This is a genomic window from Shimazuella sp. NTD247 (genome assembly GCF_059510415.1).
Genome location: NZ_JCAJZU010000006.1, coordinates 115,344 through 230,686 on the forward strand (window position 1 = coordinate 115,344; position 115,343 = coordinate 230,686).

The 115,343-nt window shown below is 38.7% G+C and carries 106 protein-coding genes and 3 tRNA genes; 40 read left to right on the plus strand and 69 right to left on the minus strand.

The window, feature by feature from the left end; genetic code table 11:
* Nucleotides 1-72 precede the first annotated feature (72 nt).
* Complete coding sequence (locus AC5WOC_RS15645) at nucleotides 73-954, plus strand: LysR family transcriptional regulator (RefSeq protein ID WP_496056350.1); 882 nt, start codon at nucleotides 73-75, stop codon at nucleotides 952-954.
* Between the two features lie 240 nt (nucleotides 955-1,194).
* Nucleotides 1,195-1,998: an HAD family hydrolase gene (locus AC5WOC_RS15650; protein WP_496056351.1), complete on the plus strand. Its 804-nt coding sequence runs from the start codon at nucleotides 1,195-1,197 to the stop codon at nucleotides 1,996-1,998.
* A gap of 93 nt (nucleotides 1,999-2,091) precedes the next feature.
* On the opposite strand, the gene AC5WOC_RS15655 is transcribed toward AC5WOC_RS15650, so the two are convergent.
* The 6 genes from AC5WOC_RS15655 to nrdR form a co-directional block, all read right to left on the minus strand.
* Entirely contained in the window at nucleotides 2,092-2,280 is a 189-nt protein-coding gene (locus AC5WOC_RS15655) for a hypothetical protein (protein WP_496056352.1), read from the minus strand.
* Between the two features lie 718 nt (nucleotides 2,281-2,998).
* Nucleotides 2,999-3,086 (minus strand) — tRNA-Leu (locus AC5WOC_RS15660).
* A gap of 14 nt (nucleotides 3,087-3,100) precedes the next feature.
* Nucleotides 3,101-3,175, minus strand: a tRNA-Gly gene (locus AC5WOC_RS15665).
* A 3-nt stretch (nucleotides 3,176-3,178) separates the two neighbouring features.
* Nucleotides 3,179-3,254: transfer RNA gene (locus tag AC5WOC_RS15670), tRNA-Phe, on the minus strand.
* Nucleotides 3,255-3,318: 64 nt separating this feature from the next.
* Nucleotides 3,319-4,632 (minus strand): DnaD domain protein, encoded by a 1,314-nt coding sequence (locus AC5WOC_RS15675; protein ID WP_496056353.1) that lies wholly within the window; start codon nucleotides 4,630-4,632, stop codon nucleotides 3,319-3,321.
* An 86-nt stretch (nucleotides 4,633-4,718) separates the two neighbouring features.
* On the minus strand, nucleotides 4,719-5,225 hold the full coding sequence (gene nrdR, locus AC5WOC_RS15680; RefSeq protein ID WP_496056354.1) for a transcriptional regulator NrdR: 507 nt from the start codon (nucleotides 5,223-5,225) through the stop codon (nucleotides 4,719-4,721).
* A gap of 207 nt (nucleotides 5,226-5,432) precedes the next feature.
* On the opposite strand from nrdR, the gene AC5WOC_RS15685 reads away from it, so the two are divergent.
* Nucleotides 5,433-6,209 carry an SDR family NAD(P)-dependent oxidoreductase gene (locus AC5WOC_RS15685; protein WP_496056355.1) on the plus strand — a complete coding sequence of 259 codons (777 nt, stop codon included), beginning with the start codon at nucleotides 5,433-5,435 and terminating at the stop codon, nucleotides 6,207-6,209.
* A gap of 29 nt (nucleotides 6,210-6,238) precedes the next feature.
* Here the strand turns inward: AC5WOC_RS15685 and AC5WOC_RS15690 are convergent, their stop codons facing one another.
* The 5 genes from AC5WOC_RS15690 to polA form a co-directional block, all read right to left on the minus strand.
* Nucleotides 6,239-7,273, minus strand: a complete 1,035-nt coding sequence (locus tag AC5WOC_RS15690; RefSeq protein ID WP_496056356.1) for a glyceraldehyde-3-phosphate dehydrogenase — start codon at nucleotides 7,271-7,273, stop codon at nucleotides 6,239-6,241.
* 169 nt (nucleotides 7,274-7,442) lie between these two features.
* Nucleotides 7,443-8,054, minus strand: a complete 612-nt coding sequence (locus tag AC5WOC_RS15695; RefSeq protein ID WP_496056357.1) for a lytic transglycosylase domain-containing protein — start codon at nucleotides 8,052-8,054, stop codon at nucleotides 7,443-7,445.
* Nucleotides 8,036-8,674, minus strand: coding sequence for a dephospho-CoA kinase (coaE, locus tag AC5WOC_RS15700; RefSeq protein WP_496056358.1), 639 nt, complete (start codon nucleotides 8,672-8,674; stop codon nucleotides 8,036-8,038). The genes AC5WOC_RS15695 and coaE overlap by 19 nt, the downstream gene beginning before the upstream one ends.
* Nucleotides 8,659-9,486, minus strand: coding sequence for a DNA-formamidopyrimidine glycosylase (gene mutM, locus AC5WOC_RS15705; protein WP_496056359.1), 828 nt, complete (start codon nucleotides 9,484-9,486; stop codon nucleotides 8,659-8,661). Before mutM ends, coaE begins: the two co-directional genes overlap by 16 nt.
* A 31-nt stretch (nucleotides 9,487-9,517) precedes the next feature.
* The gene (gene polA, locus AC5WOC_RS15710; protein ID WP_496056360.1) at nucleotides 9,518-12,184 is read right to left on the minus strand and encodes a DNA polymerase I; all 2,667 of its coding nucleotides are present in this window, start codon (nucleotides 12,182-12,184) and stop codon (nucleotides 9,518-9,520) included.
* Nucleotides 12,185-12,399: 215 nt separating this feature from the next.
* Here polA and AC5WOC_RS15715 point away from each other — a divergent pair, with 215 nt between their 5' ends.
* The 9 genes from AC5WOC_RS15715 to pstB (AC5WOC_RS15755) all read left to right on the plus strand — a co-directional run bounded on the left by AC5WOC_RS15715 (nucleotide 12,400) and on the right by pstB (AC5WOC_RS15755) (nucleotide 20,409).
* On the plus strand, nucleotides 12,400-14,085 hold the full coding sequence (locus AC5WOC_RS15715; protein ID WP_496056361.1) for a YndJ family protein: 1,686 nt from the start codon (nucleotides 12,400-12,402) through the stop codon (nucleotides 14,083-14,085).
* 35 nt (nucleotides 14,086-14,120) lie between these two features.
* The gene (locus AC5WOC_RS15720) at nucleotides 14,121-14,606 is read left to right on the plus strand and encodes a hypothetical protein (protein WP_496056362.1); all 486 of its coding nucleotides are present in this window, start codon (nucleotides 14,121-14,123) and stop codon (nucleotides 14,604-14,606) included.
* 154 nt (nucleotides 14,607-14,760) lie between these two features.
* Nucleotides 14,761-14,937 (plus strand): hypothetical protein, encoded by a 177-nt coding sequence (locus AC5WOC_RS15725; RefSeq protein ID WP_496056363.1) that lies wholly within the window; start codon nucleotides 14,761-14,763, stop codon nucleotides 14,935-14,937.
* Nucleotides 14,938-15,080: 143 nt separating this feature from the next.
* Nucleotides 15,081-15,500 (plus strand): hypothetical protein, encoded by a 420-nt coding sequence (locus AC5WOC_RS15730; protein ID WP_496056364.1) that lies wholly within the window; start codon nucleotides 15,081-15,083, stop codon nucleotides 15,498-15,500.
* A 500-nt stretch (nucleotides 15,501-16,000) separates the two neighbouring features.
* On the plus strand, nucleotides 16,001-16,936 hold the full coding sequence (locus AC5WOC_RS15735) for a PstS family phosphate ABC transporter substrate-binding protein (protein WP_496056365.1): 936 nt from the start codon (nucleotides 16,001-16,003) through the stop codon (nucleotides 16,934-16,936).
* A 79-nt stretch (nucleotides 16,937-17,015) separates the two neighbouring features.
* Nucleotides 17,016-17,939, plus strand: a complete 924-nt coding sequence (gene pstC / locus AC5WOC_RS15740; protein ID WP_496056366.1) for a phosphate ABC transporter permease subunit PstC — start codon at nucleotides 17,016-17,018, stop codon at nucleotides 17,937-17,939.
* 1 nt (nucleotide 17,940) lies between these two features.
* The gene (pstA, locus tag AC5WOC_RS15745) at nucleotides 17,941-18,837 is read left to right on the plus strand and encodes a phosphate ABC transporter permease PstA (protein WP_496056367.1); all 897 of its coding nucleotides are present in this window, start codon (nucleotides 17,941-17,943) and stop codon (nucleotides 18,835-18,837) included.
* A 13-nt stretch (nucleotides 18,838-18,850) separates the two neighbouring features.
* Complete coding sequence (pstB, locus tag AC5WOC_RS15750) at nucleotides 18,851-19,648, plus strand: phosphate ABC transporter ATP-binding protein PstB (RefSeq protein WP_496056368.1); 798 nt, start codon at nucleotides 18,851-18,853, stop codon at nucleotides 19,646-19,648.
* A gap of 14 nt (nucleotides 19,649-19,662) precedes the next feature.
* Entirely contained in the window at nucleotides 19,663-20,409 is a 747-nt protein-coding gene (pstB, locus tag AC5WOC_RS15755; protein WP_496056369.1) for a phosphate ABC transporter ATP-binding protein PstB, read from the plus strand.
* A 74-nt stretch (nucleotides 20,410-20,483) separates the two neighbouring features.
* Here pstB (AC5WOC_RS15755) and AC5WOC_RS15760 read toward each other — a convergent pair whose 3' ends face one another.
* From AC5WOC_RS15760 to AC5WOC_RS15815, 12 genes are all read right to left on the minus strand, one after another.
* Nucleotides 20,484-20,843: a hypothetical protein gene (locus AC5WOC_RS15760; RefSeq protein ID WP_496056370.1), complete on the minus strand. Its 360-nt coding sequence runs from the start codon at nucleotides 20,841-20,843 to the stop codon at nucleotides 20,484-20,486.
* Nucleotides 20,844-21,264: 421 nt separating this feature from the next.
* A complete protein-coding gene (locus AC5WOC_RS15765) occupies nucleotides 21,265-21,846 on the minus strand; it encodes a TetR/AcrR family transcriptional regulator (RefSeq protein ID WP_496056371.1) in 582 nt (193 codons plus the stop codon).
* An 18-nt stretch (nucleotides 21,847-21,864) separates the two neighbouring features.
* Nucleotides 21,865-22,458 (minus strand): VC0807 family protein, encoded by a 594-nt coding sequence (locus AC5WOC_RS15770; RefSeq protein ID WP_496056372.1) that lies wholly within the window; start codon nucleotides 22,456-22,458, stop codon nucleotides 21,865-21,867.
* A 273-nt stretch (nucleotides 22,459-22,731) separates the two neighbouring features.
* Nucleotides 22,732-23,010, minus strand: a complete 279-nt coding sequence (locus AC5WOC_RS15775; protein ID WP_496056373.1) for a hypothetical protein — start codon at nucleotides 23,008-23,010, stop codon at nucleotides 22,732-22,734.
* 121 nt (nucleotides 23,011-23,131) lie between these two features.
* Complete coding sequence (gene pnpS, locus AC5WOC_RS15780) at nucleotides 23,132-24,190, minus strand: two-component system histidine kinase PnpS (protein ID WP_496056509.1); 1,059 nt, start codon at nucleotides 24,188-24,190, stop codon at nucleotides 23,132-23,134.
* A gap of 28 nt (nucleotides 24,191-24,218) precedes the next feature.
* A complete protein-coding gene (locus AC5WOC_RS15785) occupies nucleotides 24,219-24,929 on the minus strand; it encodes a response regulator (protein WP_496056374.1) in 711 nt (236 codons plus the stop codon).
* 136 nt (nucleotides 24,930-25,065) lie between these two features.
* Complete coding sequence (gene typA / locus AC5WOC_RS15790) at nucleotides 25,066-26,883, minus strand: translational GTPase TypA (protein ID WP_496056375.1); 1,818 nt, start codon at nucleotides 26,881-26,883, stop codon at nucleotides 25,066-25,068.
* 90 nt (nucleotides 26,884-26,973) lie between these two features.
* Nucleotides 26,974-28,746 (minus strand): hypothetical protein, encoded by a 1,773-nt coding sequence (locus AC5WOC_RS15795; protein WP_496056376.1) that lies wholly within the window; start codon nucleotides 28,744-28,746, stop codon nucleotides 26,974-26,976.
* Between the two features lie 547 nt (nucleotides 28,747-29,293).
* Entirely contained in the window at nucleotides 29,294-29,425 is a 132-nt protein-coding gene (locus AC5WOC_RS15800; protein WP_496056377.1) for a WDGH domain-containing protein, read from the minus strand.
* Nucleotides 29,426-29,639: 214 nt separating this feature from the next.
* Nucleotides 29,640-30,476, minus strand: a complete 837-nt coding sequence (locus AC5WOC_RS15805) for an alpha/beta fold hydrolase (protein WP_496056378.1) — start codon at nucleotides 30,474-30,476, stop codon at nucleotides 29,640-29,642.
* 196 nt (nucleotides 30,477-30,672) lie between these two features.
* On the minus strand, nucleotides 30,673-31,728 hold the full coding sequence (locus tag AC5WOC_RS15810) for a basic secretory protein-like protein (protein WP_496056379.1): 1,056 nt from the start codon (nucleotides 31,726-31,728) through the stop codon (nucleotides 30,673-30,675).
* Between the two features lie 136 nt (nucleotides 31,729-31,864).
* A complete protein-coding gene (locus AC5WOC_RS15815; protein WP_496056380.1) occupies nucleotides 31,865-32,908 on the minus strand; it encodes a basic secretory protein-like protein in 1,044 nt (347 codons plus the stop codon).
* Nucleotides 32,909-33,068: 160 nt separating this feature from the next.
* Here AC5WOC_RS15815 and AC5WOC_RS15820 point away from each other — a divergent pair, with 160 nt between their 5' ends.
* Nucleotides 33,069-33,998 carry a S66 peptidase family protein gene (locus tag AC5WOC_RS15820; protein WP_496056381.1) on the plus strand — a complete coding sequence of 310 codons (930 nt, stop codon included), beginning with the start codon at nucleotides 33,069-33,071 and terminating at the stop codon, nucleotides 33,996-33,998.
* Nucleotides 33,999-34,073: 75 nt separating this feature from the next.
* Nucleotides 34,074-34,676: a DUF421 domain-containing protein gene (locus tag AC5WOC_RS15825; protein ID WP_496056382.1), complete on the plus strand. Its 603-nt coding sequence runs from the start codon at nucleotides 34,074-34,076 to the stop codon at nucleotides 34,674-34,676.
* Nucleotides 34,677-34,911: 235 nt separating this feature from the next.
* Here the strand turns inward: AC5WOC_RS15825 and AC5WOC_RS15830 are convergent, their stop codons facing one another.
* Nucleotides 34,912-36,873: an AMP-binding protein gene (locus AC5WOC_RS15830; protein ID WP_496056383.1), complete on the minus strand. Its 1,962-nt coding sequence runs from the start codon at nucleotides 36,871-36,873 to the stop codon at nucleotides 34,912-34,914.
* Nucleotides 36,874-37,047: 174 nt separating this feature from the next.
* Entirely contained in the window at nucleotides 37,048-37,797 is a 750-nt protein-coding gene (locus AC5WOC_RS15835; RefSeq protein WP_496056384.1) for an alpha/beta hydrolase, read from the minus strand.
* A gap of 187 nt (nucleotides 37,798-37,984) precedes the next feature.
* Here AC5WOC_RS15835 and AC5WOC_RS15840 point away from each other — a divergent pair, with 187 nt between their 5' ends.
* Nucleotides 37,985-39,289 (plus strand): D-alanyl-D-alanine carboxypeptidase family protein, encoded by a 1,305-nt coding sequence (locus tag AC5WOC_RS15840; protein ID WP_496056385.1) that lies wholly within the window; start codon nucleotides 37,985-37,987, stop codon nucleotides 39,287-39,289.
* A 151-nt stretch (nucleotides 39,290-39,440) separates the two neighbouring features.
* Entirely contained in the window at nucleotides 39,441-40,190 is a 750-nt protein-coding gene (locus AC5WOC_RS15845) for an SDR family NAD(P)-dependent oxidoreductase (RefSeq protein ID WP_496056386.1), read from the plus strand.
* A gap of 72 nt (nucleotides 40,191-40,262) precedes the next feature.
* Here AC5WOC_RS15845 and mdh read toward each other — a convergent pair whose 3' ends face one another.
* The 3 genes from mdh to AC5WOC_RS15860 all read right to left on the minus strand — a co-directional run bounded on the left by mdh (nucleotide 40,263) and on the right by AC5WOC_RS15860 (nucleotide 43,683).
* A complete protein-coding gene (gene mdh / locus AC5WOC_RS15850) occupies nucleotides 40,263-41,204 on the minus strand; it encodes a malate dehydrogenase (RefSeq protein WP_496056387.1) in 942 nt (313 codons plus the stop codon).
* A 22-nt stretch (nucleotides 41,205-41,226) separates the two neighbouring features.
* Complete coding sequence (gene icd, locus AC5WOC_RS15855; protein ID WP_496056388.1) at nucleotides 41,227-42,492, minus strand: NADP-dependent isocitrate dehydrogenase; 1,266 nt, start codon at nucleotides 42,490-42,492, stop codon at nucleotides 41,227-41,229.
* 81 nt (nucleotides 42,493-42,573) lie between these two features.
* A complete protein-coding gene (locus AC5WOC_RS15860; RefSeq protein WP_496056389.1) occupies nucleotides 42,574-43,683 on the minus strand; it encodes a citrate/2-methylcitrate synthase in 1,110 nt (369 codons plus the stop codon).
* Nucleotides 43,684-43,967: 284 nt separating this feature from the next.
* Here AC5WOC_RS15860 and ytvI point away from each other — a divergent pair, with 284 nt between their 5' ends.
* Nucleotides 43,968-45,095: a sporulation integral membrane protein YtvI gene (gene ytvI, locus AC5WOC_RS15865; protein WP_496056390.1), complete on the plus strand. Its 1,128-nt coding sequence runs from the start codon at nucleotides 43,968-43,970 to the stop codon at nucleotides 45,093-45,095.
* A gap of 4 nt (nucleotides 45,096-45,099) precedes the next feature.
* Here the strand turns inward: ytvI and AC5WOC_RS15870 are convergent, their stop codons facing one another.
* The 6 genes from AC5WOC_RS15870 to AC5WOC_RS15895 form a co-directional block, all read right to left on the minus strand.
* Nucleotides 45,100-45,480 (minus strand): FxsA family protein, encoded by a 381-nt coding sequence (locus AC5WOC_RS15870; protein ID WP_496056391.1) that lies wholly within the window; start codon nucleotides 45,478-45,480, stop codon nucleotides 45,100-45,102.
* Between the two features lie 32 nt (nucleotides 45,481-45,512).
* Nucleotides 45,513-45,929 (minus strand): acyl-CoA thioesterase, encoded by a 417-nt coding sequence (locus AC5WOC_RS15875; RefSeq protein ID WP_496056392.1) that lies wholly within the window; start codon nucleotides 45,927-45,929, stop codon nucleotides 45,513-45,515.
* A gap of 673 nt (nucleotides 45,930-46,602) precedes the next feature.
* The gene (locus AC5WOC_RS15880; RefSeq protein ID WP_496056393.1) at nucleotides 46,603-46,926 is read right to left on the minus strand and encodes a hypothetical protein; all 324 of its coding nucleotides are present in this window, start codon (nucleotides 46,924-46,926) and stop codon (nucleotides 46,603-46,605) included.
* A 60-nt stretch (nucleotides 46,927-46,986) separates the two neighbouring features.
* Nucleotides 46,987-48,738, minus strand: coding sequence for a pyruvate kinase (pyk, locus tag AC5WOC_RS15885; RefSeq protein ID WP_496056394.1), 1,752 nt, complete (start codon nucleotides 48,736-48,738; stop codon nucleotides 46,987-46,989).
* 33 nt (nucleotides 48,739-48,771) lie between these two features.
* The gene (pfkA, locus tag AC5WOC_RS15890) at nucleotides 48,772-49,731 is read right to left on the minus strand and encodes a 6-phosphofructokinase (protein ID WP_496056395.1); all 960 of its coding nucleotides are present in this window, start codon (nucleotides 49,729-49,731) and stop codon (nucleotides 48,772-48,774) included.
* A 230-nt stretch (nucleotides 49,732-49,961) separates the two neighbouring features.
* On the minus strand, nucleotides 49,962-50,738 hold the full coding sequence (locus AC5WOC_RS15895) for an alpha/beta fold hydrolase (protein ID WP_496056396.1): 777 nt from the start codon (nucleotides 50,736-50,738) through the stop codon (nucleotides 49,962-49,964).
* 253 nt (nucleotides 50,739-50,991) lie between these two features.
* On the opposite strand from AC5WOC_RS15895, the gene AC5WOC_RS15900 reads away from it, so the two are divergent.
* Nucleotides 50,992-51,357, plus strand: coding sequence for a hypothetical protein (locus AC5WOC_RS15900; protein WP_496056397.1), 366 nt, complete (start codon nucleotides 50,992-50,994; stop codon nucleotides 51,355-51,357).
* A gap of 269 nt (nucleotides 51,358-51,626) precedes the next feature.
* Here AC5WOC_RS15900 and AC5WOC_RS15905 read toward each other — a convergent pair whose 3' ends face one another.
* The 9 genes from AC5WOC_RS15905 to AC5WOC_RS15945 form a co-directional block, all read right to left on the minus strand.
* On the minus strand, nucleotides 51,627-52,361 hold the full coding sequence (locus tag AC5WOC_RS15905) for a hypothetical protein (protein ID WP_496056398.1): 735 nt from the start codon (nucleotides 52,359-52,361) through the stop codon (nucleotides 51,627-51,629).
* 210 nt (nucleotides 52,362-52,571) lie between these two features.
* Nucleotides 52,572-54,101 carry an ABC-F family ATP-binding cassette domain-containing protein gene (locus AC5WOC_RS15910; protein ID WP_496056399.1) on the minus strand — a complete coding sequence of 510 codons (1,530 nt, stop codon included), beginning with the start codon at nucleotides 54,099-54,101 and terminating at the stop codon, nucleotides 52,572-52,574.
* 323 nt (nucleotides 54,102-54,424) lie between these two features.
* A complete protein-coding gene (locus tag AC5WOC_RS15915) occupies nucleotides 54,425-55,009 on the minus strand; it encodes an isochorismatase family protein (protein WP_496056400.1) in 585 nt (194 codons plus the stop codon).
* A 14-nt stretch (nucleotides 55,010-55,023) separates the two neighbouring features.
* Complete coding sequence (locus AC5WOC_RS15920; RefSeq protein ID WP_496056401.1) at nucleotides 55,024-55,470, minus strand: MarR family winged helix-turn-helix transcriptional regulator; 447 nt, start codon at nucleotides 55,468-55,470, stop codon at nucleotides 55,024-55,026.
* A gap of 84 nt (nucleotides 55,471-55,554) precedes the next feature.
* Nucleotides 55,555-56,529 carry an acetyl-CoA carboxylase carboxyltransferase subunit alpha gene (locus AC5WOC_RS15925; protein WP_496056402.1) on the minus strand — a complete coding sequence of 325 codons (975 nt, stop codon included), beginning with the start codon at nucleotides 56,527-56,529 and terminating at the stop codon, nucleotides 55,555-55,557.
* A gap of 12 nt (nucleotides 56,530-56,541) precedes the next feature.
* Entirely contained in the window at nucleotides 56,542-57,384 is an 843-nt protein-coding gene (accD, locus tag AC5WOC_RS15930) for an acetyl-CoA carboxylase, carboxyltransferase subunit beta (RefSeq protein WP_496056403.1), read from the minus strand.
* Between the two features lie 46 nt (nucleotides 57,385-57,430).
* The gene (gene ystJ, locus AC5WOC_RS15935) at nucleotides 57,431-58,672 is read right to left on the minus strand and encodes an NADP-dependent malic enzyme (protein ID WP_496056404.1); all 1,242 of its coding nucleotides are present in this window, start codon (nucleotides 58,670-58,672) and stop codon (nucleotides 57,431-57,433) included.
* A gap of 200 nt (nucleotides 58,673-58,872) precedes the next feature.
* Nucleotides 58,873-59,163 carry a hypothetical protein gene (locus tag AC5WOC_RS15940; RefSeq protein ID WP_496056405.1) on the minus strand — a complete coding sequence of 97 codons (291 nt, stop codon included), beginning with the start codon at nucleotides 59,161-59,163 and terminating at the stop codon, nucleotides 58,873-58,875.
* Nucleotides 59,164-59,324: 161 nt separating this feature from the next.
* Nucleotides 59,325-62,681: a DNA polymerase III subunit alpha gene (locus AC5WOC_RS15945; RefSeq protein ID WP_496056406.1), complete on the minus strand. Its 3,357-nt coding sequence runs from the start codon at nucleotides 62,679-62,681 to the stop codon at nucleotides 59,325-59,327.
* 150 nt (nucleotides 62,682-62,831) lie between these two features.
* On the opposite strand from AC5WOC_RS15945, the gene AC5WOC_RS15950 reads away from it, so the two are divergent.
* Both AC5WOC_RS15950 and AC5WOC_RS15955 read left to right on the plus strand, forming a co-directional pair.
* Nucleotides 62,832-63,029, plus strand: a complete 198-nt coding sequence (locus tag AC5WOC_RS15950; RefSeq protein ID WP_496056407.1) for a YtzJ family protein — start codon at nucleotides 62,832-62,834, stop codon at nucleotides 63,027-63,029.
* A 75-nt stretch (nucleotides 63,030-63,104) separates the two neighbouring features.
* Nucleotides 63,105-63,404, plus strand: a complete 300-nt coding sequence (locus AC5WOC_RS15955) for a YtpI family protein (protein ID WP_496056408.1) — start codon at nucleotides 63,105-63,107, stop codon at nucleotides 63,402-63,404.
* Nucleotides 63,405-63,446: 42 nt separating this feature from the next.
* Here the strand turns inward: AC5WOC_RS15955 and AC5WOC_RS15960 are convergent, their stop codons facing one another.
* The 6 genes from AC5WOC_RS15960 to AC5WOC_RS15985 form a co-directional block, all read right to left on the minus strand.
* Nucleotides 63,447-63,704, minus strand: coding sequence for a hypothetical protein (locus AC5WOC_RS15960; RefSeq protein WP_496056409.1), 258 nt, complete (start codon nucleotides 63,702-63,704; stop codon nucleotides 63,447-63,449).
* Between the two features lie 50 nt (nucleotides 63,705-63,754).
* Complete coding sequence (locus tag AC5WOC_RS15965) at nucleotides 63,755-64,444, minus strand: metal-dependent hydrolase (RefSeq protein ID WP_496056410.1); 690 nt, start codon at nucleotides 64,442-64,444, stop codon at nucleotides 63,755-63,757.
* A 130-nt stretch (nucleotides 64,445-64,574) separates the two neighbouring features.
* Entirely contained in the window at nucleotides 64,575-65,039 is a 465-nt protein-coding gene (locus AC5WOC_RS15970; protein ID WP_496056411.1) for a hypothetical protein, read from the minus strand.
* 234 nt (nucleotides 65,040-65,273) lie between these two features.
* Nucleotides 65,274-65,426: a hypothetical protein gene (locus tag AC5WOC_RS15975; RefSeq protein WP_496056412.1), complete on the minus strand. Its 153-nt coding sequence runs from the start codon at nucleotides 65,424-65,426 to the stop codon at nucleotides 65,274-65,276.
* 132 nt (nucleotides 65,427-65,558) lie between these two features.
* A complete protein-coding gene (locus AC5WOC_RS15980; protein WP_496056413.1) occupies nucleotides 65,559-65,774 on the minus strand; it encodes a hypothetical protein in 216 nt (71 codons plus the stop codon).
* 155 nt (nucleotides 65,775-65,929) lie between these two features.
* Nucleotides 65,930-66,262: a hypothetical protein gene (locus AC5WOC_RS15985; protein WP_496056414.1), complete on the minus strand. Its 333-nt coding sequence runs from the start codon at nucleotides 66,260-66,262 to the stop codon at nucleotides 65,930-65,932.
* A 161-nt stretch (nucleotides 66,263-66,423) separates the two neighbouring features.
* On the opposite strand from AC5WOC_RS15985, the gene AC5WOC_RS15990 reads away from it, so the two are divergent.
* From AC5WOC_RS15990 to AC5WOC_RS16015, 6 genes are all read left to right on the plus strand, one after another.
* Entirely contained in the window at nucleotides 66,424-67,818 is a 1,395-nt protein-coding gene (locus AC5WOC_RS15990) for a YheC/YheD family endospore coat-associated protein (protein ID WP_496056415.1), read from the plus strand.
* Nucleotides 67,819-67,820: 2 nt separating this feature from the next.
* Nucleotides 67,821-68,942, plus strand: a complete 1,122-nt coding sequence (locus AC5WOC_RS15995; protein ID WP_496056416.1) for a YheC/YheD family endospore coat-associated protein — start codon at nucleotides 67,821-67,823, stop codon at nucleotides 68,940-68,942.
* Nucleotides 68,942-70,306: a YheC/YheD family endospore coat-associated protein gene (locus tag AC5WOC_RS16000; RefSeq protein ID WP_496056417.1), complete on the plus strand. Its 1,365-nt coding sequence runs from the start codon at nucleotides 68,942-68,944 to the stop codon at nucleotides 70,304-70,306. Before AC5WOC_RS15995 ends, AC5WOC_RS16000 begins: the two co-directional genes overlap by 1 nt.
* A 13-nt stretch (nucleotides 70,307-70,319) precedes the next feature.
* Nucleotides 70,320-71,612: a YheC/YheD family endospore coat-associated protein gene (locus tag AC5WOC_RS16005; protein WP_496056418.1), complete on the plus strand. Its 1,293-nt coding sequence runs from the start codon at nucleotides 70,320-70,322 to the stop codon at nucleotides 71,610-71,612.
* Nucleotides 71,609-72,064, plus strand: a complete 456-nt coding sequence (locus tag AC5WOC_RS16010; protein ID WP_496056419.1) for a GNAT family N-acetyltransferase — start codon at nucleotides 71,609-71,611, stop codon at nucleotides 72,062-72,064. Before AC5WOC_RS16005 ends, AC5WOC_RS16010 begins: the two co-directional genes overlap by 4 nt.
* 175 nt (nucleotides 72,065-72,239) lie before the next feature.
* Entirely contained in the window at nucleotides 72,240-72,710 is a 471-nt protein-coding gene (locus tag AC5WOC_RS16015) for a DUF2690 domain-containing protein (RefSeq protein WP_496056420.1), read from the plus strand.
* An 85-nt stretch (nucleotides 72,711-72,795) separates the two neighbouring features.
* Here AC5WOC_RS16015 and AC5WOC_RS16020 read toward each other — a convergent pair whose 3' ends face one another.
* From AC5WOC_RS16020 to AC5WOC_RS16030, 3 genes are all read right to left on the minus strand, one after another.
* A complete protein-coding gene (locus AC5WOC_RS16020) occupies nucleotides 72,796-73,092 on the minus strand; it encodes a hypothetical protein (RefSeq protein ID WP_496056421.1) in 297 nt (98 codons plus the stop codon).
* 91 nt (nucleotides 73,093-73,183) lie between these two features.
* Nucleotides 73,184-73,936 (minus strand): C40 family peptidase, encoded by a 753-nt coding sequence (locus AC5WOC_RS16025; RefSeq protein WP_496056422.1) that lies wholly within the window; start codon nucleotides 73,934-73,936, stop codon nucleotides 73,184-73,186.
* Between the two features lie 329 nt (nucleotides 73,937-74,265).
* Nucleotides 74,266-75,660 carry a SpoVR family protein gene (locus tag AC5WOC_RS16030; protein ID WP_496056423.1) on the minus strand — a complete coding sequence of 465 codons (1,395 nt, stop codon included), beginning with the start codon at nucleotides 75,658-75,660 and terminating at the stop codon, nucleotides 74,266-74,268.
* 144 nt (nucleotides 75,661-75,804) lie between these two features.
* On the opposite strand from AC5WOC_RS16030, the gene mgtE reads away from it, so the two are divergent.
* Nucleotides 75,805-77,151 (plus strand): magnesium transporter, encoded by a 1,347-nt coding sequence (gene mgtE, locus AC5WOC_RS16035; RefSeq protein WP_496056424.1) that lies wholly within the window; start codon nucleotides 75,805-75,807, stop codon nucleotides 77,149-77,151.
* Between the two features lie 373 nt (nucleotides 77,152-77,524).
* Nucleotides 77,525-78,187 (plus strand): phosphatase PAP2 family protein, encoded by a 663-nt coding sequence (locus tag AC5WOC_RS16040; protein WP_496056425.1) that lies wholly within the window; start codon nucleotides 77,525-77,527, stop codon nucleotides 78,185-78,187.
* A 58-nt stretch (nucleotides 78,188-78,245) separates the two neighbouring features.
* Here AC5WOC_RS16040 and AC5WOC_RS16045 read toward each other — a convergent pair whose 3' ends face one another.
* The 4 genes from AC5WOC_RS16045 to gltB all read right to left on the minus strand — a co-directional run bounded on the left by AC5WOC_RS16045 (nucleotide 78,246) and on the right by gltB (nucleotide 85,119).
* Nucleotides 78,246-78,476 carry a hypothetical protein gene (locus tag AC5WOC_RS16045; protein ID WP_496056426.1) on the minus strand — a complete coding sequence of 77 codons (231 nt, stop codon included), beginning with the start codon at nucleotides 78,474-78,476 and terminating at the stop codon, nucleotides 78,246-78,248.
* 186 nt (nucleotides 78,477-78,662) lie between these two features.
* Complete coding sequence (locus AC5WOC_RS16050; RefSeq protein ID WP_496056427.1) at nucleotides 78,663-79,070, minus strand: hypothetical protein; 408 nt, start codon at nucleotides 79,068-79,070, stop codon at nucleotides 78,663-78,665.
* A gap of 81 nt (nucleotides 79,071-79,151) precedes the next feature.
* Entirely contained in the window at nucleotides 79,152-80,606 is a 1,455-nt protein-coding gene (locus AC5WOC_RS16055) for a glutamate synthase subunit beta (RefSeq protein WP_496056428.1), read from the minus strand.
* Between the two features lie 13 nt (nucleotides 80,607-80,619).
* Nucleotides 80,620-85,119, minus strand: coding sequence for a glutamate synthase large subunit (gene gltB, locus AC5WOC_RS16060; protein WP_496056429.1), 4,500 nt, complete (start codon nucleotides 85,117-85,119; stop codon nucleotides 80,620-80,622).
* Between the two features lie 165 nt (nucleotides 85,120-85,284).
* On the opposite strand from gltB, the gene gltC reads away from it, so the two are divergent.
* The 6 genes from gltC to AC5WOC_RS16090 all read left to right on the plus strand — a co-directional run bounded on the left by gltC (nucleotide 85,285) and on the right by AC5WOC_RS16090 (nucleotide 93,347).
* Entirely contained in the window at nucleotides 85,285-86,190 is a 906-nt protein-coding gene (gene gltC, locus AC5WOC_RS16065; RefSeq protein WP_496056430.1) for a glutamate biosynthesis transcriptional regulator GltC, read from the plus strand.
* Between the two features lie 33 nt (nucleotides 86,191-86,223).
* Entirely contained in the window at nucleotides 86,224-88,977 is a 2,754-nt protein-coding gene (gene ppc / locus AC5WOC_RS16070) for a phosphoenolpyruvate carboxylase (RefSeq protein ID WP_496056431.1), read from the plus strand.
* A 68-nt stretch (nucleotides 88,978-89,045) separates the two neighbouring features.
* Nucleotides 89,046-89,483: an SRPBCC family protein gene (locus AC5WOC_RS16075; RefSeq protein WP_496056432.1), complete on the plus strand. Its 438-nt coding sequence runs from the start codon at nucleotides 89,046-89,048 to the stop codon at nucleotides 89,481-89,483.
* Between the two features lie 195 nt (nucleotides 89,484-89,678).
* The gene (locus AC5WOC_RS16080) at nucleotides 89,679-90,695 is read left to right on the plus strand and encodes an NADH:flavin oxidoreductase/NADH oxidase (RefSeq protein WP_496056433.1); all 1,017 of its coding nucleotides are present in this window, start codon (nucleotides 89,679-89,681) and stop codon (nucleotides 90,693-90,695) included.
* 204 nt (nucleotides 90,696-90,899) lie between these two features.
* Entirely contained in the window at nucleotides 90,900-92,729 is a 1,830-nt protein-coding gene (locus AC5WOC_RS16085; RefSeq protein WP_496056434.1) for an APC family permease, read from the plus strand.
* A gap of 153 nt (nucleotides 92,730-92,882) precedes the next feature.
* Nucleotides 92,883-93,347, plus strand: a complete 465-nt coding sequence (locus tag AC5WOC_RS16090) for a hypothetical protein (protein WP_496056435.1) — start codon at nucleotides 92,883-92,885, stop codon at nucleotides 93,345-93,347.
* 175 nt (nucleotides 93,348-93,522) lie between these two features.
* On the opposite strand, the gene AC5WOC_RS16095 is transcribed toward AC5WOC_RS16090, so the two are convergent.
* From AC5WOC_RS16095 to AC5WOC_RS16110, 4 genes are all read right to left on the minus strand, one after another.
* Nucleotides 93,523-93,948: a hypothetical protein gene (locus AC5WOC_RS16095; protein WP_496056436.1), complete on the minus strand. Its 426-nt coding sequence runs from the start codon at nucleotides 93,946-93,948 to the stop codon at nucleotides 93,523-93,525.
* 169 nt (nucleotides 93,949-94,117) lie between these two features.
* Nucleotides 94,118-95,176: an RNA-guided endonuclease TnpB family protein gene (locus tag AC5WOC_RS16100; protein WP_496056437.1), complete on the minus strand. Its 1,059-nt coding sequence runs from the start codon at nucleotides 95,174-95,176 to the stop codon at nucleotides 94,118-94,120.
* 350 nt (nucleotides 95,177-95,526) lie between these two features.
* Nucleotides 95,527-96,411: a formyltetrahydrofolate deformylase gene (purU, locus tag AC5WOC_RS16105; RefSeq protein ID WP_496056438.1), complete on the minus strand. Its 885-nt coding sequence runs from the start codon at nucleotides 96,409-96,411 to the stop codon at nucleotides 95,527-95,529.
* A gap of 353 nt (nucleotides 96,412-96,764) precedes the next feature.
* Nucleotides 96,765-97,625 carry a fructosamine kinase family protein gene (locus AC5WOC_RS16110; protein WP_496056439.1) on the minus strand — a complete coding sequence of 287 codons (861 nt, stop codon included), beginning with the start codon at nucleotides 97,623-97,625 and terminating at the stop codon, nucleotides 96,765-96,767.
* A gap of 81 nt (nucleotides 97,626-97,706) precedes the next feature.
* Between AC5WOC_RS16110 and AC5WOC_RS16115 the strand changes: the two genes are divergently transcribed.
* On the plus strand, nucleotides 97,707-98,735 hold the full coding sequence (locus AC5WOC_RS16115; RefSeq protein ID WP_496056440.1) for an SPFH domain-containing protein: 1,029 nt from the start codon (nucleotides 97,707-97,709) through the stop codon (nucleotides 98,733-98,735).
* Nucleotides 98,732-99,697 (plus strand): diacylglycerol kinase catalytic domain-containing protein, encoded by a 966-nt coding sequence (locus tag AC5WOC_RS16120; RefSeq protein WP_496056441.1) that lies wholly within the window; start codon nucleotides 98,732-98,734, stop codon nucleotides 99,695-99,697. The genes AC5WOC_RS16115 and AC5WOC_RS16120 overlap by 4 nt, the downstream gene beginning before the upstream one ends.
* Nucleotides 99,698-100,060: 363 nt before the next feature.
* On the opposite strand, the gene AC5WOC_RS16125 is transcribed toward AC5WOC_RS16120, so the two are convergent.
* The 3 genes from AC5WOC_RS16125 to AC5WOC_RS16135 form a co-directional block, all read right to left on the minus strand.
* Nucleotides 100,061-100,924, minus strand: a complete 864-nt coding sequence (locus tag AC5WOC_RS16125) for an SDR family oxidoreductase (RefSeq protein WP_496056442.1) — start codon at nucleotides 100,922-100,924, stop codon at nucleotides 100,061-100,063.
* Between the two features lie 95 nt (nucleotides 100,925-101,019).
* Nucleotides 101,020-101,748, minus strand: coding sequence for a DsbA family oxidoreductase (locus tag AC5WOC_RS16130; RefSeq protein ID WP_496056443.1), 729 nt, complete (start codon nucleotides 101,746-101,748; stop codon nucleotides 101,020-101,022).
* A gap of 76 nt (nucleotides 101,749-101,824) precedes the next feature.
* Nucleotides 101,825-102,262: an Rrf2 family transcriptional regulator gene (locus AC5WOC_RS16135; RefSeq protein ID WP_496056510.1), complete on the minus strand. Its 438-nt coding sequence runs from the start codon at nucleotides 102,260-102,262 to the stop codon at nucleotides 101,825-101,827.
* Nucleotides 102,263-102,541: 279 nt separating this feature from the next.
* Here AC5WOC_RS16135 and AC5WOC_RS16140 point away from each other — a divergent pair, with 279 nt between their 5' ends.
* The 3 genes from AC5WOC_RS16140 (at nucleotide 102,542) to AC5WOC_RS16150 (ending at nucleotide 105,464) form a co-directional block, all read left to right on the plus strand.
* Complete coding sequence (locus AC5WOC_RS16140) at nucleotides 102,542-103,366, plus strand: SDR family NAD(P)-dependent oxidoreductase (protein ID WP_496056444.1); 825 nt, start codon at nucleotides 102,542-102,544, stop codon at nucleotides 103,364-103,366.
* 138 nt (nucleotides 103,367-103,504) lie between these two features.
* Nucleotides 103,505-104,086, plus strand: coding sequence for a TetR/AcrR family transcriptional regulator (locus tag AC5WOC_RS16145; protein WP_496056445.1), 582 nt, complete (start codon nucleotides 103,505-103,507; stop codon nucleotides 104,084-104,086).
* 190 nt (nucleotides 104,087-104,276) lie between these two features.
* The gene (locus AC5WOC_RS16150) at nucleotides 104,277-105,464 is read left to right on the plus strand and encodes an MFS transporter (protein ID WP_496056446.1); all 1,188 of its coding nucleotides are present in this window, start codon (nucleotides 104,277-104,279) and stop codon (nucleotides 105,462-105,464) included.
* 776 nt (nucleotides 105,465-106,240) lie between these two features.
* Here the strand turns inward: AC5WOC_RS16150 and AC5WOC_RS16155 are convergent.
* Nucleotides 106,241-107,617 carry a tetratricopeptide repeat protein gene (locus tag AC5WOC_RS16155; RefSeq protein WP_496056447.1) on the minus strand — a complete coding sequence of 459 codons (1,377 nt, stop codon included), beginning with the start codon at nucleotides 107,615-107,617 and terminating at the stop codon, nucleotides 106,241-106,243.
* A gap of 179 nt (nucleotides 107,618-107,796) precedes the next feature.
* Between AC5WOC_RS16155 and AC5WOC_RS16160 the strand changes: the two genes are divergently transcribed.
* A complete protein-coding gene (locus AC5WOC_RS16160) occupies nucleotides 107,797-107,961 on the plus strand; it encodes a hypothetical protein (RefSeq protein ID WP_496056448.1) in 165 nt (54 codons plus the stop codon).
* 951 nt (nucleotides 107,962-108,912) lie between these two features.
* On the opposite strand, the gene AC5WOC_RS16165 is transcribed toward AC5WOC_RS16160, so the two are convergent.
* From AC5WOC_RS16165 to AC5WOC_RS16185, 5 genes are all read right to left on the minus strand, one after another.
* On the minus strand, nucleotides 108,913-109,242 hold the full coding sequence (locus tag AC5WOC_RS16165) for a hypothetical protein (RefSeq protein ID WP_496056449.1): 330 nt from the start codon (nucleotides 109,240-109,242) through the stop codon (nucleotides 108,913-108,915).
* 193 nt (nucleotides 109,243-109,435) lie between these two features.
* A complete protein-coding gene (locus AC5WOC_RS16170; protein WP_496056450.1) occupies nucleotides 109,436-109,765 on the minus strand; it encodes a hypothetical protein in 330 nt (109 codons plus the stop codon).
* Between the two features lie 164 nt (nucleotides 109,766-109,929).
* Complete coding sequence (locus tag AC5WOC_RS16175; protein WP_496056451.1) at nucleotides 109,930-110,319, minus strand: hypothetical protein; 390 nt, start codon at nucleotides 110,317-110,319, stop codon at nucleotides 109,930-109,932.
* Nucleotides 110,320-110,350: 31 nt separating this feature from the next.
* Nucleotides 110,351-110,791 (minus strand): hypothetical protein, encoded by a 441-nt coding sequence (locus AC5WOC_RS16180; RefSeq protein WP_496056452.1) that lies wholly within the window; start codon nucleotides 110,789-110,791, stop codon nucleotides 110,351-110,353.
* A 54-nt stretch (nucleotides 110,792-110,845) separates the two neighbouring features.
* Entirely contained in the window at nucleotides 110,846-115,165 is a 4,320-nt protein-coding gene (locus AC5WOC_RS16185) for a PolC-type DNA polymerase III (protein WP_496056453.1), read from the minus strand.
* Between the last annotated feature and the right edge of the window lie 178 nt (nucleotides 115,166-115,343).

The window sequence follows — 115,343 nt, forward strand, 5'->3', positions numbered from 1 at the left end:
ATGATAAACAATTAGTAAAATGAATCTTATTGATACGAAGTATGAGTTTTACTTCATGTATGGAGTGAGTCGATGACACTTTTGCAGTTAGAGATATTTTTAAAAGTCGTTGAATTGAAAAGCTTTACCCGTGCTGCCGAATCTCTTAACTTAACACAGTCTGGAATAAGCCATACCATTGCAGGTTTAGAGGCGGATTTGGGACTTTCTTTGCTGATAAGGAGCCGTAATGGAATCTCTTTGACCGATAATGGAAAACGATTGTTGCCTCATATACGAGAAATACTTAGCCAAATAGAACACATGGAACAGGAGGTAGCAGCACTTAACGGTTTGAAAACCGGCACTGTAAAAATCGGTTGTTTCCCTAGTGTTTCAGCAAATCTACTCCCTCAACTGATTAGCTCGTTCCGTTACGAGTATCCAAATATCAAAGTGGAAATACAGGAAGGAGGCTATGATACTATTCATTCATGGATAACCACAGGTATTGTTGATATTGGATTTGTTATTCTACCAAATAAAGATTTTGAAACCATTCCTCTTGTAACTGATCACTTGGTGGCTCTCTTGCCAGCAGACCACTCTCTGACGAAAGAAACAAAACTTCAGGCAGAAAAGCTGTGCAGCGACCCTTTCATTATGCCAAAAGCAGGATGTGATGCACAGGTAAAAGCCTTCTTTCACTCAAGTAAAATAACTCCAAATACACAATATGAAATATTGGATAACAATACTATTATTTCCATGGTTAAAGAAGGTTTAGGAATTACCATCTTACCAGAAATGACCTTATCAAACCCTTTAACAGAATTATGTGCAATCCCGCTAATACCATCCGTACAACGTCCAATCGGATTAGCTGTTCGATCCTTAAAAAACGCATCTCCCGCTGTAAAAGCTTTTATTCAAAATGCCAAAATGAAATCAAGAACCTTTAACGTTTCGAGTTAGTTTCATTGCAACGTTTTCATAAAAAATGCCATCACTAGTGATGGCATTTTTTATGAAAACGAAACCAGTAACCCCTAATAAATTATTTATAAAATCTTTATACAAACATCTTACTTTCATCATTATCCATTCATAAAAAGCAATTACAATGAATAAGAAACAAATGTGATATTCGTATCAGTACGAAATTCCCTTTATACAAATCTTAACTTAAAACATCAAAGATTGGAGGTTTATAATATGATAAACTATTCGCTTCTGGTTTCGGATCTTGATGGAACACTTCTTACAAGCGAGGGTCAAATTACCGGACGTACGAAACAAGCTATCAAGCTATACCAAAAAGAAGGAGGGATGTTTACAATTGCAACCGGTAGAAGCCTCATAGAAAGCTATGGTATTTTAAATGAGCTGCAAATCAGCTTGCCTGTTATTTTATGTAATGGTGCCATGCTTTACTTTCCATATGATAATGAAATACAAGTGCTTAAAACTTTGACGAATCATACAGTAGAAATGCTACTTGCTACTGTTCAAAACGTGAATCCCCCTATTGATTTATTGTTATTTAGTACTACACAAATCTATTCCTTTCGGCTAAGTCCGCAAAAAGCGATCGAGTTGTCACAATTAGGGATTACTCCTTTACCTATTCACTCTCTATCTCAAGTAAAAGAAGATATTATAAAAGTACAATTAATCGGATCTTCAAATAATATACAAATACTTCATGTGATATCAGAAAGCCACTCACTGAGAACAATGTGTGATTTTACACAATCACATGAATATCATTATGATGTTGTGCCAAAAGGTATCTCCAAAGGAAATGCTTTGCTTTCACTTAATCAAATCCTCAGAACTCCAATCTGGCAGACTGCTGCCATCGGGAATCATTGTAACGATATCTCGATGCTAAAAATCGCTGGATTATCTGCATCGGTAGCTAATGCTCATCCACTCGTAAAACGATTTGCAAATCTTAATGTCCCTGCCAATGATCAAGAAGGAGTATGTTATTTTATAGAAAAGCACTTACTATAGAGCAATGTAGGTTTTGTTATCCACCATTTTCACATTGCTAGAATATATTTTGACTTTAGACGCAAAAAAAGCCGCCTAAATGGACGACTTTTTTTAATATGCTGCTATGATCGGACTTAAATCAAAGTCGCGATCACTTACACATGTATCTACGTATCGCAAAATTTCCTCAGCATATTTCTCCAACTCATGATTATAGAAAACCCAACTGATGTCCCATTCACTTGATCCTTCTACACAACCATCTAGTGATGTATGCATATACAAAATTACTTTTCTCATTGATTTTCACTCCCAATCATTAAGTATAAATTCCTATCAATCACACATATCTTTTTATCCATGTGTTTCAATCTATAAATTCTATCCTCAAGTAGAACTTGCAGTATCGTTTTGATGTTTTTATTTTAACATCTATCTTTTGCTCAAATTTCTTATCAATTGCTGTAATGCTTTTTTAGAAAAATTCTAATAAAAGATGAGATATCTTTCAACGAACATACTACTCTTTTTTTAACACGAATGGTTCCACGCTGAATTTCACAGCATGTAGAGTAACTCTTTAAAAAGGAATAGAACCTAAACAGTCATAAATCGGATTTTATGAGTACCATATATAGACATCGTTATTTTTCCAATTTGACAACTCCATACGGCTAAAGCCGTTGGATTCTTGGGACGATAGCCTCATGACTATTTCATTACCAAGCTAACCCCATACGCCCCACGGTTTATGTTTGTTGATTTCTTCTTTACCGCGAGCAAACTTGGTTTTCGTCTGTCACGACTATGCATATATTACCATGGGAATGTTTGTTTGTAAATTTGCTTTTTTCCAAAGGGAAGGAAAATTCCTTACCCTCGTTCAACGCTCGCTTTTAACCCACGATTTAAACCGTGGGTTTTCTCGCCCGCAATGTTATAAGATTGCTCTACTATTCATGGAATCCAAATATACAAAAAGAAGCCTCCCAAAATGGGACGACTTCTTTTTTATGTATGGTGCCGAGGGCCGGACTTGAACCGGCACGGTGTAACCCACCGCAGGATTTTAAGTCCTGTGCGTCTGCCTATTCCGCCACCCCGGCAAGGCAGTAAAAGTTGGAGCGGAAGACGGGATTCGAACCCGCGACCCTCGCCTTGGCAAGGCGATGCTCTACCACTGAGCCACTTCCGCAACTGGTGGCTCGAGACGGAATCGAACCGCCGACACGAGGATTTTCAGTCCTCTGCTCTACCGACTGAGCTATCGAGCCATCAAGGAATCTGTAATCCTTATGTATTAAGGCATTTCGAGCTGACAAAAGTTATTATAACATGCTACTCTTTGTTGTGCAATACCTGATTTTCTGTTGATCGTAAAAATCTCATCGTAGCTTGTATATCCTCATATGTCCCTTGTAATTCCTCATCTGTAAAAGTCGGTTCCAACACTTCACGGGCTATTGTTTTCGGTAATTTTTTTATGCTCGGTTTTCTTCTTGCTTTTGTACTGTTTTCTTGTGGAGTAATTTGCTTCATATGTTCTTTCAACGCTTGATTTCTAGCCTGCTCTGACGTCTCAATATTCAAACGTTTCCAATGAGAGGCAATCTTCTCTACATATGCTTTTGGTAACTTTCGATCACACTTGATCATCACATAATCAAGCAATACATTCACTACTGGTGATGGTAATTGATAATGGGTGAGCAATGACTGGATAAGATTCATTTCACTTTTTGGAACTGCTGCTCCACCTTGATAATGAGCCAAAAGTTCAAACGGAGAAATACGTTCTAGTAATTGAAAGTGTTTCTCTTTTGCAGTCAGTTCTGACGGAGTAAGAGTCATCTCGTTTTCTGCTGGAACAATCGGTTGACTCACAGCTTTTATAGGATATAAGTTGCTATTCAAATGATGAAACAACTTTTCTAAATTTACATCTCCGCCAATGGAAACTTCTGGATTTTGAATCGATTTAATAAGTGCCGTTTCATCTAATTTAAACAAATAACAAGCTTGTTTTAATTCTGATTCCAATTGGGGAGTCCAGTTGGATGGTTTTATGGTAGTAGCCAAGCGGGAACGAACAAACCCAAAATCGATCACAGGGGGCCTTTTCTTTGAGGCAGTTTGCACTGGCTGAGTAACAGATATGGTAGCAGCTGTTTGACCATATACTTCTTGAAATGTCTTTGTCAAATCTACACTTGTTAACCCTTTTTCTTCTTGCCATACTTGATTTTTAATCAATTGGTATTCTTCTAATCCTAATTGTTGCTGCAATTGAACAGCCAAAGGCCTCGTCTGAAAAAAAGTCAAAGGGGCGAGAGGAGAGATTACTTGATACTCCAAATAATTTCCTTCTGTTTGACCATTTTTTTCGAATGTTCTTAAAAGTCCTGCGCCTTCTAATTGATACCTTGCCTCTAAAAGTTGATTGTGTGAGATCGATAATAATTTAAACAAATATGTATGAGTTAATAAGGAAGAAATTCCTTCTTTTTTTGAAGCTTGGGCATGAAGTGTCACATATAATCCAACACCAATAACGCCAACAATTGGTTGATATAGATGAGTTAAAGAAAAAAGGTCAATACCATCCAATGCTTTTTCCTGCCGACTCCGGAATTGGATTTCTTGCCAAAACATAAAAATGTGACCTCCTTTTCATAAATACATAATGGATAACAGGTTTGTTTATTTTATCGAAAACGAAAGACAAACACAATCAAAATTTATTCCGATTCTATGTCATTTTGCTGTCTATACGTTTTCATATCTCCCTCATGTGATCGTTTACGCAAATCTTCCAACTCTCTAACAAAAAGTTCTATATCTTGGAATTGACGATAAACAGAGGCAAATCGAACATATGCAACTTCATCGATTTTCACTAGCCGTTCTAATACTAGTTCTCCTATCTGCATGGTAGGAACCTCTAGAACCCCTATCTCGCGTAATTTTCGTTCCATATCTAAAACCAAACCTTCTAGACTGCTGGTAGGAACAGGTCTTTTTTCACAAGCCCGAATTAATCCTCGAAGCAATTTTTCCCTACTAAACTCTTCCATACTCCCGTCTTTTTTAATTACCATGATAGGCTTTTCTTCCATTACTTCAAAAGTAGTAAAACGCTCATTGCATTTTTCGCACTCTCTTCTTCTCCTGATCGCTCTTCCTTCATTAACTGGACGAGAATCGAGTACGCGACTTCCGTTATTATTACAAATTGGACATTTCATTTGGTAGTACCTCCGTATTGGCATCTCTTCCCTCTAAGATACCCTTTATTTTCAATATCCTCAATGATCATTTTTCGGTTAAGCATACAAAGCTTGTACGGAGGCGTTCAAACATTTAGAATATTGTTAGACCGATTTAAGCCATTATTCTTTTATTTTACATTTTAAAGTATAATAACAGATATCTAACTCAGGGAGCGTATAATATTGAAACGGTTTCAAGATAAAGTGATTCTGATAACAGGCGCTACAGATGGAGTAGGTTATCAAGCAGCAAAACAATTCGCATCAGAAGGTGCAAAACTGGCACTAGTTGATAATTACCAAAATATTAGTGAAATGAGTCTATCGTCAGATGACCAATTTATCTGCGACAGATCATTGCTAGTTTCTGTTGAAGGTGGCATCGATTCTGAAATATCTGTATGTATTGAAGATGTTGTTAAATTTTTCGGAAAAATCGATATCTTTGTCTATGCATCACCTTGTGACTGCTCTGTTGGTCCCATTCGAGAAGTGGAAGACAATGACCTAAGTAAACTCTTCCAACAAATGAACGATATTGTTTTTCACTTTAAGCATGTCATTCCGATCATGCAAAAAAATGGCGGAGGCTCCATTGTCACTTATGGAAATATTTCCGCATTAATGGGTTTACCAATGCTCTCTTCTCATGTGATGTTAAATCACTCCATCATTGGTTTGGTAAAAACAGCTGCTTTAGAAACTAGTCCAGCAAATATTCGTGTGAATGCAGTATGCTCTGCTCCAGTAGAATCAAATGCTATGGATCGTATCGAAAGCAGATTAAACCCAGGCATGGAGCAACAGGTAAGAGAGGATTTTTCCCGCTTCATTCCAATGAAGCGCTACGGAACCCCCGAAGAAATCGCAAATGTAATTTTATTTTTAGCATCTGATGAAGCCAAATACATAACTGGAAGCGTATACGCAGTAGATGGAGGATTGTCTGCTGCAAGATAATAACCGTTCCAAATAAGGAACGGTTTTTATTATGCGATGACACTAATTAATTTTTTTTGGTACAATGATGCTCCAACATACTTCACCAAATCTACTACTCGACAAGAATATCCCCACTCATTGTCATACCAAGCAAGAACCTTGACTTGTCGATTACCAATTACCATGGTTGATAACGCATCGACGATAGAAGAATGAGAATTACCAATAAAATCTGATGAAACCAAAGGAAGTTCACAGTACTGAATGATTCCATTCAAATTTTGACTTGCCGCTTCCTGAAATGCAGCATTTACCTCTTCCATCGTAACATTTTTCTTTAGATCCACGACTAAATCCACAACGGAAACATTTGGTGTTGGTACACGTAGAGAGAAACCATTCAATTTTCCTTTTAGTTCTGGTATAACTACTCCTAACGCTTTTGCTGCTCCTGTTTTGGTAGGTATAATGGATTGGGAACAAGCTCTCGCACGTCGCAAATCTTTATGCGGATTATCCAGATTTTTTTGGTCATTGGTGTATGAATGGACAGTGGTCATCAATCCATATTCAATTCCAAAGCGGTCATTTAATACTTTTGCTATAGGTGCTAAACCGTTTGTTGTACAAGAAGCATTAGAAATAATATGATGTTGTTCTGAATCATAGATACCATGGTTTACTCCCATAACGATTGTAGCATCTTCATCTTTACCTGGAGCAGTGATCACCACTTTTTTTGCTCCTGCTTGTAAATGAAGAGAAGCACCTTCTCGGTCGCAAAATTTTCCTGTAGCTTCCACTACCACATCAACATTCATTTGCTCCCATGGCAGCTCCAACGGATTCCGGTTAGATACAAGACGAACAAGCTGACCATTTACGCGTAAATTACCATCTTCGACTAATACCTCTTCATCGAAAAAACCATGTATTGTATCAAATTTTATAAGATGTGCTAAGGTTTCCGCTGGATAACTCGCATTAATCGCTACTACTTCACAAGTAGGATCTGTTATAGACTTACGAAATACCATTCTCCCAATTCGACCAAAACCATTTATAGCAATGCGTAGTTTCATTTAATTTAGTTTCCCCTTCCGGTACTATTTATAACATACTAATCCTCTATTTCATTATAATCAGTATGACACATTTTGCAATATAAAACATTTATATCTTCGTGCCTATTTTTACTTAACCGTATTCCAGAAAAAAACACACGAAAAAACGGACAATCCATCTGCCCGCTTATTGTTTCACTAAATCCGTATAGAGAGATTTATATTTCTCATAGAAAAAGGTTACCCGTTGCACATAGTGTCGTGTTTCACCATAAGGTATTTTTTGAACATTTTGTCTTGTTCCATCCCAAGTTCCATCTTTGAGCCATTTTTGTACTCTAGTAGGTCCAGCATTATAAGCTGCGATGACAGCAACTTTATTTCCTTTAAATTGTCTATTCAAATCACTCAAATACCAACTACCTACTTGAATGTTCACTGCTGGTACTTTGATATATTGTCTCATAGAAGGAGAGAAATTTCCTTTTCGTATCGCATAATCGACAGTAGGGAGCATTAATTGCATTAATCCTTGTGCTCCTACATGAGATTGTTTTTCTGGATCAAATTTTGTCTCAACACGAATAATTGCCATGATCAAAAAAGGATCCGTTCCTGTTTGTTCAGCACTCTTTACAATATTGTTTTCGTACTCTAAAGGATAGATCCACCGGTTAAATAATGGAAATGCAACAACAAGGGATAGAATAATGAGAATAATTCCTGCAAAAATAAACCTTTTTCTAGGTAGTGCCTGCAGAGCAGGCTCAATCCACTTCTTTAGGTTAGATGATTCCATAATGCCACTACCTGTCTCTTCGTTTGCTGAACTGACCCACTATTATCAATGATATAGTCAGCTAAACGTTTTTTCTCTTCTATTGATAGTTGTGATTGAATGCGTTTATCAGCTTCGGTTTGATTCAAATTATTTCGTAATTGTAAGCGAGTTTGTTGGATATCTTTTGGCACATATACCACAATAACCTTTTGGACAAAATTGGTCAAATTTTCTTCAAAAAGCAGTGGAATATCCCAGATGATAACGGTATTTTTCTGTTGTTCTTTTATTAGATCCGATTTCCTTTGCATCTCCATCATAATCAGAGGATGCAACAACTGGTTAAGCTTTACTCTCGCCTGTTCATCGGAAAATATGAGTTTCGCTAACAACTCTCGCTTTAAGTCACCATCGGATGTGAATAGGTGTCCTCCGAATATATCTTTAATCCGTTCTGCACCTAATGTATTTGGCTCAACAACCTGCCGTGAAATTACATCTGCATCGATAATGGCGGCACCAAGTTGACGAAACATATCAGAAACAGTACTTTTTCCGGTAGCAATACCACCAGTTAATCCATAAACCATATTATCACCGTTTACTTTCATCCAATCAATTATCAGATCGTTTGACATTTGTTACAAATATGTGTCCCGCGACCAGCAACTACAATACGAGATATGGGGGCCCCACATGTATTACATGGTTCATTTTTTCTGCCATACACTTGAATCTGTAATTGAAAATAACCCATGTCTCCTTGACCATTTACATAAGAACGGACAGATGACCCGCCTGCATTGATTGCTGTTTGCAATGTTTCCCGTATATCAGTATATAAGTCTTTTATCTCTTCCAAACTAAGAGTATTAGCCGGTCTCTCTGGGTGTATTTTTGCTTTATACAAAGATTCATCAACATATATATTACCTAAGCCTACTAAAAAATGTTGATTTAACAATAGGGCTTTTATTTTTGTCGTTTTTTTGTTTAAATTTGCAGCAAACCATTCTAATGTAAAATCTTCCCCTAGTGGCTCTGGTCCCAATTTTTTTAGTGGTTCCTCTTGCTCTTCTTCACCTATCAGAAACAAATCCATCGTTCCAAATTGGCGGACATCTTTATATCGAAGCTCTGTACCAGCTGTAAAATGAAAAATAACATGTACATGTTTTTCAACAGGTTCTGTCTGGTCAGCGACTCGATATTTCCCTTCCATACGAAGATGAGATACCAATACATAAGGGTCAGCAAACAATTTTAAAAATTTTCCTCTTCTTTCAACTTTGGTAATCGTAGTTCCAACTAATTTTTCAGCAAATATCTTTGCATCATCAGGTCTGCGAATAATACGAGGCAGGGAAACCGTCACCTGTTGAATGGTCTTCCCAGTCACAAGTGACGCTAGTGTACGCATTACAGTCTCGACCTCTGGTAATTCTGGCATAACTTTAATTCCTCATTTCACTTGGTGTTATCTATTTCGCTTCGTACCAACTTTGACCAACATTCACATCTACTTTTAGAGGAACAGACAACTCAGCTGCACTTTCCATTTGCTCACGTACGAGTACCTTCATATCTTCTAACTCTTCTGGAGGCACCTCAAAAATAAGCTCATCATGAACTTGTAACAACATTCTACTCTGACATTTTTTCTCTTTCATCACTCTAGCTAAATTCACCATTGCATTTTTAATAATATCCGCTGCACTGCCTTGAATAGGAGTATTCATAGCAGTTCGTTCTGCGAAACTTCGTGCATTAAACTGAGAAGCATTAATATCTGGTAGATATCTTCTGCGGTTCAGTAAAGTTGTTACATATCCATTTTTTCTTGCATCTGCCACTACATCATCCATAAATTGATGCACATTTGGGTAAGTTTCAAAGTAACGATTAATGAACTCCTTCGCTTCCTTTTGCGGTATATTAATATTTTGCGACAAACCAAAAGCACTAATCCCATAAACTATGCCAAAGTTGACGGCCTTTGCTTTACTTCTCATCATTGATGTTATTTCTTCCGTTCCAACTCCAAATACATCCATCGCAGTTTGTGTATGGATATCACGATCCTCTTGAAATGCTTTTTGTAAGATTGGATCCCCACATAGATGCGCAAGTATCCGCAGTTCTACTTGAGAGTAATCTGCAGCTAAAATACTCCATCCTTTATGAGAAGGAACGAAAACCTGCCTGATTTGCCGACCTTCTTCGAGCCGGATTGGGATGTTTTGCAAGTTTGGCTCTGTACTGCTCAATCTCCCTGTAGCTGCAATGGTTTGGTTAAAACGAGTGTGAATTTTACCATCCGATGATATCTCTTTTTTCAATCCTTCTATATATGTGGAGTATAACTTTCCAACTTGGCGATAGTGCAGTATCTTTTCGACAATCTCGTGTTGAGGAGCAAGTTTTTCTAGCACATCCGCACCTGTAGAGTAGCCTGTCTTTGTCTTTTTGATAACAGGCAGACCCAGTTTCTCAAACAAAATTTCCGATAACTGCTTGGGAGAATTGATATTAAATTTTGTTCCTGCTAATTCTGTGATTTCTCCCTCTAGACGGTCTATTCTTTCTTTAAATGTAACGCCAAGAGTTTCTAATTGTGTTTTGTCTACCAATACACCTGTCAATTCCATATCTGCTAAAACACTTGCTAAAGGCATTTCTAAACCGTATAACAGATCAGATAAGTCATTTTCCTCTAATTGCTGCTCAAATCGATGAAACAATGACAGCAGTTTTGCAGATTTCCTTGTCACATGATTTGCCAATGGCTCAGCTGATAGCGGTTTTCTCTTTGCACCTTTTCCATATGCTTCATCATCTGAGGGTAAGTAGCCTACGCTTTGCGCTAAAGCAAGATCGCTAAGATCTAATTTCGTTTCTGATGGATTTAGTACATACGCCGCCAACAATACATCAAATGAATATCCATCAGCGCATAGTCCTTCTTTTTGCAGCAGAATCCTGCTTCTTTTCAAGTCATATACTACTTTTTTCTGAGAATGACTGCTTAACCATTTTGTGAAAGCATCCCATTTTTTAGCTATTTCTAAAGGTACAAACAAATGATGAATGTCATCAGACAAAGCAATCCCTGTAATATTAGCATGGTGCGGATTATCGATATCCGTTTCGATATGTAATGCAAGCAGGGGCTGTTCCAGAAAATTATCCCAATCACTGTAATTATATGCGGTTACTTGTGTATAGATATGTTCTGAAAGCGATTGTTCTTCTTTTTGCACAGCATCTGCAAAAAGAGGAGATTTATCTAGTCGATCCATCAATGTTCGAAACTCTAGACGAGAGAACACATCAGATACCTTTCCACTTTGAAATTTTTGAAGTTCCAAATCTTCAAAAGAAAAATGGATAGGTACTTCCGTATAAATCGTAGCTAATTTTTTACTCAAAATCGCATCATCCGCATATTCTCGCAGCTTTTCTTGAAGTTTCTTGCCAGAAAAGCTTTCCGGATTTGCAATGACTTCTTCAACTGTGGGGTATTGGGCAAGCAATTTTAAAGCCGTTTTCTCTCCAACACCTGGTATTCCTGGAATATTATCAGAGGCATCCCCCATCAATCCTTTTAAATCGACGATCTGAGAAGGTTTTAAACCATATCTTTCGTGCAGGGCAGACTCATCGTAACGATCAATCTCCGTTACACCTTTACGTGTATGCAAAACGGTAACATGATCCCCAATCAATTGAAATAAGTCTTTATCTCCGCTTACAATTACTGTTTTCATTTGGTTTTTTTCTGCTTGAACGGCTAGTGTGCCAATAATATCATCTGCTTCAAACCCAGACAGTTCATATGTTTTGATACAAAAAGCATCTAAAATTTCTGCAACAAGCGGAATTTGTTCTGCTAACTCACCTGGACTTTTCTCACGGGTTCCTTTGTATGCTTCATAATCATTATGTCGAAAAGTAGTTTTCCCTGCATCAAATGCTACCAACACATGTGTAGGCTTCTCTTCTTCTAGCATTTTGACCAGCATCATAGAAAATCCATACGCAGCATTTGTATATACACCACTTGAATTAGACAACAAAGGCAATGCGAAAAATGCTCGATACAAAATACTATTTCCATCTATCAACATTAATTTCTTCAACCTACTCACAACCTTACCCGTTCAGAATAAACTCCAACTTATTGTAACATTATCCGCACAAACGTTTCCAGCAAAATCCCAGTAGAAGTCCCTTAAGCTCAATTGGGATAAAATAGCAATTATTTGATTATTATCCATTAATATAATATATTTTATTAAATCAAAAAACTACGTCCATCATTTTATGTTAGACTGAGAGAAAAAAGAAAAGGAATAACCATGATATGAATAATTCTTTCGCAAGGAATCTACTAATTTCTACTCTTTTATGGATTGTTTTCGTTATCCTTGCCGATGATAAAATAGAGAAGTTACTCCTCATTTCTATTTTTCTAGCAATACCCTTGCTTTTGTTTGTAGTTCCTACCATCAAACGAGATGGAAGTGATTCTCGATACCATAGCTTTTTGCTTGGGTACCATCCTTATGTCTCCTTTACAGTTGCTCTATCCTTTGTATTTCCTAAGGAAAGCCTTATTTCCGGTGTATTGTCGATTCCCTGGGCTATTTATATGATAGCTATCGCAGGATATGGGGTAAGACGATTATTGGAACGAGGATGGCATGTGTTGGAAGAAAATGCCATAGATATCGGCTTAATATACGCATCAATTGGTGGAATTACCCTCAGTTTTTACAGTTTTGGAGCTGGTCTGCTCGGGTTTCAAGGTCAATGGCTGCTTCTAACTGCATCTCATTTTCATTTTGCATCTATTTTTTCACCCGTATTTATCGGTTTGGTTGGAAGGCAATTAGATATCGATCAAAAATGCAGTCAACTCTACAAGTGGACATCGATTGGTCTGATGATTAGCCCACTATTTGTAGCTGTTGGAATATATACAAATCACTTCATTGAATTTATAACTGTTGTGATTTATGCAGTCTGCTTATTCATCTATAGTTATTTTGTACTCATTCATATCAGCAAAATGGTTCAACGCTTCTTTATAAGACTAGTACTTCAATTATCAGCTGTTATTGTTGGATTAACCATTATCCTATCTTTTCTCTACAGCTTATCCAATTTACTTGGGTCATCATGGCTGAGTATCGAACAGATGGTTTGGTACCATGGTGGAGTAAATGCAATCGGATTTGTAATGCTAGGTATTCTCGGATGGGTTTATCTAAAACCAATGGAAAATAATGTTTTATATGGACTTCCACAAACCAATATCAACGGTGATAGAGTAATTGGAAAAGATTTTTTAGATCGCAATCATTTAGCTGATCACCAAATGCAATATGCTGGATTAGTAGACAATTTAGGGAAATTCGCAAGAAATGACTTCTTCCCAACAGAATTACACCCTAAAATTAGATCATTTTATGAGAATACCGTTTTATATGAACTAGCAACTCAAGTAACATGGCACAGAGGATTCCGTTTGGTTGGAAAAGTGTTCAAATGGTGGTCTGTCAAAAAGCAACAAATTAATCTGCCAACAAATAGCGAAGAGGTACTACAAGTACAAAGTAAAATTGTTGGGATAAAGGAGGAGATCCAACATAATTATAAACATTTGCGCGCTTGGATCCGCACATACAAAGATACAGATCAAACCATGTTTGTAGCTGTCTACACTGACCATCTCCATAATCATGAACGTTATTTACATATCACTTTACCAATACCAAAAAGAAATCTTACAGGTATCTTGCGCATGGAACACGGAGCTGACTTATCACTTCAAATTACCAGTCTGCCAAGAAGAGGAAGAAAAGGGGACGAGGGAATTTATTTCATGTGGAAAAATTTCTCCTTTCGACTCCCTTTAAATGAGCATTTTTTGATTTGGGTTGATGAATACGGGAGACTGCAAGCAACTCATCGCATGTGGCTGTTTGGATTAAAATTGTTACATATTGAATATGAGATTTCGGGGAAAGTAAATGATATTGTATAATTTAAAAGTAATGTAACTTTTCGGATTGGAGTTCCATGCCTTCCACCTATTCCGTTAACATGTCCGACATCCCTAGGAACCAACTTCAAGAAAATAAAGCAGCGGCAATTACAGCAGCATTTTGGGTACAGCTGGTGAAAAAAGCAAATAAAAAAAAGCCTGATGCGATTTCACTTTCTCTTGAACCGGATAACCCAGCTCTAGAAACAGTAAGACAACAAGATCTCCTTCATAGCAGAGACGATTTTCCCTGTCCGACTCCTGAACAATTGAAAAAGTTCGGTGAAGAGCTGTTTCAATGGCTCTGCAAAGAACTCAAAAAAAAGAAAAAAGATCGTGATACTCGACTTTTGGCTGATAAGAGTCTGTACTTTCCAGACAAACACCTTACCAGAGCGGCGTGTAAAGCTGGTTTTTCGGAGCTGGTTATTCCAATGGGGACCTGTACGATGACAGATGACGATGTTGTATGGTTTGGCGATAATTACTCCTATTTCACTAACTGTATAAACGTTAAATAAGAAAAGTTACGATCAACCTTAGAGCATCATGCGCTTTAAGGTTGATTCATTTTTTTATGTATTTTTTGTCCAGCATTGTTTGTGTACTAAAAATGTATTATAATCCGATTGAATGTATAAATATACATTTCATTACTTTAGAGCTAGGATAAAAATGGGACGCTCGCTTGATGACATCGAAAAAGAAATCACACGAGTTCACCACACCCCATTGGCCCGCGAAACGATCGGCATTCAGCGTGTCTTGGGTTTGCTGCTGGATCTAACAAAGCACCTTATTTCCATTTCTCGTCGTCTTGACAAACTAGAAAAGGCTGAGTCACGAGACTAGACAAAGGCGGTATACAGTAGTATACCGCCCACAACACAAACCAAAAATTTATATAGATTTTTATAAAAGTTGCCATTTTCTTTACTTCCCTGTCCAACTGCGTTAGGATGAATGCATTAATTGGTCCTAGAGAAAGTGCTGGTATGACTCCGGAAATGCAGGAGATCGCGAACATTCTCAACCTGCTCAGGGAAGCAGAAACGTATTTCACGACTAACGAAAGGCTTGTTACCATCATTTTTGGGAGTACAAATGCTTCCTTCACGGAAGAATCCCTGAATCGCGTCCCTCGAAGGTACCAAGAAGCCGTCGAGGAGCTTCGCGAGAACAAAAGGCAGGCTCTGAGATTTCTCCAGCACAAGCTGGATCCGGCAATCTACGCTGCAAGCAACTCTCTGCGAACACTGGGAGATCCAGAACTCAAGGGTGCACTTCTCAAAGTCGAAGAAGGATTCGGCAGTGCCAGAGGCAAGTTTCTAACTGGAGACATCAACCACGGTTTTATCAAGTTTCAGACGGGTTTGCGTGCTCTGCGGGCTGCAAACGCTCGTGCGACTGACTGAACTTCTGTTGAGTCCCAGTGATCTCTAGGCCGTGTCCTGCACACAAGCAACGTGTGTGCAGGACGGTCAGCATATTATGTTTGAAATAATAAATCGTTTGAAATAAAATCCCCTCTGCATGACTTTAGAGGGGATTTTTCCGTTATGTTATACCTACCCATTAAAAAAAAGCTTCTCGATATACCTTCTATCATTTGAACACCTGTAGTTTATGACCTCAACTAATCTTCGATTTTACTTTTCACCTTACCAGTTCAGAAGTTCCTGCTATAACCTTATGAACAATTACCTTTCATTTTTTTACATGGTATTCAAAGATTTTTATTTATTATTTCCTTTTTTCACATTCACCTTTTATACTAAATCATTCATTTCATTTTTAAATTACATATATAATATAATATTTTTAAAACATAAAAAATTAATCAAATCGTAACACTTCTTTACAATCGGTTTACGATACCTTCATTTATCAATAAAACTTTAGACGTATAGTGAAGATGCAAGCAAATTGCAGTAAACCATTTCGGGAGGAATATTTAGTGAAGATAAAAAAATTTTTTCTTGCAAGTGGTATTATCAGTTTAGCTTTCAGCACATTGGTAGCGTGTAGCGGCAAAGCAGACAATACGGACACCAAGCAACTTAGCGGATCACTTACTGCTGTTGGTTCCACTGCAATGCAGCCATTTGTGGAAGAAGCGAGCAAATCATTTATGTCAAGCAATCCAAGTGTCCAGATCAATGTACAAGGCGGAGGCAGTGGTCAAGGTCTAACCGCTGCAACCAACGATACTGCTGATTTAGGGAACTCAGATATTTTCGCAGAAGAAAAAGAAAAAATAGATGCATCAAAATTAGTCGATCACAAAGCTTTTGTTGTCGGAATTGCTCCAGTAGCAAACCCAGAAATAGGAGTTACCAATCTTACACAACAACAACTAATCGACATCTTCACAGGCAAGATCAAAAACTGGAAAGAAGTCGGCGGAAAAGATCAAGCAATTGTATTGGTCAATCGTTCCGAAAGTTCTGGAACACGTGCAGCCTTTGCAAAATTCGCCTTGAAAGATAATAAGGAATTTCGCGGAAAAGGCGGCATAGTGGAAGATTCATCAGGTACAGTTCGTAAAATCATCGGGCAAACAAAAGGCGCTATCGGATATCTTGCATTTTCATATGTAGACAACACAGTAAAAGCACTTACATTGGATGGAATCCAACCTACTAACGAAAATGTAACCACAAACAAGTGGAAAGTATGGGCATACGAACATATTTACACGAATGCTAACGGCAAAAACAAAGCTTTGGAAGATGCTTTTATTCAATACATTTTATCGGATGAGATTCAAAAAGGACTTGTAACGAAACTTAACTATATTCCAATTACTGACATGAAAGTAGAAAGAGATCCATCTGGAACAGTGAAATAATAATCCATTTTTCGTACAAGGAGTCCTTTTATTACTTGCGACTCCTTTTTCTTTTATTTCTCCTGAAAGGGGATTACTTATGACGGAGAAAAGAACAGTTATTGATTCTTCATTAGCAGATCAAATACAATCCCCATCCAAACGAATCTTTTGGATGGAATGGAAAGGCAAATCGGTAACAACAATCAGTGTATGGATTGTAATTGTCATTTTGTTATCACTGCTTAGCTTTATTACTTCCAAAGGGTTGATGCCATTTTTTTACCATGAACTGACATGGAGTCAATTCTTTTCAACCAATTGGAGCCCAACCGATCATCAATTTGGTAGTTTAAACATTATTTTTGGTTCATTTATGGTTACATTAGGAGCTACTATCATCAGTGCTCCCATTGGTATTAGTGTGGCTGTCTTTATGACAGAAATCGCACCAAAATGGGGGAAAAAGGTTTTACAACCAACAACTGAAATACTAGTTGGTATCCCTTCTGTCGTTTATGGATTTATTGGTTTAACTGTATTGGTTCCTTTTCTTGGTAAATTAGTGGACGGTGTTGGTTTTGGTCTTCTAGCAGGCATTCTTGTTCTTTCTATCATGATCTTACCAACGATTATCAGTATATCTGTCGATGCCATTGAATCCGTACCGTTAAAATATCGGGAAGGTTCGTATGCATTAGGAGCAACTCGCTGGCAAACGATTTATCGCATTGTATTAAAAACGGCACTTCCTGGTTTGATGACAGCTGTCGTCCTAGGAATGGCACGCGCATTTGGGGAGGCGCTTGCCGTACAGATGGTGATTGGAAACGTTGCAAATCTGCCAATCCATCTGTTTACATCGATCCATACTCTAACGAGCATGATCACACAAAACATGGGTAATACCGTCCCTACGGAAACATTTAATCAAGTGTTATGGTCGATGGGATTGGTTCTGCTTGTAATCACATTATTATTTATTCTTTTGATTCGATTTATTACTCGCCGGAGGGATGCTTAAGATGAATGCAAAACATATCGACCGTCTGGCAACGATATTTTTCTATGCAGTAGCTGTTCTCATTATTGGAATACTAGCAGGCTTATTGGGGTACATCATCCTCCATGGATTCTCTTATGTGTCATGGGAATTTTTAACGACAGCACCGGGATCATATATATTGGGTCAAGTTGGCGGGATCGCTCCGCAGCTGTTCAATTCCTTTTACTTACTCATACTCACGATGATTATCACGCTTCCTATTGGTATTTGCGGTGGAATTTATATGGCGGAATATGCAAAACCAAGCCTGTTTAACCGTTTTTTACGGCTTTGTATGGAAGTGATGTCTTCATTGCCTTCTATTATTATTGGGTTGTTTGGACTGCTTCTATTTGTCCAGTATACTGGATGGGGGTATACATTGATCGGAGGAGCATTGGCTTTGACCATTTTTAATCTTCCACTGATGGTTCGAGTTGTAGAACAAGCGATATCGTCTGTCCCAAGAGATCAAAAGGAAGCATCTCTTGCTTTAGGAGTAACGCACTGGCAGACAATAACCAAAATTATTTTACCAGCTGCCCTTCCAGGTATTGTTACAGGAGCGATTTTAGCAGCAGGAAGAATTTTTGGAGAAGCAGCCGCCCTTTTATTCACAGCAGGGATGAGTTCCCCAAACTTGGATTTTACCAATTGGGATCCAACAGCAATCACTTCTCCACTCAATCCATTTCGCCCAGCGGCAACGCTCTCTGTTTATATTTGGAAAGTGAATTCAGACAGCCTTTCCACACAAACGGCTGCTGCCGTATCTGGAGGATCAGCATTTATTTTAATTTGTGTTGTCCTTCTCTTCACTATCGGCGCACGTCTTTTTGGTAAATATCTCTACCGTCGCTTAACAGCATCTTCCTGAGGGGGTGAACCAAATGCTTAACTTCCCTTTTGTAAAGAAACGAGATCACAATCTCTCAAACAAAATTGCGATTGAAACAAAACAGCTAAATGTTTTTTATAATCAATCCCAAGCACTCCATGATGTACAATTGAAAATTAATGAAAATACTATTAATGCTTTTATCGGTCCGTCTGGCTGCGGAAAGTCTACTCTTCTGCGTTGTCTCAATCGTATGAACGATACGATTGATGGGGCAACTATCACAGGTGAAATCGAAGTTGATGGACTCAATATCAATTCTCCCACCATAAACGCGACTGTGCTTCGAAAATACATTGGAATGGTGTTTCAAAAACCAAATCCATTCTTTAAATCCATTTATGAAAACATTGCATTTGCATTACGAATTCACCAAGTACAAAAAAATGAAATCGAAAATTTGGTAGAAGAGAGCTTAAAACGAGTTGGACTATGGGAAGAAGTTAAAGACCGCCTGCATGAATCAGCACTGCGGTTATCCGGTGGACAACAACAGCGGTTGTGTATTGCACGTACCATTGCACTGCATCCAAAAATCATTTTATTGGATGAGCCCACTTCTGCTCTAGATCCTATCTCTACAGAAAAAATAGAACTTTTACTCGAATCATTAAAAGAGGAATTTACCATTATTATGGTTACACACAACATGCACCAAGCTGCTCGAATATCCGATTATACTGCTTATTTTCATCTTGGAAAAATCATTGAATTTGGTCCAACGGAGATTATCTTCACTGAACCGCAAAATGAAATGACCTTGGATTATTTAAGTGGAAAATTCGGTTAAAAGGAGGAAAAAACATGCTTTCGGTTGAAAAATTTGATGTTTATTATGGAGAAAAACATGCTCTGAAAGATATTAACCTCACCTTTCCATCAAATACAGTTACCGCACTAATTGGACCATCTGGTTGCGGAAAATCAACACTTCTTCGCAGCCTAAATCGAATGAATGATTTTATTCCAACTTTTCGAGCAGAAGGTTCGATTCGACTTGGACAGAAAGAACTTTATGATGCACAAGCAGATGTAGTCGATTTACGAAAAAGAATGGGAATGGTCTTTCAACAGCCTGTACCGTTCCCATTGTCCATCTATGACAATATCGCCTACGGACCACGATTACACGGAATAAAACAAAAGAAGAAACTCGATGAAATAGTAGAAGAAACATTGCATCAAGCATCCCTTTGGAAAGAAGTCAAAGACCGTCTCCAGCATTCCGCGCTCGGTTTATCTGGCGGGCAGCAGCAACGCCTTGTCATCGCCCGGGCACTAGCAATGAAACCAGAAATTTTGCTATTGGACGAACCCGCATCTGCCCTTGATCCCATTTCGACTGAACACATTGAACAATTGATACTATCATTAAAAGAAAACTATACAATTATCATCGTTACTCATAATATGCAACAAGCAGAGCGAGTTTCCGATCAAACTGCATTCTTTTTGCACGGAGAAATAATCGAACAAAATGATACAACCGAACTATTTTCCAATGCATGTGATGAGCGGACAAAAAACTATTTATCCGGACAATTTGGGTAAACTAATTCTAGATAAAATACATGTGCCCGGTGGAGTATTCCACCGGGCGCACACGACACTCGTGACAGGCGAGGTCAGAGACGGGACACACCGTCTGCGTCCACTCCAACGAGCACCAACCTGCCGTCCTCGCCTAGGGAGAGATGGTTGATGTACTTCTCTGCATCCACGATCTCCCAATACTTCTGCTTACGGGTGATGACACATTCACCAATTCTCTGCTGGGTTCCGATCTCCATCTCCGAGAGGGAGAGGAATTCTTCCAAGATGGAGCTTGTCGTGATCGAACCGGCGTCAGCGGAGAAGATCACGGAACAAAGCTCGAACATCGGGTGAATGACCTTGCCGAGGTTGGTGTGCACCAGCACGATCATTTGCGCTTCAGAGCTGTCCACCACACCATTGTTACAGAAAATGTACTCTAGCCTCTTCATCTCGATGACCTTATCGTTCACCTAGCCACAGTGCCGTGTGACTAGAAACGGATAGTTTCTACTTACTCCATTATATAGAAAAAAAATAATCATAAAAACGAATATTTCCTTGCTCTTTGAAATTCTCAAATTAAATGTAAAGACAATTTCACTTCAAATCAAAAATATCAACTGCAATGTCTAAAATAAATGACAGACGACCATCTGATGTAGATGGTCTTCCTTTTTGTCAGTCGCTGAATGTCTTGAGTTGGATCAAACGAGTAAGACTGGATTTGTCGTAATTTACCGTTAGCAGTAGTCCTTCTGTTCTTCGTGTACTTGCCTTTCAATCACAAAACAAATCAGGATGTAAAAAACCATTTGCAACAATACTATGCAAATGTTGTTTTTTAGCAATTTTGAAGTGATCTTGTTTGTATTACTTTTTAAGATTTTGGATCAGCAATTCATAAATATCTTTCTCATTTATCTTCCCATTATCCGCAATTAAATTTTGGACGACCAACCCATACCGGAATACATTGAACATGGCACTAAGCTTTTCTTCTTCTACTTCCTCAGGAATCACACCATGTTCTTTTCCTATTTTTATCCAGCCTGCTCCCATCTGTACTGCACTTTCTTGCAAATCTTGCAAAGTTTTTCGAATAGATGGATTTTCCATTTTACTGAGCAGATAGATAAAGATCAAATTCGTTACCATACCTGCATTTGCCACTTTATTAAAACGCCCTGCTATTCCTCTAAAAGGCGCATTTTCATCGTTTGCACTAGAAACATCTGTATTAAATTGTTCATCTACGGTAACTAGTTTTCGTTTCAGAATCAAAGCAAACAACTCATCTTTGCTTTTTACATAGTGATAAATTGCACCTTTGGATACACCAGTTTTCTGCAAAATGTCTTGCAGTGTCGTACGTTGGCATCCTTGTTCTAAAATTAACTCCTCTGTAGTTTCTAATAACAAACGTAAAGTTGAATTCAACTCATTATGTTCCATTTTTTACATCCCTTTATCTTAAGCTTTCTGTTTGCTTTTCACATAGCGAATATTCCAGATAATCAAGGTAGCGATGATAGCATATTGTACAATCGGAGCAAGCCATAGAGCAGTAGGAATCGTTAAGTCATAGACAAGTACCACTTTGACCAACGCCTCAATTATTAATCCGATTCCCCAAACAAGAGACATCAGTCGCATCGAACGACGAAATTTTGGTTCTTCTTCCCAACGTTTTATAATCATACTTCTATTGGATGTAAATCTTTCTGCGAAGTGATAAATAAGCGGCTTGCTGAATAAAAGAGAGACAAGAAATAATAGTCCCATTACTCCTGTAACATAAGATTCGCGCAGCAAGATAAAACGTTCATCTCCCCCAATCAATGCGGCAATAACGCCAAAAATAATACCTAAAAAAATAAAGGAAGAGAAAGCGTCAAACTTCTTATCTTTTATCAGATGATAGAGAGAATCCAATAACGGCACACAAGCTGCAATAGATAATGCAGCTACACTTGATGTATGACCTTCTAATAGCACATAAATTAGATAGGGCAAAGCGAAATTGATAAGAATTGTGATAATAATTTCAAATCTACCTTTTTTCATGATAAATCCTCCGGATGGATGTTAAAAGCTTTATGATGTGTGAGTTTTCGTATTCATACCGTCGGTTGGTATGATTAAAATAGTAACACACCGACCAGCGGTATGTAAAGAGTTTTTTGAATTCGAAATGGCACAACTTCTACTTATTCTTCATATCAAAAAAAGCCGTCATCTGACGACTCTAAACTTATGCATTCTTTATATTATAGTGCCTGGACAACTGCTGCTGCCCAGGCTAGCTGTGGATTTATTTCAGAGCTTAAGTGATACCCATTAACCAGGAAGAAGAGTTACCTTACAAACTCCTGGAAGTTCCATCACTCGCTTACCATCACGAGGAACCCACAACTTTACTCGCCTCGGACCCCTACCTACCGTTACACTATGAACAGTAACCGTAATCATGTACTTTCGATTATCGAGAAAGAAAGTACCTTCTGGATTAGGCTTATCTGGCCTTTGCATTGAGAAACGTGGGTCGATAGACACTTCACATTCAATAGACCAAAGACTATTGAGCTTCTCATGCTGAAGATCAAGTTTTGTAGCCATGGCGGGCAATCCTTTCATGAAAACAACAGACTGTATTTCAGCCTAGGTTGATTATACAATAGAATACTTTTATTTATACAAACAAAAAACAAACCTAAGCAAAACATTCGCTTAGGTCTCATCATTCCCTATATTCCAATGGGAAACGGACTGTAAAAACACTGCCTGTTCCAACTGCACTTTCCACTTCAATTTCTCCTTGATGCAATTCCACCAAATGTTTAACAATCGCTAATCCAAGACCAGTTCCTCCAGAATTGCGGGAACGTGCTTTATCTACTCGGTAAAAACGTTCAAAAATACGAGGACGATCATTTTCCGGAATTCCAATCCCTGTATCCATTACTTGTAACAACCAGTGACTCTCATCTTGCTTCACTTTAACCGTGACTTTTCCGCCCACAGGGGTATAATTCATCGCATTTGCTAGTAAATTCAACAATATTTGCCGTACACAATCAGTATCCATTTTTACTCTGAGTGGTGCAACATCCGTTAAAAGACGTAAATTTTTTGCCTGCATTTGTTCAATTAATGTCTCGACAACATCATGGACTATCATTTGAACAGAAACCAATTCCATTTTCACCGAAACTTGTTTGGATTCAATTTTTGATAAATCGAGCAGATCTGCTACCAAACGCTGCAAGCGTAATCCTTCTTTAAAAATAATTTGTAAAAATTCTTTGCAAGTATCCGGATCTTTTCGTGCTCCGTCAAGCAACGTTTCCGTAAAACCAACAATGGATGTTAGAGGAGTTTTTAATTCATGAGAAACATTGGCCACAAAGTCTCTCCGCAACTCCTCTAAACGGCGAATTGCAGTTAAATCACGAAAAACAGCAACTAAACCGAGCTGCTGTGAGTGTTCCTCTATCGGAGTTATATTTGCTTCAATTATTCTTTCCTGAGGATAAAACAAAGTTATTTCAGAACGAATTGCTACACGGTTTTCCATGCATTCCAGCAGCAATGGATTCAAATTATATGCGGATAAATATGAATCATAGGATTGTCCCATCATTTCTTCAACCGGCAAATCAAACAAGAGGCCAAATGCCCGATTTGCTAGTTGTATTTGCCCATTGTTATCTACCATTAACAATCCCGTATCCAGTGCTTCAATTACACTACTCATTCGATGTGTACTTTCTTGTAAATCAAGTAATGCCTGCTCCACATGGGACAATCTTCATCTCCTCCTTCTTTTATTCTTTACTCTCCAACTTATATCCCACTCCACGAACTGTTTTTATATAAATAGGTTTTTTTGAATCTTTTTCGATCTTGTCGCGTAAATGACTGACATGTACATCTACAATACGTGAATCTCCAACAAAATCGTAGTTCCAAACTGCATTTAGAAGTTGATCACGCGAGAGTACTTTTCCACGATGATTAGCCAAATACATGAGCAATTCAAATTCTTTTGGGGTAAGTTCAATGAGTTGTCCATTTCGACTTACTTCGTAGCCTTCCGTATCTATTTGAATATCACCGATCTGAATACTCTTTTCTACTGGTTTGCTTTCATCTTCACTTCTGCGCATTGCTTCCATTCTGCGAAAAATAGCCTTCACTCTAGCTGTTAATTCTCGAATACTAAATGGTTTAGTCATATAATCATCTGCACCGAGTTCCAAACCGAGAACCTTATTAAATTCATCTGATTTTGCGGTAAGCATCAAAATAGGAATATGCTCTTTCTCCGTGCGGATTCGTCGGCAAACTTCTAGTCCATCGACGCGAGGCAGCATCAGATCCAAAATGATCAAATCAGGAAGCTGCACTTTTATTTTCTGTAATGCCATTTCTCCATCTAAGGCACTATCTACTATAAATCCTTCTTTTGTAAGATTAAATTCAATCAGTTTAACAATCGAAGGCTCATCCTCTACTACCAATATATTTTTTGACATTGTCTTTCCACTCCTAAATGGATGCTCTAACTCTAATCTTAAGAGAAAACAAATAAAAAAGAAAGGTTATCACTACTCCAATAAATAGCACTTTTTGGAGCTACTAATAACCTTCCCTGAATCAAAAACAAATATCTTATTTCTTTTGTCGATTATACTTTGCCCGCTCGTTTTTATTTAGTAACTTCTTGCGCAAACGAAACGTCTTTGGTGTTACTTCCAATAATTCATCTTCTTTTAGATATTCAATCGCATCATCAATGGTCATCAGACGAGGAGCATCAAGCTTGAGCGTTTCTTCTTTCGTTGCACTGCGAATACTCGTTAAATGTTTCTTTTTACAAACATTTACTTCCAAATCTGTATCACGAATATGCTGTCCTACAATCATACCTTCGTAAACTTCCGTACCAGGAACAATAAACATTTGACCACGCTCTTGCGTAGCATGCAGAGCATATGTTGTAGCTGTTCCAGTTTCCCAAGCAACAAGAGAACCAAATTCATTGGTTTGAATCTCGCCAGCATAGGCTTCATAGCCAGCTAGTATCGAATGCATTTGGGCTTCTCCTCTTGTCGCAGTCAATAGCTGCTGACGGAAACCGAGTAAGCCGCGGGAAGGTGCAAGGTATTTAAATTGGATATTTCCGCTGTCCATGACAACCATATCTTGCAGCTGACCTTTTCTTATCCCAAGCAGCTCGACAACTGCTCCTTGATAATCACTGCTTACCTCAATATCGACAACTTCCATCGGTTCCATTTTTCGGCCATCAATTTCTTTTAAAATTACCTCTGGCTTACTAACTTGAAACTCATAACCTTCTCGACGCATGTTTTCAATTAAGATACCCAAGTGTAATTCTCCACGGCCAGAAACAGTAAACTGATCAGAGGAATCAGCATCTTCTACACGAAGAGCTACATCTGCTTCTGCTTCCCGGTAAAGACGTTCTCGTAATTTCCGTGAAGTTACAAAAGTACCATCTTGCCCTGCAAAAGGACTAGTGTTAATACCTATCGTCATACGTAATGTAGGTTCTTCAACAGTAATGGGTGGCAGTGCTTCTGGATGTTCTGGGTCAGCAAATGTATCTCCGATACCTACTCCATCGACACCGGTGAGTGCAATAATATCACCTGCGGTCGCTTCTTCTACTTCTACACGCGCAAGTCCGCGATGGATATAAACTTGTCCTACTTTGACCGAACGAGAAGTACCATCAGCAGTTAATAGCGTCAAAGTTTGATTTTTACGAATGGTACCCCGTTCCAAACGACCAATGACAATTTGACCTTTATACTCATCAAATCCAAGCAGAGTAGCCTGCATTTGGGTAGGTCCATCTACATCTACTTTTGGCGAAGGCAGTTGATGAATAATTTCTTCAAAAAGTGGTTCCAATGTATCAGTTAAGTCTTCATAATCCAAACCAGATATTCCACTCAATGCACTTGCATAAACAACTGGGAAATCACATTGTTCATCTGTAGCGCCTAAATCCACGAAAAGATCAAATGTCTCATTGATTACTTCCTCTGGACGGCGGTTGTCCCGGTCGATTTTATTGACGACCACAATCGCTTTATGCCCGCGCTCAATTGCTTGGCGAAGTACAAACTTGGTTTGCGGCATTGGCCCTTCGACGGAATCGACCAAGAGTAATACTCCATCCACCATATTCATAACGCGTTCTACTTCTCCGCCAAAGTCTGCGTGTCCTGGTGTATCAACAATATTAATCTTTATTCCTTTATATTCAATCGCCGTATTTTTTGCGAGAATTGTTATTCCTCTTTCTCTTTCCAACTCGTTGGAATCCATTACACGGTCTTCAACTTGTTGGTTTTGGCGAAAAATATGGCTCTGCTTTAACATCGCATCTACTAACGTTGTTTTCCCATGGTCAACGTGAGCAATGATAGCGATATTTCTTATTTGCTCTACATTCATCTACGTTTATTCCTTCCTCTACATGTTCACAAAGGAGATCGTACCACAATTATGTTGGTATTGCTATGAAAACAGAAAAAGAAGCACGATTTACCGGTAAAAACTAAATTTTTTCTTTGCTTGGAGCAAGAAAAAGAGATGAAATACAATAATGTGCACCCCGATCGCCAAGCTTGTATAAGCGATTCGATCAACACTAAATACAAAACTTGCTAATATTGCCGCGCCATAAGGATAATAGAATGACAACATCCAACGTTTTTCTTCTGGTCGATAAAGAAATAATGCCAAAACCAGTCCAACAAGGCACTTTATCAAAGCGAGGAGCAAAAACCGGATATCATTTACTCCCATTCCATATGGAGAACGGACAGTCAGCTCATAATCAGCATTTTTTCCAATATATCCATTTAAAATATTATCTTGATTTGGAATAAATTTTGGAGAAACCTCGATTTGGTTAATTATTTTCGCACCGATTTGCAGCTCACTGGAATCATATTGCGGATCTTTTTTCATCCATGATGAAACTGTATATAAAACATACCGATCAGGTATGGTGTAGTTGATTTGCCCGTTTTCAATTTTAGAAAGTTCTTGGTATACATCATCCGCTAGTACAATCACATCATATCCAGGTATAAAACTGCCTGTTTGCGATTGCAAATAAAAAGCTGTGGGATATCCTTGAAAAGCAATTTCATTTTTATCAAAATCACTCTTCCGGTGATAATAAGCGTTAACAGTAGTAAAAAAGTAAATTGCTTCATTTTCTTTTAGCTTATGCGGTACAGAATTTCCCAGTTGTTTTGCTAATTTAGTATATGCAGTATAAGATATGGCAAGCGGAGAACGCGAGCCACTAGATTCTTGTAAAATAAGAAAATCTACTGCTTGTTTATGAAACGAAACTTTTTTCATACTTAGTTCGTTTTCCAATGCTTTTTCATACAATGGAAGTTTCGATTTATCTTGATATATTGCTTCTAAGTAGTAGGTAAATGCATTTTCTTTATAGTAATTTTTTTGGGTCATATAACTCGTAAGAAATATTTTCGTATCACTGATGGAGGATAAAAGAAATAAGACAGCAAAAAAACTAAACAATATCTTTCCAGTCAGTCCCTCTAAATATGTTTTTTTACTAAATATAGAGACAAACCCTATTTTTTTATCCAAATAAACGAGTAGAACTAAGCAGAGGATAAAATAAAGTCCTGTTAACAATGAAAAAACGAAACTAAAATGATCGACAAGAATCTCCCATAATACCAATCCTAACAAGAGCAGAATCGAAACAATAATCCAAGACTGTGGCTTTTCCGACATTCTCGCTTGTTTCCTTGAATATACAAAGATGGATAAACAGAAAGCACTGATAAACACAAGGGATAAAAATAACCCTGCCGTCTTACCAATCGCTAAAAGGGAGAAATCAAAAGGAAAAGCAGGAGTTTCCATAAACAATGAGAAAACAGTGAGAATACATGGAGAGATGAGCAAACCAAGTATCAATCCAACAATAACAGCAAAACAACCTAAAATTATATTTTCCCAAAGAATAACTTTTTTTATTTGTTTTAAAGAAGCATCATCAAATGTATCTGGTGTTACCGTCTCTCTTCTGCTGCTTATCTGATAAATGGTTGCTAAGAAGAAATATAAAATTACCAGAATAGATATCATCGGGATATCTAAAATACTTTTCTCTTCTACGTTAAGAAATTTATCAAATAAAGGATGATTTATAAGCATTTCACACCATAAATAAACCATCACAAAGAACATATGTATGATAAAAAATAAACGATAAGATTTCGCATTTTCTTTGATATTTCGCCAAATAAGAGAGCCGTTAGACAAAGGAATCAATCTCCTTTAAACATTTAATTTATTGAGCTTAATTTTAACAGAAAACATCATCTGAAATTTAAAAAACAGAAATGCAATTTTTTCTAAAATTGCATTTCTGTTTTTGTTGTTGTGTGCTAAAGTAAAAAAAACACTCAAGCATGAGTGATCCCTACACACATACGGAGAGATCATGCTTGACAACTCCATACGGCTAAAGCCGTTGGATTCTTGGGACGATAGACTCATGACTATTTCATTACCAAGCTAACCCCGTGCGCCCCACGGTTTATGTTTGTTGTTTTTTCTTTGCCTCGAGCAAACTTGGTTTTCGTCTGTCGCGACTATACATATATTACCATACGAACATTTGTTTGTAAATTTATTTTTTCCAAAGGTTGAACTGCTGAAGGGAAATTCCTTCCCCTCGTTTGACGCTCGCTTTCATCCCACGATTTAAATTGTGGGTTTTCTCGCCCGCAATGCTATAAGGTAGAGAAATTTGCTATAGATCGTGTTGGTGTGGAGGTGCTTTGTCTAACTCCTGTACATCGTTCCATCATGTGTAACCACCATCCATATCCTTCATTTGTTCCTGATTACAAATCACTGAAAACAATATCATTCGATGATAATAAAGCTCATTGAATGTGTGGTATCCATTGCTTGTATCTCCATCTACTTTCATCATCTCACCACCTCATGAGCATAAAAATACCACCTCATAAGAAGTGGTTTAACTTACTTTTTCGTTTATGGCAGGAACTCTGTCATAGGCAATCCGAGGTAACTCCGAAAACAGCATGATAGATACATATATTTTCCAGTGTGACCCTTCCATGTGCGCATCGTTCACAGGTCTTTGGGTTCTAATGTCTTTCGATCCATTACCTCTGCATCTGCCATCATCTTTCTAAAAAAGAAAGTAGTGCTTCATTAAATTCTTTTACATGTGTAGCATTTAATCCATGCGGGCCGCCTTTTATAAGAACCAACTCACTGCTGTCTATGGATTCATGTGTGAGCTTTCCGCTTTGCTCGAATGGTACAATCACATCTGAATCACCATGTATAACAAGCGTCGGAATGTGAAACTTGGATAAATCTTCTCTGAAATCTGTCTTACTAAAAGCCTTGATACAGTCTAGTGTCCCCTTCGGAGATGCGCTTGCTGCAATATCTAGGTTATAAAGGCGAAATTGCTCACTGACTAAACTGTTTTGATTTCCTGCAGCAAAAAAATTTTTTGTAAATCCATCAAGAAATACTATTCGATCATTTTTTACACCATTTTGAAATTCTTCAATCGTAGCATCATCTATTGCACCTTCTGGATGCTCTTCCGATTTGTATAAGTATGGGGGTACTGCCCCAGCAAAAACTGCTTTCTCCACTCTTTCTGTACCATATGTACCTATGTAACGAGCTACTTCGCCTCCACCCATCGAAAACCCGACAAGGGTAACATGGTAAAGATCCAAATGTTCCAGCAACTGATGTAAATCAGCAGCAAATGTATCATAGTCATACCCATTCCATGGTTGAGATGATTTCCCAAACCCACGTCGATCGTATGTTATTACTCTGTAACCTGCTTCGATTAAAACAGGAACTTGAGATTCCCAAGAGCGTCCACTCAATGGCCATCCGTGGATTAACACAACTGGTTTCCCAGAACCATGATCCTCATAATAAAGTTCAATTGGAGATTGATTTTCTATTCCTACTGTTATCTTTGCCAATTCAAATCCTCCATTTTTGAAATTCTTAACTGACATAAATTATTTTTCCTATTAGAGAGGAGAATATTCTAATAGACTCGGAAGAAACAAGCGAAATTATTTAATAACTGGGTACTATGAATCGCAACATCATCGTTAGTCTATCTTGTTAATGAATGAAGAAGCGTATCTCTTGAATTGAGATACGCTTTTTTGATTAATAATATTTATTTCCAAAGTTAAATTCAAAATCGATGTTCATCCCTTTTGGAATTGTAACATATAATTTATACTTACTCTTTTTTGGCTGTCCGGAATAGTTACTCAATGGATCAAAGTAACTGAGTGAATTTTGTTTTAATGTCGAAGTAGTATAGGTTTTCACTGTTTTTCCGGTACTGCTGTTCACGATTTTATAACTCACTTTTCCTTGTGTTGCACTGTTACTGCGGGTATGAATATAATTTTGTGCTCCTGGTATATAAGTAAGCTCAAAATATTTGACTGATTTTCCGCTGCCCTTTTCCCCATTGTAACGGAATTTATTGTTTAGAAAAGATCGATTTAAATCTTCTACTCCATTTGGACTCTTTTGATACTCTGACCAGAGTTGAGCTAACGTTTTCCCTGTATACTCTTTAAATAAATCGTCTGAGTAGTAATTATTCTGCACACGCTGATGAATTTTTAAAAGACTGCCAGGATACTTGATTTGATTGATCCATGTAAAAAATCGAGCTGTTACCCCATAACTATTGGTATAATTTTGTGTTGATTTTACAGCAGGCAAGCGCCATGATTCGATATTGGAGTACCGATAACGTGCATAATCAGCCATGCCTTCTTTAAACCAACTGGGAGCTGTTACCCCATTTGGATACGCATCGACGACATGAAACATTTCATGGACAAGCATTCCTTGGTCACCAGTATGAGACTTTGCATAGTCAGGGTTAATATAAATCGTACTGCCAACCGTATAAGCAATGGGATACTTCTCATTTTTCACAAACTTTACGATAACTTCTTTTGGAGCATTTTTTGGACTATATTCACTTGCCATTTGTGCATATGTACGTTTAAATGTTGTTTCATAGCGACTTACTACAGATGATAAACTGGAATCAGTGTATTCTGTTGTCATCTTGTAATTACCACTTGTTACTGTTTTTGTCGTAGCAGAAGCTTTTTCTGGGGAAAGACCCAGCACTGGAATACTTGCAACTGCAAACACAAGAAACGGTACTATTTTTTTATTGAGAAGTCCTCGCATGCTTCCTCTCCTTACCTTTTATTTAAAACCATGCTATTAAAAAATAGTTCAATCGACAAGCGGTAAAAAGAAACAGTCATAGAGGATTAACAATTAAAAAAAGCAGATGGCTTTCTACAGCCAGACTGCTCTTCTACTAATGATATTTATTTCCATAATTAAATTCAAAATCGATGTTCATGCCTTTAGGAATTTGCACATACATCGTATAATCACCTTTCTTTGGTTCCTTTACATATTTTTCAAAAGGATCAAAAAAATCAATCGATCTTTCCCATAGTTCTTTTGTTGCAAATGTACTTACCGTTTTCCCTGTCTTGTTATCAACGATTTTATAGTTAACTTTGCCTTGTGTAGCATTGTTACTGCGTGTATTTAAATAATTTTGCTCCCCAGGGATATATTCAAATGAAAAATAATTTACCCATTTTCCACTGCCAGTTTCTCCATTGTATCTCGATTTTTCTTTTGCAAATGACCAGTCCAACTTTTCTATGTTTCCAGACGTCTTCTTGTATTCATTCCATAGCTCGTCCAAGGTTTCACCTGTGTACTCTTTGAATAGATCATCAGAGTAATAGCCATTTTGTATTCGTTGATGAATCTTCAACATACTTCCTGGAGATTTGATATATTCGATCCACTCAAAAAATCTTGCTGTTACTTCATATCCATCTGTATATTTTTGATCATCCGTAGGAGCCTTATAAAACCGATAATCTAAAATCGAATAGTGATTACGACCAAATTCAGCCATACCTTCATCAAACCAGCTAGCACGTTTTACTATATCAGGATATGCATCGACTGCATGAAATAACTCATGTACCAATAGACCTTGATCTTCTGGATTTTTTTTCGCATAATCTGGGTTCATATAAATAGTAGTTCCCTGTGTATAGGCATAAGGATATTTTTCATTTCGCTCGAATTTCAGTGTTATTTCTTTCGGAGCTTTCGTTGGACTAAAATGATCGGCCATTTGTACATAGGACCGTTTAAATGTCTGTTCATATGCCATTACGATGGAATTAAGGTTTGGATCATCATATTCAACCGTCATTTTATATTCTCCACTAGTAATCACTTTTGTCGCAGCATCAGCTACAGGCAAACTTGTAATAGAAACATTACAAAGAATAAGAGCGCTACAGGCAAGCAAAAGTCTTTTATATTTCATTTTACCACTCCTTTCCTGCTATTACGTTTATTTTACAAAGGCAGAAAAACGTGAACAAGTCTTAGCGATACATGTACAAATTCATTTCAAATTAATTGGTAATTTTCAAAAAAAGGGATACATATGATAATGGGAATCCGTAAAATAGGAGGTGCCACAAATGCCTATAAAACCCCCCGTGCTACAGAGCGGGGACACCATTGGTATTGTTACACTTGGGAGTCCTCTCGGATCATCGACCATTAACAGAAGAATTCGTACCCTTAGACAGATGGGATTTTCTGTTCTCATTGGAGAACATGTATATGATCATGAAGGAATAGTTGCTACTTCTGCCACGAATCGAGCTTCTGATTTTATGAAAATGGTGGAAGATACTCGAGTAAAATTAATTTTACCGACTCGGGGAGGGACTGGGGTAAAAGATATTCTGCCGTACTTAGACTATACAAGTATTGCGCAAAATCCAAAAATTGTAGCGGGATATAGTGATATAACGATATTAAACAATGTTTTATATCAATTTTCAGATCTAATTACCTTTCAAAGTCTATTGCTACTCGATTTTAAAACGAGTACACCAGCATATAATTTCAATCAATTTTTTTCTATCCTGCAAGAGCCCACTAATTCCAGACTAATTCAAAATCCACCTGGCATTCCTCTAAAAAGCCTCATTCAAGGGAATGTCACTGGATCACTAGTTGGAGGAAATATCACTTCATTCGCTGACACGCTGGGTACTGCCTATGAAATAGATACACGAGGAAAAATTATTGTGCTCGAAGAAATTCATGAGCCAACTGATAAAATATATCGAGATCTAACCCGATTAATATTAGCTGGAAAATTCGAAGACTGCCTCGGGATTGTTATGGGACAATGTACCAGCTGCCCTATTTCCTATCAAACATCCTACCAAGCTTTGATCGATACCTTGCTTATTCCATTGAATAAACCTCTTATGACTAATTTACAGACAGCTCACGGCAAATATAAAGCTGCGCTACCTATAGGGGCAGCAGTTAACCTGAATACATACGATAACTCACTCACTATTACAGAATCTGTGGTTCGTAGTGAGTCATAAACATACCAATATGCTATACCGCTAATTTTCTTTGACAGAGCTGGTTATATTATTACTTGAAAGGATGATATACTTATGCTCTTTCAAACGATTTGGGAAACGACTTTAATCTTTATAATCGGAACGATATTACTACGTTTAAGTGGCAGGATCTCGATATCGCAAATGACAGTGCCACAAGTTATGGTCGTTGTCGGTCTTGGAACACTTTTAGTGGAACCTGTATCAGGACACGGTTTAGGATATACGATGCTCGCAGCTAGTATTATTATCATTATCATGATCATCTTAGAATATTTGGAACTTAAGTTTGATTTATTCGAAACACTATCTATCGGTAAATCAAAGATTGTAATTGAAAATGGAAAATTCCATCTAAAAAATCTCCGCAAATTAAGATTTACAGTCGATAAGTTAGAAGCACGGCTTCGTGAAGTCGGGATAGCCAATATAGATGATGTAGAATGGGCTACCATTGAACCAAGCGGCCAAATTGGCTATTCGCTTAAAAATAAGCATCAGCCTAGTACAAAAGGTGATATCCAAGAGATAATAGATCGTCTCCGACAAATCGAGAAATCTATATCTCCCTTGCTTCTCAAAGACACAAAAACCTCCAATCTCTTTACAGAAATAAAGAGCAAACCAAATGAAGGAAATCAAAATGAGCCTAATTAAAGCAAAGCATAAGAATTTGATCCATTTATGTGTTTTCCCGTCAAATGATCTATTCAAATCGATCAATAATACATGAGAAAACGAACCTAGTTTAAAAAAGGACAAGTTTAAATCTTGTAATAAGAACAAACAGGAAACTATCGATCAAAAAATCGACCATAGCTCTCCTGTTTAAATTTTTATTTTGACTGTCTTTCACATATAGATTTAATGAATACCAGTTAACATTGACTCGCTAAATCCTCCATATTCCTTTTTTAATACTGGACACAGTAGATTGGTTTTCAAGGGAAGATAAATCTCCAAGATTTTCGTCTAAATAAATCGCACGAATAACACGTCGTAGTATTTTTCCATTTCTCGTTTTTGGCAACTCATCAACAAAATAGATTGCTTTTGGTTTTAATGGTTTCCCAATTTTCTCTGTGATCCAAGCTAAAAGTTCAACTTCCAATGCCTTTGATATATCCGCATTTTTTTGGAGTGTAACAAAACAGACTGCAACAGTCCCTTTTATATCATCAGGAATTCCAATCGCAGCTGCTTCGACAACAGCTTGATGAGCGACAAGCGCTGTTTCAAACTCTACTGGTCCGATTCGTTTTCCAGCTATATTTAATGTATCATCACTGCGTCCATGAATAAACCAATATCCATTTGATTTCCGCTCTGCCCAATCTCCATGAATCCATCGATCAGCAAATCGTGACCAATAAGATTTTAGATAGCGGTCACGGTCTCTCCAAAATCCTTTTGTCATTCCTGGCCATGCACTTCGAATAACTAACTCTCCTACTTCATCGACTAGTGAAGTTCCTTGTACATCAGCAACATCTACATTCATCCCAGGAATCGGACCATGAAACGAACAAGGGACGAGCGGCAATCCCGGAAAACTAGATAATATTCCTCCAGAAATCTCTGTACCACCAGAATAATTGATTATCGAACACCGAGATCTTCCTACTTTTTCAAATAACCAAATCCAAGGTTCTTTATTCCATGGTTCTCCAGAAGAGCCAAACACCTTTAATGAAGGTAGATCATGTTTTTCTATCCATTGATCCCCTCTGCTCATCAACATTCGTATTAATGTCGGAGAGATGCCAAGATGTGTGATGTCATGCTTTTCCACCAGTTGCCATAAGCGATCAAACTGCGGATAATCTGGAGTACCTTCGTATAATACAATCGTTCCTCCAAGTAGCAGTCCTCCAAAAACCATCCATGGACCCATCATCCAGCCCATATCACTTAGCCAGCACAACCTATCCCCAGGTTGGAAATCAAATGCATATTTCAAATCCTGTGCAGCTTTAAAGGGAAAACCAACATGGGTGTGTACAGTTCCCTTTGGCTTTCCTGTCGTACCAGAAGTGTATAACAACATCAAGGAAGTTTCTGACTTCACCCAAACCATAGGACTTATGGGTACTTGATGCTTTCTTATATCTTCATAATGGATCCATTGTGCTTGAGAATGAGCGGGAACAAACGCCGCATCATCTCTCTGAACAACGATAACAAAACGAAGTGAAGTGCATTTCTCCACGATTTTTTCTGCCATTTTTCTCATTTCTACTCTGTTTCCACGACGGTAAAAGTAAGCTGCTGTGACGAGTACTTTTGCCTCACTATCTTGTATTCTTGTTGCAACCGCATCCACTCCATAACCTGAGAAAACAGGAATGATAATTGCGCCTATTTTGGCTGCCCCAAGCATTGCTGTAACTACTTCTGGAATCATTGGCATATAGAGAACCATTCGATCTCCTTTTTCGATTCCCAGACGAAGCAACTCATGTGCAAATTGATCTGATTCTTCGGATAATTGCTGGTAAGTAACTTTCCTAGTCGTCCCATCTTCTGTTTCCCAAATGATTGCCGTTTTCGTACCAGCCTTCCCAAACACATGTTTCTCTACTGAATCATATGCGACATTTGTTTTTCCACCACAAAACCAGCGTGTCCAAGCAATACCTGCGGAATCATCCATTACTTTGTCATAAGGTTTATGCCATGTCCACCCGATTTCTTTTTCCATCTCTGACCAAAACCATGTTGGATCTTGTTCTATAGCTTGATAAAGTTCATCGAGGGAAGCAAATCCACTCTTTTTTATAAATTGATATAAATTTGTTTTCTCCCATCTGATGGAGGTCGGCAAATATATCTGTTTATCTTCTCGCAACTTCATTCATCCCTTCTTACATATTGATGTATCTAAAAAAATGTAAGCAGAATGGATTGCGTTTCCTATACGATATCAATTTATATATATGTTATCTTCTGAAATGATAACGCTTTCAATTTTTCTTGACAAAATGCTTACTGGTGACGATTTTCACCGTCACCAGTTTGTACCCCGATGTTACGCTACACTTGAATTACCAGAACAAAAAGTCTCCACGATAACACGAGCCATAAATTTCTTTTCCGCTTCGCTCGGTGTATGCCCCCCAGGAAGAGGCTCTGCTCGGAAAGGTGTGTAAAGCGGAAGGCGATTTCGAATAAACTTACCGCTCACTTCCTTGACAGAAGGATCGTTCTCGCCCTGAAAAAGCAGCACAGGAACAGTCACCTTTGAGAGAGCCTGTTTGCCTAGACGGATGACTTTATTCAAATCACGCACACTCTTCCAAGTAACTTTTAGATTTGAACCAGCTTCCCCACCCTTTGGCAGCATAATTCGGTGCATCAGGAATGGGACAGGGATCTTCGTAAGATGCAGCATCAACCCAAACAGAATGAGATGAAGACGATATGGAAGTGCCTTTGCCGACACCCTGATCTTCTCCCTCTCTTCCGTGCTCATGTTAACGGTAGCAATCAGAGCCAGATACCCACTCATGGAGTGAGCATTGACAATTACAGCACCAACATCTTCACGCTGAACCAATGCAAAGAGCTGCTCCTGAACATACTCCAGCCAGTCAAGATACGAAAACTGCGACATTGCTCGCGCCTTTTCTTCTTCTGTTTTATGACCTGTGTCATGTCCAGGCAGAGTCAGCGAGACGAGTTCATCCACTTTTCCAAGAAACCATGAACGCTCAAATTGGTACTTCTGCGGAGTTGCCGTCCAACCATGGAGATTCACTACTACTGTCTTTTTCTTCATTTTTGTTCCTTTTACCTAGGTAGTTTCGAGGCTATCACACTAATACTAGCATGCAGTAAAACCAAAGTACATAGACAGAAAGAACGAAGGAAATTGCTGTCAAAATAGTTATCATTATATGAATTGTATTTCCTAGATGGAATATTTTGATATATGATGAAGAAAGTTTCGATGAAGGAGATTTTTTATGAAAAATACACTTAGCATATTATCAATTGTACTATGTTTATGGGTTATGCCATTTCATGGATATGCCTCAGAAATAGATGGGCATCCATCATTAAAAGCCTCTGTTTATGAAGATGAAAACATCCAATCACAACAGCAAAAACAAAAGATTCTCAAAGGGCAGGATGCAGATACGAACAAGTTAACAGTCGAAGCAGAAGCCTACTATTTGATGGATTATGATTCTGGGGTGGTATTAGCAAAAAAGAACGAAAACCAGTCTCGCCCACCCGCAAGCATGACAAAAATGATGACTGCATATATCATCTTAGACAAAATAAAAGCTGGGAAAATACATTGGACAGATGAAGTCGTCGTGAGTAAGCGCGCAGCAGATATAGACGAAGCACAAATCTACTTACAACCGAATGAAAAGATTACAGTGAAAGAGTTATTTACTGGATTGCTAGTGCAGTCTGCGAATGATGCAGCAGTAGCTCTAGCCGAATACGTAGCTGGATCCGAAGAAAAATTTGTAGCTATAATGAATCAAAAAACAAAAGAGCTTGGATTACAACATACACACTTTCTCAATAGTTCCGGATTAAATCAAGAAGACTATCCAGATCCACCAAAGACACAAGGAGAGCATGTCATGTCTGCCAAAGACACCGTTTCATTAGCGACACAGCTCATCACCAATCATCCTGAAATATTCCACTTTACAACAATAGCATCCTATACCTTTCATCCGGGAACACCGAGACAACAAAAAGTACTGAATTGGAACAGCATGCTGCCAGGCCTATCGCATGAGTATAAAGGTGTTCAAGGAATAAAAACCGGCTCCACGCAGCGTGCAGGCTATTGTTTTGCAGGAACTGTCAAACAAAACGATACTCGTTTTATGTCCGTTGTAATGGGAACAACCTCCAAGGACAAGCGTTTTACGGAAACTAAAAAACTATATGATTTTGGCTACCAAATGTTTCAACCAATAACCTTTCTAAAAGCAGGGCAATCTGTACCAGGCAACTACACCCATTCTATCTCTGAAGCCAAAGAGAAAAAAACAACGATTGTTGCAGCAAAAAATATTCGCATTCCAGTGAAGCGTGGAGACAAGAAAACAGATTATCGTTATCATGTTGTATGGAAAAGCAATCTAAAAGCCCCATTAAAAAAAGGAACGATCGTAGGGCAAGTAGAGTTGCAATTCAAAGGTCATAACATAGACGGCTTTAGACCTGTGCCGCTCGTGACCAAAAATGCTGTGCAGAAAGAGAGTTTTCTTGATCGAATCGCGCATTACATTGCTAGTTAAACATTAAATTTCAATCCTTGTTTTCTTTTTTTATACCGTTATGATAAAAATAATCTACTAAACAGAAATGATTGTCTTGTCAACATTACTTTCTCTTCATAAAAATTATCAAATTTCCGTTACTAACTCAAAAAGAAATGAGGATGGAAAGATGAAAAAATTACTTGGTAAAACCGCTATCGTAACTGGTGCATCCAAAGGAATTGGTGCTGAAATTGCAATCCAATTGGCAGCAGAAGGTGCGAGTGTTGTTGTAAATTATTCCTCCAGTAAGGAAGGAGCAGAACGTGTAGTAGCTGATATCATTCGTAATGATGGCAAAGCAATCAGTGTCCAAGGGAATGTTGGAAATTCAGCAGACATAAAGCGATTGTTCGCAGAAGCAAACAACGCTTTTGGTTCAGTAGATATACTCGTGAACAATGCTGGCGTATATAAATTTGAATCGATCGAGAATGTTTCCGAAGAAGAATTCCATTTATCATTTAATACAAATGTGCTCGGCATCGTTCTTACAGTTCAAGAAGCCCTGAAATACTTTCCATCCAGCGGAGGCAGCATTATTAACATTAGTTCGACTGCCAGTAAGAGCCCCGTTATCAACTCAAGCATTTATTCTGCAAGCAAAGGAGCGGTTGATTCTCTCACTGTAGCACTTTCAAAAGAACTAGGATCTCGAAATATTCGCGTAAATGCAGTAGCTCCAGGAGGAACCGATACCGAAGGAACCCAGAGTCTTGGAATTGCTGGCAGTGACCGAGCAAAGGCATTGGCTAAAATTACTCCACTTGGCCGCTTTGGAAAACCACAAGATATCGCGCCTGTGGTCGTATTTTTAGCCTCGGATGACTCTGCTTGGCTAACAGGAGAAAGAATCACTGCATCAGGAGGATTTCGATAAGACAAAAAATCTGCCAAACATATAGAAAAACCCACAGTTCTTCGAAGAACTGTGGGTTTTTCTATATCCATATTAACCTAATACTTTCATTACATTACGCACGGAATCAGCAGATTTATCTAATGCTGCTTTTTCTGTTTCGGTAAGTTCCAATTCCAATACTTTTTCAATTCCATTCCCACCAAGTACTACCGGAACCCCAAGGTAAAGGTTTTGATAACCGTATTCACCTTCCAAATATGCGATCGCTGGGAGAATACGTTTTTTGTCTTTTAAAATCGCTTCTGCCATCTGTACCAGCGACGCAGCAGGTGCATAGTATGCACTGCCATTCCCAAGGAGATTTACGATTTCTCCTCCTCCTGTACGTGCACGCGCTACAATTGCATCCAATCGTTCTTGTGGAATTAATTTTTCAAGTGGAATACCGCCTGCATAAGAATAACGAACCAATGGGACCATGTCGTCTCCATGTCCACCAAGCACAAAACCTGTGATATCTTCGACGGAGATGCCTAGTTCCTGAGCTACAAACGTACGGAAACGAGCAGTATCCAATACTCCAGACTGTCCAATGATACGATGTTTTGGGAATCCAGATGTACGATAAACTTCATAAGTCATTGCATCAACCGGATTGGTGAGAACAAGAATGATACAATCTGGAGAATATTTAACAACTTGCTCAGTTACCAACCGCATTACTTTTGCATTGGTATTTACTAAATCGTCTCGGCTCATACCGGGTTTACGAGCAATGCCTGCTGTAATGATGACAACATCCGAATCAGCAGTTTCTTCGTAACTGCTTGTTCCAGTAATATTTGCATCAAAACCCTGGACAGGACTTGCTTCTAACATATCCAATGCTTTCCCTTTTGTAGGGTTTTCTGCTTGTGGAATATCCACCAAGACAATATCCCCAAGTTCTTTTTGTGCAAGCATCAATGCGGTAGTTGCACCAGTAAAACCTGCACCAACTACAGATATTTTCCGACGTTTAATAGCTGCCATACTGGTATCCTCCTACGAATTCCTACAAATTTTGAATAAGTTGATCTGCAAACTCTGAACATTTAACCTCAGTCGCATCATTCATCAAACGCGCAAAATCATATGTAACAACTTTGCTCAAAATAGTCTTTCCTAACGACTGATGGATGAGATCAGCAGCTTCTTGCCAACCAAGATGCTCTAACAACAGAACACCCGACAGGATGACAGATCCAGGATTTACTTTGTCCAAACCAGCATATTTTGGAGCTGTTCCATGTGTTGCCTCAAAAACAGCATGACCAGATACATAATTAATATTTGCCCCTGGAGCAATACCTATCCCACCAACCTGAGCAGCTAATGCATCAGAAATATAGTCTCCATTCAAGTTTAACGTCGCTATAACATCATATTCTTTCGGACGGGTCAAAATTTGCTGAAGAAAAGCGTCCGCAATTACATCCTTCACAATCAGTTTTCCTGCATCTGTGGCAGCTTGTTGTTCCTGATCAGCAGCCTGTTTTCCTTTTTCTTTAGCGATACGGTCATATTGTGCCCAAGTGAAAACTTTGTCACCGTACTCCCGTTCTGCGAGCTCATAACCCCAGTTTTTAAAGGCTCCTTCGGTGAATTTCATAATATTTCCTTTGTGAACAAGTGTCACGCTTGGACGTTTATGTAGCAATGCATACTCGATAGCAGCACGAACCAATCTTTCCGTGCCTTCTTTTGATACTGGTTTTATACCGATACCAGAAGTTTCTGGAAAACGGATTTTTTTCACGCCAAGTTCTGTCTGCAAAAATCGGATCACTTTTTGTGCTTCAGTTGATTCTGCTTCCCATTCTACTCCAGCATAAATATCTTCTGAGTTTTCACGAAAAATTACCATATCTACATCTTCAGGTCGCTTCACTGGACTTGGAACTCCATCGACATATCGAACAGGGCGCAGACAAACATACAAATCCAATTCTTGTCTCAAAGCAACATTTAAAGAACGAATTCCTCCGCCTACAGGTGTTGTAAGTGGTCCTTTGATTGCGATGAGGTATTCTCGAATCGTTTCTAAAGTTTCAGCCGGCAGCCATTCACCCGTTAAATTAAATGCTTTTTCTCCAGCATATACTTCTTTCCACTCGATTTTCTTTTCTCCGTTGTATGCCTTCTCTACTGCTGCATCTAATACTCGGCTAGAAGCTGCCCAAATATCAGGACCAATTCCATCTCCTTCAATAAAAGGAATAATCGGATGATTAGGAACATGCAATTTACCATCGACAACCGTTATTTTTTCTGCTGCCATATAGATACCCTCCTCATTATTAAACCCATCATATGTATTCAAAAAAAAATAGGGAAAAAAGGGGATAATATCCCCTTTGATTTATCTATTCTCAATCGGTACATATTTTTGATCAGTTTTCCCTACATAATCTGCGCGAGGACGAATTAAACGATTATCATTATACTGCTCCATGATGTGTGCAGTCCAACCAGTGATACGGCTCATTGCAAACAATGGGGTAAACAAATCCTCAGAGAGATCAAGGTAGTGATAAACCGTAGCAGAATAAAAATCAACATTTGGTTTTAGACCCTTGATATCACCAACGAGCTGTTCAACTCTTTCTGAGATGTCATACCATTTTGTATCTCCGTGTTGTTCTCCTAATTTATGAGACATTACTCGCAAATGTTTTGCCCTTGGATCGCCATTTTTGTACACACGATGTCCAAAGCCCATAATCTTTGCTTTATTATTTAACTTATCTAAGATATATGGCTCTGTATTTTCCGCAGAACCAATTTCACGAAGCATCACCATTACTTGCTCATTTGCCCCACCATGAAGCGGACCTTTGAGCGCACCAATAGCAGCTGTTACGGAAGAATACATATCGGCCAATGTAGCAGCTGTAACACGTGCAGCAAAAGTCGAAGCATTTAGTTCATGGTCAGCTTGCAGAATAAGAACTTTATCAAGTGCCTGTACAGCCACTTCCGATTCTTCCTTACCTGTCAGCATATATAGGAAGTTTGCTACTAACCCCATATCAGTTCGAGGTGCAATTGGTTCTTTTCCATCGCGTATACGAGCAATAGCAGCAATAATTGTTGGTATTTTTGCAGTTAGACGGATTGCTTTGCGTTGATTCGCCTCCACTGTGTTAACTTCTGCTTCATCATCAAACATACAGAGAGCAGAAACTGCGGTTCGAAGCGTAGTCATTGGATGTGCGTCTTTTGGGTATAAGCGGATTTGATTAATTAGTTGATCGGAAATTGCAGCATTTTCTTGTAGTGCTTTTCTATGTTCAGCTAATTCCTCTTTGTTTGGCAGATGATTATACCAGAGAAGAAACGCTACTTCTTCAAAAGAAGAGTGATCTGCTAAATCATCAATATTGTAACCACGATACGCCAATACTCCATCGATAATGGAGCAAATTTCTGAGGAGAGAGCTGTAATACCTTCCAAGCCTTTAACTACCATGTGTTATCGCTCCTTATCCATCGTAACAAAATGAGAGGCACAGAAAAATATTAGGTAAGTAAACGGTTTCATACCGATGTCACTATGATTTCATTTCGATTATCAAAACACTTCCATATTATATCCGAGAAAAGAGATTAAATCTACTTGATAAATCGAATTTCGTGCCCAAGAATTAGTGTACCACATTATTACCAAATTTCCCATCCTAGAGCCATTGGTTCATAACCATTTCTCACGGGGTAATGATATAATCATCCTTGGAAGGAGGCGAGCAAATAAACGTGTCGAAACAGCATATTTTTGGAATCACCTTTCGTTCTGTACTCGTAATTGCAATCATGATATCGGTTTATTTTCTTCTACAATTTTCCATCCCACTGCTCTACCCTTTCCTGATCGGATGGATTATTGCCATGCTGATGGAACCAATTATCCGTTGGCTAGAAAGAAAATGTAAAATACCACGTCTACTTGGCTCGTTTTTGGTTTTATTCATACTTCTGTCCATATTGTTTACGATCATCGTTTTTTTAGTAGCTGGAGTTGTAGTAGAACTGACCAATTTGGCCCAAAAATTGCCTGCCTTTTTGAATGACTTAGGCCAATTACTGTTTTCTAAGTTTGTCCAACAAAACACGCTGCTAAACCACATCATGGATACGGTCCAGAGCTACCTGCAAAAAAATCCAAGTCAACAAGCAAGCATCCAAGCAACCATTCAAGAAAATATTTCTGCGTTAACCAAACAAGGAACCATGCTCATCACTGACATCATAACAGGTATCGGAACTTTTTTAGGAAATTTGCCTTATCTGATAACAGTTATGGTATTCATCACTCTGGCAACTTTTTTTATTAGTTTGAAATGGCCGCGAATTAACAAAGATCTAGAAAACGTCATCCCAAAACATATCCAAAAGACGAGTGGTGCTGTTTTCCATGATTTAAAAAAAGCCTTAGTCGGATTTATCGGGGCACAGTTAACATTGATCACCATTTCATCGATTATCATGTACATTGGACTTTTAATTCTAAATGTTCCTTATGCCATCTCTATTGCAATAATCATTGGCGTGGTTGACTTGTTACCATATCTAGGCGTTGGAGCAGTACTTGTACCTTGGATTATCTATTTATTTTTTATTGGAAATGTTCATCTAGCTATTGGACTCAGTATTGTTTATTTGATCATTCTTATCACAAGACAATCTATTGAGCCCAAACTAGTTGCTACAAGTGTCGGGCTGGATCCGTTGGTGACCTTGATAGCACTATTTATTGGATTAAACCTGCTCGGTGTACTAGGTTTTATTGTTGGACCTACAGTTGCAGTTATTGCAATTGCACTCCAAAGAGCCCATATTTTCCAAGATATATGGAGTTTTGTAATCAACGGAAGAAAACAGTAGATAACTATCGAAAGCGCCTTATTGCCCTATCTCGCAACCAGACAAATACCAGCTGTTGAACGAATTTTCGTGTAAAAGGAATAAATAACAATATCCCCATCACATCGCTGATAAAACCAGGGAATATTAACAGCACAGCGCCCAATGATTGAAGCACACCTCTTAAGATAGTATGACCTGGAGGCTGCCCTTCAGACCATTGTTGCTGTGCTGTTTTCCATGTATGATACCCTAATTTTTGAATAAGAATAACACCAATTATCCCAGCCAAAATAATTAATAAAAAGGTGGGAAATGCACCTATTTTACTACCAACGAATAAGATTCCTACTAGTTCCACAAGAAAGAAAACGACGCCTATCTGAATTATTTTTCTAAGAAACATTTTAGCCATTCCTTTCCAGAGCGGAAGCACGTCTACCCGTTTATATTGCCCATATTTACAAGCTTTCCATATAGTTCAGGACAACGTTCATCTATCCGAACCCTTTTCATTTCCCGTGAAACCCAAATGTGCTTGGTATGCCCAGTAGCAAGTAGTTTGTTATCTTCTTTCCTAGTAACGTTATACCCAAAAACAATTTTACTCGGTCCTAATTCATTTATTTTTGTTGTCACTACAACAACATCATCGTATTTTGCAGAATGACGGTATTGCGCTCCAACATCTACAACTGGCAATAAAATACCTTTTGACTCCAGTTGAGGATACGAATAACCAAACTCACGAATCAAGCTTGTCCTCCCAACTTCAAACCAAACCAAATAATTAGCGTGATATACTACACCCATCTGATCCGTTTCTTGATATCGGACTCTTATCTCTGTTTTCAAAACCCAATTCCTCCATCAATATATTCCTATTAGTTAATATAACAAAAAAATAGTTATCATATTTCATCAAAGTACATCACATAATAAGGACAAGACTACAAAAATGAACGCAAGAATATGTTAGAATAAGAAAGTTGGTTTTACAAAAGGCTATTCCTTTCCCTTAGATCAAAATTGTTTTTTAACTATCGTTTATGAATAGCCTATAAAAAATACAAAAAAAAATGGACAAAGAAAGGAGTGTTTTCCATGCTTCGCCGTAAAGCAAAACGCCGCAGCCGACTACGCTGGTGGATTTTCCCTCAACTAGGATTGATGTAAGTATTGACAACTCCGCACGGCTAATGCCCTGGGATTCTTGGTAATCATCGATAATCCAAGCTTAAACCGTGAACCCATTCCTTGTTGAAATTTCGAATAGTACAGATCGCATTTTCGTCAATTGTCATGTTTATTTAAAAAATAGTCAGACTTGTGAAATGTAAAAAGGGATCCCTTATCTAACTCTCGCTTTCGTTTCACGATTCGAACCATGGGTTTTCTCGCTCGTAATGTTATAAGAAACACCATCTCTGAATTGCAAACTTAAACAATGCAGAGATGGTGTTTTATTTTTAATGGATGAGCAATTGCAAGCATTTCAGCTCTCACAATTGCTCTTAAATCTGCAATGCTATGCTGACTTGGGATACTCCAACCGGACGTGATGTTGTTCAGCACGACCAGTTTTAAAAGTATAACGCTTTAGTACCTTACGATCTTTAGACAGAAGCTCACACTCTACTCGCAAAGGATCAACCACCTTGAATTTAACTTCTGCCACTGGAACAGGTGTCTCTCCAGTATAATCATCCGCAGACAGTGCCCCTCGATTATAAAAAAGACGATAAGTGTGAACGATTAGATAACGAAACTTCCCTTTTTCTTTATCCTTGGGAAGTTCGCCTCCTGTTTCCTTCAACCCTCGGAGAAAATCATCTCGAATGCTGCTGCTCATTCTTATGCCTTTCGTTAGAGAGTCTCTATCTCACCTATTATACTATGCAAACACTAGCAATTACATGATATTTGCTTTGCCGGAATAAATTTGCCCTGTACTTGTATCTACCGTAATTTCTCTTTCCAAACGAAGGGTATCTACTGCACCTCTAACCCCGACTACGACTGGAATACCTAAACTGACACAAACTACAGCAGCATGAGAAGTTAATCCCCCTTCTTCTGTAATTACTACGGAAGCTCTTTGGATAAGATCAATTATTTCTTTATCTGTTCCAGATGTAACTAATGCAGCCCCATCTATCATTTTTTCTCTTAACTCCTGGGCTGTTGTACCTGCGACGACAGGTGCAGTTACTACTTGTTTTCCAATCCCTTTTCCACGTAACAAAACTCCACCAACTACATATACTTTCATCAAGTTTGTCGTTCCAGATTGTCCTACCGGAACCCCTGCTGTAATAAGAATTAAATCACCTTGGGTAACAAACGAAGTAGAAAGGGCAGCATGAATACAACTTTGAAACATTTCATCTGTTGTTTCACATTCCTCTCCAAACACTGGGAACACGCCCCATAGCAGGTTTAATTTTCTCATGATATCTTCATTTGGAGTGACTGCTAAAACAGGAATGTTTGGACGATATTTTGCAATCATTCTCGCTGTAAATCCACGCTCTGTTGCAGTGATAATTGCAGATGCCTTCAAATTCTTACTCGTCTGCACTACAGCTTGACTGATAGATTCGGTTATTGTATGTCCTTTTTCAAGGCTCATTTTATCTAACCATAAATCATGATTGAAAAATGCTTCTGTTCGTTCTGCAATTTTTGCCATTGTCATTACTGACTCTATTGGATATTTCCCTGCAGCTGTTTCTCCTGAAAGCATAATTGCATCTGTACCATCTAAAATTGCGTTTGCCACATCACTTGTTTCTGCACGTGTAGGACGTGGGTTGCGCTGCATTGAATCAAGCATCTGTGTCGCTGTAATAACTGGTTTACCCATAATGTTACACTTTCGAATCGTATCTTTTTGAACTTGTGGAACTTCTTCGACAGGAATCTCCACACCCAAATCCCCACGAGCGACCATTAAACCATCAGCTACTTTTAATATTTCATCAACATTCTCAACGCCTTCTTGGTTTTCTATTTTCGCAATAATAGGGATATAGGCATTATGTTCTTCTAATATTTTTCGAATATCCAAAATATCTTCCGCTTTTCGTATAAAAGAAGCTGCGATAAAATCAACATTTTGTTCTATTCCAAAGCGTATATCAGCAGCATCTTTCTCTGTGATACCGGGGAGATTCACTCGTATACCTGGTACATTCACACCTTTTTTACTCTTTAATGTTCCGCTACTTTGAATCTTACAACGAACTTCAGAACCTTCGATATCTTCTACTTCTAATCCAATTAAACCATCATCAATAAGAACCGTCGAACCAGGCCTGACATCTTTAGGAAAATCCGTATAACTGACAGATACACGACTTGCATCCCCAAGTACAGATTCTGTTGTCAGTGTAACTTCGTTTCCAGCCAAAAGTTCAACTTCTGGCGCACTCAAATCTCCTGTTCGAATTTCCGGCCCTTTTGTATCTAGTAAAATCGCAACGACTTTCCCTTCTTCTTTCGCTGCTTGACGAATCGTACTTATTCTATTTCCATGTTCTTCGTGACTACCATGTGAAAAATTTAATCGGGCTACATTCATCCCAGCTCTTATTAAACTTCGTAATGTTTCCAAATCTTCACTCGCCGGCCCAATGGTACACACGATTTTCGTTTTGCGCATTTTGCGTTATTTCCCCCAATTTCTCTTCAATCTCTAAATGGACAATTGTTCAGTTAATGGATAGAGCGAAAGATCAGGTGTATGTTTTTCGGTAAATGCTACAGAGAATGGTACCCCTACCGGTTTTCCATTATGGATAGCAACCATTTTGTTTGTCTCGCCTGCTTTTATTAATTCTACTGCTTTTACTCCCATTCTACTAGCAAGTACTCGATCAAAAGCAGTAGGTGATCCACCCCGTTGAACATGTCCTAAAATTGTTACTCTTGTTTCTAATCCACTCTTTTCTTCAATCACTTTCGCAACTTCCACTCCATTGCCGACACCTTCGGCAATGAGAATGATACTATGTTTTTTACCACGTTCTACGCCACGATTCAAGCGTGAAATAATCTCTGACAGTTGATATGGTTCTTCTGGTATGAGAATAGATTCTGCTCCACCAGCTACACCAGCCCATAATGCAATATCTCCAGCATTTCTACCCATCACTTCTACAACATATGTGCGTTCATGCGATGTAGCAGTATCTCTAATTTTATCAATGCAATCAATCACTGTATTGATAGCAGTATCAAATCCTATAGTAAATTCAGTACCAGGAATATCGTTATCAATCGTTCCAGGAATACCTATTGTTTTTATACCTTTTTCCGCTAATTTTGCAGCTCCACAAAAAGTTCCATCTCCACCTATTACAATAAGCCCTTCAATTTCAAACTTCTTTAACTGCTCTAGAGCCTTGGCTTGTCCTTGTTCCGTTCGAAACTCATCAGATCTAGCTGTGTATAAAATCGTACCCCCGCGATGTATAATATCCCCAACTGAACCTAAAGGAAGTGGAATGATGTCTCCTTGTATAAGTCCAGTATAGCCACGTTTTACTCCGAACACTTCCATTCCAGCAAATATAGCTGCACGAACTACTGCACGAATAGCAGCATTCATACCTGGTGCATCTCCACCACTTGTTAATACAGCGATTCGTTTCACACTCTCCACTCCCTATTTTCGAAAGATAATTATTTAGCATTATTATTGTAATTCTACATTCTAAATATCCTTCCGTCGAGCAGTAACCAGAAAACAACGAATGCTAAAACATAAAACGGATCAAATGAAGATCCGTATAATAATTTCTTATAAAATTTTTACAAAACCCAGAAATATACCATTAATAAAAACCATCTAAAAAATACCTTATATTCGCTTTAAGTTTTACATTATATCAGAAAATTAGCAATCAGATCAAAGTAATGTTCTTCTTCCTCAATCATTGGAGCATGTCCGGATTTTGCAAATAACTGGAAAGTTGCATTTGGTAAGAAGGAAGCTATTTCTTCTCCCCTGGCAGGTGGATTTAATCCATCATATTTTCCATTGATTACAAGTGCCTCTGCTTTTATTTTATGTAAATCAGATCTAAAATCAAATCCTTCCAACGCTTTATTCGCTGCCATTTTTTGCCCCTCTGTAAGCATAGTCGCTTTTTCTGATAATTTCACCAGAGCTCGATTTACCGCTTTTATGTCGTGAAATATATACATTTGTGCACGAATAAACTTTTCATCCATCGTAAGATCCTTCCATTCCTCTTCATGCCTGTCGAACAGTTCTTGCATTGATGAACTTTGTCCATGCGCTTTGGAAACAACCAGAACAAGTTTTTCGATACGGCTCGGCTGAGCGATCGCTACCCCTTGAGCAATATAACTCCCCATTGAAACACCTAGCATATGTACTTTTTTTAGATTCAAATTATCCATGAGATAAATGACATCTGCAATATGATCTTTTAGCGTGTAATGTTTGGGTTTATCTGATTTCCCATGCCCCCGTGCGTCCAGCGAAATTACTCGAAAAAACTTTTTAAAATACGTAATTTCTTTTTCGAAAGAAGCCATATCTTGTGTTAATCCATGCAATAGAATCAACGGGAATCCTTGCCCAACCTCTTCATAATACAGCTGTGTTCCGTCGTTAGACAAAATACTCGGCATGAAATTCATCCCCTATAGAAGTTTTTCTATTATTATATCACCTAATCAAAAAATAGCTTACTCATACAAAAATCATATAAATTATTTATATTAGGTTTACATTTAAATAAAAAACAATTAAAATAACCATTTTGTAAACGTAAATAGCAATTGGAAAATATTATTATATTATATTATTTAAATATTTTATTTAACAATCGATATAAATACGATACATTAAAGATAAACACAACGATGAACGGGGGGTGCCCAGTTGGATCTGGATCAAATACATTATTTAGGAGAAGAGTTCGCCAAGTATTTTGTCTACTGCTGTGAAGGAAAACATTATGTTCAAATGATAGATCAATTCCGATGGGCAAAAACCCGATTAACTCTCATAGAAGCCATGATAACGTTGATAGAACATACTCATCCTAATCCAAACATCCAAAAAACTTCTCTTACAGAGAAAGATTGGAAGCGCTTAACTATGTTTATTCAAACGGCTGATATTCAACAGGTAAGAGAATTACACACATCTATGATCCGATATATATCTGTTTGTGAAATAGAAAAAATTCAAAAAACAGAAGAATATTTGACCGAGTTATTGATTCATTTTGAGGAAGGTGAGTAGGATATCGATAAACTCCCCTCTGTGAGAGTGGAGTTTGGTTATACAAAAGGCGGAAAGCCTATTTTATTCTTAAACGGAAATAACGGCAGAATCGGAAACAAGTTAATTCTCCAGAGGTGCATATCTTCGCTCGGGTTTTTCTGCATCTATTTTTGCTCAGGTAGAATTAATTAATATCTTATGTATTCTAAATATAAAATGGGCGGGCAGCGGAAGTATATCTGCTGCCCGTGACCACACAGAGAAGAGTAACAACTCTGTGATTGATATCAGGAAGTCTGACGGTACTGCTTGATCAGCTTGCGAGCGGCGTCACGCTGAGAGTAGTGAGACACGCACTCAATCCACAGGAGAGCTTCCATGCCCTGCTGTACGCTCAGAACGATCCACGAGAGATATTGGTCCCGAGCCACCTCTGCCTTGTCTTCCGACAAGATCAGGTTGGTGTTCACTTCGTGGGAACCGTCATCCGCTTCATTGAACAAGTTGTTGAGCGTTTCAAAGTACGGCCAGTTGAGCTTTTTCATCGATGCGAAATACGACGATGAGGGAGTGATGCCCCCCATCGCTTTCAAAGTCGCGTCCATGATACGCATTTTGACCGCTTCCCTCACCTTAAAGTGAAGCTTGGCAAAAGATGCAGCGATCCAGATTCGATCCTGGATCGGCAAGGCTTCTTCCTCATGTTCTGGAAAATCAAGGCGCTTGAAGAAGAAAGGAACAGCCGTGACGAAGCAGTCTCGCTGCTTGTCGGTCAGCTCCAGATAGCTGGAGATCAATTGCTTAAGATCCTCGATGCTGACTTTGAACTTGCAGGTTCCGGAGATGATGTAGATGCTGTCGGTCACTCGCTTCTCCGATGTGGGAAGCTGGAAGAAGAGATCAAGTACCTTCCTCGCAGCAGCCTGCTGATCGATCGGAAGGGAGGTGATATAAGCTTCCATATCCTTACGTGCAGCCTCGAAGTGATCGAAGTTTCCACGGTCAGCCGGCTTGACATCCATGATTGTACCCCTTGTGTGATCGCTTGTACGATAATTTCATTATAGCATTACAAAAGCTTAGCACCTTATGTAAAGTGAAAATTCCCAAATTCAGATAACTTAATTCATCAAAAGACAAGCAAACATAAAATGGTATTAATTTAAAAAGTTTAAATCTAAAGGGTAGACTAAAATCACCCCTCTCACATCAAAGCGAAGGGGGTGAAAAATTTATTGCCCGATTTGCAAAATACGATCTGCCCAACCTTGATAAAAACCTGCTTCGTGGGAAACAAGAATCACACTCCCAGAAAAGGCAAAAAGAGCTTGTTGCAACGCTTCTTTCGCTTCTGCATCCAAATGGTTCGTCGGTTCGTCTAAAATAAGAAAATTAGCAGGTGATAAGAGCAATCGACAGATCCTCACTTTCGCTTGTTCTCCACCACTTAAAGAACTTATTGCTTGGGTAACATGCTCATCTTTCACACCGCATTGTGCTAAATGTTTATGAATTTCTTTACGGTTTAACGATGGAAATGCATCGGAAATGATTTGCATTGGTGTCCATTGAGCCTTTCTCCATTTCACATCCTGCTCATAGTATCCGATTTTAACTTGACGTGAAAAATGGAAATCTCCAGATAGTTTTGGAATATTCCCTAACAATGTTTTGAGTAAAGTTGATTTTCCTATCCCATTAAATCCTGTAATGACGACTTTTTCCCCAGCTTGTACTTTGAAATTTATGTTTGACAGGAGTGAATAACGATATCCTACTTCTAAACCATCCACTTCCAGTACGGTGTGCTGCGTTAGCGGCAATGCTTGAAACTCAATTTTCGGCTTTTGAGTAAATACCGGAGCATCCATACGTTCCACTCGTTCTAATTGTTTCCTTCTGCCTTTGGCTATTTTTGAATTTACTCCTGCAATATTTCTTCGAATGTACTCTTCCGTCTTTTCAATACGTCTCTTTTGCGCCTCATACTGCCGAATGTAGTCGTTGCGGAGATGCTCTTTCTGACGAAGGAATTCGGAAAAAGTACCATAATATTTCTTCAACATCCCCATCTCAATATTACAAATACAAGTAGTTATCTTTTCCAGAAAGGAAAAATCGTGAGAAACTACCATATATGCACCAGGGAATGAAATCAAATAGTTGGCAAGCCATTCTACATGCTCTTTATCTAAAAAGTTGGTAGGTTCATCCAACAATAAAACGTTTGGTTTTTCTAATAATAGTTTAGCTAAAATAACTTTTGCCCGCTGGCCGCCGCTTAATTCTTCGATTACTCGCTCCATGCCGATTGCATCGATTCCTAGTCCCGCAGCAACCTTTTGAATTTTGCTGTCGATTTGATAAAATTCATTCGCTTCTAATTGCTCTTGTAACTCAACGGCCTGCATTAATTGATTATTATCTCCAGTTGCAGCACTCTGTTGATATAGCAAATTCATTCTCTCTTCGATTTCTAATAGATCATGGAAAGCTGTCATTAAATAATTATAAATCGTATATTGACCATCAATTTGAGCGTATTGATCGAGGTGCCCGATCTTAATATTTGGCTGCCAGCTGATTTCCCCAGTATCTGCTATGACTTCGCCGGTTAATATTTTAATCAATGTACTTTTCCCAGCTCCATTATGACCTACAACTCCCATATGCTCTCCTTTATAAAGATCGAAAGAAGCATCGCTGTACAGCTTTTTATCTGCAAATGCATGGGATAAATGCTCTACTTTTAATAAACTCATATCTATAACATCCTCTTTTCAAAAAGTAAAAAGCAGAGCGCATGTCAGTGACACAGCCCTCTGCTTTGTAATTACAAAAAACAAAAGGACCTCCAGACAAGCATCGCCTAAGGTCCTTGATCTATCATTATCGGAAGTATACAACACAAATAAGCATAGGGAACTATACTTTTTGAGCGTATTTATCCGATGAAGAAGGGAAACTCAAACTTTCGCCTTCATTAGGCTCCATACAATGCTCACCGTATACATTTGTATGGAGCTAGTTTCCTTGTTAATTTACAAAGCTCAATATAAAGCATTCTTCACACCTCAACCGGATTTTACAATAAGTTTTTATTAGGTGCAAGAGTAGTATTTTCCTCTTCTAAAAATTTAGCTGTTGTTCTTAACTTACCTATCCTAGGAAAAATATATTTACAACTCATCTTATGCTCTTCCTCCGAAGCAGCTCCCATTGCATCTGTAATAAATATTTGGTTATAGCCTAATTGAAATGCCTCTCTTGCTGTCATTTCAACGCCGATATTTGTTGCAATGCCACCTAGAACAATGGTATCGATACCTCTCCTACGCAGCTGCAAATCCAATTCGGTCCCAAAGAAAGCACCCCATTGACGTTTTGTAATAATAAAATCGTGAGCAGAAATATCTAATTCCGCCACTAGTTCAGTCCAATCCGCGGCATAATTTGAGTTTGCATTGGAAGGCAGCTGATCTATTTCCGGCTTCAATATATCATATGTATCGTGAAATGCTACTCGTACAAAAAAGATAGGAGCTTTTTCATCGCGAAAACGATTAATTAATTGTTTGGCATTATCTACAATGATGGAACCATTTGGAGCTAGCGGTACAATACCTTTTTGTAAATCAATTAATACCAAAGCTGACTTCTGATAGTCCATTTCAACCACTCCATTCACTTGGTCAGCGATTTATAATGCTCCATTTTTCGATTTAACTTTGACAAAAGTTGGGCAAATATTTCTTTGTCTCCTTTTGACCAGTCAGACAATAATTGTTCATAAATCGCTTTTCTTTTTATTTTTGTTTTTTCTAAAGCAGTTTTACCTTCATCGGTTAACTTCACTACTTTTATTCTTGCATCAAGCGGATCAATAGAACGAGTTACATACCCTTTGTCCTCTAATGCAAGCACTTGCCTGCTGACAGTAGATAAATCCAATTGAAATAGTTGTGCCAACAAGTTCATCGCCATTGGGCCATCGCTATCTATTCTTTTTAAAATTAAATAGGCAGAACGTTCCAAGCTTCCTTTTCTGCCATCCAATGTTTTTTTAAAATCTGCTCTGCGAAGCAGCATAACAACTTCATGTTCAATTATTTCTAGCGTATCCCATTCCATACACACTAATCCTTCCTAAATACTTGTATTATACAAGTATCCTTGAAACAAAACTGTAGACAAAAAACGTCTACAGTTTCTCTCTTATGATTTACTTTCTAATACAGCGGATGAAAATTCCCCAATTTTAGCGAACTTTTGATAGCGGTCATCAATTAATTGCTCTCCACTCATCGCCAATAAAGGTTCCAAATATTTTACAAGCGTCCGCTTAATGTTGATCGTCTGTTGATGTGGATCTTGATGTGCTCCACCTTTTGGTTCTGAAATAATCTCATCAATGATGCCCAGCTTAAACAAATGATCAGAAGTAATTTTCAGTGCTTCTGATGCTTCTTGCGCTTTCGATGCGTCCCTCCAGAGAATTGTAGCTGCACCTTCTGGAGAAATTACGGAATAATAGGCATGTTCAAGCATCAATAATTTGTTTCCAACACCAATACCAAGTGCTCCGCCACTGCCGCCTTCTCCAGTGACAATACAAATAATCGGAACAGCAAAACCAGCCATTTCTCTCAAATTACGTGCGATCGCTTCACTCTGTCCCCGCTCCTCTGCTTCCATTCCAGGATGAGCACCTTGCGTATCGATAAATGTAATAATTGGTCTGCCAAATTTATTTGCTTGTTCCATCAATCTAAGCGCTTTGCGATATCCTTCCGGATGAGGCAAACCAAAGTTACGGCTTATTTTATCTTTTGTGTCAGTTCCTCTTTCATGACCAATCACGGTAACTGGTAAACCATTTAACTTGGCAATTCCGCCAACAATTGCTGAATCGTCCCCATACAAACGATCTCCATGAAGCTCCATAAAATCAGTAAAAATGGTATGAATATAGTGCAAAGTTGTGGGACGACCCGCATGACGTGCAATCTGAACTTTTTGCCATGTAGTCAAGTTACCATATATTTCCCGTTCCAGCCGTTCCGCTTTTCTTTCTAAAGTCTCTATTTCTTCACTCAAGTCGATTGATTTTTCACTAGTAAAAGCTCTGAGCTCTTCTATTTTATTTCGTAATTCTACAATCGGTTTCTCAAAGGACAGCGGACTATTCAAGTTATCCCCCCCCTAAGCATGAAATGCTAAAATTTTAATCAAAGTATCTCGAAGATCCAATCGAGGCACAACTTGGTCTAATTGCCCTCTTTTTAAAAGAAACTCAGCAGTTTGGAAATCATCCGGTAACTTTTGGCGGACAGTCTGTTCGATAACTCGTCTACCAGCAAAACCAATCAGAGCACCTGGTTCAGCAATATTAATATCTCCTAAAGAAGAAAAACTAGCAGAAACGCCGCCTGTTGTAGGATTTGTTAAAACAGATACAAACAAAACCTTTTCTCGATTCATTTTTTCTAATGCAGCCGTTGTTTTTGCCATCTGCATTAAGGAGAGTGCACCTTCCTGCATACGCGCTCCACCAGAAGCTGAAAAAAGAATAAATGGATATTTCTTTTTTGTAGCCTGTTCCGCTGCTCTTGTTATTTTTTCTCCAACGACAGAACCCATGCTACCCATACGGAACCGTGAGTCCATCACTCCAAGGATTACAGGGAATCCGCCGATAGTACCCTCGCCTGTTACAATAGCTTCGTTCAAATTGGTTTTCTTTATATCTTGCTCAATCTTTTTTACATATCCAGGGAAATCCAACGGATCGACGGAACGAAGTTCTTCATCAAATGGAAAAAAGCGGTCTTCGTCCACTAGCGAGGAGATTCTTTCAGGTGCGCTGAGTGAAAAATGGTAGCCGCAAGACTTACAAACCTTCAAATTTTTCTCCAGCTCTTTTGCAATGCAAATTGTACCGCATTTTGGGCACTTTTCCATCAAGCCTTCAGGAATTTCCTTTTTCGCTTGTTCCGAAGGTATTGTTGCATATTTTCGTTGTTTGCGAAATAAATCCTTTAGCAATAAAACTCACCTCGTTTTCATACTGGAATGTTATGATCCTACTTGATTAACTTTGGATAGCTGCATTTGTAAGTTGTATGGTTCTTTCCAAAATCTCATCAGGGTCCTTTACAAGCAATGCTACTCCTGATTGAATCGCTGCTGCTGCAACATCTCTAGCCACCTGCGGAGCAACTCTAGAATCAAAAGGTGCTGGTATTACATAATCTGGACGCAATTCGTATTCTGGTATCAAATTTGCAATAGCATGAGCTGCTGCCACTTTCATTTCTTCATTGATTTCGGTAGCACGTACATCCAATGCTCCTCGGAAAATACCTGGAAAAGCAAGGACATTATTCACTTGATTTGGAAAATCTGACCGGCCAGTTCCCACTACTTTTGCTCCAGCTGCAATTGCAACATCAGGCATAATTTCAGGAACAGGATTTGCCATCGCAAAAATAATCGGATCACTATTCATTGATTTTACCATATCTGAAGTTACTGCACCTGCAACAGAAACACCTACAAAAACATCAGCGCCAGCAATTGCCGTTTGTAAATCCCCTTGTATGCAGTCATGATTCGTTATTTGTGCAATTTCTTCCTTGATTGGATTCATGCCGTTTTGTCTACCTCTATAAATTGCACCTTTGCTATCACATAAGATGACATCTTTTACACCCATATGAATTAATAATTTCACAATGGAAATCCCAGCTGCACCTGCTCCATTAATAACAACACGAATATCACTCATTTGTTTTTGTACAACTTTCAGCGCATTAATAAGTCCTGCAACTGTTACAATTGCAGTACCATGCTGATCATCGTGAAAAACAGGAATATTTAGTTCTGCTTTCAATCGCTCTTCTATCTCAAAACAAGCTGGAGCAGCAATATCTTCTAAGTTAATTCCGCCAAACGTCGGTTCCAAAATCTTGACCGTCTCTACAATTTTATCTATATCTTTGGTATCAATACAAATGGGAAAAGCATCCACACCGGCAAAAGCCTTAAAAAGAACTGCTTTTCCTTCCATTACAGGCATTGCTGCATGAGGCCCAATATTTCCCAAACCCAAGACAGCAGTCCCGTCTGAGACTACACCTACTAGATTTCCTTTCATGGTATAGTCATATACTTTTTCCTTGTTTTCAAAAATCTCTTTGCAAGGTTCTGCTACACCTGGAGAATAAGCTAAACTTAAATCTTGCGCATTGCGGACAGGGACTTTTGAGATAACTTCTAATTTCCCTTGTTTTTCTTGATGTAATTGAAGTGATTGTTCCCGTAAACTAGTCAACAAATTTTCGCTCCTTTTTCAAAGCGTGGCTTGCTGCTTTAACAGCTTTTGCACGACTTTGTCCACTGAATAGGCAAACTCCGACTCATAATACCAAACATTATAACAAAAGGGAATAAAATAAAATAATGAAGCTTTATTATTCGGATTTATTATTATATAATCCATTTTCTCCGAAAAAAAGAGAGTAGGTTCGTCATCTATTTAAGATGACGAACCACAGGAACTTCCACTACTACATGAACTTCCACTGCTGCATGAACTACTGCTACAAGAATGGCTGTTACAAGAATGACTGCTGCAAGAATGATGGGAATGACTGTGATGCGAACTGCTGCTGCTACAAGAATTATTATTATCACTCGAGCTACTGCTGCAGGACGAATAATCATTACTGAAGCTACTTCCACAAGAGTAATAAATCGATGAATTTCGGCGATTCCTATATCGTTTGTTTCTTTTATTTCCACCCCTGCAAATATTTGCCACACAAATACCTGCTGTCAAGATAAGCATAACTAAAACAAATAAAGATACCACGACACCGACGAACATATTAGGCTCACCAACCCTTCAGAGGGTAATGGGCATACATATACATTCTCATTGTATCATAATATTTACAATAAATAAAAACATCAAAGCCTTGTATTTAAAGCAATTTGACATTGTTTTCTCCAACAATATGAGTAAATTCTTTCACACAAGCATCTGTTGGAAATACACCTAGAGTCTCTGATGGTAACTGTAATACTGACTTTGTCCGTTCATAATACAAAAAAACAGAGAGATTTCCACGGTGATTTTCTAATATATTTTTTATTGTTTTAACGTTTCTCTCATTCTGTTCAGAGATACGAATATACAATTTTTTTGCATTTTTAATTGAATCGAGAAGCGTAACATCTACAGCTATTAATTTACAATTGTCATTGGCAATTTGCACAGTGGCAGTGACTGCAATCCCTTCACCTTCTTTCAATATCATCCTTTTTTCTCTATAGATATCGGGAAAAACAACGAGTTCCATTGTCCCAGTCTGATCTGCCACCTCTACAAATGCCATCGTTTCAGCTTTTTTTGTTTGTATTATTTTCACCTTTGAAATCAACAAAGGCAGCTCCACTTTTGTGCGATTTGCTAAAGAACTAATTTGGTGGATGTTGTACAAAGAAGCCGGATATTCGTCCAATGGATGTCCGGAGACATAGAAACCAATTAACTCTTTCTCCAGTTCCAATTTTTCTAACGGAGTAAACGGAGTTAGGTTTGGGTAAGTAATCTCATAAGGAAATTCCTGAAATAAAGGAAGCTGATCACCATAATCTCGATTTGCTTCTATTGCATCTTCTAATATAGCAAGCTTTTGTTTTCGGTTTCCTGGTAAAGAATCCATCGCCCCTACTTGAATCAAAGACTCAATAACACGACTATTACAATGCCGTAAATTCACTCTTGCACAAAAATCAAATAAATCTTGAAAAGGCCCCTTATCTCTCGCTTGAAGAATAGAACGAATAGCTAAAGTACCTACATTTTTAATAGTCCCTAAACCAAAATATATGCCTTGCTCAGACATGGTGAAACTCTCGTCACTCGTTTGTATATCTGGTGGAAAAACAACTACTCCGGCTTTCCTGATTTCCTCCAAATAATCTACCATTTTTGATTGACTGCCCATTGTAGTAGTTAATAAAGCAGTAAAAAAAGCAACAGGATGATTGGCTTTTAAATATGCTGTTTGATATGCAAGCATCGCATATGCTACCGAATGGCTCCGATTAAATCCATAATTCGCAAACCGCACAATCAAATCGTAAACTTCATCTCCTAATTCAGAAGAATAACCTTGTTTTTCACAACCTTTTACAAATGCTTCGCGTTGTTCTTGCAACAACGCTTTCTTTTTTTTGCTGACTGCTCTACGAAGCAAATCTGCTTCTCCTAAACTAAAACCAGCTAATTTCGCAGCAATTTGCATGATTTGTTCTTGATAAATGATTACACCATATGTCTTTTGCAAAATCTCTGTCAAAATAGGATGAGGCATTTGAATCTGTTCTTCTCCATGTTTTGCACGAATAAATCTCGGAATTTGCTCCATCGGACCTGGTCGGTACAATGCTACTACAGCAATAATATCTTCAAAACAAGATGGCTTTAAGTTTATAAGCACTTTTTTCATCCCAGATGACTCCAACTGAAACACACCGCTTGTCTCTCCTTTAGATAACATCTCATATGTCTTTCGATCTGTCATTTCTGCATCAAATGTAAAAATTTCTCCAGTTTGCGAAGAAATAAATTTTTTTGCTCGTTCAATTACTGTTAAATAACGCAGACCCAATAGATCCATTTTTAATAAACCGATCGATTCTAGTGATTCCATCGGATATTGGGTGATCGGAGCTACACCGCTGCCTTCTTGTAGCGGTACATAATCAGTTAAAGGAGATGGCGCAATAATAATTCCAGCTGCATGAGTAGATGGATGTCTCGGTATTCCTTCTATTTTTGCAACGGTTTGAAATAATTGTTTGACCGTAATATCACTATTTACTTCCGCCTGTAGAGCGGGTTCCTGTTCAAATGCTTTTTTCAATGAAATACCAGGAGTGTTCGGGATGTACTTGGAAAGCTTGTCTACTTGTTGATAAGGAATGCTCATTACCCTTCCCACGTCGCGAACTGCTGCTTTGGGAGCCATGGTGCCGAATGTAATAATCTGTGCGACTCGATCATGACCAAATCGATTTCTAGCATACTCAATCACTTCGTCACGTCGCTCATAATCAAAATCAATATCAATATCCGGCATATTGATTCTCTCTGGATTAAGAAACCGTTCAAACAACAATTCATAGTGAATCGGATCAACTTGCGTAATACCTAATAAATAAGCAACTAGGCTACCAGCTGCAGAGCCACGTCCTGGTCCAACTGCGATACCTTGTTTCCAAGCAAATCGAATGAGATCCCAGATAATCAAAAAATAATCACTAAAGCCCATCTGCTCAATAATTTTCAACTCATAATCCATTCGATCTGTAACCGTCCGGCTTATTTGTTCAAATCGCTTGGCTAATCCTTTCTGGCATAACGCTCTTAAATATTCCGAAGATGTAGTATGCTCCTGCAAAGGATATGCTGGCAGCAATAGTTGACCTAACGGCAGTTCAACTTCACATCGATCAGCGATTTTCCCTGTATTTACAATTGCTTCTGGTATATCTTGAAAAAGTGAAACCATTTCTTCTGGTGATTTTAAATAGACTTGATCGGTTTGAAAGCGAAATCGGCCTTCATCAGCAAGTTTACTGCCAGTACCAATACATAAGAGACAATCATGCATATGAGTATCGGATGAATTTGTATAATGGACATCATTGGTAGCTATCAGTTGCAAATCATATTCCTTTGCCCATTCCATCAAAACACGATTGACTTTATGCTGTTCCCATAACTGGTGATCTTGTAGTTCTAACAAAAAATTACTTTTTCCAAATATAGCAATATATTCATGTAGAAGTTGTTTCGCATAAGGAATTTCTCCTTGTAGAATAGCAGCAGGAATCTCACCAGCTAAACAAGAACTTGTAGCTATCAATCCGGTAGAATACTCGCGCAGCAGCTGTTTATCAATCCGCGGCCGATAATGGTGCCCCCGTAACTGTGATTCTGTCACCAATTTCATTAAATTGCGATAACCTTCATTTGTTTCTGCTAATAGCAAAAGATGGTTATTTTTCATTTCTTTTCTATTTGGCCGGTCTTGATAATGTCCTGAAGTGATATACATTTCACAACCAATGATCGGTTTTATCCCATATTTTTTACAAATTTGATAAAATGGAACCACTCCGTACATCGCCCCGTGATCGGTAATAGCTAAACTTTGCATTCCCAATTTTTTTGCCCTCAAAATCAATTCCTCTATTCGAGAGGCTCCATCTAGCAGACTATATTCTGTATGTACGTGTAAATGAACAAATGAATGATTATTCATCATGCTAATTCCTCCTTCCCTTATGGATGAATTGTGAATAAAATGGTTAAATTTTAAAAGAAGTCGAGTTTTCCAGTCTGGAATCTATTTCATAAAACTGTCATTTCGGGTATGATAATAGTATATAAATTTTTGGAAAAGGGGGAACCAAATATGATTATTAGTCGTAAGGCGCTTGCGAGGGAAAAGTTGGAAAAGCTTAAAAATGGTTACTCTGTCTACACAGAGACAGATGAAGTAGCCAGTTATATCGAAAAAGAACTTGCCAACTTAGGGAAGAAAGTGCACATCGATCGTACGCCAATTGGGTGTTGGTTTATCCCCGAAGAGCGCCTAGAAGATACAAAATAATTGGTGAAGAAAAACAGCGCCCCATTTCCTGTGATAATGGCGGCGTTTCTTCACGCCTTTTAATAGGGGGAGAATATGGAAACTTTCACCTTAATGTTGATAGTAATCATGGCTTTATCTTTTTGCAGTACAATCTATTTTAGCATTATTCGCAGAAAAAAGGGAGCAAATGCTCTGCTCTCCAGAAGTTATATGAACTTGAGTATGGGAATCTTGTTTGTCGCTCTTTCTATTCACTTATTCACCTTTACATTACCCATCATCGGCAAAATTCTCTCAAGTATCATTTTGCTCATCGGTATTATTAATCTGTACTACGCTTTTAAAATAAGGCGTTTTGCAAAAGAGCAACTACAACATCAGACCACAAAATAAATGAATAAAAGAGAGGTTGGAGATTCCATACCTCTCTTTATTCTAATACGTTTGTCGTATTCCTTTTTGTTTCTTCTTATGTTGTAACCAACCCTGTCTCCATCTGTACTCTTTTTGTCTTTGTAACTTTGCTCCTGCGAGTTTCCAAGCATTCCAGTTAGCAACAACAAATAACACTGTAAATAAAACCCATAAACTAGAGAAAAGGACTTGCAATTCAGTTTCCCAATCCAATCTCGGTATCGCAAATACAATTAACCCCATGCCGCTTATTATTTTTAATAAGGTAAAAGTCTGCATATTTACCACCTCTTTTTACTGTATGAAAGAAGGGTAAAAATAGACATGCCTTAGGAGTCGATCGATTCCCCTGGTTCCAAAACTACGCCAGATAAACCTTTGTATCGTAAGTTTGTAACAAACTTCGATCCATCCTGCTCAATTAATGGAAAAGTATTGTAATGGATTGGTACTACTTGTTTTGCGTCAATCCATTCAGCAGCTATGACCGCATCGTCAGGCCCCATGGTAAAGTAATCTCCGATAGGAAGAAACGCGAGATCAATGTCATTTTGCATACCAATTAATTTCATATCAGAGAATAAAGAGGTATCCCCCGCATGGTAAATCGTTTTTCCTTCGATCATCAATAAAATACCAACAGGATTGCCTAAATAAATGATCTCCTTCTTTTCTTCATCCACCAATCCGCTGCTGTGGTGAGCAAGCGTAAATTTGACACGTCCAAAAGGAAATGTAAAGCTGCCGCCAATATTCATACCATGCGTCTCCACACCTTGCCAAGACAGCCACGCTGCTAGTTCTACTGGTGCGATCACCTGTGCATTGTTTTGTTTGGCAATGGAAACGGTATCACCCAAATGATCACCATGTCCATGTGTGAGTAAAATATAATCTGCTTTTACTTGATCTGCCGTAATATCCGCTTTCGGATTGCCCGTCAAGAACGGATCGACGATTAAATTGTATTCATCAGTATGTATTTCAATACAAGATTGTCCATGAAATATGATTTTCATATGTAATTCCTCCTAATAAAAAAAAGACCACTTCTTTCTAGTTGTCTCAAAGATGCAGTCATATTTCTATCCTATTAAATGGATTCGGCTGGGTCAAGGTATCGCTACCTTTTCCCAGCCGATGGTGATGCTACGAAACGAGAAGAGTTCGAAGATAACCCCTCATTTTGTCTCGTATCACCGGGCAATCCAGATCAGCGAGCTTAAAATCCACCCACTCGATCTGCTTATTGAGCAGCAGGATGAGTATTTCATCGCGAATATCACTCTGCTTCTCATCGAGTTGAATCCGTGCAAACCAACGGGCGATTTCCAGCGTTTCACTGTCGATCATCTGGATGAATTCAGGAGTCTTGTTCAGGAGGCGACGGATGCGGACTTCCATCTTCTCACTAGTGCGATGACCAGGGAGCTCCCGAGCTTCAAACCACGCTCGGTTAGGCTGACCGCTCAGGACAGAAGAGATGATCTCGTTGCAACGTCGAGTATTCTCCTCATACCGAAACAGCCTGAGTGCCCAAATCGCAAACCGAATCGCTTCATCCCGATACGTGAGCTGACCGGCTATCGGCGTGTAGGAAGAATAGTTGTTCATCGTGCCTCCATTGCACTTGCTAAAAAAGTCTTATCCTGCCTATTGGGACAGCATAGGATAATAACACGAACGCTCCTTCACGTTCTAACTTAACTAGGGCAAGCATACCACAATCATTACAAACATTCGAGCATAATCCTTTATTTTTAAAATTTACCATATTAATTTAATGAGATTAAATAATTTTCTTCATAAACATTGGAAGGACTACTCAGTAGCAGCTCCTCCTTTTTTTCAGCTCCGTTCCCTTTCTTCGCGATCTCGATCAAGCGCTTGGACAGCAGTGTTCATCTGTTCTGCTCGCTCTTCATCTCCATCGAGATCTGCATCTGCTTCTAATAATCGCAGCCATTCGCGTATGGGATCCTTTTTTGGTTTATTCGTCATGTCTGCTCCTTGAGCTGAAAAACGATGAGACATTTATTATTCTACATTATTTTTCTTCTTCTATCGTTTCAAATGGACAGGACCGAAATTTCCAAAGGAAAAATTCGGTCCTACCCTCAATCATCTCTAAGGCTAAAGGTAAGCAATCACCTCAGAAATCCCAGCAATCTTCTTTGCATTCGGCAGCGATTTGAGCTGTTCTCTCGCAACTCGAGGCTGGTTATTCTCCAGACTCTTGATCGCATCACCGATGACAGACTTCTGAACGACATGAAGCCGTCCCAAACTATCACGAATCTCTTTCAGCTTATTGATCGCTTCGTCATGAGTAGAAATGGTTGAGGGCATATGTTCCTCCAGATTTTCGAAGGGATGGACGATCCATCTATATCTATTATAAAGGAAAATAAAAAGATAAGTTTTCTTTTTTTGAGTGATTACATGACTTGACCGTGTATCCAGCAAACCAGATACACGGTCAAGATCCTCACACTGTAAAATTATTACTGCTTATCGAGCCAAGCAAGAACCTCCTGGACGCCCTGGTTGCTCTTGTGACCCTGAAGGGCATCCTTCGCCTTAGACCACTGGCCAGCGTTGATCCACTTCTGGGCATTCTTCAGCTGTGTCGTATACGCACCAGCAGTAACAGCCTGGATACCGCGCAGGAAACGCGAGGTCTTTTCCTTCGGCTTGTTATTCACAAGCCTCTTTGAGCGAATCTCGTTCTGAACCTCACGCCTGCTCGCATTAGCCTCCTCACGGGCTTCCTTGCTGGCTCCTGCGATCAGCTCGTCCAGCTTCTTGAGGGCCTGACTCTTGTTATTCACAGCCATGAGAATCTCCATACTCGAAAAGAATAGGATTTCTATTCCTCATTATTATAAATTTATTTTTTGCATAAATCTACTTTCAAATGAGAAAAAGCCCGTTTTACGCACCCCTTGATACTTGCCTACATACCATACAGTAGTTACCGCTTGGGAAGGGGATATTTATGGGGCTACAAAAGGTACAGTTACAAATCGTTCCGGAGCATCAATTTTCGAATAACACCAATATCATCATGAGTCGCTCAGTGGCCCTAGCCCTTGGCATCAAAGGTCAGCCTTTTTGGGTAACCTTTGGCAGTGCAGCTGATACAGGTTATCTTGCTCTTAGTAACCATTCTGGTAACTTGGTACGAATTCATGAAAATTTAGCAAAAAAATTGCACTTGCGTGCACAGTCATCTATTTATGCTCAGTATGACGAAAAAGCAATGTCCTTAAAGTTTGGACCATTGTTTGGAATTTTGATCGATGCAATTCCTTCTATCAAACAAGAAGGGGTACTGGGACCCTTAACAAAATTTTTGGATGAGTGTGTACTGACAGGAAATACGAAAGGGACTGCAGTTGCCGTCTTTCAACCACAGCATATTTATTTAGAAAAGAGACAAATTCTCGGTTGGATCCGCGAAAAAGGCAAGTGGATTTTTTCCCGTATGCCTTATCCAGACATCATTTATAATCGGATCACATCTCGTCGTATTGAAGAATTAAAAAACGTTCAGAAGAAAATAGACAAATTGATTAATCATCACCAGATTCCAATGTTTAACGAACGTTTCCTCGATAAGTGGCAAGTGCATGAAATTTTGCAAAAAGACGAATCCATTGCTAGCATCCTTCCACAAACAACACGTTATCAATTAAGAAAAGTAAGAGATATTCTCAAAAAAAATCATTGTATATTTTTAAAACCTACTAATGGCAGCCTTGGTGGAGGTATCATTCGTCTCACTAAAATACATCAATCGTATCTATACCAGTATGCGAGTCCAAATGGAACGATCTCACGCACCACCGCATCTTTTATACAATTAGGAAAAATACTGACCAATAAAATAGGCAAGCAACCATATTTAATACAACAGGGATTATCACTTGTTACGTACGATAAAAGACCTGTTGACTTCCGTGTTCTGGTGCAAAAAGACAGAGAAGGAAAATGGTCTGTCACATCCGCTGTCGCTCGTATTGCCAATGACAGACAAATCGTTTCCAACCTAGCTCGAGGTGGAACACTGCGCAAAGTTCATGATCTATTGGCAGAACTAACACAACTAAACAAAAAACCAGTTAGCAGCGACTTCCGTAACTTGGCGATAAACATAGCCAATTCATTTGAAAAACATGCAAATGGTCATTTTGCAGAATTAGGAATTGACCTTGCACTTGATACCAAAGGGCGAATATGGTTATTAGAAATAAACTCCAAACCATCCAAAACAGACGATTCCGTTTTAAATCAAGGTACAAAAATACGACCTTCTGTTAGTAAATTATTTGATTATGTCCATTATTTAGCAGGAATTACACCAAACACACCTTCAGTGAGGAGGAAATGACGATGAAATCCGCTTCCAATCTTCGGACTCTTGGTGTCATTGTCTGCATACCAAATAATACGCAAAAAATTCCTCCTTTTTCTGAAGCGCTTTATTTCTTTCAACTAGCAAAAATAGCGCAAGAACACCAACTAGAAGTGCTGATTTTTAATCCCAAACAAATTAATTGGACAAAAAGAACTACTCTAGGTTGGTATCTCGAACAGAACAAGTGGAATTTCGGTGTCCGCAAACTTCCTTTGGTTATTTATGATCGCTGCTATTATACCGACGCCTTACATTTTCAATCCTATCGCCCACACATCCTGCGAATTCATCATGATAAACATGTCCAATTTCTCGGGAGAGCTTTAGGCGGCAAAATTCAGACATATCGCATGTTAGAAACCAGTGATGATTTAAAACCATTTCTACCAGAAACACATCTCATTAGTGACCACAATATAATCCAAACAATGCTAAAAAAATATAACCGAATTTGCATCAAACCAAATGGTGGAAGTCACGGAATAGGAGTAGTTTCCATTGAAAAGAAAAATAATTGGTTTTATGTAAAAGGACGAACAAAACACAATTTACCATTTGAAAAAACAATTATGAGTCAAAGCCATCTCATGCTTTGGGTTAAATCTTTTATCCAAAATACAAGGTATCTTGTGCAGCCTTTTTTATCTCTGTATACCAAAGACGAACTGCCATTTGATTTGCGTATTCTGGTACAAAAAAATGGAGAACTACAATGGGAAACTACAGGCAAAGCGATTCGCGTTGGGAAGAGTAAAAGTATCACTTCCAATTTACACGGGGGCGGTAATGCTCTGAAACTTTCTCCGTTTTTAGCAAAACATTTTCAGTCTGATCAAATAGAAATAATAAAACAGCAAATCAAAAAATTAGCTGAGATTATCCCAGTCCACATTGAAAAACACCACGGAAAATTAGTAGAACTTGGTTTAGATGTAGGGATAGATCAAAATGCACATGTTTGGATTATTGAAATAAATTCCAAACCAGGACGCTCCGTTTTCCTGCGAACGGGCGAGATCGAGACTAGGAAACGTTCGATGGAACTTCCTGTCCAATATGCTAAAGCTCTGCTTTCCCAGAAAGTAGGAGGATTTTGATGAATTCATTCATATGCCAAACGCAGCTGTCATATACTACTCCTGCTAGAGCGATCTTATTGCCACTATCATTATGCGATCAATTCGGCTTTCACAATGGTCAATCCATTAAAGTAGAAATTGGCAATAAATCGGTTATAGCACGAGTAATAACTACAAAATTAACAGAATCGAAAGTGATTTTCTCCCCTTCGATCGCTCGGCTTTTAGCTCTACCTTTCAGTGGAAAAATGCGAGCTGTCGTTCAAGAACAAACGATAAAATTTGGTCCTGTTATCGGTATATTGACTACCGGTCATCAAGCAAATGCTGCTAATCCTTTCGGGGGTAGATCATCATTATTTCGCAGCTTCATTCAGGCGGGGGAATCGGAAAAACCGATCATCTATGTATTTACTCCTGAAATGATCGATTGGCAAAATCGAGTAGTTACTGGATGGTATTATCGCTCAGGAAAATGGATGAAACACATTTCCCCGCTTCCTGACGTTATTTATGAGCGAGTACCAAATAGAAAATCGGAAAACATGGCACATGTTCAAAATTGTATCTCTCGTTTAAAATCCCTCACCAAATGCCAAATTTTTAATCAAGGTTTTTTCAACAAATGGTCTGTTCATGAATGGCTGTTCCAAGAAGATCATACACGCAAATACATTCCAGAAACTATCCTTTCTCCATCGGTTCAATCACTTCAAAACATGTTAGATACTTATGAAATAGTGTATTTAAAACCAATCAAAGGCAGTCTTGGGCTAGGTATATTCCGTATATCGCATCAACCTCAAAAGGGGTATTATTGTCGTTTTCATGGAGGGGAACGAAATGTTCTCCATCGGTTCACTACATTAGAATCTCTTTTATCACACTATTTTCGTAAAAACGGTCAACGATTTAAGGGGTATTTAGCGCAACAAGGAATTCGGTTAATCCGTGTACAAAACAGACCTGTTGATTTCCGTGTACACTTGCACAAAGACAGTACAGATAATTGGAAAGTAATTGGTATTGGCACAAAATTAGCAGGTGCTGGTTCCGTTACAACACATGTCCGCACAGGAGGAACGCTTTTATCAACACAGCAATTATTCGATAGAAACTTTAAAGAAAAATCCCAATCTATGTTAGATCAATTAGAGGAAACCGCAATTAAAATTGCTGAAGTGCTAGAAGAAAAAGCAGATGGACCGCTCGGAGAAATAGGAATGGATATGGGAATCGACCAGGATCACCGCATCTGGTTATTTGAATGCAATGCAAAACCAGGAAGGCATATATTTGATCACCCAACATTACGAGATGCCGGATGGCGCTCGGCAAAATGCATAACCGAATACAGTATGCATTTAGCACAATTCGTTTAAAGGAGGAGAGGAAATGACAACTACAAACGATTCGTTTGAATTTGAATCATCATCTTCTCCTCTCCTCTTCTTTCCTAATTCTAGTACTACCGAAAAAAGAAATGGTCAATCAACCAATGAAACGATTGGAAATAGTCTGCATGCTGAAAGTCAATTTCAGTCGATGTCACAATCCGATAAGCTACCTGTGCATATAAAAAAAACAAGTGCACAACTAAAACCATTTATCGCTATTCTAACTAGTGAAGGCAGAAAGCCATTTTCAGGAAATTATCAAAACTTTGCAGATTTGATCCAAATGGGAAGAAGAATGGGTGTAACAATCTATGTTTTAACACCACAAGGCATTTCGCACGATAAACCTTTTGTAATCGGATATTTATTACAGCAATCAAAGCCAAAACCTGTTTTTCGGAAAACCGTATTGCCATTGCCAAATGTTATCTACAATCGTGTTCCTTACCGCAGCGATGAGAGATCAATTCCTGTCGTTCGAGCAATAGAATACCTTAAACAGAAACGCATACCAATGTTTAATCCCCAGTTTTTCAACAAATGGTCCCTATTTCATAGCTTATCTTCTACAGACTGCAAAACGAATCTACCTGCTACAGCAAAATTTACCGACTATGCAACGTTTTATCAAATGGCAAAAAGACATGCTTCATTAATTTTAAAACCAATCGATGGAAAAGCCGGAATTGGAATGATGAAAATAGAGGGAGATGGCCCTTATACATTTCATTACCAAACGAAAAAACAAAAACAAAAAATCCAGTTGAGCAGATTATCCGAAGCGTACCATCAAATACGAAAACGCATACAAAATCGCCCGTATATATTGCAACAAGCCATCCCGCTTGCAACATACCAAGGAAGTCCTTTTGATATTCGCATGCTTGTACAAAAGGATCATACTGCACAGTGGAAAGTCACTGGAATTGGTGTAAGAATTGCCGGAAAAAAGGCCATCTCTACACATGTACCGATGGGAGGAAGAATCGAAAGTTTTCATAGGGTTATCACGGCTTCATTTCCACAATTACATGAAAAAATAGAGAATCGCCTCACACAGCTCGGATTAAAATTTGCCAAAGAAATTGAAGCAAACATGAATGGGAATTATGGAGAAATGTCGATGGATATCGGAATCGATAAATCAGGAAATCTATGGTTTTTTGAAGCCAATGCAAAGCCGCAAAAATTTGACGAACCAAACATTCGAACTCGTTCTTTGCAAAGAATCATACAATATGCTCTTCAACAATCTGGTTTTGTACGCAATCAAGAGGTCAGATCGGTATGAAAATAACAGCATTTACATTACCCAACATTATGCCACACCGCCAGAAAATCATCTTGTTTTTAAAGAAAAACGGAGAAGGAAGAATTACACATCGAGCACTACGCTGGTTGTCCAATATAACTACAAGTGATCATTCTCCTGGTTCGATTGCATTAGTTGCTTTAGAAGAGAAAAAATTGGCTGGAGTGATGATATTCAGTCATTACGGAATTGAGGAAGCGATAACAGCAGTACATCCTCAATTTCGCAAGCAGGGAGTAGGGGAAGAATTGCTATTGGAGGCAGTAAAGAGATTAGGCAAAGTATATACAAAAGTCGCATGTGATAATGTCCCCAGTTTAAAACTATGTTTCCGGTGCGGCCTGACCGCATTTCATTTGTTCAAAGGTCCCACAGGAAAGCCGACTTTATGGTTAGGCGGCGGCAACTACGATCCAAAAGATATAGTGTAAAAAAGCACATTCTTTAGAATGATGCTTTTTTTATTCACTTAACGGAAAATCTCATGCTTGTTATTCGTTCGCCAAAACGCAAATGAATTAGTGCAAACAGTCTGTTTTTTTATACTATTTTCTAATATAATTTAAGATCCATAGAAGTGAATAAATTAGGGAGAGATGAAAACAGATGCAAAAGTTTTGGTATGGTGTCAGTTCATTCACGATTGCATTAATAATATTTGCTTCTACTTCTGTTATCGATTCTAACCAAGTGAGTGCTTTGTCGTATGATGGAACAAATCCATATTCCACTGGATGTGCAAATAAAAAGCCGATTATTTATGCTACGACTTATATTGTCCGCAGCGGAAAAACGATTGGATATATTCAGTTAAGAGGAAGTGCAGGATGTCACACCGCTTGGGCATTTCTTAAATTTTATTCACCTGCGCCAAAAAACAACTATGCAAATGCATATATTGAGCGGTATAAAAGTGGATACTACCTGACTTGTAATTCCTTTGGTGGAAACAAAGCGGTTCAAAAAGGACAAACTTCTTGTTACACACCTCAAATTTGGGATAGAAATCCTAATAAAGCACGTGCCAAAGCTTCCTTTGCTGGAACTAGTTTTCAAGCCAAAACAGGATGGTATTAGAAAAAAAGAAGGCTGCACTATTTATTATAGTAGTAAAAATATTTGACCGGCTGTGTAAAACACAGCCGGTCTTTTTGGTCGTTTGCTACTTCAGATGTACTCCCTCTCGATGAATCGGGAGCTGACCAGTACGAACTTTTTTATCCCAAATTCCGATTTTCTTCGGATCATCTTTACAAAGACCACTCTTTGGAATTTGGATAATATTCCCGTTTCGTAGATTCACAAAAATGTAGTACTCTTCTTTTAGATTGTCATGGAAAATGGCAACGATAGTTCGAAAGTTATTTTGTGTTCGGTCATAATACACTACGCCTGGTGTATAGCGGAGTTTTGTACTGTCGACCCTACTATTCAATGCATCTATCTGTGTATAGCCCATTGGTAACCTTCCTTACTAAGAAAGAGAGCCATTACATATCTAATTATAACAAAAAAATCCGTGAAATGTTTCACGGATACAAATCTTCCAATTATTTAATAACTCGTTTTGCTCCCACATAACCTTGTTTCAACCATGCATGGTCTAAACTTTCATATTGAACACCTTTGGAACCCCAAGTGTGGAGAATTTGATTATTCCCGGCATAAATACCAACGTGTCCAATTTTCCCGCCAGAACCGGAGGTTGTAAAGAATAATAGATCACCTTTTTTAATTTGGTCACGTGCTACACTAGTACCTTGGGTGTATTGTTGACGAGAGCTGCGGAGCAAGGAAATACCATTTTGCTTAAACACATACTGAGTAAAGGAAGAACAATCAAAAGTCTTCGTCTGACCAGATGCAGCCCCATATTGGTAAGGAGTGCCTAGGTATTTTTCCCCAGTCGCGATAATCTTGTCAGCTAGAGCATTACTTGATTGATCTGTAGACCCTGTATTAGTAGATCCTGTATTAGCAGAACCTGTGTTAGCAGAACCTGTGTTACTAGAACCAGTATTGCCTGAACCTGTGTTAGCAGAACCTGTGTTACTAGAACCAGTATTGCCTGAACCTGTATTAGATGAACCAGTACTAGAACCGCTTGTATTGGAACTAGAACTGTAATTTTTGGATGTGGGAGATTGTTTGCCTGAGATATTATAGTACATCTCATTTACAGTACTCATCGTACTTGAAGTATTTGCAGCAGCATTACTCTGTACAAATGGAAATGCAAATGCGGAAAAAGCTACAGCGGCTATTGTTACAACACCTATTTTGATATTTTTTTGATTTAGCATCAAATCCTCCTTAGAAATACTTTTTCTTCCGGAAGTTACTTATATTGTAACATATAGGCGCACTAAAATTTTATGCAAAATATGTAAATTCATTTCTTTTATGAATGAATATCTTATTTTAGGGTATTTAGAACAAACTTTCATGGAAGAATATAATCAAAAAAAGGGGGCAGATGAATCCCATTCAGGAGTTAAAAAGAAAGATATCTTCAACCTTGTGTTGATGGATGCAGTCAGCATCCTGACGGAGATAAGCAGGATGACCGTCCTGTTAGATAAGCGCATAAGAAAAGCCCCTCTCTTCAATCGAAAAGAGGGGCAACTTACTATTACAAAAACCTTCGTGCGCATTTTTTTCCATTATAACTAAAAACAACTTCTCGTTTATCGATCACTGTCTGCAAATGGACATTCCTGCCCCATAATTGATAAATATGAGGCAGTGTTTTTTCTAAATATTTCACATCCAATTCCATATCTTCGTACATGTGTTGCAAATATAGTTCTCCATTGCGAGAGTAGTCTCCATCTTTTACGAGTATCACTGGGTGTCCGCCATTCACTCTACTTGTTACCAATTGATCTCGGACATTCTCCCATTCTTTATCAGAAACTTTCCAATCGTTGCCTTGTTTCTGGAAAACATACATATCTAACTTATCTACTAGATCTCGGGTCAAATAGTTGCGAATGAAAGAAATATCTGAGTCTAACTCCCGGACTTCGAATAATTTTTCTCTGCCTCTCCCCGGTTTTCTTCCTAATCTTTCTTGCTCTTCTTTCGATGGATTATCCCATCGACGCTCAATGTCTTCTAACATTTTCAAACCCAAATAATAAGGATTGATGGAGGTTGTAGAGGGTTGGAGAACAGATGAATTTAATTTTGCAAATTCAATGGTTTCTGCTTCTGTTAAATCCAGTTCGCGCATAATACGAATATGCCAATAAGAAGCCCAGCCTTCATTCATAATCTTCGTTTCCAATTGAGGCCAAAAATAGAGCATTTCTTCACGTAAAATAGTGAGTATATCTTGATGCCAGTCTTGGAGAATTTTGCTGTGATTCATCAGAAATAGCAATATATCTTTTTCAGGCTGTTTTGGAAACCGGTGAACATCACTGGCAGGTTTGCTTACTTCCTGTTGTCCGTCTAGTTTCCATAAATCATCATAAGGAGAAGATTTTTGTGGAGAAGGAGATGAAGGTGCCTTTGAGCGCCTTGGATGCAACAAACTCGGATTAATATGTTCTTGAATTGCAAGAACATGATCTAAAAATGCTTCCACTTCATCTTTCCCATATTGCAATTCATATTCACGAATACGTTCCGCACTCGCTGACATACTCTCAACCATATCTCGTGAAGTATTGGAAAATCGCACATTATTTTTAAAGAAATCGCAGTGCGCCAATACGTGTGCGACAATCAATTTATTTTGAATAAGACTATTTCCTTTTAATAAAAAAGCGTAACAAGGGTTGGAATTGATCACCAGCTCGTAAATTTTGCTTAAATTAAAATCATAAGAGAGTTTCATTTTGTGAAATGCTTTTCCAAAACTCCAATGTGAAAAACGAGTCGGCATACCGTAAGCACCAAATGTATAAATAATATCTGCTGGGCAAATCTCATAGCGCATCGGATAAAAATCAAGACCAAAGTGAGTTGCAATCTCTGTTATTTCTGCGATCGCTTGTTCCAAAGCTTTTTGCTCATCCAACAAGACTCACCCCTTCACTAGTTATACCATTCTATTCCCTTCCATCCTCCAATAGTAAACATCCATCGCGTTAATTCCTTATTTTTTATACCAATAGCATAAGAAGTACATACTAAGTGCGACGGACTTCAAAAGGAGGAAAATGTGTTGGATTATTCCCTTTTACAAGATCAGGTACGAGTAAGTTTGCTGGAGGCTACTACAGATGTATATGACATTATTTCCTCGTTGCGACCTTATGACATTTCCGAAGTAATAAAAGGGCTAGAACACGAGGAACAAATCACCTTACTCCCACTTATCCCGATTCCGTTAGCTGCGCAAACACTTGAATACTTAGAACCAGAATTACAATATCGCATTTTGCAGCATCTTCCTATTTCCTTTTCAAAACCTCTATTTAAACAAATGTCAAGCGATACGGTTGTTGATATGCTTTTAGCGATTCATCCACTCCAAGCCGAACGATTATTAGATTTATTGCCAGTTGATTACCGAAAAAAGATAAATCAATTGATGACTTATCCAGAAGATACTGCTGGAAGTTTGATGACAGTAGACTTCATTGCTGCAAGAACCTATTGGGATAGTGATCAGACATTACAGCATATTCGAAAAGTTGGTCATGAGGCAGAGCTCGTTTCCTATATTTATGTAACAGATACGCGCGGAATTTTAGTAGGCGTTGTTTCTTTAAAAGAATTAATTTTTGCTTCACCTGATACACGATTAGAAAATATCATTACGGAAGATATCGTCACAGTACCTGCTGAGATGGAACAAGAAGAGGCCGCTATTATCTTATCGCGATATGACTTGATTGCACTTCCGGTAATTAACCATGAGCGAAGGTTAGTAGGTATTATCACAGTAGACGATGTATTTGATGTTATTCAAGAAGAAGCAACAGAAGACTTCCAAAAGTTAGGCGGTAGCCAGCCTTTAGAGGATGTGTACTTTAAAACGAGCAGCTTTCAACTCTTTGGAAAACGAATTATTTGGCTCTTGGTTTTATTTATCGGCGGCGCATATACTTCTAATGTACTTGCCCATTACCAAAACGCAGTAAATCAAGTTGTGGCATTATCCTTTTTTATTCCTTTATTGATCGGTACAGGAGGGAATACAGGATCACAAATCGTCAGTACACTGGTTAGAGCATTAGGTGTAGGCGAAGTTGTTTTCAAAGATGTCTTTCGAGTCATTCGTAAAGAACTGCTCACTGGAATATTACTTGGTGTTTCATTAGGAATTGTCGCCTATATCCGCGCACTGCTTCTTCACGTCGAAATAAAGATTGGTTATGTAGTGGCACTTTCTGCTTTAGTTATTGTTTTATGGGCCTCGCTGGTATCTGCATTTTTACCATTGTTATTGCACCGGTTAAAAATCGATCCTGCAGTTGTCTCTGGACCCCTTATTTCAACTTTGGTGGATGGTACAGGATTGATCATTTATTTTTCCATTGCTCAGTTACTATTACATGTATGAAAATAATAGTTACCATTTTTCAGCATGGTCTATATAATAGAGGCAATGTACTCTATCTTAACAGATAGGAAAAAAATGAAATCCAAGATTCAGCAGAATACCCTGATTGCAGCAGGTGTTGCCTATGCTGCAACTTCCGCCATTCATGCGGTTATGCAGCGGAAATATGCTAATCAGCACGGATTGCCGCGTATAAGACTCGGGGAAACAGTTCATGGGTTACTCGTTCGAATCAAATGGATAAGAAGTAGTACAAACGCCCCAGACCTACGGTTTGGGGCGCCCCACCTATACATAATAACCCCAGTTCATGTCATATAATTATTGGAACCTATTTCTATCAATGTTCTACTATTTTAAGGAGCAGAACAAAATGAAAACCACCCTTCTCTCCCTGTCATTAAAAAAATATACACTGTTATCAATCGGCATGTTAATCCTATTTATTACTGTATTTGCTGAAGTTACAGATGAATTATGGGAAAACGAATTATATTTATTTGATCACATTATCATCGATTTTTTTCATCTGTTCCGCCCATCCCTCACTCCATTGATGAAATTTTTCACCTTTTTTGGCTCCATCGAAGCACTCTCCCTGTTACTTCTCATTTCTTGTGTTTTCTTCTTTTCCATAAAAAAAAGATGGGAAGCGATATTTCTCTTCCTTGCTTTAGCTGGCGGAGGAATTTTTAATCTGCTGCTGAAATGGATTTTTCAGCGAGAACGGCCAACCCTTGATCGATTAATACAAGAGACAGGTTATAGTTTTCCTAGCGGGCACTCGATGGGGGCTTTTGTATTTTATGGAATGCTGTACGTACTCTTATGTACGCTTATAAACAACAAAAAAGTGAAAATTTATTTATTTATTGGAACATCGATTTTCATTTTACTTATCGGTATCAGCCGTATTTACTTAGGAGTGCATTATCCAAGTGATGTTATCGCTGGTTATGCTGCTGGAGGGGCCTGGCTGACTATTTGTTTACTAGGTCTTCGTTTTGTGAAAGAACGAAGACAGCAGAAACATTAAATGGGATTTGGACTTAACTGGAGCATTTTTTTATTTTTGCTCCAGTTAAGCTTATCGCTTACTTCTTAAATGTAATGGTTACCTTCGTATCTCCCACTTGGTATACACCTTCCCAAAAGAGAATCGCTACAGGGATATTATTTCGTTTTACTTCTACTCGAACATGATCAGCGACAATTTTATAGCTATCAAAAGCAATGACTTCATTATGAACAACTTTTTTAAAATCTGGTGGAAGGTTGTCGACAATGACACTCTTCTTGCCAAATTTAAAAGTGTATGTAGCCATATGGACTCCTCGGGAAATATACAGTTGTGTACCCTTTTATTATATCGAAAAAGAAGATAAAATGGGCTGATAATAAAAAAGCCCCTTGTAATAAGAGGCTTTTGTCTATACAAATAAAATACTAATCAATTTTTCTGGGTGCCTGAATGGTTTTCAACCACTCAGGCACTTAATGTACTACTCTTCCTATCGCTGGAACTTCTTTACTTTACCAGGAATCGAGTAGGTACCCTGCCGGATCGTTGCCCAGCAAATGTTTCCGTTATACACCTCAATGCGCTCGACTCGGTATTCATTCTTCTTACCCGGAACCGGTGCCTTACATTCCTTAGTGGTAAAAGTACCAAAGGGAATCTTCTCCAGTACAATCTCCACTTTTCCCTCCGGGATAATATAGTTCCCAGTACGAAGGTCAGCAATTGGGTTTTTGATTCCTTTTTTGTATACTCTAGCCTGGGGTCCAATCAGCTCGATCTTGTAGTCCCCAAACTGAATATCCGCGCTAAATGCACCAGCTTTGGTAACCTCAGCGTTATGTGGAAGATTCTTCACATAAATAGCCTTATCCCAGTTAGGACTGTAACTCTTGGACATCTTCTCTCCAATCGCCTAGAATACTGGCTCTCAGCATTCATTTTTTATTATAGCATATGAAATTCAGAATTAAACATTCATTTAAGGCAATTGGGATGACCCCATTACATATTTATCACACTCTCGCGCGGCTTCTCTGCCTTCATGGATCGCCCAGACGATTAAACTCTGCCCCCGGCGCATATCTCCAGCAGCAAAAACTCCCTCTAAGTTGGTCGTGTAGTCTCCATACTCTGCCTGTACTAAGTTATTTTGCTGTGCTAGTCCACTACGCTCCAATAGTCCTTCCTCTGTTCCAGCAAACCCAATGGCAACGAATATTAAATCCGCCTTCCACACTTTTTCTGTACCAGCTAATTCTTGTACATATACTTGTCCATTGCTTTTACGAATAACGTGAGCTTGCACAGTATGCACTTCTTTGACATATCCTCGCTCATCACTCACGATTTTTTTCGTAATTACCGAGTATTGACGCGGATCTTCCTTAAATTTTGCCTCTGCTTCTTCATACGCATAATCGACGGTAAAAACATAGGGGAACTCCGGCCATGGGTTATCTTCTGTTCGTTGCTGCGGCAACTGCGGATGCTTGCCAAACTGTACAACACTTTTACATCCTTGGCGCAGCGCTGTAGCTACACAGTCCGCTCCTGTATCTCCTCCACCGATGACGATGACATCTTTGTTTTCAGCGGAAATCGACAAAACTTCGCTCGGGTCTAATAAATGTTTGGTTGATTGGGTTAAATAATCCATTGCTTCATACACACCTTTTGCCGAAGCACCCGCTACATCCAATTTGCGGTGCTGCTGTGCACCAGTACATAAAATCACTGCATCGTAGTCTGTTTGCAATTGCTTCAGTGTGACATCTTTCCCAAGTTCCACACTAGTCACAAACTCAATCCCCTCTTGCTTGAGCAAATTTACACGCCGGTCGATGATGTTCTTTTCCAATTTCATGTTAGGAATGCCATACATCAACAAACCTCCAATACGGTCTGCTTTTTCCAGCACGGTCACTTCGTGTCCTGCTTTATTCAGCTGATCTGCTGCTGCTAATCCAGCAGGCCCAGAGCCGACTACTGCAATCTGCTTGCCTGTTCGGTGTTTCGGCGGCTGTGGCGTGATCCAGCCTTCTGCAAATCCTTTGTCAATAATAGCTTGTTCCAAACTTTTAATGGCAACAGCCGAATCATGTAGAGCCATCGTACATGAACCTTCACAAGGGGCAGGACAAACTCTACCGGTGAACTCCGGAAAATTATTCGTCATCATTAGACGATTGAGAGCTTCTTTCCATTTCCCTTTTGCCACCAGTTCGTTCCACTCAGGAATAAGGTTGTAAAGGGGACATCCAAAACTATCGTTTATGAATGATCCTGTCGAACAAAACGGCGTTCCACAATCTAGACATCTAGCTCCCTGTGCTTGCAATTTTTGTTCCGCTAAGGGGAGGTAGTACTCTCCCCAATTTTGCTGCCTCTCAAGCGGATGTTTTGTTTTTGGATCTTCTCGTTTTATCGTAATCAATCTTATCCCTCCTTTATAGAAACGAAGTAGCTTGGACGATGGAAGTTTCCTCCTCCGTTTTTTCTAAAATTTGTTTATATTCCCTTGGAATTACGCGAATGAAATGATGTTTACTCCAACCCCAGTCATCCAATAGTTGTTTTGCATGTTCACTGCCTGTGTACTGAACATGTTTTTGAATCATCTGCTTCACTTGTAACAGTTCTTTCTCTGAAAAAGCAGTTTCTAGTAAAACCATGTCTTGATTGCAGTTTTGTGTAAACTGCTCTGCTTTATCCGCATAAACATATGCAATCCCACCAGACATTCCGGCAGCAAAATTTTTCCCTACCTCTCCGAGGATAACTACTCTTCCACCAGTCATATATTCGCAGCCATGATCTCCAACACCCTCTACTACCGCGTGAGCACCACTATTTCGAACCGCAAATCTTTCTCCTGCAATCCCACTGATATATGCTTCTCCTGAAGTCGCTCCATAAAATGCCGCATTTCCGATAATTACATTTTGTTCTGATGAAAATGTAGATTTGCGTGAAGGGTATACGATAATTTTCCCTCCAGAAAGACCTTTTCCCGTGTAATCATTTGCGTCTCCTTCTAAGGAGAGCGTCATGCCATTTGGAATAAAGGAACCAAAACTGACACCCGCTGATCCATGAAAACGAAAACGAATCGTATGATCAGGCAATCCTTTGCGGCCATATTTGCGAGTTACTTCACTCCCCACAATTGTCCCGACTACGCGATCTGTACTCACTATTGGTGTTACAGCACGTACAACTTGTCCTGCTTGTAATGCATTTGTTATTAATGGCAAAAGCGTTTTTACGTCTAACGTCGTTTCTAAGGAATGATCTACTTCTTTTTCTTGATAATTTCCTACCTCTGCATCCGTAGCAGGACGATATAACAAAGCAGAAAGATCCAAGTATTTTGCTTTCCAGTGATCCTGTTTGTGCGCAGCAGCAGCTAAAATATCTGTTCTTCCAACCATCTCTTGCATGGTACGGAAACCAAGAGATGCCATGATTTCTCTGACTTCTTGCGCAATGAAGCGCATAAAATGCACGACGTGATCTGGATCTCCGCCAAATCGTTTGCGCAGTGCTGGATTTTGGGTGGCAATGCCGACAGGACATGTATCCAAATGACAAGCCCGCATCATGATACAACCAAGTACTACAAGAGGCGCAGTCGAAAAACCAAATTCTTCTGCACCTAGAAGTGCAGCCATCACCACATCACGACCTGTCATCAATTTTCCGTCCGTTTCCAAAATAACCCGATCACGCAAACGGTTTAAAAGCAGAGTTTGATGTGTTTCCGCTAGTCCCAATTCCCACGGTAGACCAGCATGCTTCATACTCGTTTTTGGTGATGCACCTGTTCCTCCATCGTGTCCGCTAATAACAATAACATCAGCAGATGCTTTGGCAACTCCAGCAGCAATCGTTCCCACACCAGCTTTTGCCACTAGTTTCACACTGATTCGAGCTTCTCGATTTGCATTTTTCAAATCATAAATCAGCTCACCTAAATCTTCGATCGAATAGATATCATGATGCGGCGGCGGAGAAATCAGCCCCACTCCCGGGGTGGAATTCCTCACTTTGGCAATCCAAGGATATACTTTTGATCCAGGCAACTGCCCGCCTTCACCCGGTTTTGCTCCTTGTGCCATCTTGATTTGAATCTCTTTCGCATGAACCAAATAATCACTGGAGACACCAAATCTACCAGATGCTACTTGTTTAATCGCACTGGAACGAGAATCTCCATTTTTATCAGGAGTGTGCCGAGAAGGATTTTCTCCGCCTTCTCCACTGTTGCTTTTCCCTCCCAATCGATTCATGGCAATCGCTAATGCTTCATGTGCCTCTTCACTCAAGGCCCCAAAGGACATGGCACCTGTTTTGAATCGCTGTACGATCGATTCCACTGATTCAACTTCTTCTAATGGAACAGAAGGAAGAGTAGAATTGAATTCGAGCAAATGCCGTAAAAAGATCAACTGCTCTTTATTCGCCATCTCCGTATATTTTTTAAATAATGCATAGTCATTTTTGCGGCATGCTTGCTGCAAAGTATGGATTGTTTTCGGATCAAAAGCATGTGCTTCGCCTGTACGTCGCCATTGAAAATCGCTTCCTGCGTCCAACTCTCTTGCTGAAGTAACCAGAGATTCGAAAGCTGCCTTATGACGCAAAAGTGTTTCTTTGGCTATGATTTCTAAGTTCACTCCACTGAGTTGTGATGGAGTTCGGGTAAAATACCGCTCCAACACTTCTTCATCGATACCTATCGCTTCAAAAATTTGTGCCCCTCGATAACTTTGTATAGTCGATATTCCCATTTTGGACATGATCTTTATGATGCCTTCTGTGGCAGCTGTTATATAACGACTCGTAGCTTGTTGTAAATCAAAGTTTTCTAGAGTGCCATCCTGAATTGCCTTATCCAAAATAGCGAAGACAAGATAAGGATTAACTGCATCAACGCCATAACTGATCAACATTGATAATTGATGGACATCTCTGGGCTCTGCTGATTCAAGTATCAAGCTTACTTTGGTTCGCGTTCCCCTGCGCACCAAATGATGATGCAAACCTGCCACGGCTAATAAAGCTGGTATGGCTGCTTGTTCTCGATTCATTTCCCGATCAGATAAGATAAGTAATGTCTTGCCAGCAGCAATTGCCTTATCCGCATCCGCAAATAATCGATCTAACGACTTCTCTAGATCAGCCTCTCTCACATCGAGCAAAATAGGAAGTGTTTCCGTTTGAAAAGCGGAGAAAGATTGATTGCGAAGCTGTGTTAAGTGTATATCCGATAATATCGGTGTTTCCAAACGAATACGCTGGCAGTCTCTCGAATGAGGCTCCATCAGATTTCCTTCTGCTCCTAAGAGAGAAGTTGCAGATGTAACAGATGCTTCTCGAATCGCATCAATCGGAGGATTGGTCACTTGAGCAAACGACTGTTTAAAATAGTTATACAGTAATTGCGGTTTATCGGATAATACTGCCAGCGGTGTATCGCTGCCCATAGAACCGATAGGGTCTTTTCCCTCTGTTACCATAGGAATAAGGCTTTTGTGCAGTTCTTCCCATGTATAAGCATGCGCTTTTTGCATCACAAATAATGCGTCGTCTTTAACTTCTGGCAGAACTTGTCTAGCAGGAATCTGACCCAAGTTCATCATATTTTGATTCAACCAGTTTCGATAAGGATGCTCGCTGGCAACACGATCTTTCAACTCTTTATTTCCGATAATTCTTCCTTCTTGTAAATCAAGTAAAAGCGTTTGTCCTGCTTGTAATCGTTTTTTATAGATGATATTTTCCTCTGGTATATCCAAAACACCCACTTCCGAGGAAAACAAAAGGAAATCGTCTTTCGTCAGGCAATATCGACCTGGACGTAAACCATTGCGGTCCAAGATTGCTCCGATCTGTAGTCCATCAGTAAAAGCAATCGCTGTTGGTCCATCCCAAGGTTCCATCAGACTGCTGTGGTACTCATAGAAAGCACGCACAGGATCAACGATTTCTTCATTCTTTTCCCAAGCTTCTGGAATCATCATCATGGCGGCATGCGCAATCGATCTGCCTGATAATACAAGAAATTCAAAACAGTTGTCTAAAATCGCTGAATCCGTGCCATCTAAGTCGAGGATTGGCAATAATTTTTCTAAATCATCACCAAAAAGTTTTGATGCAAATGTTTTTTCACGTGCAATCATCCAGTTGATATTCCCGCGAAGCGTATTGATCTCTCCGTTGTGCAATAGATAACGATACGGATGGGAACGCTTCCAGCTGGGAAATGTGTTGGTGCTGTAGCGATTGTGAACCATAGAGAACGCCGAAGCAAATAAAGGAGTTTGCAAATCTAAAAAATAAGTTCCTAATTGAAAGGCAGTCAGCAAACCTTTGTAAACAATTGTCCTGCTCGATAAACTAACAATATAGACATCTTCTGGAAGCTTTTTTTCAAAAAGCTTACGAATAACATAAAGTTTTCGCTCAAAAGTCAACTGATCTATATCTGGCGCTCGACCAATTACGATTTGTCGAATGACTGGTGCTGTTTCTTTTGCGATTGCTGTAAGACTTGTATCATCAACAGGAACGGTACGCCAGCCGATAACATACTGACCTTCTTGCGCAATTAGTTTTTCCAGATATGTCTCCCATTTCTGTCTTTCATCATCTGCCTGTGGTAAAAAAATCATCCCTACTGCATAATAATTTGGCGCTAGCAAATGATCGGGAAATTGGTGTTGAAAAAAATGATGTGGAATTTGCATCAAAATTCCTGCACCATCTCCAGTTCCATTGTTTTCACCACCACGATGATGTAATTTTTGCAATATTTCAATCCCTTGCTGCACAATTTTATGAGAAGCTTGACCTTTGATATGAGCAATAAATCCTACTCCGCATGCATCATGCTCCAAAGAGGGATCATAAAGACCTTGTTTTTGGGGATAGTTAGATAAAACCACCAGTCTTCTCTCCTTTTTTGGTAAGATCACTTACGTATATCAAATTAGAATTATTTTCTTTAAATTTTATATTTATCTTATATTTCCAAACTGATACGAACAATATATATTTAAGATAGAATTAATCTCGAAACGAGATGGATTTGATTAGAAAGAGGTTTTACTATGGAACTAAGACAAATTCAATACTTCATCGAGGTTGCAGAACGGGAACATATGACTGAAGCCGCACTGTCCTTGCATGTCGCACAATCAGCAGTAAGCAAGCAAATATCGAATTTAGAGGCAGAATTAGGAGTTCAGTTATTCATCCGCGAAGGAAGAAATATAAGAATTACACCTATTGGTAAAATATTTTTATACCATGCAAAAGCAGCAGTACGAGCAATTGCGAATGCAAAACAAGAAATGGACGAATTTCTCGACCCTGAGCGAGGTACGATTCGGGTGGGATTTCCGAGTAGTTTAGCAGCCCATACACTACCAACGGTTATTTCCGCATTTCGAAATCAATATCCACATATCGGGTTTCAACTTCGCCAAGGGAGTTATCTGCACTTGATAGAGGAAGTAAATCGAGGAGAGATTGATTTAGCTCTGTTAGGTCCGATTCCAACGAATCAAAAGCAAATAGAAGGAAAAATTTTATTTTTAGAACAAATTGTCGCCTTGGTTCCTTTGAATCATCCTCTATCATCATCAAACTCTATTCATCTCAATGCTTTACGTAACGATTCATTTGTCCTGTTTCCAACAGGTTATATACTAAGAGATATTGTCGTTCAAGCTTGTACCCAAATCGGTTTCTCTCCGAACATTTCCTTTGAAGGAGAAGACATTGATGCAATCAAGGGACTCGTAGCGACCGGTCTAGGAGTAACCCTTTTACCAGAGGTTACGTTGATTGATAACATCCCAAGAGGAACAGCGAAAATCTCGATTAGTGAACCAAACTTAACAAGAAATGTAGGAATTATTATTCCAAAGAATCGGCAGCTTCCTCCATCGGAACAATTGTTTTACGAGTTTGTAACGCAGTTTTTCTCTTTGCTCAATGATTTTAACAGCTAGTGACATTGTTTTCAGAGAAAGGGGTTTATCGTTATGCAAGAAAATCAAAATCCACTTATCCGTAGAGATGTGCGATTACTCGGTAATATATTGGGAAACGTTCTTACTTTACATGGCGGTGATACATTATTACAACATGTGGAACAAATACGTGAATGGTCCAAACAACTGAGGAATGAGTTTCAACCTGAATTACTAATGCGATGCAAACAAGAAATTGATATGCTTGACCCATCTATCCGATATGATGTCATTCGGGCATTTTCTATCTACTTTCAATTGGTCAATATTGCAGAACAAAACCATCGTATGCGCAGAAACCGCTATCATCGCAGATCAAAAGAGGGGGAAATTCAACGTTTCTCTATCGAGAGTACAATTGAAAAATGGTACCGTTCTGGTGTTTCAGCAATAGAAGTGGAACAAATATTATCTTTCTTATCATTAGAGCTGATCATCACTGCCCATCCAACAGAAGCCGCAAGAAGAAGTGTATTGAATATTCACAAACGTATTGCAGAGGAATTAGTAAAACTCGATCGAGTAATTTCCGATAGTGAAGAGGAACAAGAACTTCACCAAACGTTATTTTCAGAGATCAGTACCCTTTGGCAAACGGACCCCCTGAGAAAAAGAAAACCTACTGTTCTGGATGAAGTAAGCAATGGACTTTATTATATGGATCAAACATTGTTTGATGTGTTACCACAAGTACATCAAGAACTAAAGCAATGTTTGAATCGTTATTATCCAGATCATATATGGGATGTCCCATCTTTTCTAAAGTTTGGATCATGGATTGGCGGGGACCGGGATGGTAATCCTTCGGTTACTCCTGACATCACATGGAAAACCTTGGAATTGCAAAGAGATTTAGTTATCCGCAAATACGAAAGAAAAATAGAAGAATTACTTCCATATCTAAGTCACTCTTCTGAACGTGTAACAATCTTACCTAAGTTATTGGATTCATTAGAAAAAGATAAAGAAGAAGTCAACGCAGAGGATCTCGTACAAGGGTTTTGGCGAAACAAAGAAGAACCCTATCGCATAAAATGCACCTTTATTTTGGCAAGATTAAAACATACACGTTTACAAAAACAAACCGCTGGTTATTATCATAATCCAAATGAATTTTTACAAGACTTAAAACTAATTCAAAAGAGTTTACAATCACACAAAGGAAATGGCAGAGCAAGCGATAAAATAGATCGATTGATTCATCAAATTGAGATTTTTGGTTTTCACCTGATTTCACTAGATTTACGACAGCATAGCGGAGAACATGAAAAAGCGATTGATGAGATTTTATCCTCTTTAAATATCACAAAAAAATACAGCGACCTATCCGAAGCGAAAAAAATAGAACTGCTGACCGATTTATTAGCAGATCCACGTCCATTAACATCACATTTTATGGATTATTCTCCAGACACCAGACAGATGCTTGAATTATTCCAACTTGTTACAAAAGCAAAAGAAGAGTTTGGAGAAAAATGTATCGTTAATTACTTAATCAGTATGACACAAGGGACAAGTGATCTGTTAGAAGTAGTTCTGTTTGCAAAAGAAGTAGGTCTTTACCGGCATGATCATGATACAAGACTTCATGTTGTTCCATTACTAGAAACAATTGATGACTTGCATCGTGCAGAAGAAATTATGGAGCTATACTTTCAAAATCCCACGTTTCAACCCGCTATCATCAATGGCAGAGCGTATCAAGAAATTACATTGGGTTATTCTGACAGCAATAAGGATGGCGGGATGATCAGTGCTAACTGGGAACTATATCGTGCTCAGCTTCGACTATGGAAACTCGCCCAAAAGTATAATTTAGACGTAAAATTTTTCCACGGCCGCGGAGGTGCCCTCGGAAGAGGCGGCGGACCACTCCATCAAAGCATTATGGCAAATCCCCCTCATACTGTATTAGGCGGGGTGAAAATAACAGAGCAAGGAGAAGTCTTGTCTTCTCGATATGCAATGAAACCAATTGCACTTCGAAGCCTAGAGCAAGCAACCTCCACTTACTTGCAATCGGTTGCTACTGCTTTAAACAAAGTACAGGTAGAAATCGATCCAGTATGGATGAAAACGATGGAGAAAATCTCCAATTATTCACTTGCCGAATATCAGCAATTGGTATTCGATAATGAACACTTCATTCCTTTTTTTCAAGAAGCTACACCATTGCCGGAAATTGGTGAATTGAAAATCGGTTCCCGACCAACCAAACGAAAAAACAGCCAGAAGTTTTCCGATTTACGAGCAATACCTTGGGTATTTTCTTGGACACAAACAAGATATCTTTTTCCAGCATGGTATGCTGCTGGCACAGGTATCTCCAAATATATCGAAGAAAATAAATTTGGATTAACTATCCTCCAAGAGATGTACCATAAATGGCCCTTTTTCACGACTTTGGTCGACAATTTGCAGATGGCTCTGTCCAAAGCAGATATGGTCATCGCAAAACAATATGTTTCGCTTGTTACAGATACAAATCAAGCAGAACAAATCCATAGACAAATCGAAAAAGAATTTGATCTTACCAAGCAACAAATTTTATTAATCACCGATCAATCGGAACTGCTTGAAAACAATGCTGTTATCCAAGAATCGATCATTCTGCGTAATCCATACGTCGACCCATTGAGTTTCATTCAAGTACATTTACTACAGGAGCGAAGACATCATGCAGCTTCTAAAGATGATCTATATCTTTTGGAACAAGTACTTCACACAATCAATGGAATTGCTGCAGGATTACGAAATACTGGTTGATAAATGTTGCTCCCACCGCTATAGTCGGTGGGAGTTTTGTTTTTACAATTATTATAATAGGTACGATTATGAAAAAATCGAAGGTGATCTTTGTGCCAATTATTCATTTAACAACTATGATCGATGCACCAATTCAAACTTGTTTTGACCTATCTCGAAACATTGATTTACATATGCAGTCAACAGCTCAGACACAGGAAAAAGCAATTGCAGGTGTAACAAAGGGACTTATTGGATTAAATCAAATTGTTACATGGGAAGCAGTACACTTTGGTGTCAAATTTCAATTGACTTCAAAAATTACGGAGTACCATGCGCCTTATTTTTTTGTGGATGAAATGGTAAAAGGGCCTTTTAAGCACTTTAGACATGAACACCACTTTAAAGAATACAATAGCGGAACAAAAATGATTGATTCCTTTGATTTCACTTCTCCCTTTGGGATGATTGGCAAGTTCGCCGATCAACTATTTTTTATTAAGATATATGAAAAACTTCCTAGCTAGAAGAAACAAATTCATCAAACAAATCGCAGAGACGCCAACTTTTTCTTAATAAAATTACCACGAAGATATGTATAGCAATAATTTGTTGTCAACCCTAAAAAACGCAAAATACACTCCTTTTTACTATACTTACTTTTTTATAGTGAATATGCTAAAGTAAGATTGTAAATCGTACATACAAAGGAGCGATTTGAAATGCATTTAGCAAGACCCTTTCAACTAAAAAATTTACAGCTTCCAAATAGAATTGTGATGCCACCGATGTGCCAGTATTCTGTCACAGCCAAAGATGGGAAACCCAATGATTGGCATTTTGTTCACTATGTTTCACGTGCCATTGGAGGTACTGGTCTCATTATTATGGAAATGACAGATATTGAGCCAGATGGTCGGATCAGTGATTATGATCTCGGCCTTTGGTCAGATGATCAAATCCCAGCATTCCGCAGAATCATTGATGAAGTTCATAGATACAATACCAAAATAGGTGTTCAAATTGCACATGCAGGCCGCAAAGCGGAAGATGCCATCACACCAGTTTCATCTACAGATGTTCCAGCAAATAAACATTACAAAAAACCACGCGCATTAACTACAGCAGAAGTAAAAGAAAAAGTAAAACAGTTTCAAGACGCAGCAATTCGTGCAATCAAAGCAGGTGTAGATACAATCGAAATTCACGGAGCACATGGATATTTAATTCATCAATTTCACTCTCCAGGAATTAACAAAAGAGAGGACGAATACGGTAAAGATTTGGCTTTATTTGGCGTCGAAGTAATTCAAGCCATAAAAGAAGTAATGCCCAAAGATATGCCATTATTAATGCGAATATCTGCTGTGGAATATATGGATGATGGATATGATTTGGATTATAGCATCCAACTGTGCAGGCGTTACCAAGAAGCAGGCGTGGATATGTTTCACATAAGCAGCGGCGGTGAAGGGCCATCAGGTAAGAAAAGGCCTGGAAATCATCCTGGTTACCAAATTCCTTATGCAAGAACTATCAAACATGCCTTACAAGTACCTGTTATTGCTGTTGGCATTTTAGACGATCCAACTTTAGCAGAAGCGACACTCGCCAATGAAGATGCTGATCTCGTCGCCATTGGCCGTGCGATGTTACGTGATCCATACTGGGCTGTTCATGCACTGGCAGGAGAGGAACAAAAAAATTATATACCAAAGCAATATACCAGAGCTTTTTAAAAAATATCATAAATTTTTACCGAACCCTTTTCCCTTTCGAAAAGGGTTTTTTGCTGACCGTAAGTCAAAAAAGGACCAAAACATAACCAATATTCTTAAATATAATTTATTTGTAAAAGGTATCGTACAGGACACGATATAAGTATAAAATAGCTATTATGTTTAGTGTTATATACAGCCCTGAAAATATGATGGAGGAATATGATGTTTAAGAAATTTAAACGTATCTTAATTGGTAAACCAATGAAATCCAATGAAGTTAAAGGTCAAAAGCTAAATAATTATAAAGCTTTGGCTATCCTGTCATCGGATGCTCTATCCTCAATCGCATATGGACCAGAGCAAATTTTGATAGTATTGGCTACCATCAGCGTTGTTGCATTTTGGTATTCTCTGCCAATTGCTGTTGGCGTGCTTGTGTTACTCGCAGCATTAATCTTATCTTATCGTCAAATCATCTTCGCTTACCCCAATGGGGGCGGAGCATATATGGTAGCAAAAGAAAATTTAGGCACGAAATTTGGTTTATTTGCTGGAGGATCATTATTAATCGATTATGTATTAACAGTTGCTGTGAGTGTTTCCGCAGGAACGGATGCGATTTCCTCTGCCTTCCCTGCATTACACCCGTATAATGTATGGATGGCAGTAATATTGGTAGCTTTTATTACTTTAGTAAATTTAAGAGGTTTAACAGAGTCAGCATCTATTTTGGCATATCCTGTGTATGCATTTGTAATTGCCTTAATAATTGTGACCGTTACAGGCTTGTATCAAGTGGTTACAGGTCATGTTTCATCATCCATTCATCCACAGGTCGGAACACCTGTCATGGGAATTGGATTATTTCTTATTTTAAAAGCATTTTCTTCGGGATGTTCCGCATTAACAGGAGTCGAAGCAATATCCAATGCCGTACCAAATTTTAAAGATCCTTCCCCAAAAAATGCTGCATTAACATTAACTGTGATGGGGATTATTTTAGGAGTTTTATTTTCAGGGATTGTATTTCTTGCTTATTGGTATGGAATTGCTCCAGCAGAAAAAGAAACTGTACTTTCCCAATTAAGTGCTGCAATATTTGGCCGTAATATTCTTTATTACTTTGTTCAAGCAACAACAGCACTTATTTTAGTTTTAGCAGCAAATACAGGTTTTGCGGCATTTCCTTTGCTGGCATTCAATCTGGCAAAAGATAAATATATGCCACGAGCATTTACTGTACGTGGTGACCGTTTAGGATATTCGAATGGAATTATTACACTTGGAATGGCCTCCATCATACTAATCATTATCTTTAAAGGAAATACAGAAAATTTGATCCCACTCTATGCCGTAGGTGTATTTATCCCGTTTTCTCTTTCACAAACTGGAATGATTTTCAAATGGGTTCGAACCAAACCAAAAGGATGGATATCCAAACTAATTATCAACTTAATTGGTGCACTTATTTGTTATTTAATTTTAATCATCTTTTTTGTTACGAAGTTTGGCCAGGTCTGGATGAGTCTTATATTTATTCCGATTGCTGTCTTTATCTTCCATAAAATTCATCAGCACTACATAGCAGTTGGATGTCAATTACGAACAGATATATCACAAAAACTTTCAGAGGTAAAAGTCACGGAAAATGTAGTTGTGGTACCAATTGCTGGCATTACAAAAGTGGTGAGAAAATCCATTTTGTATGCAAAATCTCTCTCTGACAATGTCATAGCTGTTTATGTGGGTTCTGACGAAGAGGCGACAAAAAAGCTGCAAAATGCTTGGGAGGACTGGGAAACAGGTGTCCAGCTGGTAACTTTACACTCGCCATATCGAAGTGTATTGACACCGTTAAGCCAATTTATTGATGAAATCACCACTAAATCAGATTCCGAGGAATCTCAAATAACCGTCATCATGCCTCAATTTCTGGCGAAAAAGTGGTGGCAAAGTATTCTTCACAACCAATCTGGCTTTCTCATTATGGCAAACATATTGCGTAGAAAGAATGTGATTGTAACTATTGTTCCATTCCAATTAAAAGAGTAAATACTATTAAAACAACAACCCTCCTAAAGCTCATCAGGAGTGTTGTTGTTTTTTTCTCTCTCCATCTTCTTTGTTCATGACTTTGCGCATTGTAAGATCACGTCTGACGAAATATAATACAAATAATCACACACATCTCTGGCTGGAGGCACCATGAACGGACTCGCGATGTTGATCGGTCTGTCGACCGCTTCGTTCAAAACTTCTGCATACGCCCACGAGCACCGCGACAATGTTGAGTATGGAGAGGTTGCCACACACGACTTGCTTACTCCAAGCTACAACGAGAACCTCTTTTCCTTCGATCTCAATCTGACGCACGGTCATGTTAAGCTCACGATCATCGAGGCGATCCGCGCCACTGTTTCTCGCAAAACGGGAACCATCCGTCTGCAGGGAAGCGAAGCGCGGCGCGTAGAATACGGGGAACTGCTCGTTCGCGGCGCAGCTCGTGTCGAAGTGGACTGGCGGAACCGCAAGGTTGCCGTTCACGAAGGCGGTGTGTACGAGTACACCAACCAGCATCAGCCCATCACTGTCCCGCCGAAGAAGGTTGTTCACTTCGAGCTGGACTCGCGCGGAATGGTTACGAAGGTGTCCTCCACCACCAAGAAGTAACTCATGTGAGCCTCGCCGGGGATGAATCTACCTACTCCATAGGTAGACACCCCCAGTCATTGTACTGGGGGCCCGCAAATAATCGCAATACCATATAGATGCTTGCCAATTATCGTTAATTCATAGTTATCTACATCCATTTGTAGAAGGTTGCTTTAATATATTATAAGAAATATTAAACAGGTAAATCTTTGCGCTTAAACAAAAATGCTGCTCCTATCAAAAGGATAACAGTAGCACATACCAAGCCAATGGATAAAGGGATAACATGAACCGTTCCATCCGAAATTTTTGCTGGATCAAATGCATGAAAAATCGTGAAATTGCGCAGCCAATCGAGATCTTCGCTCACTCTGCCTACATCAAGAATTAGAAATACAATCGTTATCCCAGCAGAAACCGATACTGCTCTCTTTTCATCATTGAATAGACAAGAAAAAAAGAAACTATAAGCAGAAATAACAGCAAAAGTAAGTAAGCCCACCAAATTGATTTTAAGAAATATATCCATATCAAGCATTGGTTTCTCAATCAGCCAAGCATCACTGATCCATCCTCCCAGAACGATACAGACACCAATAAAAAGTAAACCAGTAAACAAAAATAACAGCTGTTTGACACTCCCACGGCTAAAGCCGTGGGATTCTTGGGTAGTTCACGCACGCAGTCCATTTCTGTTTTGTGCAACTTCCAAGTTCAGGGGTGTGCCATCACCCCATCCCATGCAGTTATGATGTACCTCCATGGGCGGCGTACCTGTTACCAGTACGCTAGGCTGCTAAACCGGATATCGCTTTAGCGATATTGATCGCGCCATTAAGATCTGCATGACTACGATAGCCACATTCCTTACAACAAAAATGAAGTCCCTTGCGATTTGCTTTATAGCGATGACCATTTTTGCATGTTTGGCTGGTATATTCCGGATTTACCAATTCAAAACGAATTCCAGCCATCTCGGATTTGTAGCGAATGTATTCTCGTAGTTGATAAAAGGACCATGAATGAAGATTGCGACCTTGATCCGTGCGTTTCGATTTTGCTGTATTGCGAATGCCGCTCAAATCTTCCATCCGTATCACGCCAACACCGTTGGCAATGGCACGGTCGACGATTCGACGACTGATCCAATGATTTTGTTCTCGCATCCAGCGTGATTCTTTGTTTTTCGATCGCTTGATTGCGTTTCGTTTCTTCGCTTTTCCACACTTGCGTCTTCTTGCTGTATGTCGTCTACGTTTATATGCAACCGAAGAACCTTTGAAAAACAGCGAATAGGTTCCCACACTTGCGACAGCAAGATAGCGCAGCCCTATGTCGATTCCCATGACACCTTTATTCGGTGAGGCTTCCTCTTCCCATGTGATCGCAATAGCGAGAAACCATTTCTTTTTCTTGCAATATAGCTTCGCCGCTCCTTGTTTTACCGTTCCATCGATCAGTTTGTCCAGCCATTTTCGTTGAAAGGCTTGCACCACTACGGGTACACCGATTCGTTTTTCCAGCGTCGGGAAAGAGACTGTGTCGTATTTGTTTCCCTTTTCTACCTTCATGTTTTGATTGTTAAAAACACACCATATTTTACGAAACCTTTTTGCTTTCTGATTTTTCTTTTGCGACTTTACTTCCCGGATCGTTTGATTCACGATCGCAGATGGGAATTTTTCCTGCGAAAACTCGCGGAAAATTTTACTTGTTGCTGTGTTTCCCTCTGGGTGCTGCAGCAGCCAATTTGCAAAATCCGTATTCCGTTCTGTCATTTGCTTGTACATCTGCTGTTTTGCTTCCGTTGGTTTATGTAGCTCTAATCGCAGTGTGATCGTTGGCATGTGTTCCCCCCTTTTCTTTTGTGCTTCTACCTAGTGATGGAATGTCTCCCTCGATACACTTCCTATGGTATAAGTTTATTCAAACGACAGCAATGAATACAGCAAAAAAGAGTTGCTCTAAGCGTTTCCTTTCTAAGGAATACCGATCAACGCTGTCTTTCTTCCCACGATTGAAACCGTGGGCTTTCAGACAGCAGAATTCTGTAAAAACGAGCACTTTTCCTATAGGAGAGGTGACCTCTCCTGACACCATTTCTGTGAAATAGTAATTGGCGAAGTCTTCATCTGCAAATTCAAACACAGTTTTCCGTGATCTTCGGCATGAGTAGCTCCTTTCTGTTTTTCGCTAATCAACCCGGAAAAACAATCGTCTTATTTCCATGTACCAAAACTTGATCATTGACATGCCATTTGACGGCTCTTGCTAATACAATCCGCTCGACTTCACTTCCAATTCGAATCAAGTCTTCTGGACGGTGGCGATGACTCACACGATGCACATCCTGTTCAATAATCGGTCCTTCATCCAAATCTTCCGTCACATAATGCGCTGTTGCCCCAATTAATTTTACCCCTCGATCAAATGCACGTTCATAAGGGTTTGCCCCTACAAATGCTGGCAAAAAAGAGTGGTGAATATTTATAATTTGGTTGGGAAAGATATTGATCATACTTTTGGGGATAATCTGCATATACCGAGCGAGAATAACACTATCGATATCAGCTTGCTGCAAATATTTCATTTGCTCGATCGCTGCTTCTTCGCGTATATGTTTGTTCACAGGGATATGGATATAAGGCAAATCATATGGTTCGACTAGGGCTTTGCAATCCAGATGGTTGCTCATCACTAACTTTATATCTGCATCTAATTCTCCCATGCGCCAGCGCCACAATAACTCTTGCAGACAATGATCATATTTAGAAACAAACAAAGCAAGTTTCTTTTTTTGTGAGGCGAGAGTAATTTTCCACTCCATTGCAAACATTTCAGCAACTGCTTTAAAGCTCTCACGCAATGTGTGCTGCTTTTCTTCCAAACCATTTAACTGAAATGCGATTCGCATAAAAAAGATGCCGCCTGCTTGCTCTGTCGCATGTTGATCAGAATGAATTATATTTGCACTATGCTTATGTAAAAATTGCGAAACAGAGGAAATAATCCCCACTTGATCTGGGCAGGAAATCAAGAGTCTACCAATATCTTTTTTTATTTCCATTTTGTTTTCTTGCATGATCGAAACACCTCTCCATTGATTGATAAAAAAATTTTCTTTAAAATAATAGTATTGCAACCTCTTCTATAACAAGGAATAACTATGAGTTCAAAGTTGCTCCGAGTCCGAAAGGGCGCTCAGAAAACTGCACTGGGAGCAGGAACAGTTTTCTTGCTCGTTCTGCTGGTGCTCTTCCTCATTGTCCAATATGACAAGGACCAGGAAAAGAAGGCGCTGCGAAAGCTCCGAAAGGAGCGAAGAAGGAACAGCGACATAAGCTGAAAACACGTCAGCAGTAGTACCAACTACTGTCTAAACTGTATTCTTCGGAAAGCCCACAGGATTACTCTTCCTGTGGGCGCAACTTTTTTTTATACATAGTGATCCAATATTTCATCTACTTGCTGTCCATATGTCTCCCCATAATAATTGAGATGGACAAGTAAAAAGTATAGCTGATAAATCGCTTTTCGGTCTTGGTATTGTCTGGATATTGGCTTAATCTCCTGATAAGCATCATAAAATCGAGCAGAAAAACCTCCAAACAGCTCCGTCATTGCTAAATCTACTTCATGATCTCCATAACTAACTGCGGGATCGATAAAAACAGGCTTACCTGAAGAATCAATAAAAACATTGCCACTCCACAAATCTCCGTGAAGCAGTGAAGCTACTGGAGTAGCTGGTATAAAATCTTCCAAACGCTCGCTCAGCCGACAGAGCTTTTGTCCTCTTTCTCTATTCAGATAACCTTTTTCTTTTGCTATTAATTCTTGTACTTTCAATCGATTATCACGAAAAAAAGATACCCAGTTATCCGACCATGTATTTCGCTGTGGATAGACTGCTAGATAATTATCTTCAATAAAACCATAACTTCTATGCAAACATGCATGTAATTGTGCTAGTTTTCTTCCTAAAGCCTCTTCCGCTTGTAAATTCATGGAACCTCTCGGTATCCATTCCAACCATAAACTCGCTTCCTTGGTATCATTGGAATAATGATAATGATACACTTTTGGCACGCAAACAAAGCAAGAAAGTGCTGATAGACCCATAGCTTCTTGGACAAAGAAGTTTTCTGGCATGTTTGTATGCGTTTTCACCAAATAACAATTTTTTTCTGTTTCCAGATACATCACCTGGTTGATACTTCCTCCAGAAATCGCTTTCACTCGATGGATTTGAGTTTTATCTCCCATGGCAACTAATGCCTCATGCAAATGACTCAATAAAATTTTCCCCCTTCACACCACTTTTGTGAATATTGTATATGTTACAATATCTTGTATACAACAAAAGGAGTGAACATCATGTTTGGCTTTCGTTATCTCAAGACAAACCCAACGCAATATGTTCTTCATTATCAAAAAGGAAAATTAAAACAAAGTGGAAAAGGCTTATCCTTCTTCTATTTTAAACGTTCTTCATCCATTTCCGTAGTCCCTATTTCCAGTAAAGATACTTCTTTTATCTTCAATGAAATTACTGCTGATTTTCAAACCATAACCGTTCAAGGTCAAATCACCTATCGAGTAACTGATCCGGAAATGGTAGCAGAGCTGTTGGATTATACGATTAAAGAACGTTCCAATCAATACATATCCGATGATCCAGAAAAATTAGAACAACGAATTATTAACTTACTGCAAGTACATACTCGTACCGAAATTCAAAAACGTTCCTTACGTGATGCAGTGCAGATATCTGATGAAATAAGTTCCGCTGTTCGTAAATTGTTACTTGATTCAGGAGATCTAGAGAAACTAGGAGTAGAAGTCCAGACATTAGCCATTGCAGCAATCAAACCTACTCCCGAGATGGCAAGAGCATTGGAAGCAGAAGCAAGAGAACAACTGCTTAAATCAGCAGATGATGCCATCTATGAAAGACGAAACGCAGCAGTTGAACAAGAGCGGAGAATCAAGGAAAATGAACTGCAAACAGAAATAAAACTAGAAGAAAAACAACGGCAAATACGTGAAACCAAAGTGGAAGCGAACTTAGCGATCGAAATGAAAGAACAGAAGATCAGAGAAGCAAAACTAAAGGGGTCAGTAAAATTGGAAGAAGAACGCAAATTACTTGTTGCGATCAAAGCGGAAAATTCCAAGGCGGAAGCAGATACTCAAGCTTATGCGTTAGAAGCTTCGCTTCGTCCTTTAGCCAATCTCGATCCATCTCTCGTTCAAACCCTTGCCATTCAATCGGGGGAACCACGTCTAATGATAAGTATGGCCATTAAAGAACTTGCCAGAAACGCTTCCAAAATTGGACAATTAAACATCTCTCCTGATTTACTAGAATCTTTGATGGATGAGACACAGAAGAAAAAACGATGAATTACGAAAAAATTGTACTGGTTACCAGAGAAACTCGCCTAGAAGGTTTAATTAAGCGTTTTAATACGCGAAATCAAGCAAAATATTATGTCAATCAGAGCTTGCAGCAAGCTAAACATTCTCCTTCGCGAGATAGAGGAAAAGATTTCTATGTCTATGAACAAGAACATTCAACTTATCATCAAGCAGTAGAAACAATCAAAGAACAATTGCGGGAAAAATACAAACTGCAAATAATCGACCGAGCATTTCTGCCTAATTATATTTTTTCTCCACAAGATGTGGTCGTTACTATCGGAATCGATGGATTAGTTGTCAATACCGCAAAATATTTATCTGGTCAACCACTTGTTGCGATTAATCCAGACCCAAAACATATCGACGGTATTCTTCTTCCTTTCCAAGTACAGAACGCCATTCAAGCGATAGAAAGCGTTTTCGAAGGAAGAGAAAAATACAAGCACATTACAATGGCACAAGCTACTTTAAATGACGGGCAAACCCTGCGAGCTTTTAACGATTTATTTATCGGTGCAGCAACACACATATCTGCCCGCTACCAACTTGGCTACCAAAATACAAACGAAACACATTCTTCCAGTGGAATCATTGTCTCTACTGGAGCAGGTGCAACTGGTTGGATAAGCAGCGTAATTAATATGGCAAATGGCGTCTATCATACTTACCAGCCAAAAACAAAACAAATCGAGTCTCCAAAAATCAATTGGGAAGATGAAAAATTACTTTTTGCTGTGCGAGAACCATTCGCAAGTAAAACCACTTCTGCCCAATTGGTGACTGGAATCATCACAAAAAGTAATCCACTCATTATCGAATCACAGATGGAACAAAATGGAGTCATCTTTAGCGATGGAGTAGAGAATGATTTCCTTGCATTTAATGCAGGAATGATTGCAACCATCACACTTGCACAGCAAAGAACAAATTTGGTTATTCCTTAGTGTAAGCTTTGTAGACCATACCTATTTGAAATCGTGTAGTGAATGAAAACACAACTTTTTGAAAAAGAGAAATTCCAACCATTTTATATAAATCAAGTATGTTTATATTAAGGCAATTGCCCTTTCCGCTCTTAAGAACAAAGGAAGGCAGTTGTCTTTTTAGGTTGGTTAAATCGAAATTAAACTCCAGTATTAAAAATGCAATAAAAAATCCATCGTAGTGAATACGATGGTCTCAAACTAAAAAATTTCACATATCAAACCAAATAGTTTTGGCATATAAAGCTACATATGACAAAAGCCACATATATAGTGGAGGATGACTTCATCTTCTAGAAGATCAGTCATGGACATTACCTCGTTTTAAGAAATGGATTGAACAAGTTGGTCAAGAGCTGTTTGAATTGGGGTTAGCTGCCGGCCGAGCAGTTTCCCAAAGTCTGTGCTTTTGATCTCCAATGTTCCTTCTCGAATCCCTTGTTGGATTCCGACAAGAATTGGAATAGCGAAGTCCGGCACTCCAGCATTTTTCATGATATTGGCATAAGTGGTATCGTCGACTTGCTGAACAGGCACTTCCTTACCTAGAGCTATACCTAGTGCTGATGCCAATTCTTCTTGAGTGAGCAATTTACCAGACAACTCGTAGATCTTGTTCTCATGTCCACTTTCTGTAAGTACGGCTGCAGCTGCATCCGCATACTCTTGCTGGAGAGCCCAACCTACCTTGCCGGAACCAGCAGATGTCACCCAAGGTGCTCCCGCCAGTACCCCTTGAATACTTGAAATTTCATTTTCTAAATACCAGTTGTTTCGCAGAAAAGCGTAAGGAATTCCTGTTTTTAGAATCTCCCTTTCCGCAGCTTGGTGCGGGGAAGCCAAGAGATTTTTGCTTTCGCTTGCATTCGCAATGCTTGTGTAGGCAATGAAATCGATCTTCGCACGCGCTGCGGCTTTTACAGCATTCGTATGCTGACGAATTCGATTATCGTTATCCCCATCCGCGGAAATGATCAGAATTCGGTTGATCCCTGCAAAAGCAGTCTCTAATGTTTCTGGACGATCAAAGTCACCTTGTCGAACCTCTATACCTTTCAAACGAAGTCCTTCTGCTTTCTCCGGATTACGGACACTGACAGCTAGTTGGTTTGCAGGTACAGTTTTCAATAAGGTATCCACTACTTTCGATCCAAATTTCCCGGTTGCACCTGTCACTAAAATTTTCATCGTTTTTCCTCCATGTATTTGTTAAATTATGTTGTAACAGTTAACATTACAACGAAGATATAGTAAAAGCTATCGAATGCGACTTTTCACTTATATTACTTCTTACGCTTGTCCGAAGGCAGACAAATGCCGTCATCACAAGTCGCTGACGCAGAAACGCTCCTGTTATCGTCCAACACATCCAACGACTGTGATTCCTTCCAAGTCGTCTGTAAAGCATGGAGAAACATGTCGGTTGATTGTGCTCCAGATACGACATATTTACGATCGATAACAAAAAACGGCACTCCGTTTATGCCAAGATGGCTTGCTTCTTCTTCGTCTTGACGTACTTCGGCAGAATAATCATCGCTCATAAGTATCTTGAGCACTTCATTGCGATTCAACCCCGCCTTCACCGCTAATTCGGCCAACGTCTCATGATCACCCAAATGCAGGGAATCGATAAAGTAAGCCCGAAACAGCTCTTGAGCTATCTCACTCATTTTCCCTTGGCTAGTGGCGTACTGCGCCAATCGGTGGGCATCAAACGTATTCGTCAAAATTAGGCTATTAAATTGAAATTCAAGCCCAACCTCCTTCGCTTGCATGCTGAGATTTTTGTTCATTGCAATCGCTTGCTCTCGGTTCATACCATATTTGGCAGCTAACATGTCATGGACATCATGATCTACATCTCTTGCTGCGTACGGATCGAGCTCAAAGCTTCGGAAAATGACCTTTACTTCATCTTTGTACGTAAATTGGTCCAGTGCTGCTTCGAACCGTTGTTTTCCAATGTAACAGAAGGGACATGCAAAATCGGACCAAATTTCAATTTTCATTCTATTATTTCCTTTCAGCTCATTTGGAGCGGGAGTTGTAATACGAATTGTTACAACAGATTCAAAAAAATTTAATTCACCCTTGACTATTTATCTGTTCGGTAAGCTCGGAAATTAATTCATGCATTGTAATATCGGCTAGAATCGCTTCCATTGCATTTTGGGCCCGTCTTACGATCAGTTCCAAAACGGTTTGAATGTTTGCCCCGACTGGACAATCTGGATTCGGTTGTTCATGGATATGAAATAGTTCTCCTTCCTCCATAACTTCCACCGCCCGATAAACATCAAGCAAAGTAACTTCTTCCAGTTCTTTAATCAAGAAAGCCCCTCCTGTGCCGGCTCTAACGCCTGCCAATCCTGCTTTCTTTAGTTGACCAAGTATTCTCCGAATGACGACTGGATTCGTGCCGACACTATCGGCAATCCACTCTGACGTGCAATGCGCATTCTTGGCAGTAGCGAGCAACGAAAGAATGTGAACTGCTATAGAAAATCTGCTGCTTATTTTCATCACTAACATCCTCCAGATGTAACTATTGTAGTTACATCCGAGGGGTAATGTCAAGTGTTAGTCCTTCAGCGCCAATGTGAATTGGTGGAATACCCCGATTTACTATGTTAAGGAATTTCAGAGTCACCCCTTTTTTTATTTATTTGGTTGCTCAAAACCTGTCCAAATGAAAAGAAAATAGAAGTTTCATTTCATCTTGACACGAGACAGAACAGTTTTGTATTATATGAAGACAGAACTGTTCTGTTCTTATATTTTTATTTCAAAGGGGCTTAGATAATGAGCAAAGTTTGGTTTATTACTGGAACCTCTACTGGTTTTGGCAGAGAGTTTGTAGAACAATTACTAAAGACAGAGGATAAGGTTATCGCTACAGCACGTAATGTAGATACCATTTTACATTTTAAAGGAAAATCACCTAATAATGTCCATATAGCTGCACTGGATGTGAAAAATAAAGGACAGATTAAACAAGCTGTTGAAGAAGGGATAAAAGCCTTTGGCAAGATTGATATCGTTGTAAATAATGCAGGGTATGGTCTTTCTGGAATGTTAGAAGAATATACCGATGATGAAATGAAAGAACAGTTTGATGTCAATTTTTTTGGTGTTTTAAATGTTATACGTGCTACGCTTCCTGTGTTTAAGAAACAAAATTCTGGGCACTACCTTAACTTTTCTTCCATCTTGGGAGTAATGACTGCACCTTCTTTGAGTCTTTACTCCGCTTCCAAATTTGCGATCGAAGGAATATCGGATACGATGAATTTAGAGTTAGCTCATTTCGGTATTAAAACGACAATTGTTGAACCAGGTGTGTTTGCCACAGATTTTAGTGGCAGATCGATGCAAATCGCACAGAGATTAGAAGAATATGCTCCTATACATGAAGCAACACAAAAAAGTTTTAGCGAACTAAAACCTGGTGACCCTGTTAAAGCTGTAAAAGCAATCATCCAAATGGCAAACAGTGCTAATCCTCCCGTTCATTTCCCTGTAGGAGCGGATGCTTCCTTTGGTATTCGTGAGACTTTATCCAATCGGATAAAAGAGATAAAAGAATGGGAGCAACTATCCCTTTATACAGCGTTTGATGAAGAATAACATATTTTTTTCATCTTGAATAGATTTGATTGGTTTCATAAGAGGTAGGATAGTTTGTATTGTGATACAATATAATCTACAGAACTGTTCTGTCTCGTAAAGAATAAATAGGAGACCAATCATGTAGAGGTGGAATTTATGGTTACAACACGCACCCCCGCACGTCAACGCATTTTAGAAGTAGCTTCTAATCTATTTTATAAAGAAGGAATTCGTTCCGTTGGTGTAGATAAAATTGTGGAACAATCTGGTGTTGGAAAGGCGACACTCTATCGTCACTTCCCAACAAAAGATGATTTAATCGCTGCTTATTTAGTGGAACAAGATCAGTTGAATTGGAAGCACTTCGATGAAGCAATTGCACTGCATGGAGATTCACCAAGAGATCAGTTGTTAGCATTGGTCGATGCCACGATTGATTTTTTAATGGAACCCGGATATAGAGGATGCGCATTCTTAAATGCACTTGCAGAATTTTCGGAAGAAAATCATCCTGCTCACCGACTTGCAATGGAGTATAATCGCGCTCTTCGCTTAAGAATATCTCGTTTAAGTGAACAAGCTGGGGTAGAAGGGGTAGAACTAACAAATCAACTGCTTTTGGTAATCAATGGGGCAATGTCATCTGTTCCTGTGATGGGCTCAAAGGTATCAGGTACACAGTTAAGGAAACTCGCTACGGAATTAATTGATAGGCATTTACAAAAAGTGCAGGAATAATGGACTGCATAAACTTCATTTTTTGAGGTTTATGCATAATTTTCGCTTTTACACTGAACAGAACTGTTCTGTATTGTTATAAGTGTTCTCCCTTAATTTATGGAAAAGCGTATTTCGTAGATTTCATAAAAGTCGCGCCAACAAGACAGAACTTTCTGAGAACGTATGATTTTAATGAGGAGGGTGTAACGTGAATAGAGGTATTTATATTTTAGCACTTGCAACATTTGTTACAGGTACAGTGGAATTGGTTATCGCAGGGATTTTGGACATGATTTCTACAGATTTACACGTATCATTAGGTACAGTAGGTTTGCTGGTGTCTGTCTATTCTCTTATTATCGCGTTTGGAACACCTATATTTAATGCTTTGACAGCAGGAATAGAAAGAAAAAAATTATTAGTTGTGACCATGATCATTTTTATTTTAGGTAATATTATATCTTTCTTTAGCCCTGATTTTACGCTCCTCATGATTGCTCGAGTAATTATTGCAGTAAGTTGTTCCATTATCGTCGTAAATGCGCTTACGATTGCGTCGAAAATAGTAGAACCAGAAATTGTTGGGCGTGCAATGGGACTAGTCTTTATGGGAATAAGTGCTTCTCTTGTTTTAGGGATACCCTTAGGTACATTTATTGCCGAACAATGGGGTTGGCGTTTGACTTTTCTTTTAGTTGCAGCATTGAGTGCGATCTCGACATTAGGTATCCTTAAGTTTCTCCCTAACATTCCTCCACAACCAACTGTGCCAATACGAGATCAACTACTCGCATTAAAAAATGCTAAAATTATTTCTGCTCAACTGATGGTTGCACTGATGTTGATAGGTCATTTCACGATTTACACTTATTTCAGCCCATTTCTTCAGCGTACTATGGGAATATCAATAGAGATGATTAGTATCATATTGTTGATTTTCGGTATCGCAGGTGTTTTTGGAGGGTGGATTGGTGGTTGGTCAACCGATAAGTTCGGTGGTGCAAAAACATTTTTAATTATTTTGATTTTATTTAGTATATCCCTTTTTTCATTACCATTTGCTACTGGATCATATATTACATTAATACCAGTTATCATATTCTGGGGGATTTTAGCTTGGGCCCCAGCAGCACCGGTACAAAGCTATCTCATCCAGACAGCTCCAGAAACAGCCGATATTCAGATTAGTTTGTTTACTTCTTTTATGCATCTTGGTGTAGCTATTGGCTCTGCTTTTGGCGGTTATATTGTCAATCATTATCCTATAACCATGAATGCATGGATCGGCGGTCTTATGGGCTTTCTTTCATTTTTGGTAGGCGTGTATTCGGTAATATATAAAAAAAATAAGCAACAGGATCGAGCAGTTGATGAATTGTCAAATGGTGGAATGTGATAATAATTCTATATTGGTGAGAGATAATCTTTTCATACAGCCCTTTATGGGGTACGGCAAGAATTACTTCTTTTTTAGGCAACATAAAATCAAGAGGTTTCATATAGCAGATTTTAACAAAACCCTGGAAACTAAACGCCTGTCACAAATTGATGATAATTGGTATTGTATAGACCCGGAATATGAGAAGAAAAAAGAAGCCCTCCAAGAAACCCTACACTATCTCTTCTTTCTTCTTCAGAATAATCGAAGCCATTTTATATGAAAGCAGTTTGTCAAAGGTGAACAAGTTTTGTCGAAATCTTCAATCATTCAATTACAAAAGTTAATTTGGTTCCACAACGCGGTCACAACGTGCGCATTTTCATTCATCATTAGACCATGATAACTGGTCAGACTTATCACAGCCTGGGCAATGGCTAGGTTTTGGAGCTTTCCAACGAACTAAGCGAAATATACGCATATATTCACCCCTCATAACCAATAACATTTTATTGTGTTTTTATTACATACCGAATATTGCATTATTATATTTTATTTACAATTTAGGATAAAACATGTTATTCGTTATTTCGAACTATTCATTATTAACATAAAAAAGAACCTGTATAAACTACAGGTTCTAAACAAATTCCTAATCGTTTCCAATAGTATCTTCAGGACCACGATAACGCATATAGGACACCCTAATTTCATTGATGGGTATCATCATACTAACTTAAAGCTCAAATGTCTTCTAAATATAATCATAGTATAAATATCATTTTCCTACAGGCTCAATGGGTCCAGTTGAAAGTCTTTTGCTCATTTGAATCATCCTCCCTTACATTAATACCCCACTCTAGCATTATTTTATGCTGAAACATTCTTTGTAGTTGTTCTGCATACGCCTCATTGTTCTTTATTTTAAAATAACAGTAACACAGATTCGCTGTAATTTCATACTGCTTTTTTAGAAGTATTTGCTGTTCGGAAAGAGCAGAAGCTTGTGTGTAAGGAGTTATAGCTTCATTGTATAAACCCTGTTCCAAATAGCAATTACCCAAAATAACTAGAGACTCAATTTTACTTTTCACATCATTATATTTATCAGAAATGGATATCGACTCTTCCATAACCTCTTTAACCATTTCATATTTCTTTTTCTTTAAGTATAATAATCCAACTTGTGTAAGAGGATAAACAAGCCTTACTTTATTCTCTACTTTCTCCCTTATTGCTAAAGCCATAAGATAAAATCTCTCTGCCTCTTCCCGCTGATTCATGTTGTCATAAATAACTCCTCTTGTAGTCCAAAGTTGTACTAATCTATCAAAACTGTGATTAGATTTCGCTATAGAAACACCTTCATCTGCAAACTCAAGAGCTCTATTATAGTGTTTTGCTTTGTTGAGAATGATTGTAAAAGTGATGTACATTTGAAGAACAGTATCCGTACTTATCATACTCAGAACAAGAGCACCTGTATAACTATGTAAGTACTTCCACAATCGTTCCATTGTTTTTAGCGCTTCTTCATCTTTATCTAACAACTCCAGAAAAGATGCTTGGTTCAATAAAAGATAAAATATATACTCTTTTCTATTACCTTCCTCTAAAAAAGATCCTAAACCTTCGCTTGCATACCTTAATGCACTTTCTATATCGTTTCGATAAAAACAAATACGACTTAAATCATTTAAAGCTGCCGCTTTCAAGTTAGAATGCACATCTGTTGACTTTTCAATCATGGTAAGCATTTTTTGAAAAGTCTTCTCTGATAAATTCCATGCCTTTTTTCCAAAATAGCAGCGACCAACAAGAAAATGATAAAGAGGTGATAGCCTACTCCCACTCTGCAAATGTCTAAATTCTTTTTCTAATCTCTTCAATGAACCATCCACATCAGCAGAAATAATATCTTCTAAATATAGGAGTTCAGCTTCATTTTCTTTCTCTTCCTTCTCTGCTTCGCTAATAATTCCAAAAAGCTCTTTTCCCAAACCAAGCTTTTCCGCATAATACTGAATTTTTTCCTCCGCTACATTTGGCAAACCGCGTTCGATATTTCCCACAGTTGATGCAGAAATAAATTCATCTGATATGCTGTCCATACTCTCTTTCAATTCACTTCTTCGCTCTTTCAGTTTTGCCCCTAACAGTTTTCTATTCATTCTTCATATCTCCCGTAATATAAAAGTCATTTTATATTACTTATTCATGGGAATTTTCTCTTTTCCTCCCTTTTTAGAAAATAACATTACGAATTGTAGGAAAAATATAAATATTGAATTATTTTAAATCAAATTTTATAATTTTACTAACAACTCAAACAATCAAAAGGAGTGTTTATATGTTACATGAACTAGAACAAATGTTATCTGATAACAAACTTTCCTCACTAGAGATACAAATAGAGCCCATTGAAGGATTTGAAACAGGCTTTATCCATCTGCAAAACATTTCTATTTTCCGAACTCCGTCTGGTACAATTTTAATCTATACTCATGAAAATTAAAGATATAATTCATTTCGTTATTCAAAAATATCCAGACCTGGAGCTCTCAAAATTTTTACATGATGAGAAAATCAGCAGATATAAATTATTGATATTTTTCCAAGAGCTTGGAGAGTTATCAGAAATAGACCTTTCTACATACATGAAATTTGTAAAAACCTGTCCAGATGAAAAATTATTAGACCTGTATGCTTATCTAGCTTATTACATCATGAAAGGAGAAATAAAACGATCAAAAGACTATATTGAGTATCTTCTTAAAAAAGACACCATTTGAGTGTTTTCACAATGTATAAAAACATATCATTGTTAACAACAAAAAAAGAAGCCTAGATTATTGCAGGCTTCTTTTTCTTAAAATCCATAAGAGCTAAAACAGCCTTATGAATTCTTCCTTACCAAGCTAACACCTTGAATCTCACGGTTAAATAGAAGATTTCTTATCTATAATCAAAACTATCCACGTTGTGTCATTGAAGTCGTTCACCAATAATATGTATGTTTGTAAAGTTGTCTTTTTGAAAGAAGATTTATCCCGGGTCTAACCCTCTTTCAACTCTCATTATCAACCATTGATTAAAATGAATTTTTTTATACCGATTCTATAATTAAATATTTAGTACATGCAAATGATTAAAGCTGTCAACAATATTCACATCTCCAATAAGGCTCAAAGCAAACACAGCAATAGAAGCAGTTAGAAGTAATTTCATGTAAAAAACAACCCCTTTATGTAATTTTCTCCCTCATTATAGCAGGGAATTACAAAACAAGATTATCCAATTATGTATATTCTGAAACAAAATATTTATCAATTTTGGAATAAATTGTTCCTTTAAGGAGAATTCATTTCACATATGCTTATCTTTTACAAAACAGGTTTGGAGCAGATTACATAAATACGATGTAACCTGCTCCAGTTTGACTGATTATTTTTTATATGTCAGTCATTTAAGGACGCTTGCACTTACATTCCTGCTTATGTGGTGTAATAAACCACTGTGCAAATGCATCTCCAACACTACTCTCGCATTTGAGAACATGCTCTTGACAATCAAATTCGAATGTTTCTTTGACAGATCGAGTAATACCACCCCAAGATACACTTTTGTTAAAAGCATTAACTTTTAGAGCAGACGAGTCCACTTGGACACTTAGATAGCAGGCAGTTCCCCTGATCACTGAATACCCTACAGTATTTTCGCCTCGAAGAGACAATCCATATTCAACATGCTTCAAAGCGATGTCTACTCGACCAATTCTCACATGCTGCAGACTCATGAGAAAGTTCCTATCTAATATGAGCTGTGGCTCTTTGAGCGTAACAAAAGCAAGGCAGCATGCCAATAAAAAATCTTTTCTTTATAGAAAATAATAAACTCACAATTAATACTGTTGAAAATAATTGTGGAGCAGACCACATGAAAACATGCAGTCTGCTCCCATTCGACTGATTATTTTTGTATGTCAGTCATCAAGGACGCTTACACTTGCATCCCTTCTTGTGTGGAGTGATGAGCCAAATAGCCCAACTAGCTCCCTTAAATTCCCGACATTCGAGTATATGCTCTTTACAGTCATACTTGTAATTTGCGATTATGGATGGTGAATTAGCGGATTTATTAAAAGCATTTACTTTTAGCTTAGGAAAAGTGGACTCAATACGGAGATTGCAAGTAATATCCGTGAACATTGACCATTCAATACGAGGATGACGGGTATCGGCATCTCGCAGCTGCAAAGGATTACCGCTATGGTGCCTGAGACCAACATCTACTCGTCCAACCTTGATTTTGTCACTCATGGGACTTCCTTAACTGGTATAGACACTCCAACTCCTTAAGAGTAACAAAAATATACAAATAAAAGAAGATATCAATATTACAATTTGCGGGAAATAATTGTGGAGCAGACCACATGAAAACATGTAGCCTGCTCCAGTTTGACTGATTATTTGTATGTCAGTCATCAAGGACGCTCACACTTGCATCCCTTCTTGTGCGGAGTGATGAGCCAATGTGCATAGGCATCACCGGATCGATCTTCACACTTTAGCAGGTGCTCTTGACAGTCGTACTCGTAGGTCGCAAAGGCTGATGCCCCCCGATAAGAATTACTACCATTAAAAGCGTTAACCTGTAGATTAGGGCGAGTGGATTGGATTCGGAGATTACATGAATAACCAGCGATCACAAACTCAATAAGCGTATCAGCATATCGCAGGCGCAAACGACTACGATCAGCATACTCCAGACCAATATCCACTCGTCCAAGCTTGATCTTCTCACCCATGAGTTCTCCTGTAGGAAGGGACTGTGTCCATTCAAGCGTAACAAAAACACATGTGAATGCCAACAAAAAAATCCTCTCTATAATGAGAGGAGGCAATTTAATCATGTGGATATTTTTTTGTATCATCTTTTGAAGAATCATTGTGTTCATCATTATCATTGTCAGCATGATACGCATCATCTTCATCGGTTTGATTTTCGCGGGAAGTGAGGTCATGGAAGTAGATATGATCTTCTTCCTCTTCTACTTCATCGGAAGAGAATTTGTCTCCTTTAGTAGCTGTATACGTACGCATAAATCCACCAGCTAAGTCGGACAGTTTGTAAGTGCGAAACTTATCGGTTATATTCATGCTCACTTCGTTTACTTTTCTGCCTAAATCTTTGCCAACACCCATTAACAAGGAAGAAAGTGTTCCTAACCAACCTCCTACTTTACGACGAGCTCGAGGAGAGATGATTAAGATAATGATTGAAGTTATAAGTAAGCCTATGAAAAATGAACTACCAGATGATCTGCGTCTATAGCTATAATACATTTTGTCACATCCTCCATTTCTTTCTCCCTATGAGTTTGCGCTAAATTTGCAAGTCTATACAAACAAACTCAGCTGATTGCTTTCTGGCAATCCTTTTAAGCAACCCATGCGTTGTAAACTTTCCACTACCGTACTGGAAATGCGTCCGCGTCGTTGTAAATCTTCGATAGATAAAAATTCACCCTCTTGCTGTGCTTCGGCAATCCCTTCCGCTGCACTCTCTCCAACACCCGCGATAGAAGCAAATGGAGGCAATAGTTTGCCATCACGAATTAAAAATCTGCTGCTATGCGATTGATGAATGTCAATCGGTAAAAATTTAATCCCTCTGGCATACATTTCTTGTGCCAACTCCAAGATTGTCATCAAGCTCTTCTCTTTTTGCGAAGCACCATATCCTTTTTCTTTGATTTCTTTCATCGCATTCGTGATCGCTTGATATCCTTTGACCATCAATTCGATATCAAAATCCTTGATTGCTTTACTAAAATAAGCTGCATAAAACGCTTCTGGATGATACACCTTGTAATATGCAATCCAGATCGCAGAGATAACATAAGCAGCAGCGTGTGCCCGCGGAAACATATATTTGATCTTGCGGCAAGATTCAATATACCAGTCTGGTACATCATGCTCACGCATTAAGTCTGCTTGTTCTTCCGTTAAACCTTTTCCTTTTCGGACCGCTTCCATTATTTTAAACGAAGTTTTATTTGGAAGCCCTTTGCGGATGAGATACAGCATGATATCGTCACGGTTACAAATCGCTTCTGACAAAGTACAAACACCATTTTGGATGAGCTCACGCGCATTTCCTGCCCATACATCTGTTCCATGGGATAATCCAGAAACACGGGTAAACTCCCCAATCGTCCTTGGTCTGGCGATTTCCAATATTCCTTGCGCAAATGCCGTACCAAACTCAGGGATTCCAAGGGTACCAAGCGTCACCCCACTGATATCTTCCGGCTTAATCCCCAAAGACTCCGTACTCTTGAATAGCTCGATTACTTTCGGGTCGTTTGTCGGCAGAGTAACTGGATCAACACCAGTCATATCTTTTAACATTTTTAGCATCGCTGGTGCAGTGTGTCCTAATAAGTCCAATTTTAAGATCTTCCCGCCGATTGCATTGTAATCAAAATGGGTAGTCGTAACCGTCGTCTTCATATTATTTGCCGGACGCTGAACCGGAGTGAAATCTTCCACATCCATTGTTTTTGGGACAACCATCAAGCCGCCTGGATGTTGTCCAGTAGTACGTTTTACCCCAATACAACCATTTGCAATTCTAGCGATCTCGGCTTGGCGGAAAGTGCGGTTATTTTCTTCAGCATATTTTTTCACATAACCAAATGCAGTCTTTTCTTTTACTGTACCAACACTGCCAGCACGGAATATACACTCTTTGCCAAGCAATTCCTCTGTGTATAAATGGCATCTGGCTTGATAGTCACTTGCAAAGTTCAAGTCAATATCAGGAGTTTTATCTCCTTCAAAACCTAGGAACGTAGCAAATGGAATATCATGTCCATCTTTTATCATCGGTTTGCTGCATTTCGGACAGTTTTTGTCTGGTAAGTCAAACCCTGTTTCTACGGAACCATCTGTCACAAACTCTGTCACATAACAATCTTGACAACGGTAATGTGGAGGAAGTGGATTTACCTCAGATACTCGAGACATCGTTGCAACAAATGATGAACCAACTGAACCCCTTGATCCTACCAAATAGCCATCTTCGATCGACTTGACTACTAATTTACTCGAAATCATATAAATAACAGCATAACCGTTACTTATAATCCCATTCAACTCAGTTTCTAACCGCTCTGCTACAATATCCGGCAATGGATTTCCGTACCATGAATGTGCTGTTTCATAACAAATCGTACGCAGTTCTTCTTCTACACCCTCAATTTCAGGGGTATATGTCCCTTCTGGGAAGGGATTAATAGCTTCTATTTGATCTGCAATCAACTGTGTATTTGTTACGACAACTTCTTTTGCTTTGGCTTCTCCCAAGTAAGAGAATTCCGCTAACATCTCTTCGGTCGTACGAAGATGTGCCCGTGGCAGAGAGCCAGTAAATCTCGCTCCGCCCATTTGGTTATTGGATACGATTTCTCTGTAGATTGCATCTTTTTCATCTAAGTAATGCGCGTTACCTGTAGCGACAACTGGTTTACCCAGTTTTTCTCCAATACGAACAATTAACTTATTTGCTTGTTTCAAACGGTCCATACTCTCCACAAGACCACGTTCAACTAAGTGTTCATTGTATTCCAACGGCTGAATTTCCAAGTAATCGTAAAACTTCGCTACATCTTCTGCTTCTTCTGGTGTTTTATTAAGAACAGTCTCATATAACTCGCCTTTTTCACAACCGGAGCCAATAATAAGCCCTTCACGATATTCTTCCAAAACACTTTTTGGAATACGAGGCACACGATAAAAATACTCGATATGTGACTTAGAGACCAATTCATATAAGTTTTTTAACCCTGTTTTGTTTTTGGCAAATAGGATTGCATGAAATGGACGCAGTCGACTTGTATCACGGTTTTTGCTTGCCTCATTTAATTGATCCAAAGAAAAAATCTCTCGTTTTACAAGCATTTCGATTAATTTCCAGTGAACGTGTCCTGTTGCCTCTGTATCATAGATAGCTCGGTGGTGTTGTTCCAAAGTCACATCAAATTTTTTCGCTATTGTATTTAGACGGTGATTTTTTATATCGGGCATCAAAAATCTAGCTAACTCTAATGTATCCATCACTGGATTTGTAACAGCTGGAAGTCCATGTAGGCGAAATGCATTCTGAATAAAGCCCATATCAAAACGTGCATTATGTGCTACAATCACGCTGCCTTCGATGAATTGTTGGAAAACAGGTAAGATTTCTTGAACATCTGGTGCATCCTGTACCATATCATCTGTAATACTTGTCAATTCGGTAGTTTGAGCAGACAAAGGTCGATGCGGATTAATAAATGTTTCATATCGATCGATGATTTTTCCTTGTTTCATCTTTACTGCTGCTAACTCAATCATAACATCATGATTGACAGATAGACCTGTTGTCTCCACGTCAAAGACAACATATGTGTCATCCTCTAACTCTCGTTTCTCTGGATTCATCACAATAGATACACCATCATCTACGAGATTAGCTTCCATGCCGAGCAGCATCTTAATGCCATGATTTTTTCCTACACTATACGCTTCTGGAAAAGCTTGTATGACTCCATGATCAGTGATCGCGAGCGCAGTATGCCCCCATTCTTTCAGGCGCTTGCACACTTTTGCAAATTGAGAAAATCCCTCTTTCTCAAAACCATAAAGGCCATCCATCGCTGACATTGCTGTATGAAAGTGCAGCTCTACCCGCTTTTCGTCTGCATGATCCATGCGATATTCTTCAATCTTTTCTACTTCTACCAAATCTCTTATCGTTAATACGAGATCTCGGGTAAAAGTATCATATTGCACAGGGCCTCTCACTTTCAACCAGACACCATTTTTTATTTGCCGCAGGATTGGAAGATCTTCCTTATTTGCAAACAGTTTAACGGAGATGGAGTTGGTATAGTCCGTCAGATAACAGGAAAACAGCGTTCGTCCGCTTTTTAGTTCTTTCCAGTCAATACCAAAAACTTCTCCAGTGATCGTAATTCGCTTTTCTTCATCTTGAATCGCATCAATGGGGACAGGAGAATCTTGTATTGCGCTTCCAAGCTGAATTTTTTCGACAGCAGGATTTTTCTCTTCTATTTTAGCAGCTTCTTTTATTTGGTTTTGATAGAGTTCTCTTCGTAAAACTTGTTCTTCCTGCTGTTTTTTTTCTTCAAGGTTTGCTGCATCTACTAAATTTTCATCGGTTTGCAAAATAACATGTATTTCTTGTCCAGTTAATCGCCGGTAATACCCTTGTACTAGTGAGTCTAACTCCTTTTGTCGTGCCATTTTTTCCATAAATACATTTGGAAAAGTTATTTCTAAATTATTGGAAACAATTTTCCATTTTGCTTTTCCTAACCAACCGCCGGAAGCAGCTGCCGATTTCTCTGCTATTTGTTTTTTTATCCAATGCCAATATTTTTCCATTACCACTTTTGTTTCCAATGGATCATATATAAACTGTACCTTTGCTTCCACGCTAGGAGCTAGATGGCGCCCAATTCGTTCTTGGACACCTTCCCATACTTCGACTGGCACAAGCTCTGGTACATGGATATGAATCATCCAAGCTTTTTTTTGTAATTGAACATTTACTTCTGTTATGAATGATTGCGCGAAATAGGCTTGATACCATTCGGAAGGGATTTTAGCGATGGAGAATAATTTTTGTAAAGCTTCATAGCCTCTCGACAAATCCCCCACATCCTTTTCTTATAGTAGGAATAAGTTTATCATTTTTCGTCTCAGAAGTCCCTGCCTTTCTATCGATCATTGCAAACCATAAAATAAAGAAAAATAATAAAATTTATCATTCTCTTAACATGTTTTTCAAACATGTAACATATATGGAAAGAAAGACAGAAAGATTTTT

What these genes read in the sequence shown, in the direction of transcription:
- AC5WOC_RS15905 (WP_496056398.1), bottom strand. Translation starts at nt 52,361, where the DNA reads ATGGATGTCAAGCCGGCTGACCGTGGAAACTTCGATCACTTCGAGGCT.
- AC5WOC_RS16120 (WP_496056441.1), top strand. Translation starts at nt 98,732, where the DNA reads ATGAATTACGAAAAAATTGTACTGGTTACCAGAGAAACTCGCCTAGAA.
- AC5WOC_RS15720 (WP_496056362.1), top strand. Translation starts at nt 14,121, where the DNA reads ATGCCTTCCACCTATTCCGTTAACATGTCCGACATCCCTAGGAACCAA.
- mdh (WP_496056387.1), bottom strand. Translation starts at nt 41,204, where the DNA reads ATGGCAGCTATTAAACGTCGGAAAATATCTGTAGTTGGTGCAGGTTTT.
- AC5WOC_RS15915 (WP_496056400.1), bottom strand. Translation starts at nt 55,009, where the DNA reads ATGGACTATCAGAAGTCAGCTTTGGTATTAATTGATTTACAAAAAGGT.
- AC5WOC_RS15990 (WP_496056415.1), top strand. Translation starts at nt 66,424, where the DNA reads ATGGGGCTACAAAAGGTACAGTTACAAATCGTTCCGGAGCATCAATTT.
- AC5WOC_RS16090 (WP_496056435.1), top strand. Translation starts at nt 92,883, where the DNA reads ATGAACGGACTCGCGATGTTGATCGGTCTGTCGACCGCTTCGTTCAAA.
- AC5WOC_RS16130 (WP_496056443.1), bottom strand. Translation starts at nt 101,748, where the DNA reads ATGAAAATTGAAATTTGGTCCGATTTTGCATGTCCCTTCTGTTACATT.
- AC5WOC_RS15830 (WP_496056383.1), bottom strand. Translation starts at nt 36,873, where the DNA reads ATGAAGTTGCGAGAAGATAAACAGATATATTTGCCGACCTCCATCAGA.
- icd (WP_496056388.1), bottom strand. Translation starts at nt 42,492, where the DNA reads ATGGCAGCAGAAAAAATAACGGTTGTCGATGGTAAATTGCATGTTCCT.
- AC5WOC_RS16155 (WP_496056447.1), bottom strand. Translation starts at nt 107,617, where the DNA reads ATGAATAGAAAACTGTTAGGGGCAAAACTGAAAGAGCGAAGAAGTGAA.
- AC5WOC_RS15845 (WP_496056386.1), top strand. Translation starts at nt 39,441, where the DNA reads ATGAAAAAATTACTTGGTAAAACCGCTATCGTAACTGGTGCATCCAAA.
- AC5WOC_RS16075 (WP_496056432.1), top strand. Translation starts at nt 89,046, where the DNA reads ATGAAAAAATCGAAGGTGATCTTTGTGCCAATTATTCATTTAACAACT.
- coaE (WP_496056358.1), bottom strand. Translation starts at nt 8,674, where the DNA reads ATGTCAAACGATCTGATAATTGATTGGATGAAAGTAAACGGTGATAAT.
- AC5WOC_RS15960 (WP_496056409.1), bottom strand. Translation starts at nt 63,704, where the DNA reads ATGCAGACTTTTACCTTATTAAAAATAATAAGCGGCATGGGGTTAATT.
- nrdR (WP_496056354.1), bottom strand. Translation starts at nt 5,225, where the DNA reads ATGAAATGTCCAATTTGTAATAATAACGGAAGTCGCGTACTCGATTCT.
- AC5WOC_RS15650 (WP_496056351.1), top strand. Translation starts at nt 1,195, where the DNA reads ATGATAAACTATTCGCTTCTGGTTTCGGATCTTGATGGAACACTTCTT.
- ppc (WP_496056431.1), top strand. Translation starts at nt 86,224, where the DNA reads ATGCAAGAAAATCAAAATCCACTTATCCGTAGAGATGTGCGATTACTC.
- AC5WOC_RS15785 (WP_496056374.1), bottom strand. Translation starts at nt 24,929, where the DNA reads ATGTCAAAAAATATATTGGTAGTAGAGGATGAGCCTTCGATTGTTAAA.
- AC5WOC_RS15835 (WP_496056384.1), bottom strand. Translation starts at nt 37,797, where the DNA reads ATGAAGAAAAAGACAGTAGTAGTGAATCTCCATGGTTGGACGGCAACT.
- AC5WOC_RS16045 (WP_496056426.1), bottom strand. Translation starts at nt 78,476, where the DNA reads ATGGCTACATACACTTTTAAATTTGGCAAGAAGAGTGTCATTGTCGAC.
- pyk (WP_496056394.1), bottom strand. Translation starts at nt 48,738, where the DNA reads ATGCGCAAAACGAAAATCGTGTGTACCATTGGGCCGGCGAGTGAAGAT.
- AC5WOC_RS15810 (WP_496056379.1), bottom strand. Translation starts at nt 31,728, where the DNA reads ATGCGAGGACTTCTCAATAAAAAAATAGTACCGTTTCTTGTGTTTGCA.
- AC5WOC_RS16020 (WP_496056421.1), bottom strand. Translation starts at nt 73,092, where the DNA reads ATGGGCTATACACAGATAGATGCATTGAATAGTAGGGTCGACAGTACA.
- AC5WOC_RS16015 (WP_496056420.1), top strand. Translation starts at nt 72,240, where the DNA reads ATGCAAAAGTTTTGGTATGGTGTCAGTTCATTCACGATTGCATTAATA.
- AC5WOC_RS15815 (WP_496056380.1), bottom strand. Translation starts at nt 32,908, where the DNA reads ATGAAATATAAAAGACTTTTGCTTGCCTGTAGCGCTCTTATTCTTTGT.
- AC5WOC_RS16125 (WP_496056442.1), bottom strand. Translation starts at nt 100,924, where the DNA reads ATGAAAATTTTAGTGACAGGTGCAACCGGGAAATTTGGATCGAAAGTA.
- AC5WOC_RS15880 (WP_496056393.1), bottom strand. Translation starts at nt 46,926, where the DNA reads ATGAGCAGCAGCATTCGAGATGATTTTCTCCGAGGGTTGAAGGAAACA.
- AC5WOC_RS15910 (WP_496056399.1), bottom strand. Translation starts at nt 54,101, where the DNA reads ATGAGTTTATTAAAAGTAGAGCATTTATCCCATGCATTTGCAGATAAA.
- AC5WOC_RS15870 (WP_496056391.1), bottom strand. Translation starts at nt 45,480, where the DNA reads ATGTTTCTTAGAAAAATAATTCAGATAGGCGTCGTTTTCTTTCTTGTG.
- AC5WOC_RS15730 (WP_496056364.1), top strand. Translation starts at nt 15,081, where the DNA reads ATGACTCCGGAAATGCAGGAGATCGCGAACATTCTCAACCTGCTCAGG.
- AC5WOC_RS16050 (WP_496056427.1), bottom strand. Translation starts at nt 79,070, where the DNA reads ATGTCCAAGAGTTACAGTCCTAACTGGGATAAGGCTATTTATGTGAAG.
- AC5WOC_RS15825 (WP_496056382.1), top strand. Translation starts at nt 34,074, where the DNA reads ATGCTCTTTCAAACGATTTGGGAAACGACTTTAATCTTTATAATCGGA.
- AC5WOC_RS16080 (WP_496056433.1), top strand. Translation starts at nt 89,679, where the DNA reads ATGCATTTAGCAAGACCCTTTCAACTAAAAAATTTACAGCTTCCAAAT.
- AC5WOC_RS15895 (WP_496056396.1), bottom strand. Translation starts at nt 50,738, where the DNA reads ATGCCGAGTATTTTGTCTAACGACGGAACACAGCTGTATTATGAAGAG.
- AC5WOC_RS15995 (WP_496056416.1), top strand. Translation starts at nt 67,821, where the DNA reads ATGAAATCCGCTTCCAATCTTCGGACTCTTGGTGTCATTGTCTGCATA.
- AC5WOC_RS16170 (WP_496056450.1), bottom strand. Translation starts at nt 109,765, where the DNA reads ATGAGTGACAAAATCAAGGTTGGACGAGTAGATGTTGGTCTCAGGCAC.
- pstB (WP_496056368.1), top strand. Translation starts at nt 18,851, where the DNA reads ATGCTTAACTTCCCTTTTGTAAAGAAACGAGATCACAATCTCTCAAAC.
- AC5WOC_RS15955 (WP_496056408.1), top strand. Translation starts at nt 63,105, where the DNA reads ATGGAAACTTTCACCTTAATGTTGATAGTAATCATGGCTTTATCTTTT.
- purU (WP_496056438.1), bottom strand. Translation starts at nt 96,411, where the DNA reads ATGCAAGAAAACAAAATGGAAATAAAAAAAGATATTGGTAGACTCTTG.
- gltC (WP_496056430.1), top strand. Translation starts at nt 85,285, where the DNA reads ATGGAACTAAGACAAATTCAATACTTCATCGAGGTTGCAGAACGGGAA.
- AC5WOC_RS16180 (WP_496056452.1), bottom strand. Translation starts at nt 110,791, where the DNA reads ATGTATTATAGCTATAGACGCAGATCATCTGGTAGTTCATTTTTCATA.
- AC5WOC_RS16165 (WP_496056449.1), bottom strand. Translation starts at nt 109,242, where the DNA reads ATGAGTCTGCAGCATGTGAGAATTGGTCGAGTAGACATCGCTTTGAAG.
- AC5WOC_RS15645 (WP_496056350.1), top strand. Translation starts at nt 73, where the DNA reads ATGACACTTTTGCAGTTAGAGATATTTTTAAAAGTCGTTGAATTGAAA.
- AC5WOC_RS15975 (WP_496056412.1), bottom strand. Translation starts at nt 65,426, where the DNA reads ATGACGAATAAACCAAAAAAGGATCCCATACGCGAATGGCTGCGATTA.
- AC5WOC_RS15965 (WP_496056410.1), bottom strand. Translation starts at nt 64,444, where the DNA reads ATGAAAATCATATTTCATGGACAATCTTGTATTGAAATACATACTGAT.
- AC5WOC_RS15800 (WP_496056377.1), bottom strand. Translation starts at nt 29,425, where the DNA reads ATGATGAAAGTAGATGGAGATACAAGCAATGGATACCACACATTCAAT.
- pstA (WP_496056367.1), top strand. Translation starts at nt 17,941, where the DNA reads ATGAATGCAAAACATATCGACCGTCTGGCAACGATATTTTTCTATGCA.
- AC5WOC_RS15985 (WP_496056414.1), bottom strand. Translation starts at nt 66,262, where the DNA reads ATGGCTGTGAATAACAAGAGTCAGGCCCTCAAGAAGCTGGACGAGCTG.
- AC5WOC_RS15920 (WP_496056401.1), bottom strand. Translation starts at nt 55,470, where the DNA reads ATGGAATGGGATACGCTAGAAATAATTGAACATGAAGTTGTTATGCTG.
- AC5WOC_RS15980 (WP_496056413.1), bottom strand. Translation starts at nt 65,774, where the DNA reads ATGCCCTCAACCATTTCTACTCATGACGAAGCGATCAATAAGCTGAAA.
- AC5WOC_RS15945 (WP_496056406.1), bottom strand. Translation starts at nt 62,681, where the DNA reads ATGATGAATAATCATTCATTTGTTCATTTACACGTACATACAGAATAT.
- pstC (WP_496056366.1), top strand. Translation starts at nt 17,016, where the DNA reads ATGACGGAGAAAAGAACAGTTATTGATTCTTCATTAGCAGATCAAATA.
- AC5WOC_RS16025 (WP_496056422.1), bottom strand. Translation starts at nt 73,936, where the DNA reads ATGCTAAATCAAAAAAATATCAAAATAGGTGTTGTAACAATAGCCGCT.
- AC5WOC_RS16135 (WP_496056510.1), bottom strand. Translation starts at nt 102,262, where the DNA reads ATGAAAATAAGCAGCAGATTTTCTATAGCAGTTCACATTCTTTCGTTG.
- AC5WOC_RS15970 (WP_496056411.1), bottom strand. Translation starts at nt 65,039, where the DNA reads ATGAACAACTATTCTTCCTACACGCCGATAGCCGGTCAGCTCACGTAT.
- AC5WOC_RS16100 (WP_496056437.1), bottom strand. Translation starts at nt 95,176, where the DNA reads ATGCCAACGATCACACTGCGATTAGAGCTACATAAACCAACGGAAGCA.
- AC5WOC_RS16005 (WP_496056418.1), top strand. Translation starts at nt 70,320, where the DNA reads ATGACAACTACAAACGATTCGTTTGAATTTGAATCATCATCTTCTCCT.
- AC5WOC_RS15775 (WP_496056373.1), bottom strand. Translation starts at nt 23,010, where the DNA reads ATGGCTACAAAACTTGATCTTCAGCATGAGAAGCTCAATAGTCTTTGG.
- AC5WOC_RS15820 (WP_496056381.1), top strand. Translation starts at nt 33,069, where the DNA reads ATGCCTATAAAACCCCCCGTGCTACAGAGCGGGGACACCATTGGTATT.
- AC5WOC_RS15840 (WP_496056385.1), top strand. Translation starts at nt 37,985, where the DNA reads ATGAAAAATACACTTAGCATATTATCAATTGTACTATGTTTATGGGTT.
- AC5WOC_RS15760 (WP_496056370.1), bottom strand. Translation starts at nt 20,843, where the DNA reads ATGAAGAGGCTAGAGTACATTTTCTGTAACAATGGTGTGGTGGACAGC.
- AC5WOC_RS15765 (WP_496056371.1), bottom strand. Translation starts at nt 21,846, where the DNA reads ATGGAACATAATGAGTTGAATTCAACTTTACGTTTGTTATTAGAAACT.
- AC5WOC_RS16140 (WP_496056444.1), top strand. Translation starts at nt 102,542, where the DNA reads ATGAGCAAAGTTTGGTTTATTACTGGAACCTCTACTGGTTTTGGCAGA.
- AC5WOC_RS16145 (WP_496056445.1), top strand. Translation starts at nt 103,505, where the DNA reads ATGGTTACAACACGCACCCCCGCACGTCAACGCATTTTAGAAGTAGCT.
- AC5WOC_RS16160 (WP_496056448.1), top strand. Translation starts at nt 107,797, where the DNA reads ATGTTACATGAACTAGAACAAATGTTATCTGATAACAAACTTTCCTCA.
- AC5WOC_RS15735 (WP_496056365.1), top strand. Translation starts at nt 16,001, where the DNA reads ATGCAAGCAAATTGCAGTAAACCATTTCGGGAGGAATATTTAGTGAAG.
- mutM (WP_496056359.1), bottom strand. Translation starts at nt 9,486, where the DNA reads ATGCCAGAATTACCAGAGGTCGAGACTGTAATGCGTACACTAGCGTCA.
- AC5WOC_RS15655 (WP_496056352.1), bottom strand. Translation starts at nt 2,280, where the DNA reads ATGAGAAAAGTAATTTTGTATATGCATACATCACTAGATGGTTGTGTA.
- AC5WOC_RS15725 (WP_496056363.1), top strand. Translation starts at nt 14,761, where the DNA reads ATGGGACGCTCGCTTGATGACATCGAAAAAGAAATCACACGAGTTCAC.
- AC5WOC_RS16040 (WP_496056425.1), top strand. Translation starts at nt 77,525, where the DNA reads ATGAAAACCACCCTTCTCTCCCTGTCATTAAAAAAATATACACTGTTA.
- AC5WOC_RS16000 (WP_496056417.1), top strand. Translation starts at nt 68,942, where the DNA reads ATGAATTCATTCATATGCCAAACGCAGCTGTCATATACTACTCCTGCT.
- AC5WOC_RS15950 (WP_496056407.1), top strand. Translation starts at nt 62,832, where the DNA reads ATGATTATTAGTCGTAAGGCGCTTGCGAGGGAAAAGTTGGAAAAGCTT.
- pstB (WP_496056369.1), top strand. Translation starts at nt 19,663, where the DNA reads ATGCTTTCGGTTGAAAAATTTGATGTTTATTATGGAGAAAAACATGCT.
- AC5WOC_RS15715 (WP_496056361.1), top strand. Translation starts at nt 12,400, where the DNA reads ATGAATAATTCTTTCGCAAGGAATCTACTAATTTCTACTCTTTTATGG.
- AC5WOC_RS16010 (WP_496056419.1), top strand. Translation starts at nt 71,609, where the DNA reads ATGAAAATAACAGCATTTACATTACCCAACATTATGCCACACCGCCAG.
- AC5WOC_RS15695 (WP_496056357.1), bottom strand. Translation starts at nt 8,054, where the DNA reads ATGGAATCATCTAACCTAAAGAAGTGGATTGAGCCTGCTCTGCAGGCA.
- AC5WOC_RS15770 (WP_496056372.1), bottom strand. Translation starts at nt 22,458, where the DNA reads ATGAAAAAAGGTAGATTTGAAATTATTATCACAATTCTTATCAATTTC.
- AC5WOC_RS16115 (WP_496056440.1), top strand. Translation starts at nt 97,707, where the DNA reads ATGTTTGGCTTTCGTTATCTCAAGACAAACCCAACGCAATATGTTCTT.
- AC5WOC_RS15675 (WP_496056353.1), bottom strand. Translation starts at nt 4,632, where the DNA reads ATGTTTTGGCAAGAAATCCAATTCCGGAGTCGGCAGGAAAAAGCATTG.
- AC5WOC_RS16085 (WP_496056434.1), top strand. Translation starts at nt 90,900, where the DNA reads ATGTTTAAGAAATTTAAACGTATCTTAATTGGTAAACCAATGAAATCC.
- AC5WOC_RS15690 (WP_496056356.1), bottom strand. Translation starts at nt 7,273, where the DNA reads ATGAAACTACGCATTGCTATAAATGGTTTTGGTCGAATTGGGAGAATG.
- typA (WP_496056375.1), bottom strand. Translation starts at nt 26,883, where the DNA reads ATGAATGTAGAGCAAATAAGAAATATCGCTATCATTGCTCACGTTGAC.
- AC5WOC_RS15860 (WP_496056389.1), bottom strand. Translation starts at nt 43,683, where the DNA reads ATGGTAGTTAAAGGCTTGGAAGGTATTACAGCTCTCTCCTCAGAAATT.